Source organism: Micromonospora sp. NPDC005367 (genome assembly GCF_040606825.1).
Lineage (GTDB): Bacteria > Actinomycetota > Actinomycetes > Mycobacteriales > Micromonosporaceae > Micromonospora.
In genome coordinates this window covers 1-82350 of record NZ_JBEXFP010000028.1, presented here as the reverse complement: position 1 = coordinate 82350, position 82350 = coordinate 1, and the positions used below count along the sequence as shown (strand labels likewise).

Sequence of the window (82350 nt, the reverse complement as noted above, 5' to 3'; positions counted from 1 at the left end):
ATCGAGGTCCGGCGGCCACCGGCCCGCGCCGTCGTCGGACCTCGATCGGGTCCGGCGGCCACCGTCCTCTCAGCTGCGCCGGAACACGCCGTGCAGGCTGCCCTCCGGCGTGGACCCGATCCGGCAGGTGGAGACCGGGTCGAGGACGACGTCGTACGTCGACGTCACCCCTTCGCTGACCGTCTGCCGCTTCACCTTCGGCGTCCACCCGTCCTTGGCGACCGTGACCTGGTACTTACCGGCCGGCAGCCAGTAGACGTACCGGCCGTGGGCGTCGGCGACGACGGTGTAACCCGTGTTGCCGCCGCTGCCGACGAGGTCGAGCCGGAGCGTCGCCCCGACGCCCGACGCGTTCCCGTCGCAGCCCCTACCGGTGACCGTGCCCTGGATCTTGCCCCAGTCGGCGGGGGCGGCGACCCTGGCCTCGACGTCGACCGCCGGCACCGGGTACGGGATGTCCGTGGTGAACCCGAACTCCGCCCGGTACGTGCCGGGTTGCGCGATGCCCGTGCCGGGGGTCGCGGTCACCGTGACCGTGACCTTCTTCGAGGCGCCCGGAGCCAGGGTGAACTCGCCCGGCGTGACGTCGAGCCACGGCACACCGGCCGCGCCGCAGGCGCCGAGACCGCTCAACCGCTCGGACTCGGCGGTCACCAGGTCACTGCCGCCTCCGATCTTGTACACCCCGCACGCCATCGCGCCGCGGTAGACGGGGACCTGGGTGTTCGGCAGGTCCCGCCACGCCCTGGCGGTCGGGTCGTACGCCACCGTGCGGTTGGTGACGACGGTGGAGTTGGCGGTCATCCCACCGGCGAGGATCAGCAGCCCGCCGGCGACCGTGTTCGGCGCGCCCCACAGGTCGATCGGCAGGTCGGGCAGCCGGGTCCACGCGTCGGCGGCCGGGTCGTAGCCGTACGTGTCGCGGTACGGCGTCTTGTCGACCCCGCCGGCGCAGTAGACGCCGCCGCCGATGGCACCGCACGGGAGGTACGCCACGGGCACCGGATAGTCGGCCCAGGTGTCGAACGTACGGCTGTGCGGGTCGAAGACGACGACGCTCGTGGTGCCTGTGCAGTTGCCGTCCGGGCAGCCGCCGATGACGACGATCCGGCCGTCGACGACCGCGGTGCCGGCCGCCGCGCGCGGCGCCGGGTTGGACACCCCGACGAGGGTGCTCCAGGTGTTCGTGGCCGGGTCGAACACGTCCACCGTGGGAACCGGCGCGCCGTCGGCGTTCCAGCCACCGAGGACGTAGAGCTTGCCGTCCACGACCGCCGCCGACGGCGCGCTGCGACCTCGGGGCATCTGCGGCAGGCTGGTCCACAGGTTCGTCGCCGGGTCGTAGACCCAGGTCGAACGCTCCGTTCCGGTGCCGGCCCCGCCGCCCACGGAGTAGACCTTGCCGCCGATGGTCACGGCCGCGTTGTCGTAGACCTGCGCGGGAGCGTTGGCGATCCGGCTCCAGGCCAGGTCACCCGCGGCTGCCGCGGCCGTTGCCGTGGCCGCGGTGGCTTCGGGATCGCGGCCGGCCGCGATCCCGTTCATGGCCTTGCTCGCGCCGGAGACCTTCCGTTCGGCCAGCGGCGCACCCTGCTGCCCGAGCACCTCGAACTGCCCGGCCCGGGCCAGGGTCTCGACGGTCGCCGGGGCGCTGCCGGTGTTCTTCAGCGTCACCGTGGTGCTGCGGGTGGCGCCGTACGGTTGGTTCACCTCGATGTTCGTCTGGCTGACGGTGAGCCGACCCGCGGTGAGGGCGAAGTTCACCTTCTTCAGCCGATCCGCGGTGACCTCGACGTCCTTCGACAGCTGCTGGTACGGCCGCTGGCTCGCCCGGACCGGGTGGGTCCCGGTGAGGGTGGACAGGAACCAGTAGAACCCGTCGGAAATGCTCGGGTCCTCCGGCGTAGCCACGGTCTGCGCCTGCTCGGCGGGCGCGTCGGGGCTGACGACGGTGACGCCGTCGAGCCCCTCGCCGGTGTTCTTGTCGGTGACGAAACCGGCGACCAGGCCGGCCGGGGTCGGGGTGCAGACCCGGTCGATCAGCTCGACGTTGTCGACCGCCCACCACCAGCCGAAGGCGGCGCTGTACCGGAACCGCACCTGCACGTTGGCCTTGCCGGCGGCCGGTTCGAGCGCGACCAGTTCCTGCGTGGGGCCACGTCGCCAGTCGTCCCCGTGCCAGACGTTGGTCCAGGTCCTGCCGCCGTCGGTGGTGACGTCGATGTCGCCCACGTCGTCGCCCGCCGTGGCGTAGAGGTCACTGTTGAAACGCAGGTACGGCGCCCGGACGTCCCTGAGGTCGAACTTGGGGGAGACCAGGTCGGTGTCCTGCCGGGCGTCCAGCCCCTGCACGAAGCTGTCGACGATCGCGAAGTTGCCGCTGCCGCCCGTCTGGTTGCCCCGGCTGCCCGGGTCGTCGAAGGTCCATCCCGGGAACTGCGTCCGGTTGACCACCGACCAGCCCTGCGGCGCGCCGGCGCCGTCGAACGTCTCCGTCCCGAACAGTGGCTCCGAGTAGCTACCGGCGTAGCCGCCGGCGGTGCAGCCGTGGTCGACCGGGACCTTGATGTTCACCGTCTTGGCCGTGTCGGCCACCTGCACGGAGCGGGTGACCTTCCGGTAGCCGGGATAGTGCGCGGTCGTACCGACGGTGTAGGTGCTGTCGGCCGGCACGGTGAAGGAGTACTTACCGGTGATCGGGTCGGTGAAGACCGGCCCGCCGGGACGGCCCGCCACCTCGATCTTGGCGTACAGGGGCCAGCCGTGGCCGGACCCGTCGGTGACCCGCCCCGACACGGTCACCATCGACGGCGGATCCAGCGCGAAGTTCGCCGTGACCGCGCCCGTCGGCGGAACGGTCACCGAGACACTCCGGCTCCCGTAGCCGTACCCGCTGGCCGTCACCGTGTGTTCGCCGATCGGCAGCACCAGCGTGTAGTCGCCGTCGTCGCCGGTCACCGCCTGCGTCTCGCCGGAGCTGATCCGGATGCCGCTGAGCGGCTCGCCGGTGGCCGAGTCGGTGACCCGGCCGGTCACCCGGCCGACCGCACCGCGTGGCGCCTTCATCACCGCCTGGTACGCGTTGAGTCGTCCCTCGCCGAAGACGTTGTTGTTGGCGGCGGTGCCACCACACTCGGTCGCGGCGACGTCGATCGCGGTCTCGTTGAGCAGCTTCTCGGTGGCGGCGAGGTCCCGGCGCAGGTTCGGCGCGGCGGACCAGAGCAACGCCACCGTGCCGGAGACGTGCGGTGCGGCCATCGACGTACCGCTGATCGTCGCGTATCCGCCGCCGAACCAGCTCGACCGTACGTCCTCACCGGGCGCGGAGATGTTCGGCTTGACACCGCCGTCCACCGCCGAGCTGCCCCGGCTCGAGTACTGGTACACCTCGTTGGCCGAGTTGTACCCACCCACCGCGTACGACTGCGGGTAGTCGCCCGGGGTGTTCGCCGTGTTGCACGCCGGCCCCGAGTTGCCCGCCGAGAAGACCGGGAAGATGCCCGCCGCGCGCCACGCGTCGACGGTCTGCTTGTACCAGAGGTTGCCCTGGCCACCGCCCCACGAGTTGTTGACGATGTCCGGCCGCAGGTCCGGGCGGGGGTTCTGCCCGTTGCGGTCGGTCGGCGCGATGATCCACTGGCCGGCGAGGAGCAGGGAGCTGTCCGAGCACCACTCGCGCTCGCAGCCCTTCGCGGCGATCCAGGTGGCGCCTGGGGCGACACCGATCTGGTTGCCGGCGCCGCCGTCACCAACCATGGTGCCCATCGTGTGGGTGCCGTGGCCTCCGGTGTCGCACGGCTTGAACTCCGGGCAGACGTTGGTCGGGTCGAACCAGTTGTAGTCGTGCGAGAAGGTGCCGTCGCCGTTGTTGCCCCGGTACTTGCCGACCAGGGCCGGGTGGTCGTACTGGACGCCGCCGTCGATGTTGGCGACCACGATGCCCTCGCCGCGGTCACCGAACTCGTCCCATACCCGAGGTGCTTCGATGCTGGCCACGCCCCACTCGGGGGCGGTCGTGCCGGCCTTCGTCCCGACCCGCGCGGGCGTCGGCTCGATCATGCGGTACGACCGCACCGGGTCGATCCGGGCGACCTCGGGGCGGGTGGCGATCGTGTCCAGCAAGGCCTTGTCGCCGTCGACCTGCAAGGCGTTGGCGATCCAGTACGAGGTGTACCGCGCCCGCTTCTGCGTGAGGACGCCGCGCAGCCCCGCCTGGGAGCGGTCGGCGGTGCTGGTGAGCTGCCGGCGTACCTCGGCGGCGCGGGCGTCGCCGCGCAGCTTCGCCGCCGTGTCCAGCTTCGCCTGGTCCTTGAGATAGACCAGGAAACTGGTGCTGCCCTTGGCGGACAACTCCTTGAGAACCTGGCCGTCCACGGCGGCGCGGGCCGGTGCCGCGTTCGCGACCACCGGTTGTGCGGTCAGGCCGAGGACCACGGCCGCCGCGACGGCGACCAGGGGCCGGACGGTGATCCGGCGCCTGCCTCGACCTGTTCGTCTTTCTGACAACGTTCCTCCAGTCCAGCGGCACCGTTCGGTTTCCGGTGCCGGCGGGCGGACTCGTGGGTCTCCCGAGTCAGCCCGATCCGTACGGACCTCGCCGCACCTGACGGCGGGTCGACACGAATTTGATCATTGTCCGATGAGGACGGAGCAAGATCAACGAACAGACTTGGGCAGGACTTGAGCAATCAGTACGCAAATCGCGGGCGACGCGGACGCAGGAGAGCAGCGGTGATCGAGCCGGGCCGGTCGCCGTCAGGCCCCACGGTGGCCCGGTCGCGTTCCGAGCGGAGCTCGTCAGCCGTGCGCCGTAGTGGCAAACCGGGCCGATCGGGCGATGCGGGCGAAAGGCGGCGGGTGTCGCCCGGCCCGCCCGTGTCGAGGGGGGTGCTTGCAGGAAATGAAAATCAATTGCATTAAGCTGCGATGGACCGCTCGCGAAGGAGAATCTGGTGGCCGTACCGAAGCGCAGGATGTCCCGGTCCAACACCCGGCACCGACGGGCGAAATGGAAGGCGAGCGCTCCCCAGCTCACCACGTGCCCCTGTCCACGGAAGGAAGCGGTGATGCCCCACCGCGCCTGCCCCCACTGCGGGCTCTACAAGGGACGTCAGATGCTGGATGTGCCGTGACCGAGCGACTGCCGGTCACCGTGCTCTCCGGCTTCCTCGGAGCCGGCAAGACCAGCCTGCTCAACCACGTCCTGCACAACCGGGACGGGCTGCGGGTCGCGGTGATCGTGAACGACATGAGCGAGGTCAACATCGACGCGTCGCTGGTGCGCGAGGGCGGTTCGCTGTCGCGGACGACGGAGCGACTTGTCGAGCTGACCAACGGCTGCATCTGCTGCACGCTCCGGGACGACCTGCTCGACGAGGTCGCTCGCCTGGCCCGCCTGAACCGGTTCGACTACCTGCTCATCGAGTCCAGCGGCATCTCCGAGCCGATGCCGGTCGCCGCCACCTTCGCCTTCGGCGTCGAGGGCGGCCACGTGCTCGACGACCTGGCCCGGCTCGACACCACGGTGACCGTGGTGGACGCGGCCATGGTGCTCAACCGGATCGAGGCCGGAGAGTCGCTCGAGGAGCGAGGACTGTCGGCGTACGAGGGTGATGACCGAACCATCGCCGACCTGCTGGTCGACCAGATCGAGTTCGCGGACGTACTCGTGGTCAACAAGACCGACCTGCTCGACTCCACGGACCTGGCCGTGGTGCAGGCCGTGCTCTCCCGCCTGAACCCCACCGCCCGGCAGATCCGTGCCACGCACGGCCGGGTGCCGCCGGCCGAGGTCCTGCACACCGGCCTGTTCGACCTGGAGCGCGCCGAGACCGCACCCGGCTGGGTCGCCGAACTCAACGGCGAGCATGTTCCGGAGACCGAGGAGTACGGCATCGCCAGCCTCGTCTTCCGCGACCACCGACCGTTCCACCCCGGTCGGCTGTGGGCGCTGCTCTCCGACGGCCTCGACCGCTTCGGGGTGCTCCGATCCAAGGGCTTCCTCTGGTTGGCCAGCCGTCCACATCTTCAGGCGCTCTGGTCCCAGGCCGGCTCCTCCGGGCGGTGCGAGCCGATCGGAGTGCCGGTCGTCGTCTCCGGTCAGTGGCCAGAGGATCCGGCTGAACGGGCCGAGTTGGAAGCCCGCTGGCATCCGCGATTCGGCGACCGGCAGCAGGAGATCGTGCTGATCGGCGTCGGACTGGACGCGGACGGCCTGCGGGACAGGTTGACCGACTGCCTGCTCACCGACGCCGAGGTCGCCGCCGGCGAGGACACCTGGCGTGAGCTCCCCGACCCGTTCCCCGGGTGGGACGTAGACGACCTCGCAGATCACCGCCACCAGCACGAGAAGCCGACGGCTGAGGCTGGGCGCGGGGCGGCGTCCGCCTGATCGGCGGCAGGAGGCCCGCCGTGGACGCGCCCCCGGGTGCGCTGGGATCGCGGCACTGTCGTGTCCGGGTTTCCGCGGCGGCGAGATGGGATGTCCTGCCACCGGCTCACTGAGGTGCTGGAGCCGGTGTCGAGCTCACGGGGGCCGGACGCTTTTGTCCGGCCCCCGCGAACCTCTGTCGCCTTCCCCGGTTAGCAGCACGGCGTGCCGCGTACCGCCTCACGTCGGGCCCCCGGGGCGCCGCGTCTACTTCGCCAGCCCGAAGCCACCGACCGTGGTCGTGAAGTTCTCGGCCAGCAGCTTGCGAATCTGCGCGCCCTGCGGGGTGGCCCAGTCCTTGGCGAGTTCACCGAGGACCGTCGCGGTGGTGATCAGGTTGACGCCGGCCTGGATCATGCGCAGCCGCGCCACCTCTTCGGAGTACTGGAACACCGATCCTCCGGCGTCAAGCACCGCGTAGACCTCGTATCCGGCCTGCTTGGCGCTGAGTGCGGTGTAGACCAGGCATCCGTCGTTGGTGGTACCGGCCATGATCAGGGTCCGGCGACCGGTGGCCTCGACTGCCCGCACGAAGTTCGGGTCGTCCCAGGAGTCGACGATGCCGGTGCGCTTGATCCGGTTCGCGTAGGCCTCCGGGTCGATCTCCTTCAGCTCGGGAATCCACCAGTCCTTGTTGTCGTCCTCGGTGCTGCTGGTCCAGACGTTGGGGATGTCGAGGACCTTGGCCGCCTTGACCAGGGTGGTGCTGTTCAACTTGGCGATCTCGGGCGACTGGGTCTTGATGAACCCCATCGAGATGACCTGGTGGTCGATCAGGATCAGAGCACTGTCCTGCGCCTTGAGGTTTGTCATGATCTCTAACTCCAAATCGGGTTTGACGGGCCCTCGTGGGTCCACTCTTTGTTCCCCGAGCGGTTGGCTCGGGTAGCTGGCGAGAAGTGCCGGGCGGGATGGTGCCGGCGGTCTTTCGAACGGGCTGTCCGGTGGTGGCGGCCTCGGGCTACACGCAGCCGTCCGGGGTGCAGACGCCGTCGGCGTCGGCGCCGGCGACGATCGGCAGCGGCTGCGGTGTGGGGTGACTTTCGTCCCACACCTTGGTGATCACCCTCAGCAGGTCATCGGTGCCGATGGCTCCGGGGACGGCGACGCGGCCGTCGAACACGAGGAACGGCGCGCCACGGGCGCCGAGGCGCTGGGCCTCACGCTGGTCGGCATTCACGCGGGCCCGGTAACGGCGACTGCGCAGCGCCTCGGCTGCCTCCGCACGGTCCAGGCCCACCTCGGCGGCGAAGCCGAGGACCTCGTCGGCGGTCCACAGCTTGCGGGCCTGCCCGAAGTGCGCCCGGAACATCGCAGTCCAGATCTCGTTGCCCCGACCCTGGTCCGCCGCGTAGGCGAGCAGTTCGTGGGCCAGGTCGGTCGGGCCCAGCGTGCGCTCGACCGCGTGGTAGGGCGTGAGGCCCTCAGCCTTGGCGGCCCGCTCGATCGGTCGAAGGACCTGGTTCACAGTCGACGTGGGCGCCCCGGCCATCTCGATCAGCTTCCGCTGGGTGACGCCGGACCGCGGCAGGTCGGGGTGCAACTGGAAGGACCGGTGGATCACCTGTACCTGGTCGCCGTAGGCGAACCGGTCCAGTGCCCGTTGCAGCCGATGGTCCATCAGCCCGCAGTACGGGCAGACGATGTCCGACCAGAACTCGATCTTCATGGCACCTCCTCCTAATTCTTACTTCCTGTTCGTAGCCTCATCATGCATTAGAATTCGGGGGCCACAAAAGGCACATTCATGTGCGTAGCGGCAGGGTGACCGAATAGACGGAATGGGCGGAGACCATGAGGACAGAGGATCTACGGCGGGCACGAACCAACGTCCGGGCGAACGTCCGGAACGTCCCAGGGCCCTGCGCGCACTGGAACGACGAGGACGCCGACTTCATCCGCGAGGTCCTGGATCTTGTCGGCGACAAGTGGAGCGTGCTGATCATCGGCACCCTCGCCGACCATCCCGTCCGCTACTCGGACCTGGCCGACGCGATCCCCGGCATCTCCCAGCGCATGCTCACGTTGACCTTGAAGCACCTGCAACGCACCGGGCTCGTCACCCGGACCTCCTACCCGGAGGTCCCGCCCCGCGTCGAATACGCGCTCACCGAACTCGGCAGATCGCTGCTGTCCACGGTCCTGGCCCTGGCCGCCTGGTCCGCCGACAACCACGCCGAGATCCGCCGCCACCAGACCGAATACGACAGCGCCGGCGAGGCGTAGCGGCGCGGGCCTGCCGGTCTCCGCGCACCATCGCAGCTGCGTACCAACGCTCGATGCGATGCGGTGCTCTACGACGCGCGCCGCTGGTCGTCGTCCCGGGTGGAGGGTTGGCGGCTGCCGGCCCGTCTGCTCGTCATCCCGGGTCCTCCGGGCGGGTATCGGACGGGCGTGTCGCGATCGGCTGTTCTTGATGGGTCGGTGTTCGGATCTGGTCGGATCATGTTGACTTTAGATCGATGTTGATGGTTTATTGTTATCCGATGATCATCGACGGGTGTCTACCCGACCCCGGCCGGCTCTCTCAGGCGACTCAGTCCTGGTTGTCCGGCCCGCCCTCACGTCCGTCGTGCGAAAGGGACCCTGACGCATGAAGGTATTCACCGCGTTGCTGGCCGCCGCGCTCGTGGCCACCAGCGCCCCCACCGCCGCGCGCGCCGACACCACCTGGCAACCCGGCACACCACCGATCGCCACTCCGTGGACCGATGAGGTCTCCGCCGACAACGCGCTCCCCGAGTACCCCCGTCCGCAGCTCGTCCGAGCGAAGTGGCAGAGCCTCAACGGTGTGTGGCAGTTCGCCGGCGCGGCGGAAGGCCAGGCCCCGCCGTTCGGTGAGCAACTCGGCGAACGGGTCCTGGTGCCGTACCCGATCGAATCGGCGCTCTCCGGAATCCAACGGCACGAGGACCGGATGTGGTACAGGCGCACCTTCCAGGTGCCCAAGAACTGGCAGGTCGGCGATCGTGGCGCGCGGTTGCGGCTCAACTTCGGCGCGGTCGACTACGAGACGACGGTCTGGGTCAACGGCATCGAGGTCGCGACCCACCGCGGCGGCTACGACGGCTTCAGCGCCGACGTCACCGACGCGCTGCGCGGCCCGGGAGCCCAGGAACTCGTGGTGGGAGTCACCGACCGCACCGACCAGACGTGGCAGCCGATCGGCAAGCAGCGCAACGTACCGGACCGTGGCATCTTCTACACCTCGGCGTCCGGCATCTGGCAGAGCGTCTGGATGGAACCGGTGTCGACGAGCCACGTCGAGCGGTTGCAGATGACGCCGGACCTCGACGACAAGAGCCTCCGACTGACCCCGCACCTGACCAACGGCAGCGGCCGGACCGTCGAGGCCGTGGCGTACGACGGCAAGCGGGTCGTCGGTCGCGTCTCCGGCCCGGCCGGAACCGAACTCCGGGTCCCGGTGCCGAAGCCGAAACTGTGGTCGCCCGACTCGCCGCACCTGTACGACCTGAGGGTGCGGGTGCGCCAGGGCGCAAAGGTGATCGACCAGGTCGACTCCTACTTCGGCATGCGCGAGGTGGGCAAGGCCAAGGGCGCCGACGGCAAGCTCCACCTCACCCTCAACGGCAAGATCCTGTTCAACATGTCCACCCTGGACCAGGGGTACTGGCCGGACGGCATCTACACCGCGCCGACCGACGAGGCACTGCGGTTCGACATCGCCGAGACGAAGCGGCTCGGGTTCAACACGATCCGCAAGCACATCAAGGTGGAGCCCGACCGCTGGTACTACTGGGCCGACCGGTTGGGTCTCATGGTGTGGCAGGACATGCCCGCCATGCGTACCGGTGGCACGCCGCCGGTGGACGCGCAGCAGGAGTTCGAGCGGCAGTTGCGGGAGATCGTGACGGAGCACCAGAGCTGGACCTCCATCACCGCCTGGGTACCGTTCAACGAGGGCTGGGGCGAGTGGGACCGTGCCGCGACCGGACGGATCGCCGACGAGGTCGGCGCCCAGGACCCGAGCCGACTGGTCAACGCGCACAGCGGCGTGAACTGCTGCGCCTCCAGGGGCGACTCCGGCCGTGGCGACATGATCGACTTCCATCAGTACGTGGGCCCGGCCTCGCCGGCGCCGACCGCCGACCGAGTGGCCGTGGACGGCGAACACGGCGGGTTCGGTCTGGAGGTCGACGGTCACATGTGGTTCGGCGACGGCCACGCCTACGAGATGACCCCGGACAGCGCCACCCTCACCCGCCGCTACGTGGAGAACCAGCAGGACCTGCTGACCGTCGCCAACCGGTGCGGACTCTCCGGCGGCGTCTACACCCAGACCACGGACGTCGAGCACGAGGTCAACGGGTTCTACACGTACGACCGCCAGGTCGAGAAGATGGACTTCGCCCAGGTCCGGGACATCAACCGGGCCATCATCCGCTCCGTCGACGGCACCGGCGCGAACGTGCCGCCGACCTCGCCCGGCACCCCGGGGCTGACCGGAGTCGGCTACTGGCCGCTGGACGAGGGAACCGGCACGGTGGCTGAGGACCTGGCCGGCGACCACGACGCGACACTGGTCAACGGTGTGGGCTGGACGTCGGGCAGGACCGGCGGTGCGGTGCAGCTCAACGGCGTCAACCAGTACGTCGACACCGGCGCGGCGATCCTCGACACCAGCGGCAGCTACACGGCGTCGGCCTGGGTGCGGCTGGACAGCCTGGGTGGCTTCGCCACCGCGGTCAGCCAGGACGGCAACACGAACAGCGCCTTCTTCCTCCAGTACTCCGGCGCGGACAACCGGTTCGCGTTCAGCTTCGCCGGGGTGCGGGCGTTGGCGCCCACCGCGCCGGAACCCGGACGCTGGTACCACCTGACCGGTGTGCGGGACGCCGCGAGCGGATCGCTCACGCTCTACGTGGACGGCCAGCCGGCGGGTACGGCGAGCGCGTGCGTCGGCGACGCGTCCAGCGGTCACACCGTGATCGGCCGCGCCAAGTTCAACGGCGGCCCAGTCGACTACTGGCGTGGCGCCGTCGACCAGGTGCACGTCTACGACCGCGCTCTCTCCGCCACGGAGGTCGCCCAGCTCCACGCCTCCGGCCAGTGACCTGACGGCCACGACGAGGGCGAAGGCGGCTGCTGCCCGTCCGCTTGAACGATGCGGATGAGCCAAGGCGCAGGCCGGTTCACGCAGGGTAGGTCCGGACGCTACCGGTCCGGACCTACCCTGCGGTCCGGGAGGAAGCGGCGCCCGCGGAAGCGGGCCGTCGCCATGGCGTACCGGCTCCACCCATCGTGGCGTGGGGGAGCGCGCTCGTCACCGGCCGCACGCACCACCGGCTGGCACCGCGGTGGACTGGTCAGGCGAGACCGGCGTCGTGGGCGAGGAGCGCGATCTGCGTACGGTTGTCCAGGTCGAGCTTGGTCAGGATGTGCGACACGTGCGTCTTCACGGTGGCCAGGGTCATGTGGAGCGCGGTGGCTATCTCGGCGTTGTTGCCGCCCTGACCGATCGCCACCACGACGTCGTGCTCGCGCGGGCTGAGCGCCGCGAGGGTCGCCCTGGCCTGGGCGTACGCGCCGGCCTGGACGGCGACCCGGTCCATCAGCCGGCGGGTGATCCGTGGGGACAGGATCGGCTCGCCGGCCGCTACCTGCCGGACCGCCTCGACGATCCGCGCCGGCGGGGTGTCCTTGAGCAGGAAGCCGCTGGCCCCGGCACGCAGCGCGTGCAGGATGTTCTCGTCGGTGTCGAACGTGGTCAGCACGATGATCTCGGGCGGCCGCGGACGGGCCCGCAGGCGACGGGTGGCGGTTATGCCGTCGACCCGGGGCATGCGCAGGTCCATCAGCACGACGTCGGGGGAGTGCGCGTCGGCGGCGGCCGGCGCCTGGTCGCCGTCGGCTGCCTCGCCGACCACGGCGATGCCGTCGGCGCCGTCGAGCATCATGCTCAGCCCGGCGCGGACGAGCGCGTCGTCGTCGACGATGAGCACACGCACGGGAGAGGTCACGCCGGCCATGGTATCGATGCGTGTAGCCGGAACTCTCCACCGACCACCTGGTGGTCGAGTTCTCCGCCGGCCAGGTGCACCCGCTCGGTGAGCCCGACCAGTCCGGCGCCCCCGGACCATCCGGGTGGCGTCGCGCGCTCCGGCGTCAACGCGTTGCGGACGTCGATCTCCAGGCCCGTGCCGGGTCCGCCGCGCAGCGCGACCTGGACCGGCTGGCCGGCGGCGTGTTTGCGGGCGTTGGTCAGGCCCTCCTGGATCACCCGGTACGCCGTGCGGGCCACCGACGCAGGCGCGTCGGCCGGCTCGTCCACCGCCTCGCGCAGCAGCACTTCGGTGCCGGCCTCCCGGGACTCCTCGACCAGGCGCGGTACGTCGGCCAGCACCGGCTGCGGGTGCCTCCCGTCGCTGTTGGGCGGATCGTCGTCGCGCAGCAGCGAGATCACCTCACGCAGTTCCTCGAGTGCCTGGTGCACGCCGTCCCGGACGACCCCCGCGGCCCGCGACAACTTCTCCGGCGAGGAGTCCGGACGGTACTCCATGGCGCCGGCGAACGTGGCCAGCAGCGACAGGCGATGCGCGAGGACGTCGTGCATCTCCCGGGCGATCTGGCGGCGTTCCAGCATGCGCGCCTCGGCCACCCGGCGGCCCTGCTCCGCCTCGGCGCGACGGGCCCGCTCCTGTAGGGACCGGATCAGCGCCGCCCGGGCCTGCGCCCACGCGCCCCAGCCGAGCAGCGCGCCGTAGCCGATGGTGACCAGCACCAGCCACCAGCCGTACGACATGCCGCCGTTGGTCCGCCAGGCGCCCTGGACGGCGTGCGCGGCGACCCCCGCCACCGCCACCGCGATCGCCGCCGGGGCGCGCCGCCGCCGGGCCACCTGGAACGCGCCGATCGTGGCCGGCGGAGTGACCGCCGGCGACACCGCCGCCAGCACGGTGAGCACCGCCGTGGTGGCGACCGGCCGCCACAGGAGCAGTGGGCTCAGCAGCCAGCTCAGCGTGCCGGCCGCGAGGTCGAGCGCGAACAACGGCCCCAGCGAACGGCCGCTCCACCAGCCCAGGATCGTCGCGGCGACCAGCACGCCGGACGCGCCCGTCATCGTGGCGACGGCCGCCCTGCCGCCACGGTGGTCGCAGTCTTGCGACCCGAACGAGGACCTGTTCACGCGGGGAGGCTAACCGGCCCGGGCCGGGCTCGGACACCTTCCAAAGTTGGTGGTCGGCCTCTCTGAAGAGAGCGCACGAGCGGCCCCCGGTTCGATGTGCCGACCTGCGTCCGACCGCGATGCTCATCGGCATGACGAACGACACGATGCGGATCGACACGAACACGACCACCGCACGACGTACGGGCCGTGCGATCACCGTCGCCGCGGGAGCGGCGAGCGCTCTCCTGCTGTGGGTCGTCAAAGACCCGTGGGCCGGTATCGACCTCGCCGTTCGCCAGGGCGACACCACCCGGCACATCGGTCCGGTCGCCGTCGTGGTGGCCGCGCTGACCGCCGGTCTGGCCGCCTGGGGTCTGCTCGCGCTGCTGGAGCGTACGGTCGGCCACCCCGTCCGGACGTTCCGGATCATCGCGCTGGTCGTGCTGGTGCTCTCGCTGGCCGGCCCGCTGGGCGGCGGCGTCGACATCAACAGCCGGCTGGCACTGCTCGCCATGCACCTGACCGTCGGCGCGGCGCTGATCCTCGGGCTGCCCGGCCGAAGGAACTGCCGATAGCCGCGGAGCCGAAGGAAGGGCGCGTCCCGGCGGTGCCGGGGCGCGCCCGCTCGGCGGGAACGACCGGTCCGGCCTGCGGGCGATCGGGACCCGGTTGCCGACGGGGAGATTCTGGCCTGGGGGCGAGCGAGATCGGGACCGGGTCGCGGGCGGCGAGCCCGGGGACCCGCTCGGGCGCGTCGCGGCCACGAACGTGAGGGCAGCCCGATGAGGGCGGGATCCCTTCTGCTCTTGGCCGTCAGTGGCGCCGCAAGCCGGCGATGACGAGTGCGACCATCCGGCGCGCGTCGTAGCTGGGGCTGTCGGCGCCGATACAGAGGTTGCCGATGCCGCGCATGAGGACGAGGGCGTCCATGTCGGGGAGGATCTCGCCGGCCGTGGCGGCGGCGTCGAGCAGCTGGGCGCAGACCGGAACGAGGCGGTCGAGGAAGTAGGCGTGCAGTGTCTGGAAGGCAGCGTTGTCGGACTGCATCGCCTCGGCCAGGCCGTGCTTGGTGACCAGGAAGTCGACGAAGAGGTCGATCCAGCTCGCGAGGGCGGCGTACGGCGTGGCGCTCTCCGCCAGCAGTGCCGGGCCGGCCACCGCGCACGCCTCGACCTGGTGCCGATAGACCGCGACGATGAGGTCGGCCCGCGTGGGGAAGTGGCGGTAGATCGTGCCGACGCCGACGCCGGCCTTGGCGGCGATGTCGCGCACGGGCGCGTCGACCCCTGCGGCGACGAACGTCGCGGCGGCCGCTTCCAGCAGCGCCTCCTGGTTACGCCGGGCATCGGCCCGCTGCTTGCGCGGAGCACTCATCTCGCCACCTGCGCCGCTCATTGTTGCCTCCGTCACAACGTTTTGCTAAGCGGAACCATGTTCCGTATCTTTTAACGGAACACGGTTCCGTTCTAGCAGCATGCCAGAACGGCAGGTCGATGCCAAGTCACGAGGAGCGTCATGCACACGATGCCAGAGCCCACGCCGGTGATCGCGGTACACCCGATCACGCTGTCGGCCCCCGATCGCGGCGACGATCTGCACCTGCGGGTCTCCGCACCCACCACCGGCCGTGAACTGCCCGTGATCGTCTTCTCGCACGGCTTCGGTCAGTCCGCTACCAGCTACGCCCCGCTGGTGGACTTCTGGGCCTCGCACGGTTTCGTCGTCATCCAGCCCACCCACCTCGACTCGCGGAAGTTGGGCCTTGCGCCCGACGACCCCCGTACACCGCTGATCTGGCGAATCCGGGTCGACGACCTGAAGCGCGCCCTCGACCAGCTCGACCGGCTGGAGTCAGCCGTTCCCGGCCTCGCCGGACGCCTCGACCGCACCCGGATCGCCGTGGCGGGGCACTCCTGGGGCGCCCAGACGGCGAGCACGCTGCTCGGGGCGCGAGTCCTCGACGCCGACGGCAACCCCGGCGAGGACCTTTCGGACCCACGGATCAGGGCGGGCGTCCTACTGGCCGTGACCGGCCGGGGCGGCACCGACCTTTCCCCGTTCGCGGCCGAGCACTTCCCCTTCATGAGCCCGAGCTTCGCGCAGATGACCGCTCCGGCCCTCGTCGTCGCGGGCGACCACGACGACTCCCCACTGTCCGTACGAGGGCCGGACTGGTTCACCGACGCGTACCACCTGAGCGCGGGCAGCAAGAGTCTGCTCACCCTGTACGGGGCGGAGCACTCGCTCGGCGGCATCTCCGCCTACGAGGCCAAGGAGACGACGGACGAGAACCCCGAGCGGGTCGGCCTGATCCAGCGGCTCACCTGGGCCTACCTTCGCGATGCCCTCGGCCTCAAGGGCTCCACCTGGCCCGCACCGGTGGAGAGCACGCTGGGCCGCCTCGAATCCAAGTGAGGGCGACCGGCTCATCGCCGTGGCGCGACCGGATTCGGAACGGGCGCGGGGCGCACCCGGGGAACGCCGGCCGCCGCCGGATCGGCCACCGCGCGGGCCCCTGCGTCGACTCCGAAGCTCGCTCTTCAGGCGTTCGAGGGCCGACGGTCGACCCAGTCGGTGATGAGCCGGCGCTCGGCGAAGAACCACCGACCGCCCTGCCGGACGAAGATGTCGTGGTAGCGGATCGACATGACCATCAGAGTGCGCTGTCCCTCCTCGACCCAGAGGTGGTGCGCGAGGCAGTAGGTTTCGCCGGTGGCGCGGTCACCGTCCAGGGTCACTGTGCTCTGCCCGTTGAAGTGGGTCGTCTTGTCGTAGCTGCGCAGCGAGCCGAAGGCGGCGGCCAGATCTTCGCGACCCGTGAGGACCTGCGCCGGCTCGGTCGAGTCGGGCTCACCGTCGTACACGGCGACGCGGGCGTCGTCGGTGAAGAGTGCCGCCTGTCCCTGGGCGTCGCGTCGGTCCGCGAGGTGGGCGTAGGCGTCGACCAGTGCGCGGATCGCCAGCCGGTCGGCAAGCTGATCAGAGAACGGGGTGGGATTGCTCATGGTGCTTCCCCAATGCTCGGCGGGACGGTGACTGCTGGCGGATAGCCAGGGACGATACTGTCCCGGGTCGGCCGGGCGGGCCAACATCGATCACCTGGCACCGCGACAGGCGCAACCTGTGGCCGTGGTTCTCCGCGCCCGGGGTTCGGGCGACTGCCGGGTCGTCAGCCGGTGGTGGTCAGGTCCGTCGTGGCAGCCAGCTCGGTCACCACGTCCACGATCCGACGCAGCGCCGGCGAGGCGTTGTCGGGTCGCCAGACCATCTCGGTGGGCGTGACCTCTCCGGCGAGCGGTACGAACACCACGCCGGTACGGCGCAGGTTGTGCGCCGACCAGCCGAGTCGGGTGATCCCGACGCCGGCTGCGACGAGGCCGAGCAGCCCTTGAACGCTGGCGTCTCGGGCGACGATGTCGGGGCTGAACCCGGCGGCGCGGAAGTTTTCGTCGAAGGCCTGGTGCCAGGGCTCCCAGGAGCTGCGTGGGGTCATCACCCATCGTTCGTCTGCCAGGTCGGACAGGGTCAGCTCGGTGCGGTCGGCGAGCGGATGCCCCTCGGGCAGGACGACGCACACCTGTTCGGTGGCGATCGTCCGCGTGGCCAGGCCCGGGACCTGCGGCGGTCGGCTGAACGCGAGATCGAAATCGCCGCTGAGCACGCCCTCGACAAGCGGGGCGATGGTGGTCTCCTCGGTGACCAGCTCCAGCTTGGGGAGGTATTCCCGGACAGCCCGGACCACCGGCGGCAGCAGGTGGTTCGCGGTGGTGGCCAGGAACGCCAGGCGGAGCCGGCCCGTCTCGCCGCGCACGGCCCGCCGCACGACGGCAACGGCTTCGTCGGCGCGCTCCAGCACCGCGCGTGCCTCAGGCAGGAACAGCGACCCGGTGTCGGTGAGTCTGGTACCCCGGCTGTCCCGGTCGAACAGTTTCGCGCCGAGGATCCGTTCGAGCGCGTTGATCTGCTGGGAGAGCGACTGTTGCGTGATCATCAGGCGGCTGGCGGCCTGAGTGAAGCTCGACTCCTCGGCCACGGCGACGAAATATCTCAGCTGCCGAAGATCAGGCGTCACCGGCTCAGCGTAGCGCCGTGGCAGGTGACCGGTGCCGGCCGAGTCAGACTGCCCACCGGCGGCGCCGTCCCTGCTTTCCGCGTCCTGGTCTCCGAATGGTCGATCAGGAATCGCTCGGCAGTACGTCTCGAAAAGCATTCCCCCCGGCGACAGTGGCCCGCGATATCGGCTATCGAGCATTTGGGGTCACAAGAATTTCCTGTAGCCGCGACAGGTAATCGGTGTTGGCGGATTCCGGTGTGCCGCAACCACCATTGGCCTCGGTAAAGAACCGCGTCGAAGGGCATTGGAATGACGAACGAAACGCAGGGCCGGGTCTGGTTGATCACGGGCTGCTCGAGCGGGTTCGGCCGCCAGGTGGCGCTGGCCGCGCTGGCCGCCGGTGACCGCGTCATGGCCACCGCACGCCGTCCGGAGACGCTCGCCGGCCTCGCAGAGATCGGCGGCGACCGGGTCAGCACAACGGCACTGGACGTCACGGACCCCGCATCCGTCGAGGCTGCGGCCAAGGCGACGCTGGCCGCGTTCGGTCGCATCGACGTCCTGGTGAACAACGCCGGATTCACGATGATCGGGGCAGTCGAGGAAACCTCCATGGAGCAGTTGCGATCACTGATGGAGGTGAACTTCTTCGGTGCCGCGGCGGTCACCAAGGCAATCGTTCCGCTGATGCGCGAGCAGGGCAGCGGAACGATCGTGCAGATGAGCTCCCTGGGCGGTCGAATGACCTACCCGGGGCTGGGCGGCTACGACGCCGCGAAGCACGCACTGGAGGCCTTCAGTGAGGCGCTGGCGAGCGAGCTGGCGCCCCTGGGCGTACGGGTACTACTGGTGGAACCTGGAATGTTCCGCACCAACATCACCGACAACATGATCCTGGCCCCCGAGAACCCCGCCTACCAGGCGAGTTCGGGAGGTCTGCGGCAGATGGTCGCCGGGATCGCCGGCATCGAACCGGGCGACCCGGCGAAGGCCGCCGCGGCCATCATCAAGGTGCTCGATGCCCAAAACCCGCCGCTTCGCCTCGTGCTCGGCGGCGATGCGGTCGACGCGCTGCGCGCCCACCACGAGGCCCTGCTGGCCGACATGGTCACCTGGGAGACGCTCAGCCGCTCGACGAACGTGGAGTGACGTCTGCCCCCGTACGCGCGGGTCTCGTCGATCACGGGTGGCTCGGCTGCCGCCGCCGACTGATGCCGGCCGCGGCAGCCCGCGATACCAGCCACCAACGACTCTCCAGCACCTTTCCTTCTCGAGGAGAATCTGACATGCCCAGTCCACAACGGCCGATCGGCTCCAACTTCGGCGCCGCATCGACCGCCGCCGAGGTCATCGAGGGGGTCGACCTCTCGGGCAAGACCGCGATCGTCACGGGCGGCCACTCCGGCCTCGGCCTGGAGACCACCCGCGCTTTGCGCTCGGCCGGCGCCACCGTCGTCGTCCCGGTGCGCTCCCCGGACCGTGCCCGCGGCATGCTCGCCGGCATCGACGGCGTCGAGATCGAGCAGTTGGACCTGATGGACCCCACCTCGATCGACACGTTCGCCGACCGGTTCCTGGCGACCGGACGGCCGCTGCACATCCTGGTCAACAGCGCGGGGATCCAGAACGTGCCGCTGACTCGGGACGCCCGCGGTTACGAGGCTCAGTTCGCCACGAATCACCTGGGTCACTTCCAGCTGACCACGCGGCTCTGGCCCGCCCTGCGCCGCGCCGGTGGAGCACGGGTGGTCACGGTCTCCGCCTGGGCACACAACCTCTCGCCAGTGGTCTTCGACGACCCGAACTTCGAGCGACGCGAGTACGACGGCTGGCTGGCCTACGGCCAGTCGAAGACCGCCAACATCCTGTTCGCGGTCGGGCTGGACAAGCGCGGCGAGGCCGATGACATCCGTGGCTTCTCCCTGCACCCGGGCCTCATCATCGGCACGAACCTCAGCCCGTGGACCACGCCGGAGTACCTGCGGACGAACGGCTTCGTCGACGAGCAAGGCAACCGCGTCATCGACCCGGCATCGGGTCGCAAGACCGCCGAACAGGGGGCGTCGACCATCGTCTGGTGCGCCACCGCACCGCAGCTCGACGGCGTGGGCGGCGTCTACTGCGAGGACAACGAGATCTCTCCGCTGCTCACCGCGCACGACGAGACCATCGACGTGATGACGGGTCGGGTGGAGACGGCCCTCGGCGTGATGTCCTACGCCGTCGACCCGCAGCTCGCCGACCGCCTGTGGGACCTCAGCGAACAGCTGACCGGCAGCAAGATCCAATAGGGGTACCGCTGGCCGCCGGGCCACCCGCGGGGGAGACCTGCCGGACGGCAGGTGCACCTGGGCGAGCGCGCCGAGCGGGGTCAGGCGTGTTGGCGGGACACCACGAATGCGCAAGCCGGTTGCGGGGACTCGCCGGTGACCTGTCGGATGATCTCCGCTGCGACGTCCCGCAGTTTTCGGTTGCGGTGCTGCGACGCTTGCCGGAGCAACGCGAAAGCCCTTTGGGTCGGGCAGGGTGCAGATCGGGTGATTCCTGGCTAGGGTCGGAGCCCGCCGCGCGGCACATCGGCCCGGGCCGGCCGACGATCGCCGGAGCCGAGGTGTGGCCGATGCCCTGGGCGTCCGCCCCGGATCACGCCGGCCCGTCGGCTGAACGGGTGGTGGCGACGGAAGTTCCATCAGGTGTCTGGTGCGCCTCACCCGAGCTCCGAACTAGCTTCTGAAGGCCGGAGATAGATACCGGTTGACGGAATGTGAGGTGGGGAGCCAGTGAAACTCAAGGTTGCGGCCCTGGCGGCGGTGGTCCTGGTGGCCAGCCTGCTGGGCGGGGTCGGCCCGGCGAGGGGAGCTCCGGCAGATGGTCCACCGATGCCGCTGCCGAACCCGAAGGTGCACCCGATCCAGGTCACCGGCCCAGCGGCCGAGCGGCTGAACCTGATCATCATGGGTGACGGCTACCAGTGGGACCAGCAGCAGCTCTTCCTCCAGGACGTGGACCGCAACCTGGCCATCATGTGGGCCACGGAGCCGTTCCGCACCTACCGCGACTACATCAACGTGTACGCGGTGGAGATCGCCTCGATCGACTACGGCGTCCGGTGCGACCCGGACGGCCGGGTACGTCATCCCGACGGCACGGTCCGCGACACCGGAGAGCGTGAGGGGCCGATCAACGCCAAGAACACCGCGTTGCGGATGATCTACCAGAACGGCTGCAACGACCCACTGTCGCGGGGCACCGTCTACGGCGGCGCACCGGAGAACTGTCAGGACTTCGCCGCCTACTATCCGGCCGGGGTCAACCCCTGCGAAACCGGCAACCAGGCGCACAACCGGATCCTCGACACCTACGTGGCGCCGGTGCTGGGCATTCCCCGCACCGCACAGAACCTGCAGACGCTGGCGATCTTCAACACGTTCACGTACGGCGGGATCGGCGGCACCAACGCGACGACCTCGGGCGGCTCCCCGCAGGGCCCGCTGATCTCGCTGCACGAGATCGGCCACTCGCTCGGCACGCTGGCCGACGAGTACCCGTACTCCTCGCGGGACGTGGTCCGCAACTGCTACACCGGCGGCGAGCCCAACAGCTTCCACCACAGCACCTACGCCGACCCGCAGAAGATGGTCGAGGACCAGCACAAGTGGTGGCGCTGGGTCGGCGAGGAGAGCCTGTCCGGCGGCACGATCGGGCTGCACGAGGGTGGCGGCAGCTACCCGTGTGGCCAGCGCCGGCCCAGCGAACACTCGATGATGCGCTGGATCGGGTTCGACCTCGACCAGGTCGGCCTGGAGCACATGGTCGCCCGGGTCACCGGCATGCGTAACTCCGGGCAGATGAACGTGCGGCACACGCCCGTGGGCACGGTGGCCTCCGACAGCGTGCTGTGGGTCGAGACGGGGCAGCCGCGCTATCACGAGTTGCAGGTGACCTGGCGGATCGGCGGACCGGACGGCACCGTGCTCGACACGCACAACAGCCGCGAGGTCGACCTCGGCGCGCTCGACCTGCCGGCGGGGACCGTGGTGCACGTCGAGGTGCGCGACCCGGTGGGACCGGACGGCACCGACTGGGTTCGCAATCCGTCCACCGGCAACACGGCCACGAACTCCGGCTACAACGGCCCGCGGTTCGTGCAGACCCGGCAGTGGACGGTCGGTGACACGAAGGTGACGCCGTCGGCGCCCGCGGCGACCTTCACCAGCCACACCATGAACACCCAGCCGGTCGCCGGTGACGAGGTCGTGTACGTGCGGACCAACCACCCCGACGACCGGATCCTCGACGTGACCTGGTCGCTGGACGGTAAGGCCGTACCGAACCCGCACAACAGCCGCAACCTCGACCTCGGCGCGTTGCAGCTGGCGGCGGGCACCCACAAGTTGACCGCGACGGTGACCGACCCGGCCGATCCGGGCGGCGTCTCCGACCGCGTCGAGTGGACCGTCGACAACGCCCTGCCCACGGCACCCCGTACCCTGTCGCAGCCGCTGACCACTCTCGCCGGCAGCATGGAGCACCCGGTGTACTTCAACGGGTGGGACATGCGGCTGGACCCACGCGACGACCACACCGGCTACGACGAGGATCGCTACGTCGTCGGTCAGTTCCGGCTCGACAAGGACGGCTGGTACAACTACTTCGGCTTCCCCGAGCAGCCGATGCCCTCCTCGCCGTTCCAGTTCCGCCACTCCGGCACGGACGTCAAGGCGCTGACGTACGGCAACCTCGGCACGGGCGGTCTGTCGAGGGCGGCGTTCGAGCAGACGCTGCCGGACGACCACCCCGCCGGCGGGTTCGTGCCGGGATTCGGCACGCACCTCGTCGAGCACCGGGCCATCGACCCGGCCGGCAATGTCGGGCAGCCCAGCGCGTACCGGGCCACGGTGCTGCCCGGCGCGTCGCCCGACTGCACCCGGACGCTGACCGGCTCGCAGTCGCGGGTCGTGGCCGGCGAGGGCGTGACCTGCCTCAAGGACGCCCAGGTGGTGGGTGCGGTGTCGGTCAAGCCGGGCGCTTCGCTGGTGGTCCGCGACAGCTCGATCACGGGCACGTTGTCGGCCACCGGAGCCCAGGCGGTGCAGCTCTTCGGCAGCACGGTGAACGGCGCCACGCACATCGCCGGCACCATGCGGGACGTGACGATCGCCGGCAGCACCTTCAACGGTTCGGTCAGCCTGGCTCAGAACGTCCAGGTGAGCGCCAACGACCGGTACAGCCGGCTGGCCGGTGCCTACGGGCCGATCCTGGTCGGCAGCCGGATCAACGGATCGCTGAGCTGTGCCGGCAACAGCGCGGCGGTCAAGGACTTCGGCGCGCCCAACACGGTCAACGGTGCCAAGGGCGGTGACTGCGCGGCCCTCTAGCGCGCTCTGCCGCACGTGGTGGGCCGGCGATCGTCGGCCCACCACGTCTCATCCGGTTGTTCGGCGCCGTCGCGGCGCAGGTGACAGGTGCCGTCGAGGGATGCCTGCGCCGCTGGTCGGCCGCGGGCGACCAGCGGATGCGTAAGGACCTGAACGCATTCAGATATTTACATTCATATTTTGGCCGATTACGGTGATCCCAGCTCGAGTACCCGCAGGGTGGCCACCCCCTTACGCGAAGTAATTGCCCTGCCTGTCGGCGATGGGCAACCAAACACCGGGAGATTTGCCTTGGGCTCCGAAGTTTCACCACGTCCGCCCGACCAGCCGCAGACCACTGACCATGACGTCGCGGTCCGACGCTCGCCGAGGAAGAAGCGCTCGACAGCCATGTTGGCGATCCTGACCGCGGGCGTCCTCGCCGTCGGGACGGCACCGCTCTGGGGCGCAGGCGGAGGCGATGCCCTCGACGACGCCGCCCTGTCCGCGACCCCCACCTTCACCGTCGGCCTGCAGTCGCCGCAGGACCCGGGGCCGTTCCCCGGCAGCGTGACGCCGACGACCCCCACCATCACCATCGCCGGACAACGCGACGGGGAGAGCACGTTCAAGGTCGTCAACTACGACCAGGTGCAGCCGACGAAGCCGGGCCAGATTGACTTCGACCACTTCCACACCGGCATCGAGATCCAGTGGTGGCTGAAGAGGTGGGCCTACGAGCGTCCCGACATCGTCGACCTGTACATCGTCGGTGAGAGCTACAGCGGCCAGCCGATCTACCAGCTGACCATCACGGACAAGTCGACCGGGAAGGACACCGAGAAGCCGGCCGCGTACTTCGAGGGCAACCGGCACTCGGGGGAGACCTCGTCGGCCGAGAGTTCGCTGTGGTTGGCGCACCACCTCATCACGAACGCCGGCAAGGACCGGACCGTCGACAAGCTGCTCGACGACAAGACCGTCTACATCCGGCCCGTCAACAACCCCGACGGCCACAACATGTACCTCTACACCGCCCAGACCAACCGCTCGACGGTGCGGCCGTACGACAACGACGGCGACGGTAAGCGCGACGACGACCCGGGCGAGGACATCAACGACGACGGTTACCTGAGCCAGATGCGCCAGTACGTCGGCCCCGGCAAGGGCACCCACGTCGTCGACGCACGTGACCCGGCCGGGAACGCGATGCTTAGCGTCGGCGCGGGCAACGGCGACTACCTCATGTTCTCCGAGGGCATCGACAACGACGGTGACGGCCGCTACAACGAAGACGGCATCGGCGGCCTCGACCTGCACCGCAACTACCCCTACAACTGGCACCCCATGAGCGAGGACGACGCCACCGGGCGCAACCTGACCCAGGGCGGCGCCGGCGAGTACCCGCTGTCGGAGCCGGAGACCAAGCACGTCTACACGTGGCTGATGTCGCACACCAACATCGCCGCGGTGAACAGCATGGACACCCGAGTGCCCATGCACCTGCGCGGCCCGTCGACCTGCGACCCGGACGAATGCATGTACAAGAGCGACCGCAAGCTCTACGAGCACTTCGACAAGGCCGGGGTCTCGTTCACCGGCTACCGCAATGCCGGCAGCGTCTACATCGACTACGCCACCCGCAACGGCGGCGACCCGCAGGCTCTCTTCGGGCACGGCCCGGACTTCGGCTACTTCCAGTACGGCGCCATCTGGTACGGGGACGAGATCTGGAACGGTGGCGACTTCACCGACTACGACAAGGACGGCCGCTGGGCCGACTGGGAGCGGTCGCGGTGGTGCGCCGAGAACGGGCGTACGAACTGCTTCCTGCCCTGGACGAAGGCACAGCATCCCACGCTCGGAGCCGTTGAGATCGGCGGCATCAACCCCAAGTTCTGGTCCCAGAACCCGTCGGACGACCTGATCGGCGAGTGGGCCGCCAACCAGGCCCAGTTCAACCTGTACCTGACCCAGTCCCTGCCGCAGGTCGACCTCACCAGGGTCCAGGTCAAGAAGCTCAAGGGCAACCAGGCCGACGGCGCCACGCACGAGATCACGGCGACCGTCAAGAACACCGGCCGTATCCCGACGGCCCTGGAGCAGGCGAAGGAGGTCAAGATCGTCGCACCGGACACCGTCACGGTCCAAGGCGCACGCAGGGTCGGCGACGCTCCGCAGTTCTACCTCGACGGTGGTGACGACCAGAAGGTACGACTCCGGGTCGTCAAATCCGACGCCGACACGGTCACGGTGAACGCGGTCAGCATCCGGGGCGGTCTGGACAGCACGTCCGTACGACTGAACTGAACGCATGCGGCGGGCGTCGCCCCGAACCCCGGAGCGACGCCCGCCCCGTGCCGGCAATCTCGCGCAACCCTGAACGGAGAAAGTGAACCAACTCATGAACAACCTGCAGAACGGACGGCTCAGCCGTCGTCGCGTCCTTGGCGGAGCGGCCGGGCTGGCCGCCGGTGCGGCGGCCGTCGCGACGGGCCTGCCGTCCGGCGGCGCGTCCGCCGCCCCCAAAAAACCCGGGCCCGACCTCGCCCGCTGGCGTAGGCAAACGGCACACGTGACGATCACCCGCGACGACTGGGGCATCCCGCACGTGGTCGGCAAGACCGACGCCGATGCGGTGTTCGGCATGATCTACGCCCAGGCCGAGGACGACTTCGACCGGATCGAACGCAATTACCTGGTGAGCCTCGGCCGGCTCGCCGAGGCCGAGGGCGAGAGCGCCATCTGGCAGGACCTGCGCCAGCGACTGTTCATCGACCCCGGAGTGCTGAAGCGGTACTACGCGGAGAGTCCGGCCTGGTTGCGCAAGCTCATGCAGGCGTGGGCCGATGGGCTGAACTACTTCCTCGCGACGCACCCCGAGGTGCGGCCACGCGTGATCACACGGTTCGAGCCGTGGATGCCGCTGAGCTTCTCCGAGGGCAGCATCGGCGGGGACATCGAACGCGTCCCGCTCACCCAGCTCGAAGCGTTCTACGACAACCGCCAGGTCGAGATGACCGACGAGGAGCGCGGACTGCTGTTCCGCGAACCGTCGGGCTCGAACGGGATGGCGATCGCACCGAGCCACACCCGGGACGGCCGCGCGCTACTCCTGATCAACCCGCACACCAGCTTCTTCTTCCGCTCTGAGCAGCACGTGACCAGCGGCGAGGGGCTCAACGCGTACGGCGCGGCCACCTGGGGGCAGTTCTTCATCTATCAGGGCTTCAACCAGGACACCGGCTGGATGCACACCTCCAGCGGCGTCGACAACGTCGACGAGTTCGCCGAGACGATCGTGACCAGGGCAGGAGGTCGCCACTACTACCGCTACGGCGACGCGCTGCGACCGGTGACACGCAAGACGATCACCCTGTCGTACCGCACCGCCGACGGCGGGCGGGCGAAGCGCACCTTCACCACCTTCGCCACCCACCACGGACCGATCGTGCGTGAGGCGGACGGCAAGTGGATCGCGTTCGCGTTGATGAACAAGCCCGTGGAGGCGCTGCTGCAGAGCTTCCTGCGCACCAAGACCCGGGACTACGCGGACTTCATGCAGGTGGCCGGCTACAAGGCCAACAGCTCGAACAACACGCTCTTCGCCGACTCCAAGGGCGAGATCGCCTTCCTGGTGCCGCAGTTCATGCCGGTACGCGACGACCGCTTCGACTACCGCAAACCTGTCGACGGCAGCGACCCGGCGACCGACTGGCGCGGGCTGCACAGCCTCAAGGGCCTGCCGCAAGCAGTGAACCCGAGGAACGGCTGGGCGTTCAACACCAACAACTGGCCCTGGACCGCCGCCGGCCCGTACAGCCCCAAGGCCGAGGACTACCCGCGATACTTCGACCAGGCCGGTGAGAACCCGCGCGGACCGCAGGCCATCCGGGTGCTGACCGCGCAACGCCGCTTCACCCCGCAGAGCCTGATCGCAGCGGCATTCGACACCTACCTGACCGCCTTCGCCCGCCTCGTGCCGCAGCTCGTCGCCGCCTGGGACAAACTGCCCGCCGGCGACCGGCAGCGGGCCGGGCTCGCCGAACCGGTCGACCTGCTGCGCGGCTGGGACTACCGGTGGGGCGCGGAGTCGACCGCCACGTCGCTGGCCGTGTTCTGGGGGGAGGCTCTCTGGGCCCCGCTGTCCCAGGCCGCCAGGGACGCGGGCATGTCGATGTGGGACTATCTCGCCGAGGGCGCCACCGACGCGCAGCGGCTCACCGCGCTCGAGGAGGCCGCCGCCCGGCTGACCCAGGACTTCGGCAGCTGGCAGGTGCCCTGGGGGCAGATCAACCGCTTCCAGCGCAACGACGGTGCGATCAACCAGACGTTCGACGACACCAAACCGAGTTCCCCGGTTCCCTTCACCTCCGCGCAGTGGGGCTCCCTCGCCTCGTTCGGGGCGCGGCGCTACCCGGGCACGAAGCGCTACTACGGCACCAGCGGCAACAGCTTCGTCGCGGTCGTCGAATTCGGGCCGAAGCTGCGCGCCTGGGCGGTGACGGCCGGCGGCGCGAGCGGGCACCCCGACTCGCCCCACTTCGACGACCAGGTCGAACGCTACGCCAGCGGTGACCTCCGGCCGGTCTACTTCTATCCGCAGGAACTCAAGGGCCACATCGAGCGGATCTACAAGCCGGGCAGCTGATCAGTCGCTCGGGATCGGTGACCGGTGGCGCTCATGCGGCCGTGCCACCGATCCCGCGGCGGAGAGCTCGTCGACGCCGAGGCACCTCCGGCGGATCACCGGCTGCTGCGCGCCTCGGGGTCGACCCGCGCCGTGATCGGTTCGCGCCGTGACCAGCTTGCGCCGGGGACGGGTCGCGTGCGCCGCCTCCGGTGCGGCGCGAACTGTCACCGCCGGCGGTTAGCCTGTGCCCATGCGGGATCCGGCATCCGAGCGAGACCTCCATGGCTGACGCCGACGACGTGCGTCAGCTGGCGCTCGCGCTACCACACGTGGTCGAGATCGACAGCGACGGCTTCGACTTCCGGGTCGCCGGCAAGGGCTTCGTCTGGTCGTATCCCGAACGCGAACCGGGCCGCCCGCGGGTCATCCGGACCGACATCGCGGTGCTGTACGTCGGTGACGAGGCAGAGAAGCAGGCGCTGCTGCTCGGCGAACCCGAGCGATTCTTCACCACGCCCGCCTACGACGGACTGCCCCTGGTCATGCTTCGACTGGACCAGGTGACCGTCGAACGCCTCAGCGAACTCGTCACCGACGCGTGGCGCATGCGCGCGCCGGACGGGATCGTCACCGAGCACACCGCCTCGAACGGGTGGGGCACCCCGGCCGGGTGAACTGACGGTGGGATCAGACGGTCCAGGTGTCACCGCTGCTGAGCAGCTCACCGAGCATCTCCTCAGGCGTGCCGGTGGCCTCAGCCGCCGCGTCAACGAGTTGCTTCTGCACGACTTCGTCGTAGGACGGCCGGGACACGTTCCGGAAGACGCCGATCGGGGTGGTGGCCAGGTCGGAGCCGGAGAGCCGGGTGAGGGCGAAGGCGTACGCTGGATCATCCACTGTGGCGTCGTGGACGATCGGGGTGCCACCCTCCTGCACTCTCAGACCGAAGCTGCCCTCGGGGTGTACGACCGAGAACCGGCCGTCGTTGCCGAAGGTGATCGGCTGGCCCTGCTCGAGCCGGATCAGGTGCTCGTCCCGGGTCGCCGGGTCCTTGATCAGGTCGAAGGCGCCGTCGTTGAAGATGTTGCAGTTCTGGTAGATCTCCACGAACGCCGATCCCTGGTGTTCGGCGGCGGCGCGCAGCACCGACTGGAGGTGCTTGCGGTCGGAGTCGATGGTGCGGGCCACGAAGGTGGCCTCCGCGCCGAGGGCCAGGGAGAGCGGGTTGAACGGTGCGTCCGCCGAGCCGACCGGGGTCGACTTGGTGATCTTCCCGACCTCGGAGGTGGGGGAGTACTGCCCCTTGGTGAGTCCGTAGATCCGGTTGTTGAACAGCAGGATCTTGAGGTTGACGTTGCGTCGCAGCGCGTGGATCAGGTGGTTGCCGCCGATGGAGAGCGCGTCGCCGTCGCCGGTCACCACCCACACCGAGAGGTCGGGTCGGGAGACGGACAGGCCGGTGGCGATCGCCGGAGCGCGGCCGTGGATGGAGTGCATGCCGTACGTGTTCATGTAGTACGGGAAGCGCGACGAGCAGCCGATGCCGGAGATGAAGACGGTCCGCTCCCGCGGAATGTTCAGCTCGGGCATGAACTGCTGGATGGCGGCGAGGATCGCGTAGTCACCGCAACCCGGGCACCAGCGCACCTCCTGGTCGGACTTGAAGTCCTTGCCGGTGAGCTTCACGGGAGTGACGGGAATTGGGTTAGGCATTCTTGACCACGTCCTCGAGCATGTTCTCCAGGGTCGCGGCCGTGAACGGCAGGCCGCTGACCTGGTTGAAGGGCATCGCGTCGACCAGATACCTCGCCCGGACCACATGGGCCAGCTGGCCGAGGTTCATCTCCGGGACGACCACCTTGTCGTACTGGGCCAGCACCTCACCCAGGTTCGCCGGCAGCGGCGCGAGGTGCCGTAGGTGCGCCTGCGCGATCGGCAGTCCGCGTTCCCGCAGCGCCCGGCAGGCGGCGCCGACCGGCCCGTACGTGGAGCCCCAGCCGAGCACGAGCACTCGTGCGGTCCCGTCCGGATCGTCGACGTCGACGTCCGACACCACGATCGCGTCGATGCGTTCCTGCCGGGTGCGGACCATGAAGTCGTGGTTCGCCGGGTCGTAGGAGATGTCGCCGGTCTTGTCGGCCTTCTCCAGTCCGCCGATCCGGTGTTCCAGACCGGGGGTGCCGGGGATGGCCCACGGGCGAGCCAGCGTCTCCGGGTCGCGCAGGTACGGCAGGAAGGTGGTGCCGTCCTCGCCGTTGGGGGCGGTGGCGAACTCGACGCGCAGGTCGGGCAGGGAGTCGACGTCGGGCAGCAGCCACGGCTCCGAGCCGTTGGCGACGTAGTTGTCCGACAGCAGGATCACCGGGGTGCGGTAGGTGAGGGCGATCCGGGCGGCTTCCAGGGCCGCGTAGAAGCAGTCCGACGGTGACCTGGGCGCGATCACCGCGAGCGGCGCTTCGCCGTGGCGGCCGTAGAGGGCCAGGTTCAGGTCGGCCTGCTCGGTCTTCGTCGGCATGCCGGTCGACGGGCCCGCGCGCTGCACGTCGACGATCACCAGGGGCAGCTCCAACGCCACCGCCAGGGAGATGGTCTCGCTCTTCAACGCCACCCCGGGCCCGGACGTGGTGGTCACGCCCAGGGCTCCGCCGTATGACGCGCCGAGCGCCGCGCCGACCGCGGCGATCTCGTCCTCGGCCTGCATGGTGGTGACGCCGAACCTCTTGTGCTTGGCGAGTTCGTGCAGGATGTCCGAGGCCGGGGTGATCGGATACGCGCCCAGGAAGACCGGTAGCTTCGAGCGCACTCCCGCGGCGACCAGCCCGAGCGCGAGCGCCTGGTTGCCGGTGATGTTGCGGTACGTGCCGGGGCGCATCCGGGCCGGCTTCACCTCGTACCGCACCGCGAAGGCCTCGGTGGTCTCCCCGTAGTTCCAACCGGCCCGGAACGCCGCCTTGTTCGCCCCGACCAGGTCCGGACGCGTCGCGAACTTGCGCTCCAGGAACCGCAGCGTCGACTCGTACGGCCGGGAGTACATCCAGCAGAGCAGCCCGAGCGCGAACATGTTCTTGGCCCGCTCGGCGTCCTTCTTCGCCACTGCGGCGTCGGCCAGCGCGCCGACCGTCATCGACGTGAGCGCCACCGGGTGCACCGAGTACGGGGCGAGCGAGCCGTCGTCGAGCGGACTGGTCGCATAGCCGACCTTGGCCAGACTGCGTCTGGTGAACTCATCGGTGTTCACGATGATGTCCGCCCCCGGGGGCAGGTCGGCCAGGTTCGCCTTCAACGCGGCCGGATTCATCGCCACCAACACGTTCGGCGCGTCACCGGGAGTCAGGACGTCATGGTCGGCGAAGTGCACCTGAAAACTCGACACACCCGGCAACGTCCCGGCGGGCGCCCGGATCTCCGCCGGGAAGTTGGGCAACGTCGAGATGTCGTTGCCCAGTTGCGCCGTCTCCGACGTGAACCGGTCGCCGGTCAACTGCATGCCGTCACCGGAGTCACCGGCGAATCGGATGACCACCCGGTCGAGTTGACGGATCTGCTTGGTCACGTCGGTTGACCCCTTCTGGTCGAGCGGGAGGGCGGCATTCACTGGCGGGGTCCGCGGGTGAGGCGGCGCGCACGAGAGGGTGCGGTGCCTCACCCGCGGACCGTCGCGGTGGAGGCTTGGGAGCGGCCGCGATGGCCCGCCCCGCCGCGGATCAGGCCTGCTTGGTCTCCCAGAAGATCTCCGAGATTTCGTTGATCTTCGCGAGCAGCCGGGTCGCGACCTCCGGATCCGCGGAACCCTTCGCGCCGCCGGCGCCGGCCAGCTTGGTGGCCTCGTTGAACAGGCCGTGCAGCTGCGGGTACTTCTCGAAATGCGGCGCCTTGAAGTAGTCGGTCCACAGCACCCAGAGGTGGTGCTTGACCAGCTCGGCCCGCTGCTCCTTGATGATCAGGGCGCGCGTGCGGAATTCCGGGTCCTCGTTGGCCTGGTACTTCTCACAAATGGCCTTGATCGACTCGGCCTCGATCCGTGCCTGGGCCGGGTCGTAGACACCACACGGCAGATCGCAGTGAGCGCTCGCCGTGGTGCGGGGGGTGAGGAAACGTGCCAGTCGCATCCGACTCATTCTCCTTCCGGTGATGGTGCAGACGATGTCAGTTCCGGCAGCGGGCGGTGAGCTCGGGGGTCGTGGTGGACGAGCCGTCCGCCGCTGCCTCGGACCGCGCGTCGACGTCGGTCCCGGCACTGCTGAGCACGCAGGCGTCAGCACCGGTAGGTGGTCGACAGCACGACGCTAAGACCTGAACCGCACTTCAGGTCAACCGCTCGTGAACTGGCTCTCAACCCCTCAGGTGGCCGCGAGGTGAGTGCTACGGTTTGCCCCCTCGAATACCGGGCCGCCGGAAACCTGAAGTCCACCGCACGAACCCGCTGGCGCGTCCGTGCACGACGTACTGGGAGGGCGCATGTCGTCGCGTACCGATCTCATCGAAGATCTCATGGGACGATTTCCTCACGTGCCGCGCGAGGCGGTCATCAAGGAGGACCTGCTGCGCGGCGGCCTGGCCTTCGACGACTCGGCGCTGACGGAGAACGAAGGCGGCGACGTCAAGCCGAAGTCGTACTTCATCTTCTCGTTCGACCACCGGACGCTGCCGGAGCTGGGTGCGGCCGCGCTGCGCCGCCCGCCGGAGGAGATCGTGCTCACCGGTGGCCCGTACGAGCTGCGCCGTACCGTCGTCTCGGTCCGCACCAACCCCGACTCGCCGTACCGGGTCAAGCCCGATGACGACGGGAGGCTGAAGCTCTTCCTCGACGGGCGGGCGATCGCCGAGGTGGGCCTTCCTCCGATGCCGGACTACTACCGGCACACGCTCGCTAACGGCAAGTCGGTGATGGAGGTCGCGCCGACGATCCAGTGGGGCTACCTCATCTACCTGACCGCCTTCCGGGTCTGCCAGTACTTCGGCGCGAAGGAGGAGTGCCAGTACTGCGACATCAACCACAACTGGCGTCAGCACAAGCAGGCCGGCCGCCCGTACACCGGGGTCAAGCCGGTCGACGAGGTCCTCGAAGCGCTGGCCATCATCGACAAGTACGACACGGCCCGCGCGTCGAAGGCGTACACGCTGACCGGCGGCAGCATCACCTCGAAGGTCGACGGGCTCGCCGAGGCCGACTTCTACGGCCGCTACGCCCAGGCGATCGAGGAGCGGTTCCCGGGCCGGTGGATCGGCAAGGTGGTCGCCCAGGCGCTGCCGCGGGCCGACGTGCAGCGCTTCCACGACTACGGGATCCGGATCTACCACCCGAACTACGAGGTGTGGGACAAGCGTCTCTTCGAGCTCTACTGCCCGGGCAAGGAGCGGTACGTGGGCCGGGAGGAGTGGCACCGGCGCATCCTCGACTCCGCCGAGGTCTTCGGGGCTCGTAACGTCATCCCGAACTTCGTCGCCGGAGTGGAGATGGCCGCCCCGCACGGCTTCACCACCGTCGACGAGGCGATCGAGTCGACCGCCGAGGGCCTGCAGTACTTCATGTCCCGCGGTATCACCCCCCGGTTCACCACCTGGTGCCCAGAGCCGACCACTCCGCTCGGCCGCAGCAACCCGCAGGGCGCGCCGCTCGAGTACCACATCCGGCTGCTGGAGATCTACCGCGCGACGATGGAGGCGAACGGCTTGTCCAGCCCGCCCGGTTACGGCCCCGCCGGCCCCGGCCGGGCCGTCTTCTCGGTCAGCTCGTTCATGGACAGCCTGTCGGCGGAGCCGGCGGCAGCCGAAGGCTGAGCAAGCCGAGCGGCGCATTCATCGGGTGGGGCAACTCGCCCCACCCGATGGCCGGAGCCGCAGTCCTCGAATCCCGCGCCCCCGTCATGATTGGCAATCGCACGTGGATGGCAGCTCGCTCAGGATGGGCGCTTGGGAGCGAGATGAGGAAGGACCGGTTGCTGACGAAACCTGCGAGCAAACCCGTTCTCGGCTTCGCGCCGGTGATCTCGCCCTGCTCGGGCTTGAGGTCGCCAACAGCGGGCGATCATCGGGCGACGCTGTCATGGTGAGGCTTCCGGCCGTCCAGTTCGCCGCTGCCGTCGAAGCATGGGCTGAATCGCAGTAGCCCGCTCCAGGCGAATGCCTGCTCAGGCGGTTGTTCGTCGCCACCTTGCGCTTTTCGAACAGTACGGCTGCCTGCCCCGCCGGTAGCCAGACGCGTCCCCGGCGTGAACTGATGGACACGCCATCGTCCTGGTCGGGCTGGCTGGCCGCATCGGTGAGGCGTGCGCTGCCGACCGGACGGGACGTGACCCCGGAAACCCATCACGTCTGCTTCTCCGACACGCCGTCGGGCACATGGACACCAATTCGTCGTACCCGGAGAGTACGACTGACGGTGACCGATGAGCTTCGGCGTGGTGACGGGTCCTCACCCGACGGCACTGCCGAACCGAACGGAAGGATTCGGGCATGACTGGCGTACGGGTGCTGGTGGGCACACGCAAGGGTGCGTTCGTGCTGACGTCGGACGGCGGGCGCGGCGACTGGACGGTCGAGGGACCGCACTTCGGTGGCTGGGAGATCTACCACCTGACCGGGTCTCCGGTCGATCCGAACCGGCTCTACGCCTCGCAGTCCGGTGGCTGGTTCGGTCAGTTGATCCAGCGGTCGGACGACGGTGGCAAGAGCTGGAACCCGGTCGGCAACGACTTCGCCTACGCGGGCGAGGTCGGCGAGCATCTCTGGTATGACGGGACCCCACGTCCGTGGGAGTTCAAGCGCGTCTGGCACCTGGAGCCGTCCCGCGACGACCCCGACACGGTGTACGCGGGGGCCGAGGACGCCGCCCTCTACCTGTCCACCGACGGTGGCCTCAAGTGGACCGAGCTCACCGCGCTCCGCACCCACCCGACCGGGCCGTCCTGGCAACCCGGCGCAGGCGGCCTGTGCCTGCACACGGTCATCCTGGACCCGACGCATCCGGGCCGGATCTACACCGCCATCTCGGCGGCGGGCGCGTTCCGCAGCGACGACGGCGGCGACAGTTGGCTGCCGATCAACAAGGGCCTGCGCTCCGGGGAGATCCCCGACCAGGACGCCGAGGTCGGCCACTGCGTGCACCACATCACCCAGCACCCGTCGCGACCGGACACCCTGTTCATGCAGAAGCACTGGGACGTGATGCGCAGCGACGACGCCGGGGCGAACTGGCGCGAGGTCAGCGGCGACCTGCCGTCGGACTTCGGCTTCCCGATCGCCGTGCACCCGCACGAGCCGGAGACGATCTACGTCGTACCGATCAAGAGCGACTCCGAGCACTACCCGCCGGAGGGCAAGCTGCGCGTGTACCGCAGCCGCACCGGTGGCGGCGAGTGGGAGCCGCTGACCAGGGGGCTGCCGCAGTCCGACTGCTACGTCAACGTGCTGCGCGACGCGATGGCCGTCGACACGCTCGACCCGGGTGGGATCTACTTCGGCACCACCGGCGGCCAGGTCTACCACTCGGCCGACGGCGGCGACAGCTGGGCGTCGATCGTCCGGGACCTGCCGCCCGTGCTCTCCGTGGAAGCTCAGGTGCTGCCGTGATCCGGGTGCTCCTCCCGGCCCACCTGAAGAACCTGGCACACGTCACCGGAGAGGTGCGTCTCGAGGAGGTGACCGGGCCGGACGGCGCGGTCACCCAGCGTTCGGTGCTGGACGCTCTCGAGGCGCGGTATCCGATGCTGCTCGGGACCATCCGTGACCGGCACAGCGGCAAGCGCCGCGCGTTCGTCCGCTTCTACGCCTGCGAGGAGGACCTCTCCAACGACTCGCCCGACGCGCCGCTGCCCGAGGAGGTCGTCGCCGGCAAGGAGCCGTTCATCGTCCTCGGCGCTATGGCCGGGGGATAGCCGTCCGACCTGCCCGGGCCGGGGGGCCGTCCCCGGCCCGACCGGGTCTCCCTGGCATCCAATCGATGCCCCGGTCAGGCAGTCAGGCGTGGACGGCAACCGTCCGCTGCCGTCGGCCGCCAGTGTTCTCGCAGGTCGCGATGGTGATGCCGATCCGGCCAGGGTTTCCGCTCGGCCCTGCGCGGCGAGCGTTCCTGGTGCTGATCAGGCCCGCTGAGTGTCGTGCGGCACACGGCGGCGCGGTAGCGATCATGAGTGTGACTCATTGCACCATTTTTCCGACATGGAAACTTTGCCGCCTGAGAAGTGCGCGCGGATAGTTGTCGCGTGACCTCGGATCTTGGCTTGCGTGAGCGGAAGAAGCTCGCGACCCGCATCGCGCTCAGCAATGCGGCGTGGTCACTGATGACCGAGCACGGGATCGAGGCGGTGACCGCCGAAGCGGTCGCCGCGGCAGTGGAAGTGTCGCCCCGGACCTTCCGCAACTACTTCGCGAGCCGCGAAGAGGCGATCCTCGACGGGATCCTGCTGCGCGCGAACTCGCTCGTCGAGGCGCTACGTGCCCGACCCGCCGACGAGCCGGTGTGGGACTCGCTCGCGCACGTCCTGCCCGACATGATCATGACAGTGCTCGGCGAGCGGGAGCGCGACGTCGCGACGCTGGTGCGGGTCTGCTCCGAGCACCCGGCGATGCTGGCGCAGCAACTGGCGGTGTTCGGTCGTGTCGAGCGGCTAATCGCCGAGGTCATCGCCGAGCGCACCGGCGCCGACATCGAGCATGACCTCGCTCCGCATCTGCTGGCTGCCGTCCCCGGCGCGACCATGCGGGCGGTGCTCACGTTCTGGGCCGGCGGGGAGACCGAAGCCACCCTTCCCGATCTCGTCCGGATGAGCATCGCGCAGCTGCGCGAAGGTCTTCCCCTCGGCCGTGCCGCACCGGCCATCTGAGCCGGGCGGGCAGCGACCAGGCCGACGTGATCAGACCACCGCGCCGGCCGCTCGACATCGAGCCGAACGCCGCGAGCGCACCCCCGCCTGACCAGCCCCCGACCGAAGGGCAGTCGCCGTTCACCGGCGAATCCAGCCCTCTACCTGCCCATCCCTCGTCGCGCGAAAGGAACGCCGTGGGTGCCGACGACCGCGGGAAGCGCCCGCACGCCCTTCGGGAACTGCTGCTCGTGGGCGCACTGTTCCTGGCATACAAGATCACCCGGTTGTTCGTCGTCGGGGACCTCTCCATGGCATACGACAACGCCACGCACTTCTGGGCGTTGGAACGCACGTTGCGACTGCCCGACGAGGCGTCGCTGCAGCGGGCCTTCCTGCCGCACGGTGACCTGGTCCGCGCGGCGAACATGTTCTACGCCTCGGTGCACTTCCCGGCCACCGGGGCGCTGCTGCTGTACACGTACCTGTTCCGGCCCGCCGTGTACCGGTGGGCGCGGACAGTCCTCGCGGTGCTGTGCGTAGTGGGGTTCGCCATCCAGGCGCTCGTACCGATGGCGCCACCGCGCCTGCTCTCCGCGACCGGCATGCTGGACACGGGCCAGCTGATGGGACCGCGGGCGTACGGCGACCCCGCCACCGACACCCTCTCCAACCAGTATGCCGCCATGCCCTCGCTGCACGTCGGATGGGCCACCGTGGTCGCGATCGTGCTGATCGCCGCCGGCCGCAGCCGGTGGCGCTGGCTCTGGCTGCTGCATCCCCTGGTCACCCTCACCGTCGTGGTGCTCACCGGGAACCACTACTGGCTCGACGCGGTGGCCGTGCTGGCCCTGCTCGGTGTGATCCTGCTGCTGGTGCCGCGACCTCACGCAGCGCCCGTCGGCGCGGCCACCGCGAGTACGGCCGTACGCCCGCTGCTGCCGGCACCGGCCGCCGTCCCTGTCGCCGGAACCCGGCTCCCGCCGGATGAGAATCTGCGTGGCGGCTATTGGGTCAGCTCACCGGCTCGGCAACCCGGGCGATGGCAGGGCAGCGATGGCCTGGTTGGCGGCGTGCGCGCAGATGATCGAGCTGCGCCGAGCATGGACCTACCGGCGCTCGCCGAACTCGTCCGTCGAGACGGCCTGTGGCGCGTCGACGCGCGGCACGGCGAACTGGTGCAGGACGTCGTCGCCGGGGAACCCGAGTACCGCCAGCGCCTCGGGTAGTGCGGTCAGCACCCGAGCAGCGGGGACCGGCGGGTGGGCCTCAGACCGTCAGAGGTGCGGATTACGGGCCTCAACGCCCTGCAGCCACGCGGGACGCGTTGCCCAGAGTTCGGACGTCATGCCCCATTCGCACGCCGGTCCGAGGTCCTGATCGATCGTGAGGGTCGACCTGCCGGGGTCAGCCGCGAACAGCTCCAGATCCTCGGCGTAACGGTGGAGCAGCTGCGCCCAGGACGGCGCCAGCACGTCCCACGAGGAGCACTCGATGTCGACCCGAACGACCTGTCCGGGCGTTCCGCCCGGCGCTGGGTCGAAGTCGAGCAGCCAATGTACGTCGCCGTTCATGTCGCCCACCACGACCGTGCCCGCCGTACCCACGACCGGGCGTACGGGACCGTTCAGGCGCATCAGCTCCTCGTCGACCAGGTACGCCCAGACCTGGGGATCGTCCCATTCCGGCTCCGGATTGTGGTTGTCGCGCCACATCCGGGTCGCCTCGATGATCTGGCTGGTGTCGTAGAACCAGTCCAGCGGCACCGGGCTGGGCTGACCCGACCCGGCATGGGGCCACGTGGTTCCGTTGTGCACGCGGAGACTGGCGCGCAGATCCGGGGGCAGCGGCTGGGCCAGGGCGGCCTCCACCGCATCGATCTCCTGGACCTCGGCCGGTGCGGCGAGGTGCCGTAGCGAAGCCGGCAGGACGCGACTCAGCCCGTCCTCGATCCGCTTCCATGCCTCGGTCACGCCTTCGTCGGTCCCGTGTCCTGTCACGGCGCGAAGTCTAGACATCGTCGCCGTGTCCGGACGCGGGCGCGGCTTCCCGGTTGTTGACGGGTCGCGGCCGTCGTCGACGGTCGCTGTTCCGGTCGGTCAGGGTGTGATCGGGTGGGCAGGCCAGGACGACCTCGTCGGTCGAGAGCACCTGTCGGCGGATCCCCGGCTCCGATCCGGGGTGATCACCGCGGCCAGTTCCAGCGAACCGTCCCGGATGCGCTCCAGGTGATCGACCGAGCCGCCACCACCGGTGGCGGTCAACGAGATCTCCACGAGCGGGAACTCGGCGCGGTCACCGGCGGGGCCGCCGGGCTGCTCTTCCGGGCCTGCCTCACCACGGTCGTGCAGCTCAGCGAGGTGGACCGACGAGCCGGCACGCTCGCGACCTTGTTCGTCACCAGCTACGCAGGCTTGTCCGTCCCGGTCATCGGGCTCGGCGTCGCCAGCCAGATCGCCAGAGCGCGCGGTGCCCTGGCCGGGTTCGCGGCGCTGGCGCTGGTCGGCCTCGCCGCCGTCGCCGTGGTCGGCTGCGGCCGGAGCCACCGGCGTATCGCCTCCGCCGGCCTGGCGGCCGGCACCAACGCGGGGCCTGGTGACGTCGACACCGTGCTGGTCGACGGGATGGTGGTCAAGCGCGGCGGCCGGCTCGTCGGCCCGGTCGCCGAGCGGGCGCGGCAGCTCATCGAGGAGTCCCGGAGCCGGGTGTTCGACCGGGCGAAGCTCGTCGATGTCCTGGACCCCTCCTGGGGCGCCTGACATGCAGTGGGAGCCGGGGCGCGGGCGGCACGCCCGTCGCCGCGGTGGTCACGTCCGCCCGCCGGCCTCGGCGACTGATCCACATTTCCGGCCAAAAGGATCTTGACACGTCGCCGGGAAAGGCAGAACATCCTTCGTTGGCTTCCGACAACGTTGTCAGAACGGCGCGGGACGGCCCTCCGGTGTGGACTGCACGCCGGCGCATCGCTGTCTTCGTCGTGCTCACAGCGCGGGTCCGTCAACTGAAGGGCAAGCAAAAAGTGTCAGACCCACTGGCGCGTGCGGCGCAGACCGCAAGACGCCGAACCCTCGCCGGGATCGCGGCCGCGGCCGTAGCCGTACTGGCGACCGCCGCCGCGGGCACCCCAGCCATCGCCGCCCCGCCGGCCCCGCCGGCGGGGCCACCGCACCTGGTCACCGACCCCGCCTCCTACGTCAACCCGCTGATCGGCTCCACGAACCTCGGCAACACCTACCCAGGGGCGGTACGCCCCTTCGGCATGCTGTCGTGGAGTCCGCAAACCACCCGCGGCAACCAGGTCTCCACCCCCGCACCCGGGGGCTACGAGTACGGCGCGACGCGGGTCCGTGGCTTCAGCCTCACCCACCTCAACGGCGTCGGCTGCAACGGCGGCGCCGGCGACATCCCGATCATGCCGTACGTGGGTGACGTCGACTCATCGCCCACGATCGACGTCTCCGACGCGAAGTACGCGAGCAACTTCTCGCACGCCAACGAGACGGCGCGGGCCGGCTACTACCGGGTGGCCCTCGACAGCGGCGCGTCGGCGGAACTGACCACCACCGAGCGCACCGGGTCGGGCCGTTTCGGGTTCCCGGCCGACCAGCCCGCCAGCATGCTGTTCCGGACCGCCAACTCGGAGACCGGCAGCACCGACGCCACCGTGCAGGTGGACGCGGAGGCCCGGACCGTCACCGGTTCGGTCACCGCGGGCAACTTCTGCGGCCCGCAGAGCCCGAACAACCGCAAGGGCACGTACACCCTGCACTTCACCGCGCACTTCGACCAGCCGTTCGCCCGGTTCGGCACCTGGCAGGACGGCACCGTGACGGCGGGCAGCGCCTCTGCCTCGGGCGGCACCGGTGTCACCAGCGGCTTCCCGACCGCGGGTAAGGGCTCCGGCGCCTACGTCACCTTCGCCGACGGTACGACTCAGGTCGGCGTCAAGGTGGCCGTCTCGTACGTCAGCCTGGACAACGCAGAGGCCAACCTGCGGGCGGAGAACCCGCAGCAGAAGACCTTTGACGCCGTCCGCACGGAGGCCACCAAGGCGTGGCAGCGGGAACTGAGCAAGATCAAGGTCGGTGGCGGGACCGCCGACCAGCTCAGCAGCTTCTACACCGCGCTGTACCACTCCATGTTGGAACCCACGATCGCCAGCGACGTCGACGGCCGTTACCTCGGCGCCGACGGCAAGCCCCACCAGCTGGCCAAGGGTCAGAAGGTGCAGTACGGCACCTTCTCCGGCTGGGACCAGTACCGGGCCCAGGTGCAGCTGATGACCCTGATCAACCCGAAGGCCGGCAGCGACTATGCCCAGTCGCTGTTCAACTACGCGTCGCAGCGCGACGGCGAGTGGGACCGCTGGCTGCTGATCAACGGCAAGACCGCCGTCATGTCGGGTGACCCGTCGGCTCCGGCGCTCGCCGGCATCTACGCCTTCGGTGGTCGGGACTTCGACGTCAAGGGCGCCCTGAACTCGCTGATCACCGCCGCGACGGTTCCGACGGCGAACGACTCGGACAGCAGCGGCTGCAACGTCGCGTGCGTCGGGCAGCGTCCCGCCCTGGACAAGTACCTCGAACTGGGCTACGTGCCGGCCGACGGCTGCTCCTGCTGGGGTGGCGCGGCCGAGACGCTGGAGGACGCCGTCGCCGACTTCGGCCTGGCCGAACTGGCCGGACGCCTCGGCGACCACGCGAACCAGAAGGCGTTCCTCGACCGTTCGGGGAACTGGAGCAACGTGTTCGACCTGACGGCCACCCCGCAGGGCGGCTACCTGCGGGCCCGCAAGGCCGACGGCGCGTGGGCGGAGCAGTCGTTCAACCCGGCCACCGAGAACGGGTTCGTCGAGGGCAGCAGCGCCCGCTACACCTGGATGGTGTACTCCGACCTGGCCGGTCTGGCCCGCGCCATGGGCGGGAACAAGGCGGCCGAGCAGCGGCTCGACTCCTTCTTCCGTACGCCGGACGGCAGCTTCGACTTCTCCGCCCGGGACCTCACGCGGTTCGACCCGACCAACGAGCCGGACATGAACGCGCCGTACGTCTACAACTACCTGGGCGTCCCGCAGAAGACGCAGGAGACGGTCCGGGCGGTGATCGACCAGCTCTGGAGCAACACCCCGGGCGGCATCCCCGGCAATGACGACGCCGGCACCATGTCCTCGTGGTACGTCTTCTCCGCGCTGGGCCTGTACCCGCAGAACCCCAGCCGCGCCGACCTGGTGCTCTCCGCCCCGCTCTTCACCCACGCGGTGATCAACCGGGGACCGGGCCGGAACATCACCATCAACGCTCCCGACGCCTCGGCGAAGAACCTCTACATCCAGTCGGTGCGGGTCGACGGCAAGAAGTCGACCAAGACCTGGGTGCCCGCCTCGCTCGTCGAGAAGGGCGGCAAGCTCGACTTCGAGCTCGCCGGCAAGCCGAACCAGTCCTGGGGCACCTCGTCCGCGGACGCGCCGCCGTCGTTCGGGCACGGCCGTCCGTACCTGACCGGTGTCAGCCCGCAGACCATGAAGGTGGAGCCGGGCGGCAAGTCGGACACGACGTACCAGGTGCAGGCGCTCACCGGCGACCCGACCAAGGTTCGCTGGCACGTCACCGCGCCCGCCGGGCTGAACGTGACGCCCGCCGACGGTGAAGTCGCGCTCTCCGGTGACGGCTCGGTCGCCAGGACGCTCACCGTCTCGCCCGACGCCGGCATCAAGCCCGGCGCCTACACGATCTCGGTGACCGCCACCACCTCGTCCGGTGAGGCGCTGCCCGAGGTGACGCTCCCGATCACGGTCGCCGTACGGGACAGCGTGCTGTGGAACCTGAACAGCAACGGCATCTCGGCCGACGACACCAACCCGCAGGCCAACTTCGACACCGGCGGCTGGAGCTACTCCGCCACGGCGCTCGAGGCGGCCGGGGTGCGGCCCGGCTCCACCGTCTCGGTGAACGAGTTCGACTTCACCTGGCCGAACGTGGCTCCCGGCGACCCCGACAACATCGTCGTCGGCGGTGGCGGGCAGGTACTTCGCGTCACTCCGGCCGAGGGCGACACCAAGCTCAGCGTGCTGGGCAGCGCCGCCTTCCAGGCCACGAGCGGCACGGTGACGCTTACGTACACCGACGGCACCACCCAGCAGGCGGAGATCGGCTTCAGCGACTGGACGTTGGGTGGCGGCAGCCAGCAGCCCTCCTTCGGCAACCTGACGGCCGTGCGGACCGCGTACCGCGACTACATGGGCACCGGCATCGACCCGGTGACCACGTACGTCTTCGCGACCGCGCCCATCGAGCTGCTGCCGGGCAAGCAGCTGGCCAGCCTGACGCTCCCGACCAACACCAACGGCGGCGTCATCCACGTCTTCGGCGTGGCGACGGCCTGACCGGAGCCGAAGCGACAGGACGTCTGACTGTCGAACGGTGAGCACACGCCGGCGCTGTCCGGCAGGTGCCGCCGGTTGAGACGAGGGCCTGTTCCGCCCCACGGGGGTGGAACAGGCCCTCGCGCGTCGGCGGGGGAGAGGAGCCGTCGAGCGGAGACTCAAATATTGCTCAATTTCCATGTCGACGGCGCTTCCAGATCATCGGGGTGGGCCTAGGTTCAGATCACTTCGCGCAACGGCATATCGCCATGCATCACTTGGGAGAGCCAATGGCCCCTGCTCCACCGACCGACGCTGAGCTCAACACCCTGATCAGGGCCCGGCTCGCCGCTCTCGGTATCGATCTGGACCAGCTTCCGTCAGGCACCACCCCGGATCCGGAGACCGGTTCACCGGGCCAGGACTCCGTGCTCGCGTCGCTGCGCTCGTTCTTGCGGGGCACCGTGGCGACGCTGGCCGCCTACCAGCTGCCCGTCCCCGGCGCCACCGATCCCGATGCCGCCAAGGCGCTGTCGCAGCAGCAGGTGCCCGTCCTGTACCCCTCGAACAGCACGGAATGGCGGAAGGCATGACTGGCGGACCACTCGACCGTTCGATCGACCGTCGGGCGTTCCTGGCCCGCGCCGCCGCGCTGGCAGCCGCCTCCGCCGCGGGCGTCACCGTCGCGCTGCCCTCGGTGGCGACGGCGAGCGGCCCCCGGCCGGCCGGCCCGGCGGGGAAGGGGAAGCCGGCACTGGACCGGCCCAACGCCTACGTGAAGCCCCGGCCGGAGGCCCTCGCCGATCCGACCGAATGCACGATCGCCGAGGCGGCCTGGCTCATCCGTGCCGGCAAGCTGACTCCGCAACGTCTGGTCGAGGCGATGCTGGAACGCATCTCCACGTACGACGGCGTCTACCAGGCGTTCAACCTGGTACTCGCCGACGCGGCCATCGCCGCGGCGCGGGACGCCGCCCGACGGCCGCGGCAGGGCGCGCTGCACGGCATCCCGCTGGCCATCAAGGACAACTACTACACCGAAGGGGTACGCACCACCGCGAACTCCTTCCTCTTCGAGAACTTCGTGCCGCCCTACGACGCCACCGCGGTGGCCCGCCTGAAGGCGGGCGGCGCGATCCTGCTGGGCAAGACCCAGATGGGCCCACTGGCCACCACCCGGGCCACCACGCCGGCCGGTGTGATCACCACGGTGAACGCCTGGGCGCCGGCCAACCGCAACGTCGACCCGGGCGGGTCGTCCACGGGCACCGCCACGGCGGTGGCCGCCCGGATGGCCACCTCGGGAATCGGCACGCAGACCGGTGGTTCGATCACCTCTCCCTCCAACGCCCAGAACCTGACCGGTCTCAAGCCGACCATGGGTCGCGTCTCGGCGTCCGGCATCATCCCGCTCACCTACACCCGTGACCATCCCGGTCCGCTGGCCCGAGACGCCAAGGACGCCGCCATCATGCTGACCGCGATGGCGGGGGCGGACCCGGCGGACCCGCGCAGCCAGGGCCTGCCCGACGTGCCCGATCTGATCGACGCGGCGACGCCGGTGTACCGGCGCGACCAGGTACGGCTGCGCTGGGAGACCCGGATCGGGGTGCTGCCCGGGTTCGCCAACGGCACGTCCGCCGCCGCGCTGGCCCGTCAGGCGTACCTGGCGCAGCTCGCCGCGATCCCCGGTGTCACGCTGGTGGAGGTGACCCTGCCGGAGGGGTGGAGTCAACTCACCGGCGGCACCTTCAACAACGTCCGCCTGCCCGAGCGCAGCGAGCCGTTCATGCCCTACCTGCGTACGGACCTGCGCGGCTTCGGTGTGTCGGTGACCAGCTGGTTGCAGGGCGCGTTGATGGGTGGCAACGAGTTCATCACCGGGCAGCGGGCCAGGCTGCTGCTGATGGAGCGGGTCCTGCACGAACTCTTCGACCAGTGCGACGTGGTGGTGCAGACCGATCCGGTGCCCTTCGACATCCTGGGCCTGCCGGAGATCGCCTTCCCCATCGGGTCCACCGCCGCAGGGGTGCCGATCGGCACCATCCTCGGCGGCCTCCCGTACGCCGAGGACCGGCTCCTGTCGGTGGTGGCCGCCTACCAGGCGACGACGGACTGGCACCTGCGGCGTCCCGCCGACCCGTCCCCCGCCGCGATGAGTGCGCGGTCCGCCGCCGACGCGCCGCGGCTGACGGCTGAGCAGGTCGCCGAACTCACCCAGTGACACGCGGGTAGGGCGGGAGGCGTTCCCGCCCTACCCGTCGCGCCGTCGGAAATCGGCGGAGGTGTGCCGGCTTCAGGTCACCGTGTGCCCGCGAATTCGTCATCCACGAATTCGTGCCTCCGTGAAGAACCGCCGCCCAGGCCGGCCCGGCGCCTCGTTGCGCGACCGCAAGCAAGGCTCAAGATTTGCTCTAGTGCGACTACCGGCGTTCCCGAAGTCCATCGAAACCTGTTGAATCGATCAGGTCCGATCCGGTGCGGCCGCCCCACTCGGTCCCTTTTTTCGTCGTTCCACGTGAAGGGATGTCAGGTGAAACGAAGACTGTCCCGTACCGCGGTTCCGATCGCGTGCGTACTCGCGATGATCGGTACGCCGGTGCTGACGTCCGGATCCGTCGCCACCGCCGACAAACGAGTACCGAAGCCGGAGTCCGTCATCGGCTGGGTGCCGTGCGCCGACTACAAGGTGGCGACCTACGAGCAGATCGCCGACTACTACCGCAAGCTCGACAAGGCCAGCGATCGGATGAAGCTGGTCGAGATCGGAAAGACCAGCGAGGGTCGGCCGCAGCTGATGGCCATCGTCTCGTCGGAGAAGAACCTCAAGGACGGGAACCTGCGGCGCTACCAGGACATCTCGGTGCGGCTGTCCCAGGGGGACAAGCTGCCCGAGAAGGAGGCGCGTGAGCTGGCCAAGAACGGCAAGGCGGTCGCCTGGGTCGACTTCGGCATCCACTCCACGGAGGTGGCGGGGCACCAGACCGCGCCGCAGTTCGCGTACGACCTGGTGACCAGCGAGACGCCGGAGGCCCGTGAGATCCGGGACAACGTCATCACGTTGCTGGTGCCGAACGTCAACCCGGACGGCGGCACGAAGGTGGCCGAGTGGTACCAGAAGAACCTCGGTGGCCCCTACCAGGACGCCAGCTATCCGGAGCTCTACCAGAAGTACGCCGGGCACGACAACAACCGTGACTGGTACATGTTCAACCTGCAGGAGACCCAGAACATCGGGCGTCAGCTGTTCCACGAGTGGATCCCGCAGGTCATGCACAACGTGCACCAGACGGCGGTCTTCCCGGCCCGGATCAGCATTCCGCCCTACGAGGACCCGATGAACCCGAACATCCACCCGCAGGTGATCCGCGGTGTCAACCTCGTCGGTGACGCGATGGGCCAGCGGCTGGACCGCGAGGACAAGGTCGGCGCGCTGGCCCGCCAGTCGTACGACATCTGGTGGAACGGCGGCGCGCGGACCGCGCCGTACTACCACAACCAGATCGGCATCCTGACCGAGACGGCGCACGCCTCGGCGACACCCCGGTACTACGACCCGGCGACCTTCCCGAAGACGTTCGCCGACGGCACCTCGACCAGCGAACCGTCGGTCTTCTACCCCAGCCCCTGGAAGGGCGGGGAGTGGCACCTGTCGCAGAGCTGCGACTACATCAAGACGGCGTCCTGGGCGATGCTGCGGGTCGCCAGTGACGACCGGGAAGCCCTGCTCGCCGGCGTGGCGAAGATGGCTCGCGACGGCGCCCAGAACGGCGCGAAGACCACCTACGTGATCCCCGCCGACCAGGCGGACTTCCCGACCGCCACGAAGCTGGTGGACAAGCTGCGGTGGAACAACATCCGGGTCGAACGTGCGACCGACGCGTTCACCGTGGGCGACCGCACCTACCCGGCCGGTAGCTACCTGGTGCGGGAGGCGCAGCCCTACCGGGCGGCGGTGCTCGACCTGCTCAACCCGCAGAAGTACCCGGACCGTCGGCTCTACCCCGGTGGCCCGCTGGAGCCGCCGTACGACATCACCGGCTACACCCTGTCGTTCCAGATGGGCGTGACCGTCGACAAGCTCGACCAGAAGGTGCGGGCCCGCACCGTCGACGTCGACTGGCCGAGCGTGCCCAAGGGCGTCGTGGCCGGCGCGCCGAAGCACGCGTACGCCCTCGACCCCCGGGTCAACGACAGTGCGGCCGCCGTGAACGCCCTGCTCGCCGCCGGGGACAAGGTCTCCCGCAGCAGCGGTGAGGTGAAGACCCGAACGGGCACGCTGCCGGCCGGGACCTTCCTGGTCACGCCCGGGGCGGGCACCGACGAGCGGGTGACCGGGCTCGCCACCAGGTTGGGCCTGAGCATCGCGGCGGTGGACGCGAAGCCGAAGAAGGTGACCAAGCTCGTCGCGCCGCGGGTCGGTCTGTACGACGGGTTCAACAACTACGACGAGGGCTGGACCCGGCTCATCCTGGAGCAGTTCGGGTTCGGGTACGAGAAGTTGACGAACGCGGCGGTTCGGGCCGGCGACCTGCGGGCGAAGTTCGACACAATCGTGCTGCCCGACGCCACGTACAACTCGATGCGCAACGGTCGGGCGGCCGGATCCCTGCCGCCGGAGTACACCGGTGGGATGACCGACGCCGGCGTAGTCAACCTCAAGGCGTTCGTCGAGGCAGGCGGCACCGTGGTGACCCTGAACCGGGCCGCCCAGCTGCCGATCGAGGCGTTCGGCGTGCCGGTCAGGGACGTGACCGAAGGGACTGAGGAGACCGAGTACAACATCCCGGGATCGGTGCTGAACCTGAACGTCGACGCCGCTGACCCGGTCGGCGCCGGATTCGGATCGACCGCGTCCGCGTTCGTCGCCGACGGGCCGGCGTTCGAGGTCGAGAAGGGCGCGAAGGGTGTCTCGGTGGCGGCCAGCTGGCCGAAGACGAACCTGCTGAAGAGCGGCTTCATCCTCGGTGAGGACGTCATCGGCGGGAAGGCCGCCGTGGTGACCGCCGAGGTGGGTGACGGGCAGGTGGTGATGATCGGCTTCAAGCCGCAGCACCGGGCTCAGTCGCACGGCACCTACCGTCTGCTGTTCAACGCGATGTACCTGGGCGGTCAGCGCTGACCTGACCCGGATCGGGGTGGCCGGGCGCGCTCGCGCCCGGCCACCCCTCGTCTTCCCGTCTCACCGACCGTCCGATCCGGCCACTTGCCGGGCAATAAGCTGCGGACATGCCCGAATCGCCGGAATCCGGAGGAAACCTTCGCACCGTCGTCCTGGCCGGCGCGGTCAACCTCGGGGTGGCGGGCACGAAGGGAGTCGTGGGGTTCGTCACCGGCTCGGCGGCCCTGCTGGCCGAGGCCGTGCACTCGCTGGCCGACACCACCACCGAGGTGCTGCTCTTCGTCGGTCTGCGCCGTGGCGCGCGGCCACCCACCGCGCAGCATCCCTTCGGCCACGACCGGGAGACGTACGTCTGGGCGCTGCTCGCCGCCGTCGCCACCTTCCTGATCGGCGGTGGCCTCTCCATCGACGAGGGGATCGAGGCGATCCGCTCGTCCGAGCGGCCGCAACAACCGCTCCTCGCGTACCTCGTGATCCTGGTCGCCGCGGTTCTCGAATCCATCTCGCTGGCCCGGTCGGTCCGCCAGATCCGGGCCCGGGCCAGGCGGTTCGTGGTCCGCCCGCTCCTGCTGGTGCGCTACGGCTCGGACACACCGACCAGGGCGGTCCTCTTCGAGGACTCCGCAGCCCTGGTCGGCCTCGCGCTGGCGGGCGCGGGGGTGGGCCTGACCGACCTGACGGGCAAACCGATCTGGGACGGTCTCGCGTCGATCGCCATCGGTCTGCTGCTCATCTACGTGGCCGCGGTCCTGGGCTACAGCAACATCATCCTGTTGATCGGCCGTGCCGTGCCGGAACGGGGGCGGGCCAGGATCAGACACGAACTGCTCGCGGTGCCCGCCGTGGAACAGGTGCACCAGCTACTCACCGTCTACCTCGGCCCGAACACCATCCTCGTCGCCGCGAAGATCGACTTCGTCTCGACGGCGAGCAGCACCGACGTCGAGGTCGCCGCCGACGAGGCCGAGCGGCGCCTCGTCGCTCTCTTCCCGACGGTCCGCTACGTCTTCCTCGACCCGACCGGAGGTGGCGGACCCGACGCCCGCCCCACCTCGCCGGCCTGACCCGACCGGGCTCCGGTACGGCGCCGGCACCTGCGGACACACGCCGGCCCGGTCCCCAAGGGGCGGGGACCGGGTCGGCGTGGTTATCGGTGTTCGGTCAGGCCGTCGGCTGCTCCGGCTGCTCGCTGCCCGCCTCGACGGCGGTCCGCTCGCCTGCCGAGCCGACCGGGATACGCCGGGCGCCGCGCCCGACGTACGCGTCCCCGACCCGTACGGTCAGCACACCCGCGTCGTACGAGGCGCTCACCGCGTCGGCGGCCGTCTGCCTCGGCAGGCGGAAGGAGCGGCGGAACGACCCGTAGCGCACCTCCCGAAGGCTGCGCCCGTCGCGGTCCTCGGCCCGCTCGTCGCGTCGCTCACCTCGGACGACCAACGTGTCCCGGTCGACCTCGACCGTGACATCCTTCTCGGGATCCAACCCGGGCAGCTCCAGCCGCACCAGCGCGTCGTCGCCGTCGCGGGTGACCTCAGTCGCCGGGACGAAACCGGTCGGCCGGGTCACGACCGGCCCGAAGGCCTGCCGCACCAGGGCGTCGAACTCTGCGAACGGGTCCCGCCGGGTCCACAACGACACCGTGCTCATGTCGTCTCCTCCACGTTTCTCACGTCGGCCAACTGGCCGGCACCCTCTACAACTTGAGCCGACCCGACTCAATTCCCGTCCTGGCGGAAAACGTGCTGAGAGGTGGCGGTGGCACGAACACAGGTGCCCGGCGCGCGAAGGGGTTCACAACGCTGGCGCCATCACACCCGCCCGTCGACCTCGACTCGTAGCCGCACGCCCTGCCTGAACACCTCGGCGAGCAACAGCACGATCGCACCGATCGCCAGCGGCAGGTAAGAGAAGGAGAACGCGGCCTCGACGACGCCGGCTGCGGCGGAGCGGGCGACGACGGCCTGGTGCGCGACATGACCGAGCAACTGGACAGCGCTGCCGCCGCCAGCCACCACCAGGCCGACGCCGACGATCCGCCAAGCGTTGGCGAAGGTGACCACCTCGCCGGTGGGCAAGGTGCGGACGATGCGCCAGAGCAGCCAGAGGCGCGGTCCGCGTCGGGCGGGCACGCGTCAGGCGCAGGGTTCCCCGCCACACACGTCGATGATCTTGCCGGTGAGCAGGAACGCCGCCTTCTGCTGCTGCGCTCCGGGCTGCGCGCGCGGGTACTCGTGCGGGTCGTCGCCGTAATCCGGACCGGCCGGCGCGAGGTTCGTCGTCGGGGGAGCGTAGGCGGCGCCGCTGTTCCAGATCACCATCGCCGAGCCGGTGTACGGGTACTTCGGAATCGGCCTGATGCCCCAGTACGGCTTGGCGTCGGGTGACCAGCCGTCGGCGATGGCAGGGGTGTGCAGGCGGGCGCCGATGGTGCGTGCCTGCACCTCGGCCGCGGCGGGGGAGACCTGGTGGTCGCCGAAGGCCACGTGCATCAGGACCTGATGTGCCGGGGTGCGCGGCAACGGCCGGTCGGTCATGTGTTGGGCGTACCCGTTGGCCTCGGACCGGTCCCACAGCATCTGCAACAGGGCGAAGATCAGCTGCTGGTCGACCTTGTCCGGGTACGACCCGTCCATGATCGTCTGGAACGGGGCGAAGTCCACACTGCGCTGCAACAGAGTGGAGTAGTTCATGGCCGGTACGCCGAGCACCGACCGGGTCCAGTCCTGGGCGATGGCGGTGAGCGCGCCGCCGTTGATCCCGCCCTGGCTGTTGCCGTCGTAGTGCAGTCCGCCCGCGACATCGACGAGCGGTCGCCCGTCGGCGTCCTGGAAGGCCGGGTCGGCGGCGAATCCCTTCGGATGGATCATCGCGCGACCGAGGAAGAGGAAGTTCAGGAAGCTCTGTTGCAGCCGGTCCACCACCGCGGGGAAGGCGCTGAGGTCCGCGAAGGTGCCGGACACGTACGGGACGTCGGCGGACGCCATGCCGATCCAGCTGGTCGCGCAGAAGGTGAAGTCGTACGTGTCCGACATCGTCTTGACGTTGCCGGCGTTGATCTCGGTCGGCTTACCGAGCAGCCCGTGGCCGTAGAGCGACAGGTGCGCCGGGAGGGCCGCGGAGGCGCTGCGCGGGATGTTGCACACGAAGTCCGCCCGCAGCGTCGCGCCCGACGGCGTGGGGAGGGCGTACCTGGACGGCGGCGTGCCGTCGCCCTGGGGCGACCCGTAGTGCAGCCGCGAGCCCGGACCTCCGTCGCCGGTCAGGTAGGACGGTACGCCGATGGTGCCGACCACCTGGCGGGCGATCTTCGGATCCTGCTGCGGGGTGTAGTCGGTCACCTGGTCGACGCTGATCCGCGGAGCCGCGGCACCGAGATCGGCGAACGCGCCGTCGCGGATCGCCAGCATCCTCCCGGTCAGGCCCTGCCGGCTCGCCACAGTGAAGTCCCAGGCCAGATAGAGGCTGTGCCGCTTCACGCCGGCCCTGGTCAGGTCGGCGAGGACCCGCTTCATCTGCGGCACCCGGCGGTCCCCACGGCCGAGGCCGGCCCCGGTGACGTACGCCTTGAACGCCTTCGGCGTCGGGATCAGCGCCTTCTTCCGGTCCCGCATGCCACGCAGGCCCACGACGTACCTGGCGCCCTCGGTGAGCGCCACCGCCGGCCGGATGATGAGCACCTGCCGGTCAGGTTGGCCGGTGGCGTGCGCGTCCAGCTCCGCCCAGTACGGCGTGCGCTCGCCGGTGGCGCTGTTGAGCAGCACGATCGGTGCGTCCGGCGCGAGCGAGCGGCCGACGTCGGTGACCGGGGCGATTCCGGTCGCCGTCGCGTCGAGGCCTGGCACGTGCACGAGGATCGGTGAGCCGGGGCTGAACCCGTCCTGCCGGTTCCACTCGCTCGGGTCGATCGGGACGCCCTGCAGGTTGGCGGGCAGGGCGTCGGCCGGGAACTGCACCCGCTTGCCGGTGGGGCTGGCCGGATCGGACACGGTGAAGTAGTCGTTCGGGAACGGCAGCAGGCAGGCCGTCGGGTCGATCGGGTCGCAGGTGTCGTGGGTGGCGGAGCTCGGCGGGGCCGCCGGTGGTGCCGCGGCGGCGGTCGTGCCGAGTAGCACGACGCCTGCGGTCACCACCGCGGACACGGTGAAACGGAGCCGTCTGGGCGTGGTCACACGCATCTCCTTCGACGGTGGACTCAGTGGACGCAGACCCGGCGGCGAACGCCGGGCGTGGACCCGGGCCGGGTGTGGTGTGGTGTCCTTCCTACGCTCGGGGTCGGGCATCGGCAAGAGGTGATCCGTTCCCCTGCGGACGCCCGGTGGCGGGGCGGTGCGACGCCGCCGACCGAAGGGCGAACCTGTCTCCTACATCTGTCGGAGGGCTCCCCGGCCCACGTGCCGACATCTGCACAGTGACCACAGACGGGCCGACTCCTAGATTCGAAATCTGGAGTGATCATGTGGACGGTGAGCGACATCGACCACCGATCACTCCGCTTTCCAACCCCCACCTGAGAGGTGATCTGATGCACCTTCTGCCCTCGAGGCGCACGGTGTGGCGTTCGGTACTGGCCGCCTCGGCCGCGACCGTTCTGGTCGCGTCCGGCGCCGCCGGGCCGGCCACCGCTGCGCCGGGCGGCCACCCACCGGACGGGCCCGCCCCGTTCCAGGTGCTCGATCCGCAGAACTGGCAGAACCCGGACACGATGACCTGGGACGACTACAAGGCGGTGCCACACACGAACTGGGCCGACCCGAACGTCCGCGGCTCGGTCCGCAACTTCAACATCGCGCTGGTCACCCTGGACTACGTGGACCAGCCGTTCGTCATCACCCAGCCGGCGGGCTCGTCGGTGTTCGGCAACCCGCAGGCGAACGCCACCAACGTGCCGCGGGACCAGGTCTCGAAGTTCTACACCGACTTCCTCAACAAGCCGGGCGACCTGAACAAGGGCCACACCCTGCACGAGTACTGGATGCAGGACTCCAACGGCCGCTACGGCGTCGACCTCACCGGTTTCGGCCCGTACAAGATGCCGTCGAAGTCCTACCAGTACGGCATCGACAACGGCTTCAACGCCGGTGCGTGCCCGTCCGGGGAGGCGTGCAGCCAGAACATCCGCACCGACGGGCTGGGCGCCTGGCGGGCGGCCGTCGGCGAGGAGGTCGCCGACAGCTTCGAACTGGTCTTCATCCTCTCCGCGGGTCAGGACGAGTCCTCCACCTGGCAGGAATTCGGCCAGATGATGTTCCAGACCAAGGAGGACGTGCCCGACGCCTGGGGCCCGCCGGACCCCAACCTGCCCAACTACGCGGCGACCCGCTACGTCCCCTGGACGTCCTGGAAGGCCGCCTCGACCATCTGGCCGAACGCGGGCGGTGGCTCGTCGACGCAGGCGGAGAGCTCGGGCCAGGGCACGTACGCCCACGAGCTGAGCCACCTGTTGAGCATCGGCGACAACTACAACAACCCGTACGGCGAGCCGCTGCGCCGCGCGTACACCGGCATCTGGAGCATGATGTCGCGCGGATCCTTCAACGGTCCGGGCGGCCCGCACACCCGTTGGCAGATCCCCCCGGTCAACGGCGGCTCGATGGGTTCGCTGCACGCCCTCCGGGACAAGCTTAAGATCGGGCTGCTCGGTGAGGAGCACGCTCTGCGGCTGTCGCGGGAGGCGTTGGCCAGTTCCGGCATGGTCGTCGCCGACGTCACCGCGCGCGCGGTGGACGCCGGTAAGGACGGACTGACCGGCATCAACATCGCCATGGACGGGGACCGCTCCCCGTCGTGCAGCACCGCCACCAACCCGCTCTGTGACGGCGGCGGATTCAACAACTACACCCTCGAGGTCGTCGACCGGATGGGCGCGGACTCGTTCACGCCCGACAGCGGTGTGCTGATCAGCAAGACGAAGAACGCGGACCGCGCGCCGTTCGTCTGGGTTGTCGACGCCAACCCGCAGGACATCGACATGGTGGACTTCTACCAGCCGAACGGCACCCCGCAGAAGATCACCATGGGTGACTACCGGCAGCTGTCCGACGCGCTGTTCCACGCGGGCGCCAATTCCGGCAGCGAGTACGAGTACGTGGACGAGGCCAACCGGCTGCACTTCTACGTGCTCAACCTTCGCCGTGACAACGACGGGGTGCTGTCGTACACGGTGGCGGTCCGCTCGCTGGACGGCGCCGGCCCGAGCCAGCACGGCGTGCAGCTGTCCAAGGGGCACCTGGTCACCAAGGGCAAGCCGAGCGGCCAGGGCGCGACCTGCTCCTTCGACCTGACCAACACCGGCAAGTACGTGGCCGGTGGGCAGCAGCACCCGGAGGACGCCAGCTCGTACCTGAAGTCCGACGTGTACCGGCTCTCGGCGAGCGTCGCAGGCAAGGGCTGGAAGGTGGAACTGCCGAACGAGCTGGCCACGGCCGAGTTCGGCGGCAACACGCCGGTCAACGTCTCGGTCGGCGCCAACGCCGGCGCGACGGCGACCACCCTGGTGACGCTCACCGCCACCTCGGAGAGCGACCCCAGCAAGACCGTGACCAGCCAGTGCCGGGTCGAGCGACCCCGCGCACAGCTCGGCTGACCACGTACGGCCCGGGGCGGTGGGATGATCACATGCCCACCGCCCTCGGGCCCCCGGCACCCCAAACGATCTGGAGGACAGATGCGGCGTCTGCTGGCAGCGCTGTTGCTACCGTCGCTGGCCGCCGGCGCGTTGACCGCGTGCGACGACGCCGAGGAGGCCGGCTCGGCGATGACCGTGCGGGTGCTCGTCCGGGACATCAACATCCGGCCGGAGGGCGTGGAGTGTGCCGGCACCGGCCCCTACACCCACTTCCACAACCGGTCGCCGTTCCAGGTGATCGACCCCGACGGTCGTACCCTCGCCGAGGGTGCGCTGCCGTCGGGCACGTCCGTGGCGACGTTCAAGGAGGACCTGGAGGTGACCCGCGTGCCCACGTACTGCGAATTCGCCGTTCCCGTCACGGTGGCCGACCGCAGCGCGTACCGGCTGGTGGTCGACGGTCACCCGCCGATCGCCCTCACCCCGAACGACAGCGAAGGACCGGCGCTGGTAGCGGTGGTGCCCTCATGACCCGGGGGTACGCAGCCCGCCTGGCCGCCGTCACGCTGGCGCTGTCGGTGGCGTTCGCCACGGCCGCCTGCTCCGGCGGTGACGACCCGCCGGCACGGCCGGAACCGGTCGCCGGTGGGGCCACCGCACTGCCCGGTCCGGCGCCGGCGAACCTCGCGCTGCGCCCGCCCCCGTCCGGGCTGCCCGGCGCACCCGCTGTCACCGGCGCCCTGACCGACGGCAGCAGCGTCGCCTTCGCCGACCTGTGGGCCGAGCGTCCGGTCGTGCTGGTCTTCTTCAGCTCGTGGTGCACCGTCTGCGCCGAGCGGCAGAACGCCCTCAGCGAGCTGGCCCGCACCCACCGGGACGAGGTGGTCTTCGTCGGAGTGGCCGTCGACGACACCACCCATGATCTGCAGCAGTACCTGCGCGACCACCGGGTGGAGTACCCGGTCGTGGTCGACGACGACGGCACCATCTCGCAGTCGTACGCCGTCCGCGAGCCTCCGGGCGTGGTGATGATCGCCAAGGGCGGCACGCTGCTGCGCGGCTGGCCGGGCGGGGTGGACGCGGCCGCTCTCGACAGCAAGCTGCGCGAGCTGGTGCTGGTTTCGTAACCGCCGCACCGAACGGGTGAGACCTTCACGTTCGTCCCCTGTCGGGCCTGGACGGCTCGTAGCGTGCGGGTGTGGACAAAGTGCGTGTGCCGCGCCGGTTGCTGCTCGCGGGAGCCGGCTCGGCCGCCGTGGCCGCACTCACGGGCTGCCAGTCCAGCCAGTCCAGCCAGTCCACCACGCCCACTCCGCGGCCGACCGGCCGGGCCACGACGGGGACCCTGGACGAGGCGGCGCTACGCCGGAAGATCGCGAGCCTGCTCGTGGTGGGCTTCCGTGGTGACCGGGTGGGTCGCGACGACTGGATCGTCAGGGCCATCCGCGACGGCCTCGGCGGAGTGATCCTCTTCGACCGTGACCTGGAGACCGACGCCGAGCGCAACATCCGCTCGCCGCAGCAGGTCACCACCCTGATCCGAGATCTGAAGAGCGCCGCGCCGGGCCGCCGGCTGATCGTGTCGATCGACCAGGAAGGCGGCCGTACCGCCCGGCTGAACCCGAGCAACGGCTTCCCCGCCACCAGATCGGAAGCCGAGATCGGTGCCGAGAACTCGCCGGCGGCGACGCGTGACTGGGCGCGCGCACTGGTCGCCAGCCTCACGCGGATCGGGGTCAACCTGAATTACGCGCCGGTCGTCGACCTCAACGTCAACCCGGAGAGCCGGGCGATCGGCAAGCTCGACCGCAGCTTCTCCGCGAACCCCGACGTCGTGGTCAGCAACGCCACCGAGGAGATCCACGCCCACCGCGCCGCTGGCGTCAAGACCTCACTCAAACACTTCCCGGGGATCGGCAGTGCCGCCGGTAACACCGACTTCGAGGTCGTCGACGTCAGCTCCACCTGGAAACCGGTCGAGCTGGAACCGTTCCGGCGACTGATCCGGGCTGGCGCGGCGGACTCGGTGCTGGTCGCCCACGTGCTCAACAAGCAGTTGGATCCGAACCTGCCCGCGTCGCTGTCGCCGGCGGTGGTCACGAACCTGCTGCGCGGCGACCTCGGCTGGCAGGGCCCGGTGGTCAGCGACGACATGCAGGCGGCTGCCATCACTCGCCGTCACGGCTCCACCGACGCCGTCCGCCTGGCGTTGCAGGCTGGCGTCGACCTGCTCGTCTTCGCCAACCAGCAGGTGTACGACCCGGAGGTCGTGGAGAAGACGCTCGACGCGGTGGTGGACCTGGTCCGCCGCGGACAGCTCAGCACCGAGCGCATCGACCAGTCCGTCGCCCGGGTCGACAAGCTCCGCCCGAAGGGCTGAGCAACTGTCCCCGATGTCCCCACCGGTCGCCGCCGGTGCGAAACATCCGATGAACAGTATGAACGCAATGATCACCTTCACGGCCGACTCTTCATAGCCTCCCCGGTGAGGCGCATCGATGCGCCGGTGAGGACGAGGAGCCATGCCGTGATCACGTCGAGAACCACCACCAGACCTGCCCGCCGTCTCCGCCGCCTGCTCGGGCCGGCCGTCCTGCTCGTCGGCGCGCTGGTCGGCAGCCTGAGCACCGCACCCGCTGCTCAGGCGAGCGCACCGTCCCCGGCGGTGACCGCGTGTCCGGCGAACCTGGCGGGCAAGGCCACCTGCTACACCGGCCAGGACACCAACGGTGCCTACTACGCGATCGCCATCCCCAACCGGTGGAACCGGTCGCTGGTCGTGCACGCCCACGGCGGGCCGGATCTGGGTGACACGTCCGACCCGCAGCGCAGCGTCGACGACCTGGACCGTTGGGCGGTCATGGTGGAGGAGGGCTACGCGTGGGCCGGCTCGTCCTACCGCCGGGGCGGCTACGGCACGCGGATGGCCGCCACCGACACCGAGAACCTGCGCCGCCTCTTCGTCGGCGAGTTCGGCAAGCCGAAGCGGACGTACGTGCACGGGCAGTCATGGGGCGGCAACGTCGCCGCCAAGGTCGTGGAGACCTACGCCGGGGAGCACGGGCCGTACGACGGCGCGCTGCTCACCAGTGGCGTCCTCGGCGGCGGCTCCCGCGGCTACGACTACCGCGTCGACCTCCGCGTCGTCTACCAGTACTACTGCCGGAACCACCCGCGGCCCAGCGAGCCCCAGTACCCGCTCTGGGAGGGCCTGCGGGCCGGCTCCACCATGACCACCGCCGGGCTGCGCGCCCGGCTGCAGGAGTGCACCGGCTACGCCTCCGCTGCGGCGGAGCGGACGGCGTCGCAGCAGCGCAACCTCGACGACATCCTGGCCGTGACGGGTGTTCCGGAGCGCACCCTGGAGTCGCACCTGCGTTTCGCGACCTTCACCTTCCGCGACATCGTCCACGGCCGGCTCGGCGGGCGTAACCCGTTCAGCAATCAGGGAGTGCGGTACGCCGGCTCGCACGACGACGTGGCGCTCAACGCGGGTGTGCAGCGCTTCTCGGCCGACCCGACCGCCCTGCGCGACCTCTCCTACGACAGCGACCTCACCGGCAGGGTCTCCATTCCCGTGCTGACCCTGCACGCGATCGACGACCCGACGGCGTTCGTCGAGCACGAGGCCGCCTACCGCGCCAGCCTTCGAGGCGCCGGCCGGGACGAGCACCTGGTGCAGACCTTCACCCGTGAGTCCGAGCACAGCGCCCTGAGCGATGCGGAGTACGCGAACTCGATCTCCTCGCTCGACACGTGGGTGCGCACCGGGCGGAAGCCGACGCCCGCGTCGATCGCGGCCTCCTGCGCCGGATTCGACCGGGCCTACGGCACCGGCTGCTTCTACGAGCCGCAGTTCCGTCCCGCCCCCTACGCCGAGCGGGTCAACCCACGGCCGGGTGGCCTGCGTTGGCCGGCGATGACGGCCGTGCAGCAGCGGGTCTGGGCCCGGATCGACAACGTCGGAATCGCGCCCTGACGGTCCCGGCGGACAACGTCACCTCCGACCGGTGGTGCCGATGGCGTCACCCTACCCGGGGCTTCGCCCCAGGCACGAGGCCCTACACCGGGGGCGCGGGTCGGCGCACGTTTGCTGGGTGTGGCGATCAAATTCCCTACCAAACCGATATGTGTTATAGGTCTCTTGCCCTGGATCTTGCCCACCCGGTTGGCGCAGCATGCTCAGGGTGACCGGTGCGCTCGGTCGCCGCGCCGGTCGAGCACAGTGCCGCCGGCGGGACGCGGATCGAGGAGGTCGGCATGGCTGGGCGGTGTTGTCGGGGGCTCTGAGCGAAAGCCGTCCCCGCCCCTGCACCTGTGAGGAACCAGCATGTCGACCGACACTCAACTCGCGCCGCCGGCGCCGGCTCAGCCCAAGAAGTCCCGGAACCCGTGGCGACGGCTGCTGGCCGACCGCTGGGCGGTCGCCGGCGCCGGCGTCGTCGCCTTCTTCCTCCTCATCGCGCTGGCCGCACCGTTGATCTGTGCCGTCGGCGGCCACGACCCTTACACCTACGACCTCGACGCTCTCACCGAGGCGGGCGCGCCGATCGGATTCGGCGGTGGGATCAGCACCGAGCACTGGTTCGGCGTCGAGCCGGTGACCGGCCGCGACCTGTTCGCGATCGTGGCCTACGGCGCGCGTACCTCCCTGCTGGTCGGCGTGGGCGCGACCGTCGTCTCGGTGTTCCTCGGCGTGCTCATCGGGCTCACCGCCGGCTTCTTCGGCGGCTGGTACGACCGGGCCGTCTCCCGGGTCATCGACGTCCTGCTCGGCTTCCCGTGGCTGATCTTCGTGATCGCGCTCGGCGCGATCGTCCCGACCGGCCTGCCGAAGCCACTGCTGCTCGTCGGAGTTCTCGCGGTCTTCGGCTGGACCTCGATCGCCCGTATCGTCCGGAGCCAGACACTGGTGCTGAAGCGGCGCACCTTCGTGGTGGCCTCCACCGCCGTCGGGGCCGGGCCGTGGCACCTGCTCACCCGGCAGCTGCTGCCGAACCTCGCCGCCACGATCATCGTTTACGCCACGATCCAGATCCCGAGCATGATCGGCGCCGAGGCGGCGCTCTCCTTCCTCGGTGTCGGCGTGCCCCCACCGACTCCGGCGTGGGGACGGTCGATCGGTGACGCGGTCTCCTGGGTCCAGACCGACCCGATGTTCCTCGTCTTCCCGGGCGCGGCACTCTTCCTGGTCACGCTCGCCTTCAACCTGCTCGGCGACGGCCTGCGGGATGCTCTCGACCCCAGAACGCGAGGTCTGAACCGGTGAGACTCGCCCGCCTGATCTCCGGACGGCTGTTCGGCATGCTCGTCACGCTGCTCGTGATCAGCCTGCTGACGTACGCCGTGTTCTACCTGCTGCCGTCGGACCCGGCGCAGCTCTCCTGCGGGCGGCCCTGCACCCCCGAACGGCTGGCCGACGCGCGGGCGTTCATGGGCTTCGACAAGTCCTGGCTCCAGCAGTACCTCGGCTTCCTCGGCGGCATCGTCGCCGGCCGCACGTTCGGCTCGGGTGCCGCGGCCGTGCACTGCGCGGCACCCTGCTTCGGCTACTCGTTCCGCCTCAACGAGTCGGTCACCCAGCTCATCGTCGACCGCTTCCCGGTCACCTTCTCCATCGCGATCGGCGCCGCGGTGCTCTGGCTGATCATCGGTGTCGGCGCCGGCGTTCTCTCGGCCGTCCGCCGCGGCGGCGCGATCGACCGGGCGGCGATGACCCTGTCGACGGTAGGGGTCTCCGCACCCAGCTACCTGGTCGGGCTCCTCGGCATCCTGCTGTTCGGCTTCACCCTCAACATCGTGCCGGTCACCGGGTACGTGCCGCTGACCGAGAACCCGGTGCAGTGGCTGTGGCACCTCGTCCTGCCGTGGGTCGTCCTCGCCGTGCTCTCCGCGGCCGTGTACGCCCGGCTCACCCGGGGCCAGATGCTCGAGGTGCTGAGTGAGGACTACATCCGTACGGCCCGCGCGAAGGGTCTGCGGGAACGGCGGGTGATCGGCCGGCACGGCCTGCGCAACGTCCTCATCCCGGTCGTCACCGTCTTCGGTCTCGATCTCGGCACGCTGCTCGGCGGCGCCGTCATCACCGAACGGGTCTTCAGCATGCCCGGGCTCGGTTCCCTCCTGCTCGACGCGGTCGGCAACATCGACCTTCCGCTCATCGTGGGGATCACCCTCTTCTCCGCCTTCCTGATCATCCTCGCCAACTTCCTCGTGGACCTCGTCTACGGCGTCCTGGATCCGCGAGTGGCGCGCTGAGCGCCGGACAACGAAAGGAATCACTCTGATGAAGAGACGTGGGGTGCTGGCGCTCGCGGCCGTACTCGCCCTGGCGGGGTGCAACGCGAACCCGGACACGACGACCGATTCCGGTGGGTCGACCACGGCCACGCAGAAGGGTGGCACGCTGACCATCCTCAGCGCGGCCGGCGACATCGTCTTCGACCCGGCGAAGAGCCAGAACCTGGCGGTCACCACCCTCGGACTGGTTCTGCGCCGGCTCACCACGTGGGACGTCCAGCCCGGCAAGCCGGCACAGGTGGTGCCGGACCTGGCGACCGACACCGGCAAGAGCAGCGACGGCGGCAAGACCTGGACCTTCACCCTGAAGGACGGCGTGAAGTACGCCGACGGCAACCCGATCACCACGGCGGACATCAAGTACGGGATCGAGCGCTCCTTCGCCCCCGAACTCTCCGGTGGGCTGGGCTACCACAAGAGCCTGCTGATCGGTGGCGCCGAGTACAAGGGCCCGTACTCCGGGGCGGAGCTGGCGTCGATCGAGACCCCGGACGCGCGCACCATCGTCTTCCACCTCAAGACGGCCTACGGGGACTGGCCCTGGATCGCTTCCATGCCCGCGTTCGCGCCGGTGCCGAAGGCGAAGGACGACCCGCAGAAGTACGCCCAGAACCCGGTCGCCTCCGGCCCCTACCAGGTCGCGTCGTACCAGCAGGGGGTCGCGGTCAAGCTCACCCGCAACCCGAACTGGGACGCCGCCACCGACTCGGTGCGCGGCGGCGGCCCCGACGAGGTCATCTTCGAACTGGGCCAGGACGAGACGGTCCAGGCACAACGCCTCATCGCCGACTCGGGTGACGACCGGTCCGCGTTCGGCGCCGGCTTCGTGCCCCCGGCCCAACTCGTCCAGGTCCAGCAGAACCCCGCGGCGAAGCAGCGACTGGTCACCTCGGACGCCGGCGCGCTCGCGTACCTCGCGATCAACACCCAGCGCGGGCCGCTGAAGGACGTCAAGGTCCGCCAGGCCATCCAGTACGCCGTGGACAAGCGGGCCTACCAGGTCGCCTCCGGCGGCGCGATCGGCGGCGAGCTCGCCACCACCCTGATCACGCCGGGCATCGCCGGTCGGGCCGACTACGACCTCTACCCGGCCGAACCGTCCGGGGACGTCGCCAAGGCCAAGCAGCTGCTCGCCGACGCCGGCCAGGCCAACCTCTCCCTCACCCTGCTCTCCGAGAACGACCAGCAGAGCCTCGCCAAGTCGCAGGCGATCCAGCAGGGTCTGCAGCGCGCCGGCATCACCGTGACCATCAAGCCCGTCGACGAGACCGCCTGGACCGCCGAGATCACCGGCGACCGCGGTGACTACGACCTGACCCTGGCCTCGTGGCAGCCGGACTTCCCGAGCGCGAACGGCAACATCCAGCCGCTCTTCGCGTCCAGCCAGATCGGTGGCGGCGGTTACAACAGCGCCCGCTACTCCCAGTCGGAGGTCGACAAGCTGATCGACCAGGCCACCGCCGAGACCGACCCGGCCAAGGCGCAGGCCCTGTGGGCGCAGGCGGACAAGCGCATCATGCAGGACGCGCCGGTGGTGCCGTTGGTCTACACGCGGAACTCGTTCCTGCACGGTTCGCTCGTGCAGAACTTCTTCGTGCCCTCATTCCCGGCGTACCCGAACTACCTGAAGGTATCGCTGAAGCAGCGATGACGGTCTCCCACTCGGAGCCGTCCCTCGCGACGGCCACCCGGTCACCGCTGCTCGCGGTGACCGGGCTGGCCGTGTCGTTCGAGGTGGACGGCGAGACGCATCAGGCGGTTCACGAGGTCACCTTCGAGCTGCGGCGCGGGCAGGTGCTCGCGCTGGTCGGCGAGTCCGGGTCCGGCAAGAGCGTCACCGCGATGGCCGCGTTGGGTCTGCTTCCCGCCACCGCCCGGGTGAGTGGCAGCATCACCTTGGCCGGTGAGGAGCTGGTCGGCGCCGAACCGAGGCTGCTGCGTGAGGTGCGGGGCGGCCGAATCGGCACCATCTTCCAGGAGCCGACGACCGCGCTGAACCCGGTCTTCACCATCGGAGACCAGGTGGCGGAGGCCATCCGGACCCACCGCCGGGTGAGCCGCCGGGCCGCCGCGGCCCGGGTGCGGGAGCTACTGTCCGCGGTCGGTCTGGACGACCCCGACCGGGTGGCCCGCGCGCATCCGCACGAACTCTCCGGTGGCCAGCTCCAGCGGGCGATGATCGCCATGGCGATCAGCAGCGACCCGCTCCTGCTGATCGCCGACGAGCCGACCACCGCGCTGGACGTGACGGTCCAGGCCGGAATCCTGGACCTGCTGCGGGACCTGCGTACCCGCCTCGACATGGCCGTCCTGCTGATCACGCACGACATGGGCGTGGTGGCCGACCTCGCCGACGACGTGGTGGTGCTGCGGGAGGGCCGTCTCGTCGAGAAGGCACCCGTGGCGCAGCTGTTCGCCAACCCCGGACACGAGTACACGCGTGCGCTGCTGCACGCGGTACCGCAGCTGCCGGAGCTGCGGCTGGCCGGGGCCGCGTCCGCCGAGCCGCGAGAGCCGGAGCCCTCGGCGAAGGCACCGGCACCGCGGCCCGCGACGGCGACGAGCGGTGAACCGGCCGTGCGCGTACGCGACCTGGTCGTCGAGTATCCGGGACGTCGCCGCGGCCGGCGGTTCCGCGCCGTGGACGGCGTCTGCCTGGACATAGCCCAGGGCGAGGTCGTGGGCCTGGTCGGCGAGTCCGGCTCCGGCAAGTCCACCATCGGGAGGGCGTTGGCAGGACTGGTGCCCGTCACCGCCGGCACCGTGCAAGTGGTCGGGGTCGACGTGACCCGCGCCGCCTCGCGGGGGGCGCACGGACGGGAGTTGCGACGACTGCGAGCCCGGCTGGGCATCGTGTTCCAGGACCCGGCGTCGTCGCTGAACCCTCGGCGGACCATCGGCGCGAGCATCGCCGAGCCGCTGTCGCTGCACACCGACCTGGCGGCGGACGCGCAGCGTGAACGGGTCGACGAGTTGCTGGAGGCGGTCGAGCTGCCGAGGCGCATGCGTGACCGCTACCCGTACGAGATGTCGGGCGGGCAGCGGCAACGGGTGGCCATCGCCCGCGCCATCGCCCTGGACCCGCTCCTGCTGATCGCCGACGAGCCCACCAGCGCGTTGGACGTGTCGGTGCAGGCGCGGATCCTGGAACTGTTCCGCTCGGTGCAGCAACGGTTCGGCTTCGCGTGCCTGTTCATCAGCCACGACCTGGCGGTGGTCGACCAGCTCGCCGACCGGGTGGCCGTACTGCAGAACGGCCGGATGGTCGAGCAGGGGCCCGCCGCCACGGTGCTGCGGGCGCCGGAGCAGCCGTACACGTCGCGGCTGCTGGCCTCGGCTCCGGTCGCCGACCCGGCACGGCAGGCGCAGCGGCGTGCGGCGCGGCAGCGGCTCGCTGCCTGACGCCGCGACCGCTCTCCCACGGTACGAGCCGCTCACCGACCCCGGCCGGCGTCCGTGAGCGGAAACGGGGCGCAGGGGGCACCCGGCCCGGGTGCCCCCTGCGCTGGATCTGCTCAACCGCCGACCGGCGCCGGTGACGCGACGGTCGACGCCGGAGCGATCACACGTCCTTGAGGCAGGTCATGTAGGCGTAACCGATCTGACTGCCGAAGTCGATCAGGAGCCAGCGGTTGGCCCAGCTCACCCCGCAGGCGGTGTAACGGTCGCCCCGCAGGAGGCTCCACAGTTGATCGACTGCGGCGAGTGTCGGATCTGGCATGACGCGACTCGCGGCGGCGAGGTGCGTACGGTCTATTGCTGGACGAGCCGGAACGACTGGGCGGCGGTGCCGTTGCAGGAGTACTGCACCAGTTGGACGCTGTCGGCGGTGGAGCCGCCAGGCACGTCGAGGCACTTGCCGCTGTGCCGGTTGACGAGCCGGTAGTAGCCTCCGGTCTCCGGCACGGCCTGCCACTGCTGGTTGTTGCCGCCGCTGTACGTCCAGAGCTGGATCGGCGCGTTGTCGGCGGTGGACACGTTCGTCACGTCGAGGACGCGGCTGCTGTTGTTGTGGTTGTTCACCCGCAGGTAGCCGCCGCTGGTCGGCTGGAACTGGTACTGCTGGGCGAAGGTGGTGTTGCACGCGTACTGCTGGACGGCCGTGCCGTTCGCGGTGCCGGCGGCACGGGCATCGACGCATTTGCCGCTGCCCTTGTTGACGACGCTGTACCAGGCCGTGGGGGAGATCGGGTCGGACGGCGGGGGAGTGGTGCCGCCGCCGCCGAGCCACAGCAGGCCGTCGATCAGGAAGCGGTTCTGCACCTCGCTGGCGAACGTGGACGACAGCGGCACGTCCCGCTCGTAGTCCATGGCGTTGTGGCCGAAGTTCGCGTACAGCATCCTGTAGTCGGTGTTCGTCCACATGATCGGGTAGTAGCCGCCGTACCAGGTCTGGTTCGGGTCGGTGCCGAGCGGGAAGCTACTGGGGTCGACCGAGGCCAGGATGTCGATGGCCGGGTTGGCGCGCAGGTCGCGGCTCCAGCTGTACCACTCGCTCACCGACGAGGTGAAGGTGGCGGGCAGGCGGGACGTGGACGGGTGGGTGGCATCCTCGACCCGCAGTACCGCGGTGGTCGGCCCCCAGGTGTTGGTCTGGAACGCGCCACTGCCGAGGAACTGGTTGTGGTACCAGTCCCACCCGCCCGGGTTGTCGGTCCACGCGGAGACGTGGAAGCCCAGCCACGCGCCCCCGGCGCGCATGTACTGCTCGAAGGCCGGTCGCTGGGCGGCCGGCGGCAGGTCGTCCAGGAAGATCACCACTTGGTACTGGGCGAGGTTGCTCGCGTTGAGCCGGCTCCAGTCGTTGGTGGCGGTGTAGGCGAAGTCGTACTGCGCGGCGATCTGCGGGAACCACTGGTTGGCCTCGCGAACGAAGCTGATGTGCGCCGCATCCCAGGTGCCGTTGTAGAAGGCGATCACGTTGAAGGCCGGCGCCGCGTTGCGCCCCGCACCGACGGCCGGCGGCGCGACGACGGTCACCAACGCCAGGCAGAGCGCGAGGAGCTGGGCCACTCTTCGGATCACGGATCGGCGAGTACGGACGATCATGGCACGTCCTCTCGGTCGTCGTCGCGCTGCGGGCTCGGGAGAGACACATTAATCGATGACACTCTATGTCCGAGCAATTCTCGTGTCAATATCGGACTTGAGCGAATTGGTCGGCTTGCGACCTGTCGACCGGTGCCGTCGCGTCTCGGTTGCCTACGACGATCCGACGGAGTAGGCAGAAGGCTCACCTGTGTCGATCTGTGGAGGCCACATGAGACTCCGGGTCCTGTGCACCGCGGCCCTCGCCCTGACCACCCTGGCGGCCGGTGCCGCCGTACCCGCGCAGGCGGCGAGACCGGCGGCGCCGCCGAAGCAGCCGGTGGCCGTCGGCTACGGCGGTGCCGTCTCCACCGTCGACGAGACCGCGACCGCCGTCGGATTGGACGTGCTACGCCGCGGCGGCAACGCGGTCGACGCCGCGGTCGCGGCTGCGGCCACCCTCGGCGTCACCGAACCCTTCTCCGCCGGCGTCGGCGGCGGTGGATTCCTCGTCTACTACGACGCCCGGACCAGGCGAGTGCACACCATCGACGGCCGCGAGGCGGCACCGGCCTCGATGACCGCGACCAGCTTCGTCAACCCGGCCACCGGTCAGCCGTACGCGTTCGACGAGGCCCGGATCAGCGGGTTGTCGGTCGGCGTACCCGGCACGCTGCTCACCTGGCGGGACGCGCTCGCCCGCTGGGGCACCCGGTCGCTCGCCCAGATGCTGGCCCCCGCCGCCCGGGTGGCCGAGGACGGCTTCACCGTCGACGAGACCTTCGCCGGTCAGATCGCGGCGAACCGGGCCGCCTTCGGTCAGTTCAGCTCCACCAGCGCGCTGTACCTGCCCGGCGGCCAACCACCGGCGGTCGGCGGCACCTTCCGCAACCAGGACCTCGCCGACACCTACCGGCTGATCGCCAAGCGTGGCACCGACGTGTTCTACCGGGGCGAGATCGGCCGCGACGTGGCCGCCACAGTGCAGCACCCGCCGATGGCGAAGCGGCCGATCGGGTCGTGGCCGTACCCGATCCGCCCGGCCGGCATGACCGCGGCGGACCTCGCCGGCTACCGCACCCACGCTCCCGCGCCGACCCGGTCGGACTACCGCGGCCTCGAGGTGTACGGCATGTCCACCCCCTCCAGCGGCGGCGTCGCGGTGGGTGAGGCGCTCAACATCCTCGAGCAGTACGACCTGCGGTCGATGACGGCGACCCAGGCGATGCACCACTACCTGGAGGCCAGCGCGTTCGCGTTCGCCGACCGCAACCGCTACGTCGGCGACCACACCCCGGACGGCGTCCTGCGGGAGCTGTTGCGCGACGGGTACGCCAAGGAACGCGCCTGCCGGATCGACGCCTCGGTGGCACTGCCCAAGCCGGTCGCGCCCGGCGTACCGGACGGCGCGTACGGCGGCTGCTCGGCCGCGGCGGCCGCCGACACCCGGGACGACCGCAAGAGCACCACGAACCTGACCGTGGCCGACCGATGGGGCAACGTCGTCGAGTACACCCTGACGATCGAGGCGACCGGTGGCAACGCGATGGTCGTACCCGGCCGGGGGTTCCTGCTCAACAACGAACTGACCGACTTCAACTTCGCGCCGACCCAGGGCACCGCGCCCGACCCGAACCTGCCGGCGCCGGGCAAGCGCCCGCGCAGTTCCATGGCACCCACGATCGTGCTGGCCGATGGGCGGCCCTTCCTGGCCGTCGGCACCCCCGGCGGGGCGACGATCATCACCACCGTCCTGCAGATGCTGGTCAACCGGATCGACCTCGGCATGACCCTGCCCGAGGCCCTCGCGGCGCCGCGGGCGTCGCAGCGAAACGGTGCCAGCACCCAGGCCGAGCCGGACTTCATCGCCGCGTACGCCGGCAGCCTGCCGCCGGGGCACGTCTTCGCCTCGACGGCCGAGATCGGTTCCGCGACCGGTATCGAGTTCCTGAGCGACGGTCGGCTGCTCGCCGCGGCCGAGCCGGTCCGCCGTGGCGGGGGCGCGGCGTCAGTCGTCGGCCGCTGGCCGCGCCACTGACGCCGGGGCCCGCGGCGGCGGTACGAACCGTCGCCGCGGGCCCTCGCGCGGTGCGGTCGTTCGGCTGCGCCGGGTCATTCGTGATGTCCACCCTTGGCAGGTGATCGCATTCACATTAGGGTCAGTGCAATGGCACACCCTACTGCGTCGTCCGATGGCGTCGTGGCAGTCCGAGTAGGGACTTCGTGACCAGGTCGACGAGGTATCGCACGACGTTCGAGACGCTGCGTCGAACCTGGCCACGGTCGACCGGCACGGTGGAAGAAGGATGCCGATGACCGTCGCCGCGACCTACACGATCCCCGGCATGCGCGTCCGGGACCACGTCAGCGACGTACCGCTGGACTGGTCCGATCCGGAGCGCGGCACTATCCAGCTCTTCGCGCGTGAAATCGTCGACCCGGTACGCGACGGCGACGACCTGCCGTGCCTGGTCTACCTGCAGGGCGGGCCCGGCGGGAAGGGCCCCCGCCCGCTCACCCGGTCCGGGTGGCTGGACGTGGCACTGCGCGAGCACCGCGTGGTCCTCGTCGACCAGCGCGGCACCGGCCGCAGCACCCGCATCGACGGCCGCCGGATGGCCGCTTTCCCGAGCACCGAGGAAGCCGCCGCCTACCTCGCCTGCTTCCGGGCCGACTCGATCGTGGCCGACCACGAGCACCTGCGGAAGACCGTCTTCGGGGGCGGACGCTGGTCCACCCTCGGGCAGTCGTACGGCGGCTTCATCACCCTGACGTACCTGTCGAGGGCCCCGGAGGGCTTGACCGCCTGCTACGTCACCGGCGGCCTGCCCGGGCTCGACCCGTCGGCAGCGGAGGTCTACCGGCGCACCTACCCCCGCGTCGAGGCCAAGAACCGGCAGTTCTACCGGCGGTACCCGCACCAGGTCGCCCAGGTGGCCCGGATCGCCGACCGGCTGGCCCAGGGCGACGTGCTGCTGCCCGACGGCGATGTGCTCACCGTCCGCCGGTTCCAGTCGCTCGGCATGGACCTCGGCATGAAGCCCGGGTACGAACGACTGCACTGGCTGCTCGACGAGGCGTTCTCCGGAGACGAACTCTCCGCGACCTTCCGGCACGAAGTGCTGACCAGGACGTCGTACGCCGACAATCCCCTGTTCGCGGCCCTGCACGAGAGCATCTACGGGCACGGCGCCACCGCCACCGGCTGGGCGGCACAGGCCGAACGGGACAGACGTCCGCAGTTCGCCGAGGACGCCAGGCCGCTGCTGTTCACCGGCGAGATGATCTATCCCTGGATGTTCGAGGAGATCGCCGAGCTGCGCCCGTTCCGGGACGCCGTCGAACTGCTGGCCACCCGGCAGGAGTGGCCGTCGCTCTACGACCCGGACCGGCTGGCCGTCAACGAGGTGCCGGTGGCCGCCGCCGTCTACCACGACGACATGTACGTCGACGCGGGACTGCAACTCGACACCGCCTCCCGGGTCGGCAACCTCCAGACCTGGATCACCAACGAGTACGAACACGACGGCGTCCGCGAGGACGACCGGGTCTTCGCCCGGCTGACCCAGCTGGTCCGGGAGACCGGCGGAGGAGTCGACGACCGGCGGAAGGCTACGCGGCACATCCGGCAGGAAGGAACCTCCGATGCGTGACGGCAGACCGCCGAAGCTCTCCGAGATCCCGGCGTTCACCCGGTACCTGGCGACGGGCTGGGACGTGCCCGACCGCACCCCGCCGGTCGTCGCCGGCGCCGCCGAAGCCGCCGCCGCCCACCGGGCCCGGCTCGCCGAGGCGCTGCCCGGGCGCACCATCGTGCTGACCGCGGGCGAGGCGCCCGTACGCAGCAACGACACGGCATACGACTTCCGTCCGGACAGCGACTTCTTCTGGACCACCGGCTGCGCCGTCGAGAACGCCACCGTCGTGCTCCGCGACGGTCACCCCACCCTCTACCTGCCGCCGCCCGCCTACCCCGGCGACCCGGGCTTCTTCGCCGACGCCCGGTACGGGGAGCTGTGGGTCGGCGCCGCCCCGGGCCTGGACGACTGGGCGCGGGCGCTCGGCGTCGACGTCCGGCCGCTCGCGGAGCTCACCGAGCAGGTGACCCGGGACGACGAGGTGAGCCGTACCCTCGCCGAGCTGCGCATGTACAAGGACGACTGGGAGATCGGTCAGCTCCGGGAGGCGGTGGACCGCACGGTCGAGGGCTTCGCCGCGGTCGTACGCGAGATCCCCACGGCGATCCAGGGGCCGGGGGAGCGGTGGCTGCAGGGCACCTTCGACCGGTACGCCCGGGCGTACGGCAACGGCCCCGGCTACGCCACGATCGTCGGCAGCGGCCGGCACGCGCCCACGCTGCACTGGGTGCGCGCCGACGGTCCGGTGCTGCCGGACGAGGTGCTCCTGCTCGACATGGGCGTCGAGGTGAACAGCTACTACACCGCCGACGTCACCCGCACCTTCCCCGCCTCCGGACGCTTCTCGCCGGCGCAACGACAGGTGCACGACCTGGTGGAGAAGGCGCACCGGGCCGGACTGGCCGCGGTCGGCGCCGGCCGCCGCTTCAGCGAGTTCCACCACGCGGCGATGGAGGTGATCGCCCGCGGCCTGGCGGACTGGGGGCTGTTGCCGGTCTCCGTGGACGAGGCGTTGTCCGACACCGGGCAGCAGCACCGGCGCTACCTGGTGTGCGGCATCGGCCACCACCTCGGGCTGGACGTGCACGACTGCGCCCGGGCCTCGCGGGAGGCGTACCAGGACGCGGTCATGACGCCCGGCATGGTGCTCACGGTCGAGCCCGGCCTGTACTTCCACGCGCACGACCTGACCGTGCCCCCGGAGCTTCGCGGGATCGGCGTGCGCATCGAGGACGACATCCTGGTCACGCCGGAGGGCTCGGAGGTGCTGTCCCGCGCGCTCCCGCTGGCGGCCGACGGGCTGGAGAAGTGGATGGCGGCCGCCCAGCAGATGTGACCCCGCACGACCCCGCGTTCCCCCTACGACGCTGAGGAGAGCCAGCATGAGCACCCCCGCAAAGCCGTGGCGCGGCGTACACGTCGCGACGGCACTCCCCTTCCACGACGACCTCTCCGTCGACCACGACGCGTACGCCGAGCACGTCCGGTTCCTCGCCGCCGGCGGCTGCGACGGCGTGACCCCCAACGGCTCGCTCGGCGAGTACCAGACCCTGACCCCGCAGGAGCGGGCCCGCGTCGTCGAGACCGCCGTGCAGGCCGCCCCCGCCGGGTTCGGCGTCATGCCTGGCGTCGCCGCGTACGGCGCGTTCGAGGCCCGCCGCTGGGCCGAGCAGGCCGCCGAGGCCGGAGCCACCTCCGTCCTGCTGCTGCCACCGAACGCGTACCGCGCCGACCACCGGGCGGTAGTCGAGCACTACCGGGAGGTCGCGCGCGCGGGGCTGCCGGTCGTCGCCTACAACAACCCGATCGACACGAAGGTGGACCTGACCCCCGCGCTGCTCGCCGAGCTGTTCCACGAGGGACTGGTCGTCGGTGTGAAGGAGTTCAGCGGCGACGTCCGCCGGGCGTACGAGATCGCCGAACTCGCCCCCGGCCTGGACCTGCTGGTCGGTGCGGACGACGTACTGCTCGAACTGGGTGTCGCCGGCGCTGTCGGCTGGATCGCCGGATATCCGAACGCGATCCCGGAGAGCACGATGGAGCTCTACCGGCTGGTCACCTCGGACGACCCCGCCGACCTCGCCAAGGCGGTGCCGATCTACCGAGACCTGCATCCGCTGCTGCGCTGGGACTCGAAGACCGAGTTCGTCCAGTCGATCAAGCTGTCGATGGACATCGCCGGCCGCAAGGGCGGCGCCTGCCGCCCGCCCCGCCTGGCACTGCCGACCGAGGTGGCCGACCGGATCACTGCCGACACCGAGGCCGTGCTCGCCAAGGGCTACAAATGAGGTCCCGCCGCACCTTCCACGCCGTCGACTCGCACACCGAGGGCATGCCCACCCGGGTCATCGTCGGAGGAATGGGCACGATTCCCGGCGCCTCCATGGCCGAGCGGCGACTGTGGTTCATGGAGAACAGCGACGACATCCGCACCCTGCTGATGTACGAGCCACGGGGCCATGCCGCGATGAGCGGCGCGATCCTTCAGCCGCCGACCCGTCCCGACGCCGACTACGGTGTGCTCTTCATCGAGGTCTCCGGGCTGCTGCCGATGTGCGGGCACGGCACCATCGGCGTCGCGACCGTCCTCGTCGAGACCGGGATGGTGCCCGTCGTCGAGCCGGTGACCACGATCCGGCTGGACACCCCCGCCGGGCTGGTCGTCGCGTCCGTGGCGGTGCGCGATGGTGCGGCGGAATCGGTCACCATCCAGAACGTCCCGTCGTTCGCGTACGCGTTGGACCGCAAGGTCGAGGTCCCCGGCTTCGGCGCCGTCGAGTACGACATGGCCTTCGGCGGGAACTTCTACGCGGTCGTCGACCTGACGGAGCTGGGACTGCCCTTCGACCGCTCCCACGCGGACGAACTGCTGGCCGCCGGCCTGGAGATCATGGACGCGGTGAATGAGCACGACCGGCCGGTGCACCCCGAGCGTGCCGACATCAACGGCTGCCACCACGTCTACCTGAAGGCCCCCGGCTCGACCGCGAAGCTGTCCCGGCACGCCATGGCCATCCACCCCGGCTGGTTCGACCGCTCGCCCTGCGGCACCGGCACCAGCGCCCGGATGGCACAGCTGCACGCGCGCGGCGAGTTGGGCATCGGCGACGACTTCGTCAACGAGTCGTTCATCGGTACCCGCTTCACCGGTCGGCTGCTCGGCGAGACCACGGTCGGGTCGCTCCCCGCGGTTCTGCCGTCGATCACCGGCCGGGCGTGGGTCACCGCGACGGCGCAGTTCCACCTCGACCCCACCGACCCGTTCCCTGCGGGGTTCCTGCTGTGAGCCCCGCGCCCGTCCCGGACCTTCCCGACATCGGCCGCAGGGAGAACCTCCGCGACCGGATCCGGGAGGCCCTGCGCGCGGCGATCATCTCCGGCAAGCTGGAGCCCGGCGTCGTCTACTCGGCTCCGGCGCTGGGCGCGCAGCTCGGCGTCTCGCCCACCCCGGTGCGTGAGGCCATGCTCGACCTGGTGAAGGCGGGCCTGGTCGTCACACACGCGAACAAGGGCTTCCGGATCACCGAGATGTCCGAGGAGGACCTCGACGACCTGGCTGCCGTCCGGCTGCTCATCGAGCCGCCGACCGTGCGCAACGTCGTGCCGGTGATCCCGAAGGAGGACTTCCCCGAACTGCGGAGACTCGCGCAGGCCATCGTCGACGCGGTGGAGTGTGGTGACCTGGTCGGCTACATCGAGGCCGACCACGTCTTCCATCTGACCCTGCTCGGCTACAGCGGGAACCGCTTCCTGGTGGACGTCGTGTCCGACCTGCGGTCCAGGACCCGGCTGCTCGGCCTGACGCCGCTGCTCGAGAGCGGCAGGCTGGGCCGTTCGGCCGCGGAGCACCACGAACTGCTGGACCTCGTCGAGGCCCGCGACCCGGCCGGCACCGAACTGCTGATGCACCGCCACATCGGTCACGTACGAGGGCTGTGGGCAGGCGGCGCCGGAGACACACCATGAGTGGGGGCCAGCGGGCGGATCGTCGGCGCGGCCCGCGCGCCACCCGTGCCGACGCCGGACCGGGTACGACGGCGACCCGCCCTCGCGGTGGCCGGTGGGGCAGGGCGGCGACGTGAGCGCGGACCTGGTGATCGTCGGCGCGGGTGTGGTGGGCGCGGCCAGCGCGTACTTCGCGGCGTCGGCGGGACTGCGGGTGGTCGTCGTCGAGCGTGACGCGATAGCCGGCGGCACCTCGAGCGCCGGCGAGGGCAACGTGCTGGTGTCCGACAAGGAGGCCGGTGTCGAACTCGACCTGGCTCTGTACTCGCAGCGGGTCTGGCGTGCGGACCTCGCCGAACACGGTGACCTCTGGGAGTTCGAGTCCAAGGGTGGCCTCGTCGTCGCGGCCTCCGAGCAGGGCGTCGCGTCGCTGCGCGCGCTCGCCGTCCAGCAACGTCGGTGCGGTGTCGAGGTCCGCGACGTCGCACAGGACGAGTTGCGCGACTACGAACCGCATCTCGCCCCGCAACTCGCCGGGGGCGCCTTCTATCCCCAGGACGCCCAGGTCCAGCCGATGCTGGTCGCGGCCCACCTCCTCCGGCTGGCCCGCGAGCGCGGCGCCCGGGTGCGTACCCGCACCGAGGTCACCGGATTCCTCCGCGACGGCACCCGGGTGACCGGGGTGCGGACCTCGTCGGGCGACATCTCCGCCGGCGCGGTGCTCAACGCCGCCGGTACGTGGGCCGGCGGCGTCGCCGACCTCGCCGGGGTGCGCGTCCCCGTGCTGCCCCGGCGCGGATTCATCCTGGTCACCCAGCCGATGCCGGCCCGGACGATCCGGCACAAGGTCTACGCGGCCGAGTACGTCGGTGACGTGGCCAGTTCCGATGCCGCGCTGCAGACCTCACCCGTGGTCGAGGGCACCGCCGGCGGCACCATCCTCATCGGCGCATCCCGGGAACGTGTCGGATTCGACCGGAGCGTGTCCGTCACCGCCATCGGCACGCTCGCGGCCAAGGCGATCGAGCTGTTCCCGATGCTGCGGGAGGTCCGGGCGATGCGTACGTACCTCGGATTCCGTCCGTACTGCCCCGATCATCTGCCCGTCATCGGCCCCGACCCCCGTGCGCCCGGCCTCTGGCACGCCTGCGGTCACGAGGGCGCCGGCATCGGGCTCTCCGCCGGGACCGGGAAGCTGATCGCGCAGGCGCTCGTCGGGGAGCGGACCGACCTGGATCTCGCGCCGTTCGCCCCGGACCGTTTCGCGGAGGCCGAGGAGGAACCCCGGTGACCCATCAGATGACCTTCCGCGGCACGACCGTCGCGGCCGAGCCCGGCCAGAGCGTCGCCGCCGCGCTGATCGCCGCCGGAGTGACGCACTGGCGCACCACCGGCAGGGGCGGCCGTCCCCGTGGACTGTTCTGCGGCATCGGCGTCTGCTTCGACTGCCTGATCACGGTCGACGGGATCCCCGACCAGCGTGCCTGCCTCGTCGCCGCCGCCGACGGCATGCGGCTCGGCACGGACGCCGAGCCGGGCGCGGCCCTCGAAGGCGTCGGCGGGCCGGGGGACGACGATGCGTGACGTGGCCGTGGTGGGTGCCGGTCCGGCCGGACTCGCCGCCGCTGTCGAAGCCGCCGAGGCCGGACTCGGCGTCACGCTGATCGACACCGCCGCACAGCCCGGTGGGCAGTACTGGCGCCACTACGACCAGACCCACGCCCGCCCCGATGATCACCTCGGCCACCACGGCTGGTCCGTCTTCACCCGGCTGCGGGCCCGCCTGGACGCCCTCCGAACCGCCGGCCGGATCCACTACCTGCCCGGTCATCAGGTCTGGCTCATCACCCGGGAACCGAGCGGCCCGTTCACCCTCCGGGTCACGGCCGCGACCGCCGACAACCGCCCGGCCGGCCCCGGTCGGACGCTCACCGCGCAGGCGTTGATCCTCTGTCCCGGGGGATACGACAGGCAGTTACCCGTGCCCGGCTGGGACCTGCCCGGAGTGATGACCGCGGGCGGAGCACAGGCCCTGCTCAAGGGACACCGCACACCGGCTGGGAAACGCGCTGTCGTCGCCGGCACCGGGCCGTTCCTGCTGCCCGTGGCCACCGGCCTCGCCCGGGCGGGGGTGACCGTCGCGGCCGTCGTCGAGGCCAACGGAACCCTCGGCTGGCTCCGCTCCCCGGCCGGCGCGGCGTCCGCGCCGGGCAAGAGCGTCGAAGCTCTCCGGTACGCGGCGCTGATGGCCCGGCACCACATCCCGTACCGGACCCGAACGGTGGTCCGTGAGGTGCTCGGAACGGACCGCGCGGAGGCGGTCCGGGTCGCGCGGGTGGACCGCGAGGGCCGTCCGACCGGTCCGGACGAGGAGATCGCCGCCGACCTCGTGGCGTTCGGCTGGGGCTTCACCCCCTCGCTGGAGCTGCCGCTCATGCTCGGGGCGCGGACGGCGACGGACACCGACGGCTCGCTCGTCGTGGCCGTCGACGACCGCCAACGCAGCAGCGTCGACGGACTGTACGTCGCCGGCGAGGCCACCGGCGTGGGCGGTGCGGCGTTGGCGGTCAACGAGGGACGGCTGGGCGCGCTCGCCCTCGCCGCCGAACGTGGCCGCCTAGCCGACCCGGCGCTGATGAGCCGGTTGGGCGCTGCCGTCCGGCGGGGCCGCCGGTTCGCCGCCGCCATGCACCGGACCTACCCGCTGCCCCGTGCCTGGCCCGAGTGGCTGACGGACAGTACGCTCGTCTGCCGATGTGAGGAGGTCGCCTACGGCGACCTGCGTCGGGCCCACCACGACCTCGGCGCGGAGGACGCCCGCACGCTGAAGATGCTGGCGCGGCCGGGAATGGGCTGGTGCCAGGGACGGGTGTGCGGTCTCGCCACCGCGGGTATCGCGGCCTGGCTGAGTGGACGGGAGACCGGTGTGGACGACCTGCGTCCGTTGGCCACCCGCAGCCTCGCCGTGCCGGTGCCGCTGGGTGAGCTGGCCGCACTGGTCGAGGAGACGACGCCGCCCGAGGCGGCCGAAGAAGGAGGACGAAACGGTGACTGACGTGCTGAGCCGTGACCCGCGTACCGGCCGGCCGCGGGAACGCGTCGCGACCGAGTCGACGGCGCAGGAGGTGGATCGCGCGGTACGCGCCGCCGCAGCCGCCGGAGCCGCGCTGCGGGACCCCGTCCGACGGGCGGACCTGCTGCGTACGGCCGCCACGATCCTGGAGAAGAACGGCGAGGAGATCGTCTCGACCGCCGACGCGGAGTCGGCCCTCGGCCGGGTGCGGCTCACCGGAGAGCTCGCCCGCACCTGCTACCAGCTCCGCGCGTTCGCGGACGTGGTGGAAGCCGGCGCCTACCTGGACGTGATCATCGATCACGCCGACCCGTCGGCGGCACCCGCCCCCCGTCCCGACCTGCGGCGCTACAAGGTGCCGCTCGGGGTGGTCGCGGTCTTCGCGGCGAGCAACTTCCCACTGGCGTTCAGCGTGCCGGGCGGCGACACCGCGAGCGCCCTGGCCGCGGGCTGCCCGGTGGTGGTGAAGGCCCACCCGGACCACCCCGCCACCTCCGTCCTGTGTGCCCGGCTCCTGCGGACGGCGGCGGCCGAGGTCGGGCTGCCCGAGGACGTGGTCGGGCTGGTGCACGGCTTCGATGCGGGCCCCGAACTCGTACGCCACCCGCTGACCGCGGCGGCGGGTTTCACCGGCTCGGTGCGGGGCGGCCGGGCGTTGTTCGACATCGCGTCGTCCCGGCCCCGGCCGATCCCGTTCCACGGCGAGTTGGGCAGCCTCAACCCGGTGGTGGTGACCGAGCGGGCGGCCGAGACCAGGGCGGCGGAGATCGGGGCGGGACTCGCGGCCTCGTACACGCTCGGCATGGGCCAGTTCTGTGTGAAGCCGGGTCTGGTCCTGTTGCCGGAGGGCGCGGCGGGCGACGCCGTCGTCCAGTCGGTCGTGGCGGCGACGGTCCCGTCCGGGCCGCTGCTCGACCCGCGCATGCGGGAGGCGTTCCTCGCCGGGGTTCGCTCCCGCGCCGCGCTGCCCGGTGTGACGCAGCCGCTCGGGGCGGGTGAGGCCGGCGACGATGCGACGCCGCTGGCGGTCCGGCCGGGTGTGCTCTCCGTCGCGGCGTCGCGGCTCGCCGACGGCGGGCCGTACGAGGAGCTGCTGGAGGAGTGTTTCGGTCCGGTCACCGTGCTGGTCCGCTACGCCTCGCGGGCCGAACGGGACGCGGTGCTCGACGCGCTGCCGGGCAACCTCACGGCGACGGCACACCTGGCGGTCGACGAGCGGGACGACGTGGCGGCGGACCTCGTCGCCGGGCTGAGCGCGATCGCGGGACGCGTCGTGGTGGACGGGTGGCCGACCGGGGTGACCGTCGCTCCCGCCATGCAGCACGGTGGACCGTACCCGGCTGCCACCAGTGCTTCGACCTCGGTGGGTGGCACCGCGATCGAGCGGTGGCTGCGTCCGGTGTGCTACCAGAACGTCCCCGACCTGTTGCTCCCGCCGGAGCTTCGCGAGGCCAACCCGTTGGGCCTGCCCCGCACCGTGGACGGCGTCTCGACGAGCTGACCGCTGTCGCGTCCGCGATCGGTGTCCGGCCGCCGGTCGCGGACCGTGGGTGATGTCGTCGTGACAGCGGAGCTGCTTTCGTCGACGCTGACGCTCGATGGTCGACACCGTTACGAGACCGTGACGGGTGCATTTCGAGAACAAGTGTTGACGCCCTCTTTGTGAGCGCTAACACTACGGCTGTGTCACCCGTGTTTCCGGCGCGTCCGGAGAGGAGAGACAGCTTGTGAGTAAACGATTTCTAGCCGTTCTCGGTGCGACGGTGCTGGCGTTGGGCCTAACGGCCTGCGGCGGCGAAGGAGCTGGCGGTGGCGGCGACACCAGCGCAGACAAGCCGGCCGACCTGACCATCGGCGTCGCCATGCCGACCCAGACCTCGGAACGGTGGATCGCCGACGGCAACTCGGTGAAGCAGAAGCTGGAGGCCAAGGGTTACAAGGTCGATCTCCAGTACGCGGGAGACGACATCCCCACCCAGTCCCAGCAGGTCGACCAGATGATCACCCAGGGCGCCGACGTCCTGATCATCGCGGCGATCGACGGCACCGCCCTCAGCGGCCAGCTGCAGGCGGCGGCGGACGCGAAGATCCCGGTCATCGCCTACGACCGGCTGATTCGGGAAAGCCCGAACGTCGACTTCTACGTCAGCTTCGACAACTACAAGGTCGGCGTCGCCCAGGCCACCGCACTGCTCGTCGGTCTCGGCCTGCAGAACAAGGACGGCTCGAAGGGCACCGCGAAGGGGCCGTTCAACATCGAGCTCTTCGCCGGCTCGCTCGACGACAACAACGCCCACTTCTTCTTCGACGGCGCCATGGACACGCTCAAGCCGTTCATCGACGACAAGTCGCTGCGGGTGAAGTCGGGCCAGACCAGCATCGAGCAGGTGGCGATCCTCCGCTGGCAGCAGGAGACCGCGCAGAAGCGCATGGAGGACCTGCTCACGTCGAGCTACAACGACGGCACGCGCGTCCAGGGCGTGTTGTCGCCGTACGACGGCCTGTCCCGCGGCATCATCACGGCCCTGCAGAACGCCGGTTACGGCGGCTCGGGCGCCAAGATGCCCGTGGTGACCGGCCAGGATGCGGAGATCGCCTCGGTCAAGCTCATCAACGACGGCGTCCAGCACTCGACGATCTTCAAGGACACCCGTCTGCTGGCCGAGCAGGCAGTGGTCGCCGCTGAGGCGTTCCTTGAGGAGAAGGAGCCGCAGGCCAACGACACCAAGACGTACGACAACGGTGTCAAGGTCGTCCCGTCGAACCTCCTGCCGGTCCAGACCGTCTACAAGGACGACATCAAGCCCGTCCTCGTCGACTCCGGCTACTGGACGGCCGAAGAGGTCGCCAGCGGCCAGGCCAAGGGCTGACGCGTCCGTCGGGCCCGGCGCCGGCCGCACCGCGCCGGGCCCGACGGAATCACCGAACCTTCTTCCATCTCCGCTCGCGGCCCGTCGTTGCGGCAGGTGCGGGCCGCGGCGCAGCCGACGCCGCGATCCCGGTCGAACAGGGTTCATCCAAGACGGGTACGACCAGGACGGTGACCATGTCCGACAACATCCTCGAGATGCGTCACATCACGAAGACCTTTCCCGGGGTGAAAGCGCTCCAAGACGTCTCGCTCGCCGTGCGGCGCGGGGAGATCCATGCCATCTGCGGCGAGAACGGCGCGGGTAAGTCCACCCTCATGAAGGTGCTCTCCGGCGTCTATCCCACCGGGTCGTACGACGGCGAAATCGTCTTCGACGGCAAGCCGGTGCAATTCCGCGGCATCAACGACAGCGAGGCCCACGGCATCGTCATCATCCACCAGGAACTCGCCCTGGTGCCCTACCTGTCGGTCGCGGAGAACATCTTCCTCGGCAACGAGCGCCGTGGGGCCGGCGGCCTGATCGACTGGAACCGGACCAACGCCGACGCCGCGGACCTGCTCGCCTCCGTCGGGCTGCGGGAGAGCCCGGTCACCCCGATCATCCAACTCGGTGTGGGCAAACAGCAGCTGGTGGAGATCGCCAAGGCGCTGTCGAAGCAGGTGCGGTTGCTCATCCTCGACGAGCCGACCGCCGCGCTCAACGACATCGACTCGGCGCACCTGCTCGACCTGCTCCGGCGGCTCCGCGACGAGGGCGTCACCTGCATCATGATCTCCCACAAACTCAACGAGATCACCGCGATCGCCGACTCCACCACGGTGATCCGCGACGGGCGGACGGTCGAGACACTCGACATGAGCTCCGCCGACGCGACCCAGGAACGGATCATCCGTGGCATGGTCGGCCGGGACCTCTCCAGCTTCTACCCGGACCGGGTGTCGGAACCGGGGGAGGAGGTCCTCCGTATCGAGGACTGGAACGTCCGGCACCCGACCCAGGACCGGCTGGTGGTCGACGGCGCCAACCTCAACGTCCGCGCGGGCGAGGTCGTCGGCATCGCCGGCCTCATGGGCGCCGGCCGCACCGAACTCGCGATGAGCGTGTTCGGCCGGTCGTACGGCCGCAACATCACCGGCCGGTTGTTCATCCGCGGCAAGCAGGTCCGCGCCCGCAACGTCGCCGAGGCCATCAGCAACGGAATCGCGTACGCCACCGAGGACCGCAAGCGGTTCGGGCTCAACCTCATCGACGACATACGCCGCAACGTCTCCGCCGCCGCGCTCGGCAAACTCGCCCGCCTCGGCTGGGTGAACGGCAATGAGGAGATCAAGGTCGCCGAGGACGGCCGGCGCGACATGAACATCAAGGCACCGAGCGTCATGTCGGTGGTCGGCAAGCTCTCCGGCGGCAACCAGCAGAAGGTCGTCCTGTCGAAGTGGCTGTTCACCGACCCCGACGTGCTCATCCTCGACGAGCCGACCCGGGGCATCGACGTCGGAGCCAAGTTCGAGATCTACACCATCATCAACCGTCTGGTCGCCGACGGCAGAGCCGTCATCCTCATCTCATCCGAGCTGCCGGAGCTGCTCGGAATGTGCGACCGGATCTACACCCTCGCGGCCGGCAGGATCACCGGTGAGGTGCCGGTCGGCGAGGCCACCCAGGAGAACCTGATGGAGCTCATGACGAAGGACAGGGAGCTCGCCCGATGACCACCATCAAGCCGTCGGCGACCCCGAAGCAGCGCTCGTCGTCCGAGGACGACGCCACCGCCGCAATGCACACCGGCACCAGCGATCCACGGACGCTGATCCTGGGCAACCTGCGCCAGAGCGGGATCTACGTAGCCCTCGTCGTGATCGTCGCCCTTTTCGCGGTCCTCACCGACGGCGTCTCGCTGAGTCCCGGCAACATCACGAACATCGTCCTGCAGTACTCGTACATCCTGGTGCTCGCGATCGGCATGGTGATCGTGATCATCGGCGGTCACATCGACCTGTCGGTGGGATCGGTGGTCGCGCTCACCGGCGCGGTCTCCGCCGTACTCGTCATCAGGCAGGGACAGCCCTGGTGGATCGGCGTCCTGGCCGCGCTGGCCGTGGGCGTCGCGGTCGGTGCCTGGCACGGATTCTGGGTGGCGTACGCGGGGATACCGGCGTTCATCGTGACCCTGGCCGGCATGCTCCTGTTCCGGGGACTCACCCTGCGGGTGCTCGACAACATCTCACTGTCGCCGTTCCCGGCCGAGTACCAGCGCGTCGCCGCCGGCTTCCTCAACGGGCTCATCGGCGGGCAGGGCTACGACGCCTTCACGCTGCTCATCGGAGCGGTGGCGGTGGCCGGCTACGCGGTCAGCGTCTACCGGACCCGACTCGCCCGCATCCGCTACCAGCAGCCCGTCGAGTCCTTCCCGCTGTTCGTGGCCCGGGTGCTGCTCGTCGGCGCGGTCATCATGTACTTCGCCTGGCAGCTGGCCCACGCGCGGGGACTGCCGATCGTGCTGATCATCCTCGCCGTCCTCGTGCTCGTCTACGGGCTGGTCACGCGGCGTACGGTCTTCGGCCGCCGGGTCTACGCGATCGGCGGCAACCTCTCCGCGGCGACGCTGTCCGGTGTGAAGGTCCGCACGGTCAACTTCTGGATGTTCGTCAACATGGGCTTCCTGGCGGCGGTGGCCGGCGTCATCTACTCCTCCCGGTCCAACGGGGCCCAACCGGCCGCCGGCAACATGTTCGAACTCGACGCGATCGCCGCGGCGTTCATCGGCGGCGCGGCGGTCACCGGCGGCGTGGGCACCGTAGTCGGCGCGATGGTCGGCGGCCTCATCATGGCCGTGATGAGCAACGGAATGCAGCTGATGGGCGTCGACCAGTCGACGCAGTCGGTGGTCAAGGGGCTCGTCCTGCTCGTCGCCGTGGCCTTCGACGTGTACAACAAGCGCCGGGCCGGGGCGAGCCGCTGACGCGGGGGCACCCTTGGGCGTGGCCCTTGACCACCGAGTGCGTCGACTGGTCGACGCCCATCAGCTGCATTCCGTT

The 82350-nt window shown here is 70.1% G+C and carries 62 protein-coding genes and 1 pseudogene; 45 read left to right on the top strand and 18 right to left on the bottom strand.

Annotation, left to right across the window (positions count from 1 at the left end):
- Positions 1-69: 69 nt before the first annotated feature.
- The gene (locus tag ABZS42_RS20135; protein ID WP_355147380.1) at positions 70-4506 is read right to left on the bottom strand and encodes a S8 family serine peptidase; all 4437 of its coding nucleotides are present in this window, start codon (positions 4504-4506) and stop codon (positions 70-72) included.
- Between the two features lie 446 nt (positions 4507-4952).
- On the opposite strand from ABZS42_RS20135, the gene rpmF reads away from it, so the two are divergent.
- Together rpmF and ABZS42_RS20125 are read left to right on the top strand one after the other, a co-directional pair.
- Positions 4953-5132 (top strand): 50S ribosomal protein L32, encoded by a 180-nt coding sequence (gene rpmF, locus ABZS42_RS20130; protein WP_355147378.1) that lies wholly within the window; start codon positions 4953-4955, stop codon positions 5130-5132.
- Positions 5129-6391: a GTP-binding protein gene (locus ABZS42_RS20125; RefSeq protein WP_355147376.1), complete on the top strand. Its 1263-nt coding sequence runs from the start codon at positions 5129-5131 to the stop codon at positions 6389-6391. Before rpmF ends, ABZS42_RS20125 begins: the two co-directional genes overlap by 4 nt.
- A gap of 246 nt (positions 6392-6637) precedes the next feature.
- Here ABZS42_RS20125 and ABZS42_RS20120 read toward each other — a convergent pair whose 3' ends face one another.
- Both ABZS42_RS20120 and ABZS42_RS20115 read right to left on the bottom strand, forming a co-directional pair.
- Complete coding sequence (locus tag ABZS42_RS20120) at positions 6638-7243, bottom strand: isochorismatase family protein (protein ID WP_355147374.1); 606 nt, start codon at positions 7241-7243, stop codon at positions 6638-6640.
- A gap of 148 nt (positions 7244-7391) precedes the next feature.
- Positions 7392-8099 (bottom strand): DsbA family oxidoreductase, encoded by a 708-nt coding sequence (locus ABZS42_RS20115; RefSeq protein ID WP_355147372.1) that lies wholly within the window; start codon positions 8097-8099, stop codon positions 7392-7394.
- A gap of 125 nt (positions 8100-8224) precedes the next feature.
- On the opposite strand from ABZS42_RS20115, the gene ABZS42_RS20110 reads away from it, so the two are divergent.
- Together ABZS42_RS20110 and ABZS42_RS20105 are read left to right on the top strand one after the other, a co-directional pair.
- Positions 8225-8656: a helix-turn-helix domain-containing protein gene (locus tag ABZS42_RS20110; RefSeq protein WP_355147370.1), complete on the top strand. Its 432-nt coding sequence runs from the start codon at positions 8225-8227 to the stop codon at positions 8654-8656.
- Between the two features lie 367 nt (positions 8657-9023).
- Complete coding sequence (locus tag ABZS42_RS20105; protein WP_355147368.1) at positions 9024-11504, top strand: LamG-like jellyroll fold domain-containing protein; 2481 nt, start codon at positions 9024-9026, stop codon at positions 11502-11504.
- Between the two features lie 253 nt (positions 11505-11757).
- Here the strand turns inward: ABZS42_RS20105 and ABZS42_RS20100 are convergent, their stop codons facing one another.
- Together ABZS42_RS20100 and ABZS42_RS20095 are read right to left on the bottom strand one after the other, a co-directional pair.
- Positions 11758-12420, bottom strand: coding sequence for a response regulator transcription factor (locus ABZS42_RS20100; protein WP_355147366.1), 663 nt, complete (start codon positions 12418-12420; stop codon positions 11758-11760).
- Positions 12408-13577, bottom strand: coding sequence for a histidine kinase (locus ABZS42_RS20095; protein WP_355147364.1), 1170 nt, complete (start codon positions 13575-13577; stop codon positions 12408-12410). Before ABZS42_RS20095 ends, ABZS42_RS20100 begins: the two co-directional genes overlap by 13 nt.
- Positions 13578-13708: 131 nt before the next feature.
- Here ABZS42_RS20095 and ABZS42_RS20090 point away from each other — a divergent pair, with 131 nt between their 5' ends.
- Positions 13709-14134: a DUF6069 family protein gene (locus ABZS42_RS20090; RefSeq protein ID WP_355147362.1), complete on the top strand. Its 426-nt coding sequence runs from the start codon at positions 13709-13711 to the stop codon at positions 14132-14134.
- 238 nt (positions 14135-14372) lie between these two features.
- Here ABZS42_RS20090 and ABZS42_RS20085 read toward each other — a convergent pair whose 3' ends face one another.
- On the bottom strand, positions 14373-14954 hold the full coding sequence (locus tag ABZS42_RS20085; RefSeq protein WP_355147360.1) for a TetR/AcrR family transcriptional regulator: 582 nt from the start codon (positions 14952-14954) through the stop codon (positions 14373-14375).
- A gap of 120 nt (positions 14955-15074) precedes the next feature.
- Between ABZS42_RS20085 and ABZS42_RS20080 the strand changes: the two genes are divergently transcribed.
- Positions 15075-15974, top strand: coding sequence for a chlorophyllase (locus ABZS42_RS20080; protein ID WP_355147358.1), 900 nt, complete (start codon positions 15075-15077; stop codon positions 15972-15974).
- 125 nt (positions 15975-16099) lie between these two features.
- On the opposite strand, the gene ABZS42_RS20075 is transcribed toward ABZS42_RS20080, so the two are convergent.
- Positions 16100-16564 (bottom strand): nuclear transport factor 2 family protein, encoded by a 465-nt coding sequence (locus ABZS42_RS20075; protein ID WP_355147356.1) that lies wholly within the window; start codon positions 16562-16564, stop codon positions 16100-16102.
- 164 nt (positions 16565-16728) lie between these two features.
- On the bottom strand, positions 16729-17631 hold the full coding sequence (locus ABZS42_RS20070) for a LysR family transcriptional regulator (RefSeq protein WP_355147354.1): 903 nt from the start codon (positions 17629-17631) through the stop codon (positions 16729-16731).
- A gap of 291 nt (positions 17632-17922) precedes the next feature.
- On the opposite strand from ABZS42_RS20070, the gene ABZS42_RS20065 reads away from it, so the two are divergent.
- Together ABZS42_RS20065 and ABZS42_RS20060 are read left to right on the top strand one after the other, a co-directional pair.
- Positions 17923-18762: an oxidoreductase gene (locus ABZS42_RS20065; protein WP_355147352.1), complete on the top strand. Its 840-nt coding sequence runs from the start codon at positions 17923-17925 to the stop codon at positions 18760-18762.
- Positions 18763-18899: 137 nt separating this feature from the next.
- Positions 18900-19904: an SDR family NAD(P)-dependent oxidoreductase gene (locus ABZS42_RS20060; protein ID WP_355147350.1), complete on the top strand. Its 1005-nt coding sequence runs from the start codon at positions 18900-18902 to the stop codon at positions 19902-19904.
- Positions 19905-19984: 80 nt separating this feature from the next.
- Here the strand turns inward: ABZS42_RS20060 and ABZS42_RS20055 are convergent, their stop codons facing one another.
- Positions 19985-20155 carry an ANTAR domain-containing protein gene (locus ABZS42_RS20055; RefSeq protein WP_355147382.1) on the bottom strand — a complete coding sequence of 57 codons (171 nt, stop codon included), beginning with the start codon at positions 20153-20155 and terminating at the stop codon, positions 19985-19987.
- A gap of 238 nt (positions 20156-20393) precedes the next feature.
- On the opposite strand from ABZS42_RS20055, the gene ABZS42_RS20050 reads away from it, so the two are divergent.
- The 4 genes from ABZS42_RS20050 to ABZS42_RS20035 all read left to right on the top strand — a co-directional run bounded on the left by ABZS42_RS20050 (position 20394) and on the right by ABZS42_RS20035 (position 28277).
- Positions 20394-22991: a M64 family metallopeptidase gene (locus tag ABZS42_RS20050; RefSeq protein WP_355147348.1), complete on the top strand. Its 2598-nt coding sequence runs from the start codon at positions 20394-20396 to the stop codon at positions 22989-22991.
- Between the two features lie 390 nt (positions 22992-23381).
- Entirely contained in the window at positions 23382-25280 is a 1899-nt protein-coding gene (locus ABZS42_RS20045; protein ID WP_355147346.1) for a M14 family metallopeptidase, read from the top strand.
- A gap of 265 nt (positions 25281-25545) precedes the next feature.
- A complete protein-coding gene (locus ABZS42_RS20040; protein ID WP_355147344.1) occupies positions 25546-27621 on the top strand; it encodes a penicillin acylase family protein in 2076 nt (691 codons plus the stop codon).
- Positions 27622-27884: 263 nt separating this feature from the next.
- Positions 27885-28277, top strand: a complete 393-nt coding sequence (locus ABZS42_RS20035) for an MmcQ/YjbR family DNA-binding protein (protein ID WP_355147342.1) — start codon at positions 27885-27887, stop codon at positions 28275-28277.
- Positions 28278-28290: 13 nt separating this feature from the next.
- On the opposite strand, the gene ABZS42_RS20030 is transcribed toward ABZS42_RS20035, so the two are convergent.
- From ABZS42_RS20030 to sodN, 3 genes are all read right to left on the bottom strand, one after another.
- A complete protein-coding gene (locus ABZS42_RS20030; RefSeq protein ID WP_355147340.1) occupies positions 28291-29316 on the bottom strand; it encodes a 2-oxoacid:ferredoxin oxidoreductase subunit beta in 1026 nt (341 codons plus the stop codon).
- The gene (locus ABZS42_RS20025; protein ID WP_355147338.1) at positions 29309-31156 is read right to left on the bottom strand and encodes a 2-oxoacid:acceptor oxidoreductase subunit alpha; all 1848 of its coding nucleotides are present in this window, start codon (positions 31154-31156) and stop codon (positions 29309-29311) included. Before ABZS42_RS20025 ends, ABZS42_RS20030 begins: the two co-directional genes overlap by 8 nt.
- Before the next feature lie 151 nt (positions 31157-31307).
- The gene (gene sodN / locus ABZS42_RS20020; RefSeq protein WP_355147336.1) at positions 31308-31712 is read right to left on the bottom strand and encodes a superoxide dismutase, Ni; all 405 of its coding nucleotides are present in this window, start codon (positions 31710-31712) and stop codon (positions 31308-31310) included.
- A gap of 382 nt (positions 31713-32094) precedes the next feature.
- Here sodN and ABZS42_RS20015 point away from each other — a divergent pair, with 382 nt between their 5' ends.
- The 5 genes from ABZS42_RS20015 (at position 32095) to ABZS42_RS19995 (ending at position 37636) form a co-directional block, all read left to right on the top strand.
- The gene (locus ABZS42_RS20015) at positions 32095-33384 is read left to right on the top strand and encodes a radical SAM protein (RefSeq protein ID WP_355147334.1); all 1290 of its coding nucleotides are present in this window, start codon (positions 32095-32097) and stop codon (positions 33382-33384) included.
- A 675-nt stretch (positions 33385-34059) separates the two neighbouring features.
- On the top strand, positions 34060-35175 hold the full coding sequence (locus ABZS42_RS20010) for an exo-alpha-sialidase (RefSeq protein ID WP_355147332.1): 1116 nt from the start codon (positions 34060-34062) through the stop codon (positions 35173-35175).
- Positions 35172-35480: a MoaD/ThiS family protein gene (locus ABZS42_RS20005; protein ID WP_355147330.1), complete on the top strand. Its 309-nt coding sequence runs from the start codon at positions 35172-35174 to the stop codon at positions 35478-35480. Before ABZS42_RS20010 ends, ABZS42_RS20005 begins: the two co-directional genes overlap by 4 nt.
- A 327-nt stretch (positions 35481-35807) precedes the next feature.
- Positions 35808-36428, top strand: a complete 621-nt coding sequence (locus tag ABZS42_RS20000) for a TetR family transcriptional regulator (RefSeq protein ID WP_355147328.1) — start codon at positions 35808-35810, stop codon at positions 36426-36428.
- Between the two features lie 176 nt (positions 36429-36604).
- On the top strand, positions 36605-37636 hold the full coding sequence (locus ABZS42_RS19995) for a phosphatase PAP2 family protein (protein WP_355147326.1): 1032 nt from the start codon (positions 36605-36607) through the stop codon (positions 37634-37636).
- Between the two features lie 48 nt (positions 37637-37684).
- Here the strand turns inward: ABZS42_RS19995 and ABZS42_RS19990 are convergent, their stop codons facing one another.
- Positions 37685-38407, bottom strand: a complete 723-nt coding sequence (locus ABZS42_RS19990; protein ID WP_355147324.1) for an SMI1/KNR4 family protein — start codon at positions 38405-38407, stop codon at positions 37685-37687.
- A gap of 228 nt (positions 38408-38635) precedes the next feature.
- On the opposite strand from ABZS42_RS19990, the gene ABZS42_RS19985 reads away from it, so the two are divergent.
- From ABZS42_RS19985 to ABZS42_RS19960, 6 genes are all read left to right on the top strand, one after another.
- Positions 38636-39166: a hypothetical protein gene (locus ABZS42_RS19985; protein WP_355147322.1), complete on the top strand. Its 531-nt coding sequence runs from the start codon at positions 38636-38638 to the stop codon at positions 39164-39166.
- Positions 39167-39426: 260 nt separating this feature from the next.
- Positions 39427-42789, top strand: a complete 3363-nt coding sequence (locus ABZS42_RS19980) for a GH92 family glycosyl hydrolase (RefSeq protein ID WP_355147320.1) — start codon at positions 39427-39429, stop codon at positions 42787-42789.
- A 269-nt stretch (positions 42790-43058) separates the two neighbouring features.
- Positions 43059-43361, top strand: a complete 303-nt coding sequence (locus ABZS42_RS19975) for a hypothetical protein (RefSeq protein ID WP_355147318.1) — start codon at positions 43059-43061, stop codon at positions 43359-43361.
- Positions 43358-44992, top strand: a complete 1635-nt coding sequence (locus tag ABZS42_RS19970) for an amidase (protein WP_355147316.1) — start codon at positions 43358-43360, stop codon at positions 44990-44992. The genes ABZS42_RS19975 and ABZS42_RS19970 overlap by 4 nt, the downstream gene beginning before the upstream one ends.
- 309 nt (positions 44993-45301) lie before the next feature.
- The gene (locus tag ABZS42_RS19965) at positions 45302-47890 is read left to right on the top strand and encodes a M14 metallopeptidase family protein (RefSeq protein WP_355147314.1); all 2589 of its coding nucleotides are present in this window, start codon (positions 45302-45304) and stop codon (positions 47888-47890) included.
- Between the two features lie 107 nt (positions 47891-47997).
- Positions 47998-48954, top strand: coding sequence for a cation diffusion facilitator family transporter (locus ABZS42_RS19960; protein ID WP_355147312.1), 957 nt, complete (start codon positions 47998-48000; stop codon positions 48952-48954).
- Between the two features lie 97 nt (positions 48955-49051).
- Here the strand turns inward: ABZS42_RS19960 and ABZS42_RS19955 are convergent, their stop codons facing one another.
- The 3 genes and pseudogenes from ABZS42_RS19955 to ABZS42_RS19945 all read right to left on the bottom strand — a co-directional run bounded on the left by ABZS42_RS19955 (position 49052) and on the right by ABZS42_RS19945 (position 52059).
- A complete protein-coding gene (locus tag ABZS42_RS19955) occupies positions 49052-49537 on the bottom strand; it encodes an Hsp20/alpha crystallin family protein (protein WP_355147310.1) in 486 nt (161 codons plus the stop codon).
- A gap of 161 nt (positions 49538-49698) precedes the next feature.
- A pseudogene (locus ABZS42_RS19950) lies at positions 49699-49995 on the bottom strand (DUF2975 domain-containing protein); the annotation flags it as partial.
- Positions 49996-50022: 27 nt separating this feature from the next.
- Positions 50023-52059 (bottom strand): hypothetical protein, encoded by a 2037-nt coding sequence (locus tag ABZS42_RS19945; protein WP_355147308.1) that lies wholly within the window; start codon positions 52057-52059, stop codon positions 50023-50025.
- A gap of 353 nt (positions 52060-52412) precedes the next feature.
- On the opposite strand from ABZS42_RS19945, the gene ABZS42_RS19940 reads away from it, so the two are divergent.
- The 9 genes from ABZS42_RS19940 to ABZS42_RS19900 all read left to right on the top strand — a co-directional run bounded on the left by ABZS42_RS19940 (position 52413) and on the right by ABZS42_RS19900 (position 64157).
- Positions 52413-54473, top strand: a complete 2061-nt coding sequence (locus ABZS42_RS19940; protein WP_355147306.1) for a M6 family metalloprotease domain-containing protein — start codon at positions 52413-52415, stop codon at positions 54471-54473.
- 81 nt (positions 54474-54554) lie between these two features.
- Entirely contained in the window at positions 54555-54986 is a 432-nt protein-coding gene (locus tag ABZS42_RS19935) for a hypothetical protein (RefSeq protein WP_355147304.1), read from the top strand.
- A complete protein-coding gene (locus ABZS42_RS19930; protein WP_355147302.1) occupies positions 54983-55582 on the top strand; it encodes a redoxin domain-containing protein in 600 nt (199 codons plus the stop codon). The genes ABZS42_RS19935 and ABZS42_RS19930 overlap by 4 nt, the downstream gene beginning before the upstream one ends.
- A 71-nt stretch (positions 55583-55653) precedes the next feature.
- A complete protein-coding gene (locus tag ABZS42_RS19925) occupies positions 55654-56835 on the top strand; it encodes a glycoside hydrolase family 3 N-terminal domain-containing protein (protein ID WP_355147300.1) in 1182 nt (393 codons plus the stop codon).
- 147 nt (positions 56836-56982) lie between these two features.
- Positions 56983-58434: a hypothetical protein gene (locus ABZS42_RS19920; protein WP_355147298.1), complete on the top strand. Its 1452-nt coding sequence runs from the start codon at positions 56983-56985 to the stop codon at positions 58432-58434.
- Positions 58435-58785: 351 nt separating this feature from the next.
- The gene (locus ABZS42_RS19915; protein ID WP_355147296.1) at positions 58786-59724 is read left to right on the top strand and encodes an ABC transporter permease; all 939 of its coding nucleotides are present in this window, start codon (positions 58786-58788) and stop codon (positions 59722-59724) included.
- Positions 59721-60713 (top strand): ABC transporter permease, encoded by a 993-nt coding sequence (locus ABZS42_RS19910; RefSeq protein ID WP_355147294.1) that lies wholly within the window; start codon positions 59721-59723, stop codon positions 60711-60713. The genes ABZS42_RS19915 and ABZS42_RS19910 overlap by 4 nt, the downstream gene beginning before the upstream one ends.
- A gap of 28 nt (positions 60714-60741) precedes the next feature.
- Positions 60742-62406: an ABC transporter substrate-binding protein gene (locus tag ABZS42_RS19905; RefSeq protein ID WP_355147292.1), complete on the top strand. Its 1665-nt coding sequence runs from the start codon at positions 60742-60744 to the stop codon at positions 62404-62406.
- Entirely contained in the window at positions 62403-64157 is a 1755-nt protein-coding gene (locus ABZS42_RS19900; RefSeq protein WP_355147290.1) for an ABC transporter ATP-binding protein, read from the top strand. The genes ABZS42_RS19905 and ABZS42_RS19900 overlap by 4 nt, the downstream gene beginning before the upstream one ends.
- A 160-nt stretch (positions 64158-64317) precedes the next feature.
- On the opposite strand, the gene ABZS42_RS19895 is transcribed toward ABZS42_RS19900, so the two are convergent.
- Both ABZS42_RS19895 and ABZS42_RS19890 read right to left on the bottom strand, forming a co-directional pair.
- A complete protein-coding gene (locus tag ABZS42_RS19895) occupies positions 64318-64476 on the bottom strand; it encodes a hypothetical protein (RefSeq protein WP_355147288.1) in 159 nt (52 codons plus the stop codon).
- Positions 64477-64508: 32 nt separating this feature from the next.
- The gene (locus tag ABZS42_RS19890; protein ID WP_355147286.1) at positions 64509-65780 is read right to left on the bottom strand and encodes an RICIN domain-containing protein; all 1272 of its coding nucleotides are present in this window, start codon (positions 65778-65780) and stop codon (positions 64509-64511) included.
- A gap of 235 nt (positions 65781-66015) precedes the next feature.
- Here ABZS42_RS19890 and ggt point away from each other — a divergent pair, with 235 nt between their 5' ends.
- The 13 genes from ggt to mmsB all read left to right on the top strand — a co-directional run bounded on the left by ggt (position 66016) and on the right by mmsB (position 82274).
- On the top strand, positions 66016-67821 hold the full coding sequence (ggt, locus tag ABZS42_RS19885; protein WP_355147284.1) for a gamma-glutamyltransferase: 1806 nt from the start codon (positions 66016-66018) through the stop codon (positions 67819-67821).
- A 274-nt stretch (positions 67822-68095) separates the two neighbouring features.
- Positions 68096-69436 carry an alpha/beta fold hydrolase gene (locus ABZS42_RS19880; protein ID WP_355147282.1) on the top strand — a complete coding sequence of 447 codons (1341 nt, stop codon included), beginning with the start codon at positions 68096-68098 and terminating at the stop codon, positions 69434-69436.
- On the top strand, positions 69429-70757 hold the full coding sequence (locus ABZS42_RS19875) for an aminopeptidase P family protein (protein ID WP_355147280.1): 1329 nt from the start codon (positions 69429-69431) through the stop codon (positions 70755-70757). The genes ABZS42_RS19880 and ABZS42_RS19875 overlap by 8 nt, the downstream gene beginning before the upstream one ends.
- 46 nt (positions 70758-70803) lie before the next feature.
- On the top strand, positions 70804-71709 hold the full coding sequence (locus tag ABZS42_RS19870; RefSeq protein ID WP_355147278.1) for a dihydrodipicolinate synthase family protein: 906 nt from the start codon (positions 70804-70806) through the stop codon (positions 71707-71709).
- Complete coding sequence (locus tag ABZS42_RS19865; RefSeq protein WP_355147276.1) at positions 71706-72707, top strand: proline racemase family protein; 1002 nt, start codon at positions 71706-71708, stop codon at positions 72705-72707. The genes ABZS42_RS19870 and ABZS42_RS19865 overlap by 4 nt, the downstream gene beginning before the upstream one ends.
- Entirely contained in the window at positions 72704-73387 is a 684-nt protein-coding gene (locus tag ABZS42_RS19860; RefSeq protein ID WP_355147274.1) for a GntR family transcriptional regulator, read from the top strand. The genes ABZS42_RS19865 and ABZS42_RS19860 overlap by 4 nt, the downstream gene beginning before the upstream one ends.
- Before the next feature lie 112 nt (positions 73388-73499).
- A complete protein-coding gene (locus ABZS42_RS19855) occupies positions 73500-74657 on the top strand; it encodes an FAD-dependent oxidoreductase (RefSeq protein WP_355147272.1) in 1158 nt (385 codons plus the stop codon).
- Positions 74654-74950 carry a (2Fe-2S)-binding protein gene (locus ABZS42_RS19850; protein ID WP_355147270.1) on the top strand — a complete coding sequence of 99 codons (297 nt, stop codon included), beginning with the start codon at positions 74654-74656 and terminating at the stop codon, positions 74948-74950. The genes ABZS42_RS19855 and ABZS42_RS19850 overlap by 4 nt, the downstream gene beginning before the upstream one ends.
- Entirely contained in the window at positions 74943-76421 is a 1479-nt protein-coding gene (locus ABZS42_RS19845; protein WP_355147268.1) for an FAD/NAD(P)-binding oxidoreductase, read from the top strand. The genes ABZS42_RS19850 and ABZS42_RS19845 overlap by 8 nt, the downstream gene beginning before the upstream one ends.
- Positions 76414-77940 (top strand): aldehyde dehydrogenase (NADP(+)), encoded by a 1527-nt coding sequence (locus ABZS42_RS19840; RefSeq protein WP_355147266.1) that lies wholly within the window; start codon positions 76414-76416, stop codon positions 77938-77940. The genes ABZS42_RS19845 and ABZS42_RS19840 overlap by 8 nt, the downstream gene beginning before the upstream one ends.
- 226 nt (positions 77941-78166) lie before the next feature.
- On the top strand, positions 78167-79309 hold the full coding sequence (gene chvE, locus ABZS42_RS19835) for a multiple monosaccharide ABC transporter substrate-binding protein (RefSeq protein ID WP_355147264.1): 1143 nt from the start codon (positions 78167-78169) through the stop codon (positions 79307-79309).
- A gap of 176 nt (positions 79310-79485) precedes the next feature.
- The gene (mmsA, locus tag ABZS42_RS19830; protein WP_355147262.1) at positions 79486-81024 is read left to right on the top strand and encodes a multiple monosaccharide ABC transporter ATP-binding protein; all 1539 of its coding nucleotides are present in this window, start codon (positions 79486-79488) and stop codon (positions 81022-81024) included.
- The gene (mmsB, locus tag ABZS42_RS19825; RefSeq protein ID WP_355147260.1) at positions 81021-82274 is read left to right on the top strand and encodes a multiple monosaccharide ABC transporter permease; all 1254 of its coding nucleotides are present in this window, start codon (positions 81021-81023) and stop codon (positions 82272-82274) included. The genes mmsA and mmsB overlap by 4 nt, the downstream gene beginning before the upstream one ends.
- Positions 82275-82350: the final 76 nt, after the last annotated feature.

Coding starts and splice junctions, on each gene's coding strand:
- ABZS42_RS20120 (WP_355147374.1), bottom strand. CDS start 7,243: ATGACAAACCTCAAGGCGCAGGACAGTGCTCTGATCCTGATCGACCAC.
- ABZS42_RS20115 (WP_355147372.1), bottom strand. CDS start 8,099: ATGAAGATCGAGTTCTGGTCGGACATCGTCTGCCCGTACTGCGGGCTG.
- ABZS42_RS20110 (WP_355147370.1), top strand. CDS start 8,225: ATGAGGACAGAGGATCTACGGCGGGCACGAACCAACGTCCGGGCGAAC.
- ABZS42_RS20105 (WP_355147368.1), top strand. CDS start 9,024: ATGAAGGTATTCACCGCGTTGCTGGCCGCCGCGCTCGTGGCCACCAGC.
- ABZS42_RS20100 (WP_355147366.1), bottom strand. CDS start 12,420: ATGGCCGGCGTGACCTCTCCCGTGCGTGTGCTCATCGTCGACGACGAC.
- ABZS42_RS20090 (WP_355147362.1), top strand. CDS start 13,709: ATGACGAACGACACGATGCGGATCGACACGAACACGACCACCGCACGA.
- ABZS42_RS20085 (WP_355147360.1), bottom strand. CDS start 14,954: ATGAGCGGCGCAGGTGGCGAGATGAGTGCTCCGCGCAAGCAGCGGGCC.
- ABZS42_RS20080 (WP_355147358.1), top strand. CDS start 15,075: ATGCACACGATGCCAGAGCCCACGCCGGTGATCGCGGTACACCCGATC.
- ABZS42_RS20075 (WP_355147356.1), bottom strand. CDS start 16,564: ATGAGCAATCCCACCCCGTTCTCTGATCAGCTTGCCGACCGGCTGGCG.
- ABZS42_RS20065 (WP_355147352.1), top strand. CDS start 17,923: ATGACGAACGAAACGCAGGGCCGGGTCTGGTTGATCACGGGCTGCTCG.
- ABZS42_RS20060 (WP_355147350.1), top strand. CDS start 18,900: ATGCCCAGTCCACAACGGCCGATCGGCTCCAACTTCGGCGCCGCATCG.
- ABZS42_RS20045 (WP_355147346.1), top strand. CDS start 23,382: ATGTTGGCGATCCTGACCGCGGGCGTCCTCGCCGTCGGGACGGCACCG.
- ABZS42_RS20035 (WP_355147342.1), top strand. CDS start 27,885: ATGGCTGACGCCGACGACGTGCGTCAGCTGGCGCTCGCGCTACCACAC.
- ABZS42_RS20030 (WP_355147340.1), bottom strand. CDS start 29,316: ATGCCTAACCCAATTCCCGTCACTCCCGTGAAGCTCACCGGCAAGGAC.
- sodN (WP_355147336.1), bottom strand. CDS start 31,712: ATGCGACTGGCACGTTTCCTCACCCCCCGCACCACGGCGAGCGCTCAC.
- ABZS42_RS20015 (WP_355147334.1), top strand. CDS start 32,095: ATGGGACGATTTCCTCACGTGCCGCGCGAGGCGGTCATCAAGGAGGAC.
- ABZS42_RS20010 (WP_355147332.1), top strand. CDS start 34,060: ATGACTGGCGTACGGGTGCTGGTGGGCACACGCAAGGGTGCGTTCGTG.
- ABZS42_RS19975 (WP_355147318.1), top strand. CDS start 43,059: ATGGCCCCTGCTCCACCGACCGACGCTGAGCTCAACACCCTGATCAGG.
- ABZS42_RS19970 (WP_355147316.1), top strand. CDS start 43,358: ATGACTGGCGGACCACTCGACCGTTCGATCGACCGTCGGGCGTTCCTG.
- ABZS42_RS19960 (WP_355147312.1), top strand. CDS start 47,998: ATGCCCGAATCGCCGGAATCCGGAGGAAACCTTCGCACCGTCGTCCTG.
- ABZS42_RS19955 (WP_355147310.1), bottom strand. CDS start 49,537: ATGAGCACGGTGTCGTTGTGGACCCGGCGGGACCCGTTCGCAGAGTTC.
- ABZS42_RS19940 (WP_355147306.1), top strand. CDS start 52,413: ATGCACCTTCTGCCCTCGAGGCGCACGGTGTGGCGTTCGGTACTGGCC.
- ABZS42_RS19935 (WP_355147304.1), top strand. CDS start 54,555: ATGCGGCGTCTGCTGGCAGCGCTGTTGCTACCGTCGCTGGCCGCCGGC.
- ABZS42_RS19930 (WP_355147302.1), top strand. CDS start 54,983: ATGACCCGGGGGTACGCAGCCCGCCTGGCCGCCGTCACGCTGGCGCTG.
- ABZS42_RS19915 (WP_355147296.1), top strand. CDS start 58,786: ATGTCGACCGACACTCAACTCGCGCCGCCGGCGCCGGCTCAGCCCAAG.
- ABZS42_RS19905 (WP_355147292.1), top strand. CDS start 60,742: ATGAAGAGACGTGGGGTGCTGGCGCTCGCGGCCGTACTCGCCCTGGCG.
- ABZS42_RS19900 (WP_355147290.1), top strand. CDS start 62,403: ATGACGGTCTCCCACTCGGAGCCGTCCCTCGCGACGGCCACCCGGTCA.
- ABZS42_RS19895 (WP_355147288.1), bottom strand. CDS start 64,476: ATGCCAGATCCGACACTCGCCGCAGTCGATCAACTGTGGAGCCTCCTG.
- ggt (WP_355147284.1), top strand. CDS start 66,016: ATGAGACTCCGGGTCCTGTGCACCGCGGCCCTCGCCCTGACCACCCTG.
- ABZS42_RS19880 (WP_355147282.1), top strand. CDS start 68,096: ATGACCGTCGCCGCGACCTACACGATCCCCGGCATGCGCGTCCGGGAC.
- ABZS42_RS19875 (WP_355147280.1), top strand. CDS start 69,429: ATGCGTGACGGCAGACCGCCGAAGCTCTCCGAGATCCCGGCGTTCACC.
- ABZS42_RS19870 (WP_355147278.1), top strand. CDS start 70,804: ATGAGCACCCCCGCAAAGCCGTGGCGCGGCGTACACGTCGCGACGGCA.
- ABZS42_RS19865 (WP_355147276.1), top strand. CDS start 71,706: ATGAGGTCCCGCCGCACCTTCCACGCCGTCGACTCGCACACCGAGGGC.
- ABZS42_RS19845 (WP_355147268.1), top strand. CDS start 74,943: ATGCGTGACGTGGCCGTGGTGGGTGCCGGTCCGGCCGGACTCGCCGCC.
- mmsA (WP_355147262.1), top strand. CDS start 79,486: ATGTCCGACAACATCCTCGAGATGCGTCACATCACGAAGACCTTTCCC.
- mmsB (WP_355147260.1), top strand. CDS start 81,021: ATGACCACCATCAAGCCGTCGGCGACCCCGAAGCAGCGCTCGTCGTCC.